The sequence below is a fragment of the Salibacterium aidingense DSM 18341 genome (genome assembly GCF_000429685.1).
GTDB lineage: Bacteria > Bacillota > Bacilli > Bacillales > Marinococcaceae > Salibacterium > Salibacterium aidingense.
This window is the reverse complement of the sequence record NZ_AUCI01000002.1, coordinates 173,015-286,890: the sequence shown is the minus strand read 5'-3', so window position 1 is coordinate 286,890 and position 113,876 is coordinate 173,015. Positions and strand designations below refer to the sequence as shown.

The window sequence follows — 113,876 nt, the reverse complement described above, 5'->3', positions numbered from 1 at the left end:
TACATCTATGGAGTTATTGGAACAATGCTTTATCAGGATATTGCGCCTGATTACTTTGGAAGTCTGGGGGACGCTCTTCTAACTTTATTTCAAGTTGTAACTCTGGAATCCTGGGCCAGTAATGTCATGCGGCCTGTGATGGAACTCTCGCCTTCCGCCTGGATTTATTTTGTCAGTTTTGTCCTTGTCGGAACGTTTGTCATATTTAACCTTTTTATTGGTGTTATTGTGAATAATGTAGAAAAAGCAGAGGACACGGGAGAAAAGGAACATCCCACCGAGGTCAAAGACCAGCAGTTTTACGAATTACAGAATGAAGTCCGCGAGCTCAAACAGCTGTTGTTGGAAGAAAAACAACGTAGGGCGGAATAAGAAAGATGGAACGTTGGAGAATCCTTGGACCAAGCCATCAAGAGATAAAAAATTCCGAACGATTCGCGAGAGAATCGTTCGGAATTTTGCTTTCACAGGGCATAAGGGCAACATCTCCTCCAACTCCCTTTGGTCGTTGTGTCTTCTTTGCCCGGGCCCGGTTTGAAAAAGGAGGATCGGCTAAGGGCGGCACATCCTGGCGGGCGCCGATCTGACCCGCCTCCTGCGGGGTCTCGACACATGTGCTGTTCCCACTGGCACTTCGCTTGTTCCACCTACGAAATATTCGGGTGTCCCAGTTCCTTTCCTTTTTATTGAAGAACTTCTTTTGTACTGAAAAACTCTTCGTATAAGCCGCGTATCGCTTTATCAACATCGGCATCGTGTATGCCGAAAGAAAGCGAAACTTCCGAGGAGCCCTGATTAATCATTTCAATATTGACGTCCTGCTCTGAAATCGCTTTGGTTGCTCTTGCCGCGATTCCAACGGTTTCATGCATTCCTTCTCCAACCAGCATAATCATAGCAAAATCTTTTTCAATGTAAGCATCATCCGCCCCGAGCTCATGAAGAATCCGGTGGATGATTCTATCTTCCTTTTCGGGAGTGAGCTGGTCATTCTCCAAAATGACAGATGTATCATCAATTCCGGATGGGATGTGTTCATAGGAAACACCTTCATCTTCGATAATTTGTAAAAGCCTGCGGCCGAAACCAACTTCCCGGTTCATTAAATACTTACGAACATAAATCGTACTGAAGCCTTTATCAGCAGCAATTCCAATGACCGGATTCATTGCATATTCACGTTCATTTATAATCATGGTTCCACTTGCGGAAGGATTGTTTGTGTTTTTTACACACACAGGTATATTACTTTTGAATGCAGGGATGAGCGCTTCATCGTGAAAGACACCGAAACCTGCATAAGAAAGTTCCCGCATTTCTCGAAACGTCATTCGTTTAATGGAGCAGGGACTATCCACGACTGTTGGATTGGCGGCAAAAACCGAGTCCACGTCCGTAAAGTTTTCATAAAGTTCCGCCTGTACCCCGGCCGCTACAATCGACCCGGTGATGTCGGAGCCCCCGCGTGGAAACGTCACCAGACGGCCCTCTTTTGAAAATCCAAAGAACCCGGGGATAATCAGGATGCCATCCCTTTCTCTTAATGTGTATAAATGCTCATAGGCTTCATCGAGTATCTGAGCATTTCCCGGGGTATCACTGACCAGCAGGCCGGCTTCCTGGGGATGAATATAATCAGCGATAAATCCTATACTCTGCAGATACCGGGCGATAATTTTAGCATTATTATCTTCCCCGCTTGCTTTGATTTGATCCATAAACCTTCCACTATTGGAGGTATCGTAGGCCAGACGGCTTCTTAAATCATCTACAATGGTTTTCACAATATCCTCACTGAGCCCAAGTCCGTCTGCAATACTGCGGTAGCGGGCCACTACTTTTTGAAGCGTATCTTCCGCACTTCCATTTTCTAAAAATGTTTCGCCAAGTTCTATTAACAGATCGGTGACTTTCGTATCCTCGTCATTCCTTTTTCCCGGAGCAGAAACGACTACAAACTTCCTCTCCTGGTCAGCAGTAATGATGTCGGATACTTTTTTAATCTGTTCCGCACTTGCCAGTGAACTGCCTCCAAATTTAGCTACTTTCATCTCTCTCATTACAACTCCTATAGCGTATTTATTGTTTACTCTCTCGCCATTTCACAAATATTAGCTTATCATACGACCCGGAAGCGAACAAAGCTGTTTTTTCATTATCACACCCATTGCCTGTGTATATAAACGGCTCAGGCTTTCTTATGCGCCATACACTCCTTATCCAGCGATCATTCTTATACGTTCTATGTAATTAAGACTTCCACATTTCATCGCTCCATTTGCTTTTCATCACTCCTGCAAGTTTCAGCAGAGCGGCGTTCATCGTTACATCCTCCTCTATTAAGCTTGCTGAAGTACAGGTGGATTCTGGTTCATAATCCAGCTCTTTAGCTTCTCCATAATCCGATTCCTGTAAATAATTACTTAATTGAGCTTCATTAAAACAAGGCGGCGAGGCATAGATCTGATTAGTATGGTCTACAATGACTCTTACGTCCGGAGGAGCGCTCAGCTGTACCGGGATAAAAAAACCTGAAATAACTGCCGTCAAAAATAGAACCATTCCTGTCACCAATATTTTCTTCATCCTTGTCACTCCGTTCCATCCACCCAGCTGATACTGCCGCGTCTGCTGCGCGTTTTCGCAACTGGTATTTCCTCAGCATACCCAAGATAGATCACTCCTGCTATCATTTCTTCTTCCCCGGCGCCGATAATATCCTTTACCTTCCTGTCTTGCACGAGTTGGCCGGTTGACCATTTCGTCCCTATGCCTTCTGCCCAGGCAGCAAGCATAAAATTCTGAATCGCACAGCAGGTGGCCGCATAATCTTCTTTTTCACGAACAGGGTCCACACTGTATCGGTGAGTCGTAACCACGACTACCCAGGGAAGGTTATTAATATACGTATAGGCAGCTTCTCCTGCGTTACGGGTATGTTCTGAATTTCTGTCAAAAAAACCTTCCCATTTTAATTCTTTTTTTCGCTGCGCCAGTTTTTCTTTTGCTTTTCCCTGCAGGACGTAGAAGTGCCAGGGTTCCGTCATTTTATGATTTGGTGCATGAACAGCGCAATTCAAAGCTCTTTTAATGACAGCTGGAGAAACGTCCTTCTTTTTAAACTTATAAATGGTCCGTCTTTCGATTAATCCTTTGGTTATATCCATTTCTTTCATCCTCTCCGTACCCAGTTTCCCTTTTATTATAACCTTTTTTAGGTTTGTTCTCCCAGCCATATCTATTTATCCATCCTCCCTTCTGCAGTTCGTAAGAATTCCACCTTCCAATGTTAGTTTTTCTATTTTGAAATGTTAGTTTTTCTAACATTAATGATTTATTTTTCATTTTAATGTGATATATTTGTACATAAGAAACGCTAGTATGGAAAAAGGAGCGCATGTTTTATGTCCTCTTATAAAGATAAAAAAGTTATTACGATAGGTGTAATAAGCGAATTAACCGGATTGTCCGAACGAAAAATCCGCTATTATGAAGAGAGAAAACTTATATTTCCCGAACGTACCAAAGGGGGAACTCGCAAATACTCCTTTGATGACGTGGAACGTTTGATTGATATTGCCGATAAAATGGAAGATGGAATGCAGACATTTGACATCAGACGGATGGAACAGAAAAAACTTCCAAAAAAAGAACTGCGGGAACGTATGCTTCGCGGACAGCTTAACGCTGCCTTTAACATGAGGAAATAAATTTTTCCATGATTATACAAAGAAAACGCTTACATTTAACTTGACATATACCCCGTCTCCCTCTACTATTAAATTGGGTTGAAAAGTTAAGTACGATTCCGCATCAAGTTCGGGCCGCTTTCTTTTACCAAATTTTATTTAAAAAGAAAGTAAGTGATAATGTTGTTACAAACATTAAAAAACAGTCAGATCACCGACCATGAGATAAGTCAATTGATGATTTCACAAGAAAAAGTAGCTCATGTTCAGTCCAACCACCCTCTTGATCATGCTCTGCTGGTCCTGATAAAATCCGGCTATACAGCTATCCCGGTACTGGACAGAGAGTATAAGGTACAGGGACAGGTTGGAAAAGCACAAATCCTGGACTCCATACTGGGGATGGAACGAATTGAAATGGACCGCCTTCATGATTATTCCGTTTCCGATGTTATGACCTCCAAAGTCCCACGAATGAAACAGGATGAGACTTTTGGTAAAGCGCTGATGCTCTCCATTAACCATCCTTTTGTATGTATAGAAGACGATGAAAATGCGTTTATGGGTATCATGACCCGCCGCTCCATTCTTGCTTTAATACATCGGCATTTAGAAAAACTTTAAATACGCTGGAGAAAGATGGCCCAACGGAAATAGAAAAAAGAAAACGATGCAGCCGCTGCTGCATCCGATAACGTACTGGAACCATTTATCAGTGCAAAAAGAGGCCGAGACAAGATAAAAACCTCCCGAACGGTTTATAGATCCTTCGGGAGGTTTTGTATATCCCTATTTATCGCTGGGTCAAACATACTCTGCTTTCCGAGGATACGGCTCGAATAAAAGAGGAACGGCTATAAAAAGAGGAAGTTCTGCTAATACCGCGCACGTTTTGGGCACGACGCAGAAGTCCCCACCTCCTGAGGAAGTCGTCCTGACGGGCATCGTGACGAACTGATTTTTTCGTTTTCCCATTCCATTTTTCTTTTGTCCCAAGCTCTTTTTTCATTTTTAGTTCTCCAATAAAAAGAACTTAACCCGGGTGGTTCCGGGTTAAGTTCTTTTTTGCTTTCCAAGTTTCTATGGCATAGCTGGGCCCTGCCGGCAGATTTTCTCCGATCCGGTGCGAATAGCAGCGGCCCAGAAGCTCAAGAACAGCCGCAGCTTCCCCCGGCACCGCAGCCGCCGCCGGTTCCGCAAGACCCTGAACCGGCATTTTCAAAATAAGGGTTATTTCCAGGCAGCTTGATAGTCGGGGACACAATCCCTGCGACTTCTCCGCAAACTTCATTAAGCAGTTCCTCAAGCGCTCTCTCCGCTCTCCTGAAATCAGCCACAGAGTCATGCATATCCATTTCCCTTTTTACCGATCTGACCTCTTTAGAAATGGTTTTATAATCAGGGTGATATTTGCCGAAACGCTGTACTTCTTCATATTTATCTTTTGCTTCCGCAAATTCAGTGATCAGCCGCTGCGCTTCGTTGTCGTTTTCCATGCGGTCCCTGGCGTTGAGGTACTCTATAAAAACGTCGGACTGAAGAATAATTTGTCCAAGTTGGGAAGACTCTTCAAGTAGATCCACAGGCGTTGAAATAACTGCAGACATAGGAACACCTCCGTTCCATTATTGTAACATGCTGCAGCCCTGCAATTGAAGAACTGTTTTAAGAGGAAGGAACTTCCACTTCAAAAGTAACAGCATCTTTTTTTGTATTTCCATCATAGGAAACCGGCTGCACCTTAATAGTATGCTTTCCTGCCGGTAAATTTTTCATCACAAATGCCGCCTGTCCCATGTGAGCAGCAGTTTCTCCATTCATTTTTACCAGTAAATACCCATGTCCTTCTTTCTCCTTTTTTGATAAGGAAAATTCAGGTACGATGCATTCCACAAATAAATCTTGATTTTTTATTTTATACTGGAGAGTCCAATCCTCCATTTTTTGTTTAGTTTCACTCTGCACCGGTATTGTTTTAACATGAAGGCTTTCGTTCTCTTCCACCGCTTCGCCTGTCTGCTGAAAAAATAACACGACAACCATTAAGATGCTGCACGTACAGATCCATAATTTATGCAATTCAAAAACCTCCCTTTGCTATGGTAGTATGCAGCAAAGAAAGGTTTTTAAACGAAATTATTTAGTTGTAAATAACTGCATTACCATGGAGAGGAACTGAGCGTTTTTCTGCCATTTTTCCAAACGCTGGGGAAAAGTCTGGCCATGATATTCCCGTGAAGCTTCAATAAACTGCGGCAGCAGCTCTGGATGTTTATTCAGCTTCCTGTACCAACTGGGGTGAAAACGTATAAATGTTCGATATTCCGGCTTCGATTGAATAAATGTATAACATTCCGGGTGCACCTTACCCCTCCTTCTTAAAATCCACGGAAGGAAAATGGATCATGAGGAGGTCTGGGCGGAGCGGAAGGCTTTTGAAAGTGCTGCAGAACCTGCTGCACATTCCCCATCATTCCGCTGAATTGCGATATTTGCTTCTGTAAGTCTTCAATGTTTATTTGCCCCAGTGTTTTTATGATTGTCGACAGGGAATCTGTGTTATCATTCTTTACAATGTCCTTTTTATCCTCGTCAGAAATGCGGTAAGAAGCCCATTGTTCGTGATCTTCCCCCAGCACGACCCAATCCTGATAAAGCTGGTTCCAGGTTTGTTTTCCCTCTCGTACTTCTTTAATAAGCTCAGGATGTTTATAAAGGAATTCCCTGAACTCATAAATAGAAGCTGGAATGGAATCGTTCATTCTTCAAACACCTCCTGCATTCCTGTATTTGTTTTCATTCTACGCAGCAGCCTTTGAGTCGTTCGCCTATTTTTTCGGTTTCTTTTCGCTCCCGGCTGCGGTAAAATAAACGTTGTCTGAATAATTTCCGAAGTAGAAGGGTTGCTTTAGCAGATGTCCTATTCCAAACAAGAGCTTCAAACTAAATTTACTGCATTTATTGAAGAAGCTTCCGAAGAAGAACTAGAAGTTTTGTCTCACATGATAAACGGATGGCAGGGAAAAAGAAACAACCAATACCACTCGTTTATCGGCAGCTTCCTTCAGACCCGGAGACGCTGGCGGGAAGACAATGTATACGAGGTTGTTATTCCTGTCCATCCCGGTTTAGAAAACCCGCTTCAAATGGTTCATGGTGGAATAACAGCCACGCTCCTGGATACCTCGATGGGAGGAGCAGCCAATGAAATGGTCCCTGAAGGATGTATTTCGGTGACGATGGAAATGAAAATTAATTATGTAAAACCCGGGAAAGGATCGTTTTTAAGGGCTGAAGTAAAAATGGTCTCTAAAGGAAACAGCACGATAGTTATGGAAGGCCGAGTGTATGATGATCAGTCTGAGCTTATCGCTTATGGATCCGGTACTTTCTTTATCATATCCAGGTCTAATTAAAAGACCCGGCGATCGGCCGGGTCCGCTGCGGGCTTCTCCTTTTCTAGTGATGTACTTCCGGCCGCTCCGAAATTTCATTCAAGGCAAAAGAAGCCTGGGAATCTGTTCCTTCATCAACTGCTAAGTCCTTTAATGCGACAATGCCGGCAAGCTGTTGGTTTTCTACAATAGGCAGACGCCGAATCTGCTTCTCGGCCATCATTCGCGCCGCTTCCTGTACATCCATGTCTGGTTCGGCCGTTATAATATTGGAACTCATCACATCGGACACGTTGGCGGATTCCGTTTTTCCTTCTGCAAGGCAGCGAACGACAATATCCCGGTCTGTAATCATCCCCATTAAATTACGATCCTGAGTAACAGGGATAGATCCAATATGGTATTCTTTCATTTTTTTCGCAGCTTCCAGTACCGTGTCCTCTGGTCTGCATGTTTCTACATCACTCGTCATTACTTCTTGAATGTTTTTCATTCTATACCCTCCTTATCGTTTATCACTCTTTACTATGTACTATACTTCCCTTCCTTATTCCTATTCCTTCTATAATAGCGTTGCATCTTCTAATTTTTCGTATTATGATTAAACTAGTTGATATAGATGCAGAAAGCAGGAGGTTCAATATGAAAATCGAAGATTATGACTTTCACGGAAAAGAATTTAATTTTGGACGTTTAACAAGAATTATGGAAAATAACGGATTCATCCATGAAGGACAGTGGGATTATGAAAGAGTAACATTCGATTATAAGCTGCTTGATCAATCCGATGATGCCACCTACTTTTTACGTGTTCAGGCTGTCGCCGTGCAGGGAGAAATTCCAAAAGAGGACGCGGAGGTCCGTCTCCTCACCCCATTTTTCGGGCGTCACTATTACCCGCACGGTGTAGAATATGATGAAGATTTTCCTGATAAAATCATCAATAAATGTAAACAGAAAATCGAGAACGTTTATAACGAGTTGGTGGAAGCAGAACAGGCGTGATCTGCTTATACATAAACCGGAGGAATAAAAATTCTCCGGTTTTTTTAGGAATACTGTTTTATAAAATGAAATACGGACAGCGTCATTTCCACCCCCGGGATGAGACTGGCCCTGCACCTGCCGCAGCGTCTCAGGAGTCTGCGCTGCAGGCCCGAACCAGTTCGTGGTCCGTAGTTCGGGAAACAAGAGTTTACGGAGGCTTGACACCGAAAAAGGCTTTTTTCTGTTCAATCTACAGCTGCCATATTATAATAGGAATCGTAACATTTCGTTTGAAACAGGGGAACTTGTCGAAAGGAGCATGACTGTGCCGTCGATTTTCAACAAAAAAATAATGCTTCGAATCGCAACGATTTTACTGCTCTTAACAGGAGCCTATTTTATTCTGCCCGTATCCGGACCCATTATTCTTGCCTTGTTAACGGCATTGTTTTTATCTCCAGCGGTCCGATTTTTACATGACAAAATAAATATAACCCGCAGTATCTCAGTCATGATTGTCTTTGTCTTTTTCTTGTTCATTCTTACGCTTTGCGGATACTTTATTATCACCCAGGTGGTTTCGCAGGCCGTATATTTCGTTGATAATCTTCCAAAGTACGTCAATGATTTGAATCAGGCCCTTTTAAGCCTGCAGTCAAGAATTGAAACGGCCTACCAGGACATGAATCTGCCTCCGGAAGCAATTGAACAGATTAATGCTCAAATTATCAGCGGTCTCGAAAGTTCGAGAGAGACCTTGCTGTCCTATGTTGATAAAATTCCCGGGATGCTCGCATCTATTCCCGGATTTATCGTATCTCTGCTCGTCTATTTAATCGCGCTGTTTTTATTTCTTATGGACCTGCCGCGGTTAAAAAGAAAAATGTACTCGTTTATGACAGAGGATTCGGCTGAGAAATTCAAATTTATGACCTCGCGGCTCTCCTATGTCATTCTTGGTTTTTTCAAGGCTCAATTTCTAGTCAGTATTATAATTTTTATTGTCACCTTGATCAGTTTATATATATTTACACCCGACGTGGCACTGTTAATGTCAATCATTATCTGGCTGATTGATTTTATACCTATTATTGGTTCGATTGCAGTCCTGGCCCCATGGTCTCTTTATCATTTTATCGCGGGAGATCTGCTTCTTGGTACCCAGCTTCTCGTTCTCGCGATTGTATTATTAGTCATACGCCGTACCGTAGAACCTAAAGTTATGGGAAGCCATATCGGCCTCTCTGCTCTTGCAACATTAATTTCACTGTATATAGGACTCTCCCTTTTAGGGGTGATTGGTTTCATTGTTGGCCCCCTCAGTGTGATCGCCTTTACGTCTGCCAGAGAAGCCGGCATTATTAAACTGAACTTCAAAATTTAAATAAGAAGGGGACTTTAATAACGCCTCTGCTGCAGACGGGACGCTCTTTCGCGGCCAGCGCCAGTTTTCAGGCAATTTTTCAAACACCGACTCTAATCTTCTAAAAAAGCAGGGACAGCCTTTTTGTGGGCCGCCCCTGCTTTGCTTATGCGATTCACAATGCGCAAAAACGGTTAATAATACGGGGAAATCATCAGGTAAACTATGACGCCTGTAATGCTGACATACAGCCATAACGGCATAGTCAGGCGCGCAATTTTCCGGTGTTTGGCCACTTGAAATTTTATCCCTCGTAAAAATGTAATCACAGCTAAAGGGACGATAACCGCAGCCAGGATAATATGGGAAACGAGTATAAAGTAATACACGCCGGCTATCCATCCACTTCCCCCATAGGCAGTTGACTCTGCAAGATAATGGTAGATTAAATAGGTAATCAAAAACAGGGAAGTACTGGTGAAAGCAGCATAAATAAAACGACGGTGCATCTTTATATTTTTTCGAAGAATGAAAAACAATGCGCTCACTAAAAACACCGTAGTAAAACTGTTAAATATCGCATTCAGCATGGGCAGAATCGTAAGATCAAATCCAACTTCTCCGTTGTACCCATCTATAAAAAATAAAACCGTAATAAGCCCGTTGATGATAACGGTTAAAATAACAGCAATCCATGCATGACTCCTGCTCCTGCCCTGATTTTCCGGAGATGAGGTATCATCTGCTGCCACAGCTGTTCCCTCCTTTTACTTCGATCTGCTTCTATTATACATGAAAGAATAAGGTTTCACTCCCCTGATCTATAACGATCAAGTGAACGTAAAACTGCTCCTTCCGCCAGCGAAAGGAGCAGTCCTCATCATTTAATACTTCGTCACGCCAAGCAATAGAACGAGCGCAATAACAGCCGGTGTTGCAACAACAATTCCTGTCATCATAAAAGCATTCGGCCACTGATGATCTTTGTCTTTCAGATGCATGAAGTAGAACAACTGCAGGACAAACTGGACAACGGCAAGCAGCAGAATAAACGGGATCGTGAACCCTGGTTCTACCATTTCCATTCCAACGGCAAGAAAGGCAAGCAAAGTCAAGAAGATCATGAACGCAAAGGCTGTAATCTGAATTCGTCTTTCCCGGTTTATTTTTAAGATTTCTTCATGGGAAAGAGCACTTTGAGAAAACGGTTTGGAAAGATCATCCGACATTTTTTACGCACCTCCTATCGACATTAAATATACAACAGTAAAGATAAATACCCAGACGACGTCAATGAAGTGCCAGTACAGGCTCGCTACATAAAACTTGGGGGCATTGGTCAGTGTGATTCCGGTGCGGCTGTACCGTATCATGAGCGTGATAAACCAGAAAAGACCAAATGTAACGTGGGCTCCATGCAGTCCTACCAGAGAGTAAAACGATGAGCCAAAGGCACTTGTAGTGAAACCAAGTCCGCCGTGATGAACGTATTCATAAAACTCATAGATTTCACATGCGAGAAAGCCAAAACCAAGAAGTACGGTAATGACAGTCAAAATGATCATATTTCTAAAGTTGTTTTTCTTCATGGAGAACATTGCTAATACACTGGTCAAGGAACTTGTCAACAGGAGCATGGTCATGAGAAAGACCAAGGGCAGGGAGAATAATTCCTCCGCAGACGGCCCCCCTGCCGTGCCTTCCCGCAGTCCCAGAAACGTCCCAAAAAACGTAGCAAACATAATTGTCTCGCCGCCGAGAAACACCCAAAATCCCAGGAATTTATTTTTCCCTTCCAATGTTGCCTTCTCGGGATTTGGCGGCAGTCCTTTACTTACATCAACAGAATCAGACATGTTAGCCTACCTCCTTTTCGATCTTTTTAATCTTATCAAGAGGTATGTGATAGCCATGATCTTCATGGATAGAATGAAGCAGCATCGATCCAAAGGTAATAATAACTCCGGTGCCTATCACAATCCATGGTGTGATAATCGGGTTAGCCATTTCCAGCATAATCATGCCGAATCCCCACACAAACAGGCCAAGCCCAATCGTAAGCGGCAGAATAGACCCATTAGGCATATGAATGTCATCCATAGGTTCGGCCGGTTTCATTAACCCTTCTCCATGCACTTTTTCGTAAAACCATGGATCAAGCGAACGAACCTGCGGAGTCTGGGCGAAATTATATTCCGGTACAGGAGTGGTGGTCGACCATTCCAGCGTACGGGCGTCCCATGGGTCTCTGACAGTAATTCGTTCAGAGGTGAATGCCGAGTAGACAATGTTGATAAGGAGAACCACCACGCCTGCTCCCATCATAAATGCCCCGATGCTCGAAACCAAATTCATTGTTTCCATGCCCTGGCCTTCAAGATAGGTAAATACCCGTCTCGGCATACCGATCAAGCCTAATATATGCTGAATAAAGAATGTCAGATGAAAACCAATATAAAACAGCCAAAACATTAATTGTCCCAGTTTTTCATTTAATTTGTGACCGAACATTTTCGGATACCAGTAATAGGTTCCTGCCAGCAGTCCCAGTGCAATACCTCCGACCACAATATAGTGGAAGTGGGCAACCACGAAGTAGGTATCGTGATATAAGTAGTCGACCGGAACCATCGCAAGCATGACACCGGTTACTCCGCCCAGGACAAATGTCGGAACGAAGGAAGACGCACACAGCATGGCTGTATTAAATGTAATTTTACCGCCCCACATCGTAAACAGCCAGTTAAATATTTTAATACCTGTAGGCACTCCGATGGCCATCGTTGCAATCGCAAATACGGAGTTTGTGATTGGACCGATGCCAACAGTAAACATGTGGTGCACCCATACCATAAAGGAAAGAAATGCAATGATAAGGGTGGCAAATACCATGGCGGTGTAGCCGAATAAACGCTTTCTGGAGAATGCGGGTACTACTTCCGAAATAATACCAAACGCAGGGAGAACCAGAATATATACTTCCGGGTGACCAAAAATCCAGAAAATGTGCTGCCAAAGCACAGGATTTCCTCCTGCATCCGGCATAAAGAACTGGCCGCCAAAAATCCGGTCCAGCATAAGCAGCGCCAGCCCTGCTGCAAGCGGAGTGAAGGCAAATACAATAAGTATGGAAGTAACAAGACCGGTCCAGCAGAATAAAGGCATTCTCATCATGGTCATCCCTGGTGCCCTCATATTAATAATGGTGACGATAAAGTTAATCGCAGAGATAAGTGTCCCCAAACCACTGATCTGCAGCCCCAGTACATAAAAATCCAATCCGAGATCTGCATATTCTCCGCTGGATAATGGGACATAAGCCGTCCAGCCCGCATCTGGAGCTCCTCCAAAAAACCAGCTTAAACTTACAAGCAGTCCACCAAAAAAGAAAATCCAAAAACCAAGCGCGTTTACAAACGGAAACGCAACATCTCTGGCCCCGATCTGTAACGGGACCGCAAAGTTCATAAATGCAAATATCAACGGGGTAACCGCTAAGAAGAGCATAATGGTCCCGTGCATGGTTATAAATTCGTTAAATGTCTGTCCGCTCAAAAAGGTATTCTCCGCAGACATCAACTGAATCCGCATAAAAATTGCCATTGCGCCGGCTTTTATAAAAAACAGGGCGCCGGCTATTAAATACAAAACGGCCAGCTTTTTATGGTCGACTGTCGTTAACCAGTCCCACAATACGCTTTTATTATTGTTAGCAGCAGTTTCTGTTGCCACGTCATTGACCTCCTTTTATTATTGATTCATATCCTCTTCTGCACTTAAGGAGTTGAGAAATTCAATAATTGCATCCATATCTTCGTCGCTCATATCGGGAGACGCCGGCATGTTATTTCCCTGTTTAAAGTCATCAGGGTTTCGAATCCAGCCCTCCAGGTTTTCATTATTTACATCAAGCACATTAGCTATTTTCTCGCGATCCGCGAAGTTCGATAATGTGGGGCCCTGTCCGGTTCCCTGTCCTTCGACGGCGTGACAGCCAATACAGCCCTGGTCTTCAAATACCTGACGGCCTTCTGAGGCAGCGGTATCCCCTTCTTCAGAGCCTTCATTCCCGGAAGACTGCTCTTCTTCCGCAGCTTCTTCTTCCGAGGATTCCCCTTCGCCTGAAGCTTCTTGCCCTGTCATCGATTCTTCCCAGGCTTCATATTCTTCTGGCTCCATGGCAATGACTTTAAAATCCATCAATGCATGGGAGGGTCCGCATAATTCCGCGCACTTCCCTTTATAAACTCCAGGTTCATTCGCTTCCAGCCACATGCTGTTATCCACCCCTGGAATGGTATCGATTTTTCCACCGAGGGCCGGAACCCAGAAGGAGTGGATTACATCACTGGCTGATAAATCAAACCATACTTTTTGATTGGTTGGGATATATACTTCATTCCCTGCAGAAAAGCCGTCCGGATAATCAAACTGCCACCAAAACTGGTGACCGGTTACATCGATAACCAGAGCTCCTTCTTCTTCGGCTTCTTCGGCATTCTCCGGTTCTTCTCCGCTGTCTTCCCCTTCTTCTCCTTCAGCATTTTCCTGTTCACCGCCGCTTGAACCGGCAGCTTCAGGTGCTTCTTCCGCCATATAATATGTACCCCAGATTGTTGGCACAGCGAGAATTGCAAGCAGAATGACAGGGATCACGGTCCAGGTTATTTCCAGAACCTTGCTGCCTTCCACCTGTTTTGGTATTTCATCATCTCCGGGTCTTCTTCTAAACTTGACGACAGCAATAAAGAATAGGGTAAAAACAACAATGATAACTAACGCCATGACATACAAGCTCAGAATCATGTTGTCCAGTATCCATTGCGCCTGAGGGCCGTATGGATCCAAAGCTGTTAAACGATCCTCCCCACATCCTGCAAGCAAAAAGAACAGGGCAGTCAGAGGAAGAAAACGCCATAATCCTATGCGTCCTTTCATAGAATCATCAAACCTCTCTTTCCAAATGAAGTAAATTATTTTATTTAGTAATCTACAGTTATTGTTCATCTTCTGCTGTTTTCCCCACTATGTTACATCTTATTGGAAAAAAACAGCGGGAAAGGCCGCTCGGCTGTCTTAAACAACCGGGGCTTTTGGAGGCCTTTCTCCCGCTCTTTATCAAATATGAACAACAACCATGACTATAAACAATATTGTCATGTAATTGAGAGAATAAACAAACATGAAACGGGCCCACTTCACGTCATCTTTCATCTTAAATCCAGCTGCTCCCAGGATGAGCCAGCCGGCTCCCAATACGGTGGCAGCCACCGTGTAAACGACACCGAATTCGTATAAAAACAGTGAAATAGGAAGCAGAGTGGCTACATATAATACTATCTGTCTTTTTGTCATAGCAAAGCCGGCCACGACGGGAAGCATGGGAACCCCCGCTGCTCTGTATTCTTCACATCGTTTCATTGCCAGCGCAAGAAAATGAGGGGGCTGCCAGATAAACATAATGGAAAACAACAGCCACGCGTAAATGTGAAGTCCGGGATCTACTGCCGCCCACCCTATTAAAGGAGGAACAGCTCCGGCAATGCTTCCAGCTACCGTATTTAATGTAGAGACCCGTTTAAGCCACATCGTATATATTAAAACGTAGGTGATAAGCCCCGCTATGGAAATAACTGCCGCTGCCGGTTCTACAGCTCCTAATATCATAATGCCCAAAGCAGCTTCGAATAATCCAGCACTTAAAACATTGGACGGCTTTAATTTTCCAGTGACTGTCGGTCTGTCTTTTGTTCTTTCCATCACCGGGTCGATATCCCTGTCTATATAATTGTTAAGAGTACAGCCTCCCGCCATCACCAGCCCGGCACCTATAAGAGTTAAGAACAATATATGCAGATTATGGATCAGTGGGAAATCTGTATAGAAAGAGGCCAGAAATACGCCAGCAAACACTGTTATTAGATTGGAATTTACAATACCCATTTTAGCCAGGATGACGTAATCTTTCCATGATTTCCCCTTTGTTTCCATTTCTTCTTCCATCCGGCTCCCTGCCATTTCAGCAGAATGAACGACTGTATAAGATTTATCCAAACCATTCACCCCCTTTAACACTGGCGGTTTGGAATAGCAGCTGCGTCGATAAAGCATCCGCTTTTTCGACAAATAGTATGTCCAATCATCACTAATAATCAGATTGTACCATATAACCGCTTCACGAGAGAATCAGTAGTTCTGCTTTTTTCTCCCAAATATTATACCACAGCTATTATAGCTTAAAGTGCCTCATGTTTCATTAGTTTCACAAGTTTCACAGTATCTTCACATTTTACTCAAATATGAAAATGTTCATTTTTTATAAATTGACTTTTTTCCTCTCGTTTCATTACGATGAAAGTGTTGCCATATTGGATGAAATTCCAGCCGTCCAGCGACGGGAGGTGAAAGGATTTGAATAAAGGTTTAAAAATATTTGGCATTATTACTTCGTTAGGGATGCTGATTGTATTACTGCAGGGAGCCCTGGTAACAAAAACCGGGTCTGCCGAAGGCTGCGGGGCGACCTGGCCGCTTTGTTTTGGTGAATTTTTTCCCCGGTCCCCCGCTGTAGAAACCCTCATTGAATATACCCACCGCGCCTGGTCCGGACTGATGGGGCTGTTTGTTATTATACTAGCGGTGTGGTCATGGAACACACTGTCCCATCTTCGCGAAACAAAATTTATGGCTCTAATGGCCGTATTATTTATTATCTTCCAAGGATTAATGGGGGCTGGCGCTGTTATTTGGGGGAACTCGGATCTGGTTCTTGCCCTTCACTTTGGAATCTCGACCATATCTTTTGCCTCTGTAGCCCTGTTGACGGTGCTTTCCTTTGAACAAAACGCATCATCGGTGCCCGCGGTTCAAGTTTCAAAGCCTTACAGAAACTATCTTTTTTTTGTTCTGGTATATTGTTACATCGTCATTTATACAGGGGCCTATGTCAAACACAGTGAAGCTACGTATGTGTGCGGTGGCTTTCCGCTTTGTAACGGCCGCCTTATACCTGATTTGAGCGGGGGGCTTGGGTATCAGCTTAGTATCCACATGATTCACCGTTTTGCAGCGGTGGCTCTGGCAGTACTTCTCCTTGTCTTGCTGCTGTGGACGATTCGTGATTTCCGCAGCCACAAAAGTCTGCTTTGGGGAAGCATGGCTGTATTTATTTTAGTACTGATTCAGGCCACTGCCGGCGTATCCATTTTATATGCGGATACCTATCTTCCTCCAGCCCTGTTTCATTCATTAACCATCACCATATTATTTACAATACTCGGGTACATGGGAATGGTGATCACCCGTAAAAATTCCCTTTAAAAAGTGGAGCGGGTCCGCTCCACTTTTCTATTAGAAAAAGTCGTATATAAATGGACTTTCTGCCGCTAGAGCATCAGCCAACTTTTGTTTTGTGTTTTCAGATGCCAGCATTTTTCCTGTACCTGCAGCGGCATTCACCGGTAAGTAACCCAGGAATACAGCCGCCGCGGTGTTGATATCCATCGTTATTTTATCTCCTGAGCCTTCCTTCCAATGTTCCACTTCGTTGAACGATTCCTCCCTGCGAATCGTGAATACACCGTTATTCCACGGAGCTCCTTTATCATTTATTTCAAGGACAAGTTCCTCTGCCTTATCCAGTTCGAACGGGTATAGCTCTAAAAAACGTTTCATGTCTACAATTCTGGCCATAAAATAGCTCTCCCGCTTTTCTTCTATGGTGGGATCATCCATCATATAACGACTTGGGTCATTGGCTGCAGGCTTCACTTCAGCTTTTTCGATCATAGAATCATGATTTGCAATAAAGCTCCACATTCCGGCTCTGGCAGACTCGTCCAATGCTACGAATTCATGTACTTTCATCAGTTGATCCTTTACCTGATAAATCAAATAGCCTGTATCTTCACCATTTTCATTTGAATATACTGCTATTTGTCCTTTTTTCTTTTTTAATACAGTATAGCGCCACCATGATTCATCCCGGTTAACCATTCCACTGTAGGAATAAGCAAACGGTTGATATATTTCCTGCAGCGTTGGCCATTCTGCAGGCGGGATACGCCGGATCGAACCGTTTTTTATTTCCCCTGTTCTTGGGAGTTGTTCTTTCTTTATCCGCCAGGTGATTGCATCTGAAAACAGCTCCCATCCAAATTTGCGATAAAAACCTACAGAAAAGGGATAGAGAAAGGATAAAACATACCCTCTCTGTTTCATATCGTTTAGTGCGGCATTTAATAATTTACGCACTAATCCGCCCCGCCGGGACTCGGGCCAGGTTGCAACTCCTGAAATTCCGCCCATCGGCATGCTTATCCCTCCGACAAAGACTTCCATCGGTAAAATCGTCACTTTTGATAACATTTGTCCGGCTTCATCAGCAATCCACGTGTTTTCCGGTTTCATTATGCGTTCGTGATTCTTCTTTTCTTCCTTGGAAAACTCGAATTGAAAAGCAAACTGATCCAATTCAAGGCTCTGCCGCATCTGGGAAGGATTCATTTTTCTAATTTCCATCAACACTTCGTCTCCTTTAAACATTTCAAACTTTCGAGGATGTTCATATAAAGCGGGGCTCATAGTGGACAATCTTCAGGAGATACCATCATTTGAATCACCATGACATATTTCGATACTTTTTTTGAATTTCCTTCTTAGAAATGTATTTTCCTTGTACCCGGAAGAATGCTTTTTTATTCCATCGGCCGGGGCACCTGTTTAAATACTGCTCTGTCCTCAGAGAAAAAGAGGGGCTTGGACAAACCATTAAAAGATTAAAAATTCCCGAACGGTTTATATAAATCGTTCGGGAATTTTTGTGTATTCCTGTTTCTGCGTCCACCTACTCCACTTCCACCCTCAGGGCACAAGGGCGGCCTCTCCTCCAACTTCCTGTGGTCGTTGTCCCAGTGTCTTCTTTACCGGAGAACGTCCCGCATGGCGGTCGCTGACCTGACCCGACTCCCGCGGGCCCTCAGCAGAAAACCGCTGCCTGCCGTCTCAAAACACATGCTGTTCTGAGCTGGAGTCTGCGTATTTTGACTTCGCTGAAGTCTATAACAGGAATCACGACACGCTGTCTTTCCCAATACTTTTTGCTTTTTTTCCTCCTATAACCACAATAAATTTACTTCTCAAGTTCGATTAATAAGTCTCCGGATTCAATGGTGTCGCCGTCGGTCACATGTACGTTTTTCACTTCTGCATCAAAAGGAGCCTGTACCGTTGTTTCCATTTTCATGGCTTCTGTAATCATAAGATGATCGCCTTTTTTCACTTTTTCTCCCTTTTGGACAAGTTTTTTCACGACGGTGCCAGGCATGGAAGCTCCGATTTGGTTTGGATCCATTTTATCAACTTTCGGACGTTCGGTTCCTGTTGTTTTAGCGTTCTGGTCTTTAATAATGACCTCGCGGGGCTGGCCGTTCAGTTCGAAATAAACAATACGGTTGCCGTCATCATGCGGTTTCGAAATAGAAATGAGCTTTACAATCAGTGTTTTTCCCTGCTCAATTTCGACCTCTATTTCTTCACCAAGACGAAGTCCGTAGAAAAATGTAGGAGTATCTAGTACGGATACATCCCCGAACTGCTGACGGAACTTCTCAAAATCCATGAATACTTTTGGATATAAGGCATAAGAAATCATGTCATGACTCGTAATCTGGCGGTCCAGTTTATGATACAAATCTTCCTTGATTTCCTGGAAGTTGATCGGTTCCAGATTTTCCCCGGGCCGGTTTGTGATCGGCTCTCGACCTTTCAAGATGATACGCTGAAGTTCCTTTGGAAAACCTTGATACGGCTGACCAAGGTGGCCCTGAAACAATTCCACCACCGAATCCGGAAAATCAAGGTTTTCTCCTTTCTCATAAATATCATCTTCGGTCAGGTCATTCTGAACCATATAAAGGGCCATATCCCCAACCACTTTAGAAGAAGGGGTTACTTTCACAATATCACCGAACATATCGTTGACACGCCGGTACATTTTCTTCACTTCATTCCAGCGGCCTTTTAATCCTACCGCTTTTGCCTGCTGCTGCAGGTTACTGTATTGTCCGCCCGGCATTTCGTGTTCATACACTTCTGTATGCGGAGCATTCATTCCGCTTTCAAAGCCTTGATAGTATTTTCTTGTGTAATCCCAGTACTGGCTAAGTTCTTCCAGTGCTTTAATATCAATGTTCGGCTGTCTGGAGCTCCCTTTGAGTGCGTAATACAGACTGTTGGCACTAGGCTGGGAGGTCAGTCCGGCCATTGAACTTACCGCAACATCAACGATATCTACACCCGCTTCAATAGCACGCGCATAAGAAAAAACTCCGTTTCCGCTCGTATCATGAGTGTGCAGATGCACCGGAATATCGATGGTTTCTTTCAGTTCAGAAATCAACTGATAGGCTGCTTCCGGCTTCAACAGGCCGGCCATATCCTTAATCCCCAGAATGTGAGCCCCTGCCTGTTCGAGTTCTTTCGCCAGACCTTTATAATACTTCAAATCATACTTGTCCCGTTTTGGATCAAGAATGTCTCCTGTGTAGCACATGGCTGCTTCCGCGATTTTGTTCTGTTCCCTTACTTCATTAATAGTAAGGCGCATGCCTTCCACCCAGTTCAGGGAATCAAAAATTCGGAAGACATCAATTCCGGCATCCGCTGATTTTTCCACAAATTCCTTGATCACATTGTCCGGATAGTTTTTATAGCCGACAGCATTTGAAGAACGCAGCAGCATCTGCATTAATACATTCGGCATTCTTTCACGCAGGAGCAGAAGCCTTTCCCAGGGATCTTCGTGCAAAAATCTCATCGCTACATCGAAGGTCGCCCCGCCCCACATTTCTTCGGAAAATAGGTTCGGAAGCAGCCGTGCTGTAGGTTCTGCCGCTTTCTTTAAATCATGGGTACGGAAACGAGTAGCAAGCAGCGACTGGTGGGCATCCCGGAATGTTGTATCTGTTAACAGGACTTCCTTTTTACTTTTCACCCACTCTGCCAGGCCTTCCGGACCTTTTTTGTCCAGAATCTGTTTAGCACCCTCCGGGACCGGTTCACTCTTCTTAATGGCCGGCAGTTCGGGCTGCTCAAATACCGGTTTTTTCTCATGTTCCAGGCCGGGATACCCATTTACAATGGTTTCACCGATAAAGGTGAGCATCTTTGTCCCGCGGTCTTTCCGTTTTGGAAAAACAAACAATTCCGGCGTGGAATCAATAAAGGAAGTATCATACTTTCCAGAAAGAAAATCGTCATGCTGTACGACATTCTCCAGAAAAGCAATATTGGTTTTGATACCCCGTATCCGGAACTCTCTCAGGTTTCGGAGCATCTTCGCTGCCGCTCCCTCAAAGTTCAGAGACCAGGTAGATACTTTTACGAGCAGCGAGTCATAATGCGGGGTGATAACAGCTCCCTGAAAACCGTTTCCAGCATCAAGCCGCACGCCAAAGCCGCCGCTTGAACGATATGCGTTAATCCTTCCCGTATCCGGGAGAAAATTATTAGCTGGATCTTCCGTGGTAACACGGGACTGGATCGCATAACCGATCGTTCTAATATCCTTCTGCTGCGGGATGTTCAATTCTTCTCCATGTAAAGACTTGCCGGCAGCAATGTATAACTGGGACTGTACAATATCAACGCCGGTAATCATTTCGGTAATCGTATGTTCCACCTGAACCCGAGGATTTACCTCGATGAAGAAAAACTCTTCTTTAGCGTTAACAAGAAATTCAACCGTCCCTGCGTTGAAGTAGTTAATATTTTTGGCCAGATTTACAGCTGCTTCACAGATGTTTTCACGCAGCTCTTCACTGAGTGATACACTGGGTGCTACTTCAACGACTTTTTGATGACGGCGCTGCACCGAGCAGTCCCTTTCATAAAGATGGACAACGTTTCCATCATGATCCCCGAGTATCTGCACTTCGATATGCTTTGGATTTTCAATAAACTTCTCTACATAGACAATGTCACTTCCAAAGGCAGATTTTGCTTCGGATTTTGCACGGTCATACGCTTCCTCCAGCGCCTCCGCACTACGGACAATTCTCATACCTCGTCCGCCGCCGCCAAGCGAAGCTTTGATGATAAACGGATATCCATGTTTGTCCGCAAACTGTTTAATTTCGTCCAGTCCGGAAACCGGCCCGTCGCTTCCAGGTATAACAGGAATTCCGGCGTTAATCGCTGTTTCCCTTGCTCTCACCTTATCTCCAAACATATGAAGGTGTTCCGTGCCGGGGCCAATAAAAATGATCCCTTCCTGCTCACACCGTTCAGCGAATTCAAGATTTTCAGATAAAAATCCGTAACCCGGATGAATCGCGTCTACATCATTGGCTTTTGCTGTTTCAATAATGCTTTCAATATCCAAATACGCATCAATCGGTTTTCTGCCTTCTCCAACCAAATAAGCTTCATCTGCTTTATAGCGGTGAAAAGCGCCCGTGTCCTCTTTCGAATATATGGCCACCGTACGGATATGTAGTTCGGTGCACGCGCGGAAAATCCGTATCGCGATCTCCCCACGGTTAGCTACCATAACCTTTCTGATGTTCCCTAAGCCATTCATCAAATTCCTCCTTGGTATAGTTACTCTCCACTCAGTAAGTTGCAAAAAGATACTGCTTTTTTTATTTTTTTACTGACAATTCTAAATATAATTTATCATAACACTTCTAGAAAATCTGTCAAAAAATTTTGTTTTTCCCTATATAGATTCATAGAAGAAAACCCATGGTATAAAGCCATATAAAACAGTTTGAAAAACTTTCGGTTTTCAGTAGTGGTAAAAAAGAACCAAGCTACTCCATGGAATAGCCTGGTTCTTTTTATTTACTGCCAACCGTTGCTTCATGAAACGCAGCCAGTTTCCTCTCTAATTCTGATAAAATCTGTTTGCCTGTATCTTCATCGATTAAATTCAGGCGTATCGCAAAGTCGATTTCGCGGGAAAGCCCGAACATCTGCGTATCCAGAACCTCTTCGTAAAGAGGGCATTGGGGCAGTGTGAGATTGTCCATCTGCACTTCGATTAATTTCCGGATCCGTTCTGCGTCAGCTTTAAGCAGGGCGTATGCTTTCTCTTTATGTTCCGTTTGCGCCTCAACGCTCAAGATGATCCCTCCTGTTAATTAGCTCCTGCTTACTATCATATCGGCTATATTATAAAAATGCAACAGAACGCGCGAAAGAACCTCCTAAAAATTTTTTGAAAAATAATGGCTGTTACAAAATAAACTAGACTCGGTTTTGGGATGAAAATATACTTAAATCATATTTTTCAGAAAGTGTCTCCAGCAGCCGGACCCCTGCTGCGCTATTTCCTTTTTCATCCAGCGGAGGGCTGTAAACGCCTATTCCTGTGCCATCCGGCAGACATCCAAGCAGGGCCCCGGAGACCCCGCTTTTTGCCGGAATACCCGCTTTAATAGCAAACGATCCGGAAGCATTGTACATTCCGCAGGTAACCATAAACGTCGTAATTATTTTAGCAATACGCGGCGGAAGGATGCCCCTGCCGGTTTCAGGATCCCGTCCTTCATTACCTATAATGCTTCCAATCCGGGCCAAATCCCTGCAGGTCATCAGCACAGAACACTGATTGATATAGATGTCAAGTGTGCCTTCCACATCGCCTTTCAACACTCCATGACTTTTTAAAAAGTAACAGAGAGAGCGATTTAAATCCGCGTGTTTTCGTTCAGAGGCCGCTGTCTTTTCACAAATATGAATGGACGGATTTCCAGTTAATTCATGGAGAAAGGCTAGAAATCGCCCGATCGTTTCCTCCCCGCTGTTACCTTCCAGCAGACTCGTAACTACCAGAGCCCCTGCATTAATCATAGGATTTAGAGGCTTGGAGGGTTTTTCTTTTTCCAGGGCCTGTATGGTGTGAAAAGGATTACCTGTTGGTTCCATTCCAACTCTGGAGAACACCTGCTCTTCCCCCTGGTCCATTAAAGCAAGAGCCAGACTCACGATTTTTGAGACACTCTGCAGCGTAAACCTGTCTTTCGTTCTGCCCGCTTCAATGAAAGATTCTCCTTTATAAATGACACAGCCAAATGCCTCTGGATCCGCATCCAGCAATGCCGGAATATAGGAAGCCAGTGTGCCTGATTTGGAAGCAGGCTGAATAGCATTCATCAGCGAACATAGATCCTTTTCCGATATAAACAATTCCACGATCTGATCTCCCCTTCATTTTCCAGGATGCCTTTTTAATACGTTCCTCCCCACGTTCGTTTTCTAAAAATTAGTTTGAACGAAGGGGTTCGTTCTCATACAGGGCAGAAAATATGTTAGGATAGAAAAGATACGTCAAGAAGGAGGAAACTCAGTTGGATTTCATCGTGTTTATTCATGGAAACGTCAACTATCCAATTACGATTGATCCTACGGTTTGGATTTTTGATGAACGGAAAATTGATTTAAGAACATGGACCGGAGAGGCGGACCGAAAGAAAGAAGAGGAAGAAGCATACAAAAGATCTGTTTCCCGGCAATGGGACAAAGAGCTGACCAAAGGAGTGGAAGCACCTAAACGGCCCGAAACCAATGAAGTCCGTTCAAAAAAAGAACAGCTTATCCATGGGACGTTTGCCATTCCTTTTCAATCTTTTCTAAGCAATAGTGAGCCTGAACCAGCGGCATCTGAGGTCATCGTTGAAACAGCGGATGGCGGCGAATTTCCTGTTTCTCTGCAAGAGGCTTATGCCTTTGTGGCTGGATTTTCCGATAATGGAGAACCATTAAAAGAAACCGGTCCTATTCATATTTATTACGGGGACGGCAGCAATAAAGAAAACCCCATCACACACGTGACAGGGTTTCGTGTAAACTAATCAAATCGGGGAGAACTCTGGTTTCCCTTTCTAAGCAGTTCCAAAGCTTAGCTTAAATGACGGTTATAGTATATCGGCTGCTAATTGGGCTAACCCCGATCGTTCTCCTTTTTCAAGCTTTACATGACCGCTTATCTGCTTATCCTTAAATTTTTCAACAATATAGGCCAAGCCATTGTTTAATTCATCAAGGTAGGGATGGTCAATTTGAGCAGGATCTCCCATAAACACAATTTTGCTTCGTTCTCCCACCCGGGTTAAAATCGTTTTTACTTCATGTTTTGTTAAATTCTGTGCTTCATCAATAATGATAAATTGATCGGGAATACTCCGTCCGCGGATATATGTTAACGCTTCGACCTGAATGGACCCCATCCCTGCAAGGATCTGATCCAATTCACCTGGTTTTTTGGTGTTAAATAGATATTCCAAATTATCAAAAACAGGCTGCATCCATGGACGCAGCTTCTCTTCTTTTTCCCCCGGCAAAAATCCAATATCTTTTCCCATAGGCACTACAGGCCGTGCCACCAGCAGCTTGTTGTATTTTCCTAAATCTTCTGTCTGCAGTAAACCTGCCGCTAACGACAGCAGCGTTTTCCCAGTGCCGGCTTTTCCGGTTAACGTTACCAGCGGTATATCGTTGTGCAGCAGCAATTCCAGAGCCATTTTCTGTTCCACATTGCGGGGTTTAATCCCCCATATGTGCTCTGAATCGCTTATGAACGGCCTGATCCACTGTCCTGTTTCATCTACTTTTCCGACCGCTGAGGCCGACGTGCCAAGGGCATCTTTTAAAATAATGAATTGATGAGGGTACACTTTGTCCTTTTCTATAACAGAGACAGGAAGACTATGGTTTTCAAAAAACATATTCAACGTTTCCAGAGGGACATCTTTGTACAGTTTTCCTTTAAAGATGTGATCAAAATCGGTAACCCGGTCATTCAGGAAGTTTTCGGCTTTTATCGCAAGAGCATCGGCCTTCACTCGTACAAGCGCATCTTTACTTACAATGATAACTTTTTTTGGACTGCTGGCTTTCTCCTGTTCCGCCTGCAGATTCATCGCTACTGCCAGTATTCTGTTATCATTGGTGACTTCCGTAAACGTCTCTTTCAAATGCTGCATAGAACGATGATTTAACTCCACCCGAACGGTTCCACCTTCCTCAAGCGGAACTCCTTCATGAAGTTTCCCTTTATCCCGGAGACTGTCCAAAATTCTCGATACTTCCCTTGCATTTCGTCCAAGTTCATCCATATACCTTTTTTTCGCATCTATTTCCTCTAAAACAACTGCGGGGATGACCACCTCGTTATCTTCAAATTGAAATAGGGCACGGGGCTCTTGCAGTAAAACGTTTGTATCTATAACATATATTTTTTTCAAAATAGTTCCTCCCCATTCAATGATGAAACTTGTTTCCGTCGTTCAAAAGGATGAAAAAACGCGGACGGAGGATTAATATAGTACTTCCCATTTAAAATAGTTCTTGTTCTTTCATATGCTTCAACTTGGACAATATTGACGTAAAAAATACACAATTATAAATTAATTTTGTATCAAAAAAAGAGCTGACCAGGTTCTAGCCGGAAGAAGCCCTTTTCATCGCATCCATCACTTGACTGTCTAGTTTAGATGCTGCTTCTGCATCATACGTTTTTTCAAATTCCGGTTCATGAATCATTTTCGCTCCATAAAACATGATGTCTTTTACTTCTTCTACGCTGCATTCTATCAAGGCGAGTTTTATCGGCATATTCTCGATTTCTTCGGCTAAAATTTTTCCTTTTCCTGAAATAGCATAAGTGGAACCATTTCCAATAAACGTGATGACCATCTGGTTATTTTTTTTCAAGTTATCTAAAATAATAGAACGGCTCTCCACACAAAAACGGAGTGTTTTCTGATCCAGTGCATACAGCCAGGAAATGGCGCTCACACTCGGGCTGTTGGTTTCATGATCCACAGTCGATAAGGTAACATACCTTTCCTGCCTTAAAAGTGTTAATAGTTCACTGCTTAACGATGATTCGACTTTATTCGGCATGACACTGCCCCCTTTACATCTTGATGTATATCTTGTGAATCAGCGGAAAAATTCCGCTTACTAGTAGTATTAGACAAAACATCATGAAAATCCTTTCCGTCTTTCATGATTTGCCTGGAATTTTGCAAAGCAATATGTACTGCCCTCCTGCCATGTTATAATGTACTTGCCTCTTTTTTAAAGCGCGGAGCGACAATTACAGGAGTGAAGATATATGAAAGTAAAATGTGTCATTTGTGATACCGTGCATGATTTGAATGATAATGACCCGCTTGCCAAAAAATTACGGAACCGGCCTATTCACACGTATATGTGTGATGATTGTTATGAACGGATTGAAAAGCGGACCCACGAACGGTGGGCCACCGGTCATTTCCGTCCCTATCGTTCTCCTAAATCAGATGAGGAATGGTAATGAATCCGGGGAGTCCGGCCGGGCACTCCCCGGCTTTTTAGTTATTGGCTGACTGCTGTTCTGATAGAATCGATCTCCATGTTTCCGGGAGCGGGGCGCTTTTCTGTGCCTCAAAATCAAAATGAACCACCACAGACCTTCCGCGGGCGATCACTCCCCGTTCACAGGTGATCTCGTGATGCAGGGTAAAGCTTGATCGTCCAATGTGCTGTACTGTCGTCGATATCTGAAGCACCTCATCGAAATAGGCCTGCTGGACATAATCACACGAAGCAGACGCCAAAATAAACGGCCAATTTTCCAAATCCATGGAGCCATTCAGTTCACGGAATAATTCAATCCGTGCTTCTTCCAGATAAATAAAATAACTAATGTTACTTACATGTCCCAATCCATCCGTCTCACTTGCTCTTACTTTTATCTCCCATTTGTATGCCATATGTATTTCCTCCCTTTTCTTCTGTTCTACTACACATGAAACCATAAAGCAACTGCGTGTGTAATCACGAAAAGCACCCATCCAGTTGAATGAGTGTCTTTCTTTTATGATGTCATATGCTCTTCGTTCTGTTTCTCTTTTTTGTGCTGCCGCAGCCTGATTTTATATATTCCCAGTACAACGGCTGCTGCCATCAATGATTCCACAACAACCATGCCGATGGCAAAAATAGTAAGCGGGATCGCGCCAATCAGCATGACTGTATAAACAATAACATTTTTGAGTAATGGCAGTTTCCGGGCGAATCCCAGATTATAGACAATGATACACATAACGACAACCACTGCATATAAAAGCCAGAAACCAGTAATTGGATTCTCGTGAACATGCAAAACCCCGGCCATCCAGCTCAACTGATCTTTTGTCACATCGACATCATTTATAGATGCGGCGATTGGGTACATTTCCTTTCACCTCTTGCATGCGTTCCTTTATTTCCATACGTATCAGTTGTTTTTATTCGCCAGTTTTTTTCGTTTTTCTTCCCGTTCCCGGGCACTCTTATCCAGTATCTTTTTACGGAGGCGGATTGAATCAGGCGTTACTTCACAGTATTCGTCATCATTAAGAAACTCGAGGGCTTCTTCCAGTGTCAAAATACGCGGGCGTTTCATCGTTACCGTTGTGTCTTTTGTAGCGGAACGAACATTGGTTAATTGTTTTTCCTTTGTAATATTCACGGTTAGATCATTTTCCCGGGTGTGCTCTCCAACGATCATTCCGGAATAAATCTCGGTACCGGGCTCGACGAACAGCGTTCCCCGATCTTCTACCTGCATCATACCGTACGGGGTGACTTTTCCATCTTCCATGGACACAAGTACCCCTTGATGACGGCCGCCGACCTGGCCGGTGTGGAGAGGCTGATATCCGTCGAATGTATGGTTTAAAATACCGTAGCCTTTGGTTTGTGCCATAAATTCAGTGGTATATCCAATCAAGCCCCTGGATGGCACCATGAAGTCCATACGGACCTGTCCATCTCCTTTGTTCACCATATCCAGCATTTCACCTTTACGCTCCCCGAGCGTTTCCATAACGTTACCGGTATACTCCTCCGGTACATCAATCTGCGCTCGTTCCACCGGTTCACATAAGACGCCATCTACTTCTTTTACAATAACGGCCGGTTTCGAAACCTGCAGTTCATAGCCTTCCCTGCGCATATTTTCAATCAAAATAGACAGGTGCAGTTCCCCCCGGCCGGAAACCGTCCAGACATCCGGGGAGTCCGTATGCTCGACCTTCAGGCTCACATCTGTTTCCAGCTGTGTTAAGAGCCGTTCTTCTAATTTTCGACTGGTTATATATTTGCCCTCTCTACCGGCAAAAGGACTGTTATTGACTAAAAAGGTCATCTGCAATGTCGGCTCATCAATGCGGAGACGAGGCAGGGGATCCTGATACTCCACAGGACAGATCGTTTCGCCGACGTTTATATCTTCCACCCCTGCAATGGCAATAAGGTCACCTGCCTGCCCTTTATCGATTTCGACCCTTTTCAGCCCCATAAAACCAAACAGTTTAGACACGCGGAAGTTTTTAAGCGTACCATCCCGCTTGATTAAGGTCGCTTGATCTCCAGTCTGGATGGTTCCCCGAAAGACGCGTCCAACCCCAATTCTGCCAAGATATTCATTATAATCCAGCATGGTCACCTGAAACTGGAACGGGTCTTCCCTGTTATCAACCGGCGCCGGAACATTGTTGACAATCATATCAAACAAGATGTCCATTTTGCCATCTTGAACAAATGGCTCTTTACTCGCCGTTCCATTAATAGCGGAAGTATACGCCACCGGGAAATCAAGCTGGTCTTCATCCGCCCCAAGTTCAATAAATAAATCAAGAACCTCATCCACTACTTCGTCCGGACGTGCCATGTCCCGATCTATCTTGTTCAACACAACAAGAGGTGTCAGTTTTTGTTCCAATGCTTTCTTTAACACAAAACGGGTCTGCGGCATACAGCCCTCATAAGCGTCAACCACCAGCAGAACACCATCTACCATTTTTAAAATCCGTTCCACTTCTCCGCCGAAATCTGCGTGGCCGGGAGTGTCCATAATATTAATTCTTGTGTCGCCGTAACGAATAGCTGTATTTTTAGCCAAAATGGTAATACCACGTTCTTTTTCTATATCATTGGTATCCATGGCTCGTTCATCTACATGTTCGTGTTCATGAAAGGTACCGGACTGTTTTAAAAACTCATCCACCAGTGTTGTTTTCCCATGGTCCACATGGGCAATAATTGCTATATTCCGTAAATCGTTCCGTAATTCCATTGCTTATTCACCGCTCCTATTCTAAACGTTCCTGCTTCAACCTTTCTATTGTATCACAAGTAATCGCGGTATACACAATTATCATGGGTTTTCATTTTAACAATTTCCTTGTACACTAGCACATATATCGTTAGAAATTGAGGGTGACACAATGAATCAAATAAAATGGCTCTACTTCCTTCTAGCTGTAATCGCCGCTTTATCCATTGCTTCTTTCGGAATCGCTGTAGCAGAACGCTCTATATTGATAGCAATCGGCTGTTTTCTTGGACTGGCTGGTTCTTTCACGGCAGCAAAAGTGCTTCGCTCCAAGCTTCATTAGGAGAGAAAACGCTCTAAAACCTGCAGAACAGCAGGAGGAAATAGTACCGGTAGTATAAAAAATTTGATGTCTCCTGTCATAATAGAGTAATGGGGAAAGCCTGAACACTTCGTATTGGAGGTTAAACAGTATTTACGAAGCGCACTCCTATCTTCCCATACTCATTTTTATCTTACCTTGGTATTGTCCCAGCCCCGTTTCATTAATAAGTAAAGCCTTTATGGTTATAGAGATAGGATGTTAGTTCTTCATGGAGGGTGGGGCGGGCTGCAAGGATCGTGTTTTGCTGCAGCATAGAAGGAGAATCGCCCTGAAACGTAGTAACCGTTATTCCTGTTTCCTTCAATAAAACTAGACCAGCTGCGTAGTCCCATGGGGATAAGCGAAAACTAATATAACCATCAAGCCTCCCGCAAGCTACAAAAGCGAGTTCTATCGCAGCGGTGCCATAAGAACGGACACTTCTTGATCTTCGAACCATATGGTGAAGAGATGCCTCATCTGAACGTGTTTCACGGGCAAGCCAGCGTCCGTTTAAACCGATGACGGCTTCCGGCAGGCTGACGGGGCCGCAGGTTTCCGGAAGTTTTTTATCATTTAAATAAGCACCGCGGCCGTCAACCGCAGTAAACCATTCATCCTGCATCACATTATAGACGATTCCGACTTTTCCATGTCCGTTTTCCACCACCGCAACGGATATCGCAAAATTATATTTTTGGTGGACAAAATTTGTCGTCCCATCAATAGGATCAATGATCCAAAGGACCCCCTCCGTGGAGGCGATATTTCTGCCTGCTTCTTCTTCCCCTATTGTTTTATGTCCGGGAAAGTTTTGTTCGATTCGTTCCGTTAAATATCTTTCCACCTTATAATCCATTTCTGTTACAAGATCATTTGGATTTGATTTCGTCTGTATGTCCAGGGAATCATGCAGAGAGTCTTTTAACATTCTCCCCGCTTCCTCCACCCATTTCACAGCCGTATTTTTTACATTTTCCCAATATTCACTCATGTAAGCCCTCCTGAGTCGGTCTATTCCCCATTATGGCATATATTATGTAAAAAAAACACATCACCGGCATTCTCCCATGACAAACTCCACAAGGAAAAGAGAAGCTGAGACAAAATCTTATAAGTCAGATAAAAATCCGAACGATTATCTACATTTTCCATTAGAATTTGGCATCGTTCGGATTTTTTCATGCGGCATTTGTCCTCTTAAAACACCCAATGGGAACGGAGGATACCGCTGTACGATCGGCGTGGCCGGCCTCCGCTATGAGAAGGAACTGCAGCGTTCAGGAGACATAGCCGTTTGCATGTCCTACGTTACTATCAATAATTCGTCTTTCGGGAGAAGTCATTTCGTTTTGTCCCAGACTCCACCTCTCTTTTTTCATGCTCTGGGATTTGAACTTCACCCGTTATGATCTTATAAAAAAGGCTGGACCAGGAATTACTCCCGTCCAGCCTTTTGATATTTGATCCCTATTTATTTATTAAGCTTCCAAACGAATGAGTTCTTGTCTTAACTGCTGTAAACGTACTTTACATTGGTTTATTTTTTCCAGGCTTTCTTCCGCCATTGCATCATGCAGACTGACAAGTTCATAGTCGATCTCCATACGAAGAACAGGTATTCTCTCCTCTGCATCTTTTCTCTTGAATGTCTGAATCACTTGTTCCATGGCCACCCACACCCCTTTATTTATTTCGATGTTCCCCGGGCCTTCTGACAATTGATGAATAGCTTAACAAAATATTCTGAGTATTATGTTTCTGATATTATACCATATGTATATCATTTTTCAAACGATACTTTCTTCGAAAAAATGTACGATGATTACATTTGATTTTCGTTGGGTAGAAAGGATAGTATAGAACATGAATGCAAGAGCAGCTGTCAACAGAAAGGAGAATTCGATAATGCCTTTTCAAGGGTTTCGGCCGTCGGATTTCGAAACATTCTATATCGATGAGCTGGATGAACGTATGGAAGCTATCCGAAATCGCATCCAGCCAAAATTCACCTCTATCGGCGAGTATTTAACGGATGAATTATCCGTGATGCTTGGAAAAGAAATGTACCTTCATATTGCCAGGCATGCCCGACGGACCAAAAATCCGCCAACGGATACATGGCTTGGAATCGCAGACAACAAGCGCGGCTATAAAAAACATCCGCATTTTCAGGTAGGGCTTTTTGATGACCACGTTTTTTTATGGCTGGCCTATATCTATGAAATGCCGGAAAAAGCGGAAGTCGCAGATATCTTTCTGGATAACCAGGAACAAATTGAAAAGCTTCCAAACCATTACGTCCTGTCCTTGGACCACACGAAAAAAGAAGCGTTTTCCATAAAAAAGAGTGACAAAGATGATATTACTCAGGCTCTCAAACGTTTCCGCGATGTGAAAAAAGGGGAATTTTTAGTGGGCAGACACATCGATAAAAACGATCCTGTTTTAGAGGATGGAGATGCCTTTTTACAGGAGGCAAAACAAACGTTTGAAACGCTGCTCCCTCTGTACCAGCTTTCTGTTAAACAAACTTCGTCTTAAACAAGCAGCAGGCTGCTGAAGCTGAAGTTTCGCCACATCGGGAAACAAAAAAGCCTGGGACAAAAACCATCCCAAGATAAAATTCCGAACGATACGGGACCCAAAAGTTAGTTTTTTACTCTATCTTTTGGAGTGCCCCGCCTACATGGAAGAGTCGTTCGGAATTTTTTCATTCGGCAAGCTGCGCTTCGTGAAAATACTCCGGCTTTACTGCGGAGTATCGATACACGGACCGCAGGGTGTCTGAGTATTTTAACTACGCCGGGCGGCTGCCTCTTTAACATCAAACAAGAAATAACATTTATCTTTTGGCCGGGCTTCCATGCTATTCCATTACATTTTTATTTTTTCTCCAGGCTGTGCGTTTTTTGCTTTTTGTACTGTTTTCCAGCAGGATACCTCTGCTTTTTCATCAAATTGACGGAAATATTGCTTTTCTTCTTTTTTGGAAGGAACAATTTCCTTAAAACGTCCATACCAGGATAAGATGTCCTCCCGGATCACTGCTTTTTCATATGTAGTTTCTATAACTTGAAAAAATTGCATGACATCAATGATTTCTTCTTTCGTCCAATCCATCGACATCGGCATTGGGAATTCTTCTTCCATTGATAATCCTCCTACTTGGTCCAACGTTCTCTTACCATCATAGCTTCCTCCTGCATCCGAGCAAACAGCTCTTCCACCTCAGGAATGTCATTTATCCTTCCAATCACTTGTCCTGCCCATCCAAACCCTTCGTCCTCCCGTCCTTCGTAGATATATGCTTTGTTTGCTCCGCCGCTGATATAATCTTTCAATTGTTCATAGGCAGGCCTCTTCTGTTCAATATCCAGTATCCTATCCGTCCAGTGATTTGACAATACCCGGCCCGGTGTTCCTATAGACTGTTTTATCAATACAGTATCGCTTTCTGTTCCTTCTAATAATGCCTGTTTATATCGTTCATGGGCGTGTACGCATTCTTTGACAGCAATAAACCGGGTCCCCATTTCCACTGCTTCTGCTCCAAGAGCCATTGCCGCCATCATGGAACGCCCGTCGCCAATGCCGCCTGAAGCAATGACCGGTATCGACACACTATCCACTACCTGGGGAAGAAGCACCATCGTTCCTGTGTCATTCCGTCCGACATGACCGCCTCCTTCCCGGCCGACAACCATGACCGCGTCAGCTCCCAGTTCTTCCGCTTTCTGCGCCTGCCTTCTTGATGCTGTCAAAACCAGCTTTTTTATTTTTGTCCCTTTCAGTAAATCAAAGAGGGGAGCAGGATTTCCGCCTGTTACAGAAATCACTTCCACTCCTTCTTCCACAGCCGTTTCCACCATGTGCTGGTAAGGCCGTCCGTGTTTACCAATAGCAAAGTTTACACCAAATGGATTGTTGGTTTTTTCACGGACTGCCTGAATCTCATATTGTAAAGAAGCTTTATCTGGTAATGACATAGCAGTAATTTGGCCTAAGCCTCCGGCATGTGAAACAGCAGCAGCAAGATCAGAATAAGCAAGATAAGCCAGGCCGCCTTGAATAATTGGGAGTCGTATGTTCAATAATTCCGTTACTCTCGTCGTCCATTCCATTTTTTTCCCCTGCCTTATTATATGGTTTTCCCTGATAAGCCTAAGCCTTCCTCTGGTTTTCTTTTAACAGTATAACAAAAAAATATCCCCTTACTGAAACAGCAGGAGATGATGGGAACTTTTTTTATTTTTTCACTTTCTTTTTTTTGCCGCAGTGTTTACATGTGGAGGCATACAAAGTAGTCACTTTTTCACCGTCAAAATGATCAATCTCACGATTACAGCTTTGACAAATAATAATTCCTACCATTTCCATCCCCACCTCTTTGAAAGCGTTTTATATCTTATAATTTAATATTAATATGACATAATTAAAAAGTCAACCTTAAATAGTATAACACATTTATTTTTTTATTATCATAATATGCAGCCGGGCTACGCTGTCACCCCAGTTTCCTTCGAAAAATAACAAGCTTGATGGCAAAAAAGGGCGCTGGGACAAAAATCATCAAGAGACAAAAGAATTCCGAACGATTCTTTCGCGAATCGTTCGGAATTCTTTTGTCTACGTTTTCTTTTTTAATGATTATTCTGTACGATATGATCCGGATCGATAAATCCATACCCTTTTTCCTTAAAACCGTCAACAATATCAGGAAGAGCCTCTTTCGTCCATTCCCGATCATGCATCAGAAGGTTTGCTCCGCTTCTCAACAATTCTGTATGAACCATAATATCGGCAAGATCTTCTGCATTCTGGTATTCCGCTTCCCAGTCATATCCATACGTCCAGTTCATCCACGTCATTTCTTCCTCTTCCAGAAATGCTTTAGAAGCGTCTGAGTTTATTCCAAAGGGGGCGCGGAAAAACGAAGGGGGCTCCCCCGTTATTTTTTCAATCATATCGTTCAGTTCTCCAATTTCTTCCTCCAGTTCCTGGCGGGAGAGCTCGGAAACATCCACATGATTCATCGTATGATTCCCAATCTCAAACCCCATATCTGCTATCTTTTTTAAATCTTTTCTTCCTTCTTCGCTCTGCAGAAAATGGCCATTCACAAAAAATATAGCAGGAATGCTCTGTTTGGAAAGAAATTCAGCCATTTCCACGCTGTGGGCATCCGGAGCATCATCAATCGTTATTAAGACTTTTTGTTCGTCCATTCCTTCTTTCAACGCGTCAAGAGAAGAATCATTTTTATTTACTTCATATAATTTATCTTCTGTTTCTACTTCTTTTTTGTTTGATGTTTCTTCTTGCTCGTCCCCGGGCTCCTCCTCATTTTCCTGCGGTGTGTCCGATTCTTCCGGTGCTTCTGTTTTTTCTGCCGATTCTGTGTCCACTGCTTCTTCTGCCTTTGATGCTGTTTCCTCTGCATTGAGGCCGCAGGCGCTTAAAAGCAGAGACATGCCGATAGCTGCTATGATTCTTCTCACTCTCTAAGTCCCCCAACTATGATTTTCTTTCATTTTAGCAAAAACGAAAGGAAAAAGGGAAATTCTGAAATAAATTTATTCCATTTTCCATTGTTCGACATTCTTTTTCCTTCTGTGACTTTTTTCCGATTTTTGATTATTATCAAGACGGGATGGGTATATAAACTTGTGAACCTACGTGGTTGCTTCTTATTCATATCATGTTTATAATGTCCTTTGTGGTTTTTTTGGGTATTAGACGATATACTTTTTCGAATAATAAAGGGAAACTACCTTCATTGGAGGCTTTTATCCCTCCCAAACATTAAGTCCGCAACTCCTTGCTGAACGCCTTTATAACGTACATGTGCAGGTCTGAACCAATCGCGGTACCCGCTCCGGGGGTCTTACGGACGTCTGCACCGGGATAAAGTATATCAGTCGAAAAAAGGCGTCGTATGTCTGGCAGATAAAAAAACGTTAAAACCCGTCTGAGGTCCTTCTATCATGGACGACAACGTGTGCTTTTATTTTTATGATGCCAAAAAAGCATAATAAAATGGAACAGAAATGGCTGTACTTACTAACACTGGAAAGGTGGTTTTGCCGGAGATGAGAAAGCTGACACCTGTTTTTTACATCTCGTTTTTTATTGCGTTTCTATTCATCCTCTGGGGGGCTGCTGCTCCTGAACACGTAAATGAAACACTTGGCACTATTCAAAGTTTTATTTCTGAACAATTTGGATGGTTTTATCTATTATCTGCTACTGGATTTGTTATCTTTGCTATATACTTAATATTCAGCCCCTATGGCAGAATCAGACTGGGTAAATCGGATGAGAAGCCGGAATACAATTATTTTACGTGGTTTGCGTTTCTTTTTACGGCCGGTATGGGGATCGGTCTTGTTTTCTGGGGAGTGGCTGAACCGCTGTATCATTACTACGGACCGCCTTCCTCAGAGCCTGAGTCCAGTGCTGCCGCTGCTGCGGCTCTGCAGTATTCCTTTTTCCACTGGGGTATTCATCCATGGGCGATTTACGCGATTGTTGCATTGTCCCTGGCTTATTTTAAATTTCGGCATGATGCACCGGGGGTTGTCAGTGCCTCCCTCCGCCCCATTTTCGGGAGCAGAGTGGACGGGCCTCTGGGCACCATAGTAAACGTCATTGTCGTCTTTGCCACTATATTTGGCGTGGCTACTTCCTTAGGTTTCGGAGCGGCTCAGGTGACCGGCGGTTTAAGTTATACTTTTGATTTCATGACCAATAATATTGGCACTCAACTTATAGTTATTGCTTTTATTACTGTATTATACCTCCTTTCAGCCGGAACAGGACTGAATAGGGGCATTCGAATTTTAAGTATGACGAACATCGTACTGGCTGTTGGCTTAATGCTCTTCCTGCTGGCTGTCGGCCCTACGGTTTACATTTTTGATGTGTTCACCACCACATTGGGAAGCTATATTCAAAACTTTCCAAGCATGAGTTTTAACACCGCAGCTTTTTCTGGAGACAGAGCATGGCTGGAAAGCTGGACAATCTTTTACTGGGCATGGTGGATTGCCTGGTCGCCATTTGTCGGCACGTTCATCGCTCGTGTCTCCCGCGGACGAACGATACGTGAATTTATGCTCGGTGTCATAGCCGTACCTACCTTATTTGGCGCTTTCTGGTTTTCGGTATTTGGCGGGACAGGCATTTCAGCTGACGGATTAATGAACGGTGTTCTTTATGAAATTATGTCAAACCAAGGCGATGAGTTCGCACTGTTCTCGCTCCTTGATGAGTTTCCTTTAGCTGCTTTTATGATTACCATCGCTATTCTGCTGATTATATCGTTCTTTGTTACTTCTGCCGATTCTGCTACATTCGTGCTTGGGATGCAGACAACCAATGGAAGCCTTAACCCTCCCGTTTCTGTAAAAATGGTGTGGGGTGCTATTCAATCTTCCGCCGCTGCTGTGCTGCTCTATTTTGGAGGCCTGGGCGGGCTGGAAACAGCAATGATTATTGCTGCCCTGCCGTTCACCTTCATTATGCTTCTTATGGTGGTTTCGATATTGAAATCCCTTAAGAGTGAACGACACGTTATTCAATCGGACAAAGCCGTCATTCAAGCAGAACGTAATAAACTGCGTGAAGAAAAAGAACGATTGCAAAAAGAAAAAGAAGATTTAAAGAAACAAGTAAATAAATAGCGGAAGCAGGTCCCGGCAGAATGCAGCGCCCGGGATCTTCTTTTGTCTTTCTCCCAACCTGAAGGACATTGCCGAGGGGATTTTTTTAAATAGACGCATTAGTCATGATTCTTCTAATATCACTTAAAAGCATTTGGAGAACCCTCCTTCCCCCTCTTCTTCCTGCTAATGGATTCCATGTCTCTTGGGAAAGGAAGAGCTTGGCCTGTTTATTAGCAGTCTCCACGGACTTTTCGGTCCGGTCTGACGAACAAGGCACGTTATAGTAATCTTTTCCACATCGGTCTCCCTCCCAGCGTCTGAGCGGTGAAGCTGGATTTTGACACCCAAATTTGTACTTCCCTATATACCAAAAAAAGCAATGGAGCAGATGCTCCATTGCTTTTTGCCTATTTATTTTGTTACATGTACCGGAAGACCTAGTGCGACTTCGGCCGTTTCCATCGTAATCTCTCCAAGAGTAGGATGGGCATGGATCGTCATGGCGAGGTCTTCTGCTGTCATGCCGCCTTCAATAGCCAAACCGGCTTCTGCAATCATATCAGAAGCGTTAGGCCCGGCAATTTGAGCTCCAATAACCAAGCCGTCTTCTTTTCGGGTAACCAGTTTCATGAAGCCTTCTGAGTCATTAAGCGACAGCGCTCTTCCATTAGCCTGAAATGGGAACTTTGCCGCTGTTACCTCATAGCCTGCATCCTTTGCCTCCTGCTCCGTATAGCCGACACTTGCAAGCTCAGGATCGGAAAAGACCACCATTGGCATTGCAAGGTAATCCACCGCGGCAGCTTCACCGGAAATAGCTTCGGCCGCGACTTTCCCTTCATACGATGCTTTGTGGGCCAATTGGGCGCCTGGAACGATATCACCAATTGCATATATTTGTTCATTACTGGTTCGGCACTGTTCGTCCACGTCAATTAATCCCTTATCATTGATATTGACGCCAATCTGTTCCAAACCTAATTCGTCTGTGTTTGGCTTACGTCCAACAGAGACAAGGACATAATCTGCTTCGTAATTCTTTTCTTCTCCATTTACTTCAGCGGTTATTTTAACTCCGTCTTCTGATTCTTCTACAGACTGGGCAAACGCTTTGGTTTCAATGGTAACATTATTATTCTTTAAGCGCTTATTTACCAGTTGGGCCATCTGCTTTTCAAAACCGGTGAGAATTCTTTCTTCTCCTTCCAGAACTGTTACTTCTGTTCCAAGATTAGCATAAGCCCCGGCAAGTTCAATTCCAATATATCCTCCCCCGATAACGATCAGCTTTTGGGGAATTTCCTCGAGGGCAAGGGCGCCTGTTGAATTAATGATGCGGTCGCTGTACTTAAAATTAGGCAGTTCAATAGGACGGGAGCCGGTTGCTACGATGCAGTTCTTAAACTTGTACGTCTGTGAATTATATTCATCCGTGGAAACTTTTACAGAATCACGATCTGAAAAATACGCTTCTCCCCGCACGATATTGACCTTATTGCTTTTTAACAGACCGTCTACCCCGCCTGTCAGCTTTTGCACGACGCTCGATTTCCATTCCTGTACCTTTGAAAAATCGACACTTACATTCTCTGCAGTGATCCCCATATCGTCTCCGGATTGTGCTTCATGAAAACGGTGACCAGCCTGAATTAACGCTTTAGACGGCACACATCCCACATTTAAACAAACACCGCCCAAGTCTCCTTTTTCAACGATTGTGACAGACTGTCCAAGCTGTGCAGCCCGGATGGCAGCGACGTATCCCCCTGGGCCGGATCCTATAATCAGCGTATCTACTTCTTCAGCAAAATCTCCTACTACCATTTGTTTACCCCTCCATTACTAATAATTCTGGATCATTTAACAAACGTTTGATGTGATTGAGGGCATTTTGTGCTGTAACGCCATCAATAAGACGGTGGTCATAACTTAAGGATAAAGCAAGCATTGGGCGGATGACAACTTCTCCGTCCCGAACTACTGCTTTTTCTTCTATACGGCCGATTCCAAGAATCGCCACTTCTGGATGGTTGATAACTGGTGTAAACCATTGTCCCTGCGCCGAGCCCACATTAGAGATTGTGGCAGAGCCGCCTTTCATTTCTTCCGAAGACAGCTTCCCGTCGCGGGCCTTGCCGGCTAATTCGTTGATTTCATCTGCAAGCATGAAGATCGATTTTCGGTCTGCCTCTTTCACCACAGGAACGACAAGGCCTTGTTCCGTGTCAGCAGCAATACCAATATTAAAGTATTTCTTATAAACAATTTCTTCATTCTCATCATCAATAGAGGCATTCAGCACAGGGTATTCCCGGATGGCTGACGTTAACGCTTTGACGACGTAAGGAAGATAAGTCAGTTTAATATCCTTTTCTGCGGCTACTGGTTTGAATTTTTTGCGGTTAGCCACCAGATTTTCTACATCTACTTCATCAAGATGGGTGACGTGCGGCGCTGTCTGCTTGGAATTTACCATCGCTTTGGCAATGGCCTTCCGGATGCCTTTCATTGGAACACGTTCTTCCTGAGCTGCAGTATCTTGTACAGGAGCTCCGCCGGCCGGTGCTGCTTCTTTATCTTCCCCGGTTTCAGCTGCAGGCTGGCCGCCTTCCAGATAAGAATGAACATCTTCTTTTAAAATGCGTCCGTTTTTACCGGATCCTTGAACATTCTGGATGTCCACCCCTTTTTCACGGGCAAACTTTCGCACAGAAGGCATCGCGATAACACGTTTTCCATCGTCTTTTTGATCAGAAGCCTTTTCGGTTTGAGAAGCTTTCTCTGTTTCAGCAGAGCTTTCTTTTTGAGTGTTTTCTTCTGTTTTCTCTTCTGCCTGTTCTTCTGCTTGTTCTTCTGTCTGTTCTTCTGTACGGCTCCCGCCGCCGCTGTCGTCGGAAGGGGAATCCTCACTGCCGTCATCAATAATAAGAATGACATCCCCAACATTTGTCGTTGCTCCTTCTTCCGCTTTCACTTCTTTAACCGTTCCTTCTACTGGAGAAGGAATTTCAACAACGGCTTTATCGTTTTGAACTTCGCACAACACATCGTCTTCCTGGACCGTGTCGCCCGCTTTCACAAACCATTTTACAATTTCACCTTCGTGAATACCTTCACCAATATCTGGTAATTGAAATTCGAAAGCCACTATGGTTGCCTCCTTTTGATGTCTATTACTTTAAAACAGAAGAAACTGAAAAAGAAACACTTTGTTCCTTCTTCAGTCTGCTTGAATAGCGTGGACCCCGTTTTAGAAATGGACGACCTCTTTTGCCTTTTCCGTTACATTGGTATGATCCGGGAGCCAGATATCTTCGGCCGCTGCAAACGGGAAGACCGTATCCGGAGCAGTAACCCGCAGCACAGGTGCTTCCAGATGAAGAATCGCGTGCTCGTTAATTTCAGCAACAACATTACTTGCGATACCCGCCTGCTTCTGTGCTTCCTGTACCACAATGGCCCGGTTTGTCTTTTTCACGGATTCAAGGACGGTTTCCATATCAAGAGGGCTGATGGTCCGAAGATCAACGACCTCTGCTTCAATTCCATCTTCAGCCAATTCTTCGGCTGCTTTCAGCGATGTATGGACCATCGCTCCATACGTTATAATAGAAACATCTTTTCCTTCACGTTTCACTTCTGCTTTATCAAGATCTACGGTGTATTCTTCTTCCGGCACCTCTTCACGGAAGGAGCGGTAAAGCTTCATATGCTCAAGGAAGATGACTGGATCGTTATTACGGATGGAGGAAATTAATAACCCTTTGGCGTCGTAAGGGGAAGATGGAATCACGACTCTTAATCCGGGGGATTGAGCCATCAAACCCTCCAGACTGTCCGCATGCAGTTCCGGGGTTTTCACCCCTCCTCCAAAAGGAGAACGAACCGTGATGGGAGCATTATAATGACCCCCGGAGCGATAACGGAGTCTTGACATCTGACCACTAATGCCATCCATTGTTTCAAATACGAAGCCAAAAAACTGAATTTCCATGACAGGGCGGAAACCGGTAAGACTGAGACCGATCGAAAGTCCGCTGATGCCGGATTCCGCCAGGGGCGTATCAAACACACGGTCTTCCCCGAATTCTTTCTGCAGCCCTTCTGTTGCCCGGAATACTCCTCCGTACTGTCCTACGTCTTCCCCGAAAACAAGCACGTTTTCGTCGTTTTTCAGCTCCGTACGCATTGCATCTGTTATTGCTTGAATCATCGTCATTTGCGCCATAGCTTACTTCGACTCCTTCTCTCTATATTCTTCGAGCTGATCCTTTAGATGAGGAGGCAGCACTTCATGCATATTTTCAATTAAGTCTGAGACTTTTTGTTTCGGTGTGTCATCTGCTTCCTTGATGGCCGCTTTAATTTCTTCCTTCGCCGTATCGACAACTTCATTTTCCTGTTCCTCAGACCATAGGTCTTTGCTTTCTAAGTACTTGCGCAGACGAACAAGCGGGTCCCGCTTTTCCCATTCGTCATCAAGATCAGACGTACGGTAGCGGGTAGGGTCATCCCCGGCCATCGTGTGCGGTCCGTAACGATAACAAAGCGTTTCCAGAAGGGTTGGACCGCCGCCATCCAAGGCACGCTCTCTTGCTTCTTTCGTAGCAGCATACACCGCCAGAACATCCATTCCATCTACCTGTACTCCCGGTATTCCCGCAGCAACGCCTTTTTGAGCAATTGTTTTCGCTGATGTCTGCGCATCTGCAGGTACGGAGATGGCAAACTGATTATTCTGGACAACGAAAATAGCCGGAGCTTTAAAGGAACCAGCAAAGTTCATTCCTTCATAAAAGTCACCCTGTGACGCGCCTCCATCGCCAGTATACGTGATTGCCACACTATTCTTCTCTTTTTTCTTCAAACCAAGGGCAACACCGGCGGTTTGAACGATTTGAGCTCCAATAATAATCTGTGGAGATAACACATTCAGCTCTTCCGGAATCTGCCCTCCGTGAAAATGGCCGCGTGAAAATAAAAATGCCTGATACAGCGGAAGTCCATGCCATACAATCTGGGGAACGTCACGATACCCGGGAACAATCCAGTCTTCCTGCTCCAATGCATACTGCGAACCAAGCATCGAAGCTTCTTGTCCAGCCACCGGAGCGTAAAATCCAAGTCTCCCCTGCCGGTTTAAGGATACGGCGCGCTGATCCCAGATTCTTGTGTACACCATCCGCTTCATTAATTCCTGTAAATCCTCATCTGTTAAATCCGGAAGGGCGTCCTTGTTTACAATTTCGCCTTCTTCGTTCATGACCTGAAACATTTCGAAGTGACCTTCCGCTTGTTCTAATGTATTGCTAGCCACAAATGCTCACCTCTTCCTTTCTTTCCATGGGTAGAAATAAGATACCTCCGCACCATTTCAACCTACAATTAGGGTAACCACATCCGATGAAAACATCAGCTTGGATGTTTATCATTTCCACTAGAACTAATGTACCCTGCAGTCCTTTTGTATAATCATCAGGAGCCATCTCTTTTACATGATACAACTGTTCCAGTAAAAGTTCAAAAAAAATGAAACAACCCTGCTCTTTGATAAGAATATACTAATTGAAAAAGATTCGTCAATCCTTTTTGTTCAAACGTTTTTATGAGTTTTCCGCCTTCTGGAGGAATTGTTAAAAAACCTTACTGTTATATATCATTTCGCACTTGCTACAAACAGCATTCCCTGTTGGAAGCGAATTCAATTTCTTTTTTTTATATGACAGACTGCCGCTGTGGGATGCCGGCAGAATAACTATTTACTACAACATGAAGGCGCCTCGTGTATATCAAGGTGCAGATGGACAAAAAAGCCGGAACGATTCTTTTCTGAATCGTTCCGGCTTTTTGTGGGCAGATGCTGGTGTCCTAATTTCCACACCTGCGAACAGAATCTTGCGGACATTTATTCCGTTAAATCGTAAAAAAGACTGGGCTGGAAAAATCAACGAAATAAAGGAATGAATGTCCGTCCGCCGTGCGTTTGAAACAAGACGGCGAGACTCAGAAAGATTCCCGGGTAGTTTTTCCCTCTAGAAAACGCTGTTCCCTGCTTATGCAGACCCTTCTCGGACTTCTGCGCCCACGCCGAGGTTTCTCCTTAGTTTGATTCTTCCACCTCTTCTGTTTCTCCAGTGTCAATCTCAAGTTCTGACGCTTCATAAAAGTTTTCTTTTGCTTTGTTATATTCATCGGTATACTCGTTAAACGTATCCCTGTTTTCGATAACCTTGCTGTATTGTTCATTAACTTGATCAATTTGGTTCTGCAGTTCTTCGATGGTGAGATCTTCATTCGTAAAGGCTTCATATAAAGATATATCCTGTGTAATAGCTTCCTGGTAACTTTCATATAAACTTTGATAAGCGTTATATCGGTTGTTCATGGCTTCCTGAAGAGATTCTGCCTCACTTTCTGCTCCCTCTACTCTGCTCATTTCTTCTTCCGCTGTTTTATATTCTTCGTAGGCTGCTTCAATACTTTCTTTTTCTTTTTCCAATTTCCCTTTACGCTCTTCCGCCAGATCTTTTGCTTTTTCTGCCAGCTTTTCAATTTCATCCATTTCTTCCGTACCAAGAGAGAGCATGTCCTCATACAACTGCTGTTCCTGTTCTTCAAGGTTCATAATGGGTTCCTGCTGCGCTTCAAACCCTTCTTCCAGTTCTACGGCCTTTTCGAGATGAGTATATGCTTTATCGGATGCACTTTCACCACATGCCGTCAAGGAGAGCAGACATATAACCGCTGCTCCTAAAAATAGTTTTTTGCTATGTAAAAACACTGCTTTCTCCTCCCTGCTTCTTCCCTGCTTCCAAACATTTATTTACATTCCTATCCTAGTTTTCTTACGTTATTTACCCTCACAATCATAAAACAACACATACTCTAAAATCAACAAACATCATTGTTTTTTAGGTTACTGCCCACTCATTTTTATTACTATGACATAGGGTATTAGGGAAATAACCCATAATCAGTATTCGTCTTGAAGGAGGGAAATCTAATGTGGGGAAATCAAATGTATAACCCTTATAACTATGGCCAGGGCCAGGTCGGCGGCTACAGTACTGGAGGGTACGGCGGCGGAAAAGCATTTGCGTTGATCGTCGTGTTATTTATATTGCTCGTAATCGTTGGAGCTTCAAGAGTGGAACACAAAGAGTAAACGCTTTTGCCTAAAAATTTACTTTCGAAAAAAAGGGGGAGAGTCCCTCTTTTTTTCTTTTTCCTTTCTTATTTTCTTATTAAATTGCTTCTGGTTTTTCCATTCCCTTATTTCTGATATACTGAAATAATATCCTGTACTCTGTAATACATAATAAAAAGCAAGCGCTGGAGGGATAAATACATGCTGACGATGAATGATATTGTAAGGGAAGGCCACCCCGCTTTACGCATGGTTGCAGAAGAGGTCCCCATGCCTCCTTCCGAAGAAGATAAAGAGACACTAAAACAGATGCTGGAGTTTCTAAAAAACAGTCAGGATCCCGAAATGGCAGAAAAATATCAGCTGCGTTCGGGGGTTGGCCTTGCTGCGCCGCAGCTGGGAATCAACAAACGAATGTTTGCCGTCCATGTAACGGATGACAAAGAAAATCTGTACAGCTATGGATTGTTTAATCCAAAGATCACCCGACATTCTGTAGAAATGACGCACCTCGAAGGAGGGGAGGGTTGTCTTTCTGTAGACCGGGAAATTCCGGGCAATGTCCCGCGTTATAAAAGGATTACTCTTGAAGGAATATCCCTGGAGAATGAAAAAGTGCGGCTCCGGCTGCGTGATCTTCCTTCCATTGTTTTTCAGCACGAACTGGATCATCTTAATGGCATTATGTTTTATGACCGGATCGAAGAAGAAATACCGGAAACAGGAAAGAAGGACGATGGGGCTTTATAAGCCTTCGTCCTTCTTTTTAGATTTTGGATGTTTTCGAGATCCAGCGCCAGCACCCGTCAGACCCACATAAGGGTCTGCAGGACGAAGAACCGTACGAGGCTGCTATGGGACATTACCCCTGTTCAGGGCCCCCACGCTTTTCTCAAATATTATAACAGTCCTATTCGTTCCAGCCCCTGTTTTACCCCATCTTCATACACAGGGGAAGTCACGATGTCCGCTGCCTGTTTTACTTCTTCGAGGGCATTTCCCATCGCAATACCTACCCCCGCTTCTTTCAGCATTTCCATATCATTCAAGGCATCTCCAAACGCAGCTGTGTCTTCCATAGAATACCCTAAATGATTGGCCGCCGCCTGCAGGCCTTCAGCTTTTGACCCTCCCGAAGGAACGACATCCACCGCCAGTTGATGCCAGCGAACAAAACGAAACGTATCATAATTATTTCTATATTCCTGTTCTGCCTCCGGTCCGCAGAAAAGAAGGGCCTGGAAAATTTCTTTTTCTTTATAATAATCTTTTTTTGTTGGGGGATACGGCATTTTTAAGTCGCCAAGTCCTTTTGCAATTGCCTGGTTTTCTTCCGAATCTGCTGCCGCCTGTTCATGATCCAGAAAGACCATGGGATGTTGCAGCTGTCCGGCTGTTTTATGTAATTGAGCTACTTTTGCAGTTTCCAGAGGTTTTTTATCAATCACTTCCCCCTCTGCCACCACGTAGGAACCATTAAAGCTTACAAATGTTTCGATCCCCAATTCCTGCCGCAGCGGTTCAAACATGAACGGGGCCCGGCCCGTGGCGATCGCGACATATACTCCCTTTCTCTGAAGCTCTTCCACAGCTTTTTTTGCAGACAAAGGTAATGTCATTTCTTCTGTATAAAGCGTCCCATCAATGTCAAAAAATACGATAGAAGGTTTTTTCATAACTCCATCACCTTACAGCTTTCTTTTATATATTCCGCGTTCTGAAAATACAAGTAATATCGTAACATAAACCGCTCGACTCATCATATTTTCGAACATAATATTTATACAGCGTAACATTCTATTGAAAAATGTTCAGATATCGATTACAATTTGTTAATTGGATACTTGTCGGGCGTATGAAAATAAAAACTTCCTCGTGGTTACTTTTATTCATTTGATTTATAATATATGGTAGAAGTAATACAATGATCGTTTATATAGATATGCTGCAATTGACGGAAACCGGAGGCCGTTGGACAGCATGTCTTGAGGTATATAGAAAAAGGAGAGATCAAACATGATATTCAAAGTGTATTATCAAAAAGATTTTAATCAAATCCCTGTGCGGGAAAATACGGATTCCCTGTTTATTGAAGCGGAAACAGAACGGGAAGTACGGCAGAAGTTGGCGGATAAAAATTATAATATTGAGTTCATTCAACCGGTTTCCGAGGACCAACTGAAGCATGAACAGAAAAAAGAAGATTTTAAAGTGGAGAACCTGTAAAGCATGAAACAAATGAAAAAAAATCAAGTTGCTATTTTCGCCCTCGGAGGTCTTGGCGAAATCGGCAAAAATACGTACGCCATACAATACCAGGATGAGATTGTGCTCATCGATGCCGGAATCATGTTTCCAGAAGACGAACTGCTTGGTATAGACTATGTTATTCCTGATTATACGTATCTGGCCCGCAACAAAGATAAAATTAAGGGCCTTTTTGTAACGCATGGACACGAAGACCATATTGGCGGCATTCCTTATTTACTCCGGGAAGTGAATGTCCCCATTTATGGCGGTAAACTTGCGATCGGCCTTTTAAAGGGAAAGCTTGAAGAACATGGTTTGCTGCGCCGCGCTAAGTTGAATGTGGTAAACGAAGATCAGGTCATCAAATTCAAGAAAACAAAAGTGTCTTTTTTCCGGACAACCCATAGTATTCCGGATTCATTTGGGATTGTTGTTCATACTCCCGAAGGAAATATTGTTCAGACAGGAGATTTTAAATTTGATTTTACCCCTGTCGGTGAACCGGCCAACCTGTCCAAAATGGCCCGCATCGGGGAAGAGGGCGTCCTTTGTCTGTTGTCTGACAGTACAAATAGTGAAGTGCCCGGTTTTACCATGTCTGAAAGAAAAGTTGGAAAAAGCATTGATAATATTTTCCGGCAGGCCGACGGACGCTTAATATTTGCTACGTTCGCCTCTAATATTTACCGGCTTCAGCAGGCCGTGGAAGCTGCTGTCCGTCATGGACGCAAAATCGCCGTATTCGGCAGAAGTATGGAATCTTCCATCACAATCGGGCAGGAACTTGGTTATATCAAAGCGCCGAAAGGAACTTTCGTAGATGCTGCCCAATTAAACCGTATCCCGGATAATCAGGCTGCTATTTTATGTACAGGCAGCCAGGGAGAACCGATGGCGGCTCTATCCCGGGTTGCTCACGGGACCCACCGGCAGATTCAGATTATACCCGGGGATACCGTTGTGTTTTCGAGTTCTCCTATTCCCGGCAATACACTTTCTGTGAATAAAATTATTAACCAGTTATCGCGCGCCGGTGCCAAGGTCATACACGGTTCTTTAAATAATATTCATACGTCCGGCCACGGCGGCCAGGAGGAACAGAAATTAATGCTCCGCCTTTTAAAGCCGCAGTATTTTATGCCTATTCACGGTGAATACCGCATGCTGAAAATGCATACCCGGCTCGCGCGGGACTGCGGTGTTCCGGAAGAAAACTCCTTTATCATGGAGAATGGGGAAGTTCTGGGCTTAACAAGAAAAAGTGCGGCGCCGCTTGGCAAAGTACCATCCGGATCTGTGTATGTAGATGGAAACGGTATCGGTGATATCGGCAATATTGTGCTGCGCGACCGCCGTATTCTCTCCGAAGAGGGGCTGGTGGTTGTAGTAGTCAGCATTGATATGAAAAACTTCAAAGTTTCTGCCGGACCGGACATTATTTCCCGCGGATTTGTTTACATGCGGGAGTCAAGTGATTTAATCAATGATGCCCAGGCCAGATTAACCAAACACCTTGATGAAGTAATGAAACGTAAAACGACGCAGTGGGCAGAGATCAAAAATGAAGTAATTGATCAGCTGTCTCCCTATTTGTATGAAAAGACTAAACGAAAACCAATGATTTTACCGATTATTATGGAAGTATAATTTAAAGGGGCTGTATCAATAGGTACAGCCCCTTTCCTGTGATAAAGAAAATATAACCGAGGCAGATGCGGAAGGCGGCGACTCCGGGCCAACAGGATGTTGGTCATGCAGGCGCTGCCCACGGCAAGCGTCCGCCTGCAGCGGATGCCTCAGCATGTAACGCACTTTTGATACAGCTCCTTTATTATGTTTCATCAATCCAGTGGTTTTCCAGACGGTTGATATCATCGTCGGCTCCGATCACAATTAGAATATCTCCCTCTTTTATGATGGCCTCAGGTCTTGGAGAAACATTAATGTCTTCTTCTCGTTTGACGGCTAAAATATTGCAGCCGTATTTAGAGCGAAGGTCCAGGTCCACAATCGTCTCCCCATCTATCGTTGGGCCGGCGGCCAGCTCCACGATACTGTATTCATCCGATAACTCCAGATAATCAAGCACGTTCTTCGAAACCACATTATGAGCAATTCTTACCCCTATATCCCGCTCCGGGTGAATAATTTCATCTGCACCAATCCGGCTTAACACTTTTTCATGATAATCATTCTGTGCCTTTACCGTGACATGTTTTACTTCCATCTCTACCAAAATCAGCGTGGTTAAAATACTGGACTGAATATCATCCCCAATTGCGACAATAACATGATCAAAATTTCGTATGCCCAGGCCGCGTAACGCTTTTTCATCTGTGGTATCCGCAATCACAGCCTGGGTAACAAGAGAAGCAAATTCATTGACTTTCTCTTCATCCTGATCAATGGCGAGCACTTCTATCCCTTCGTCTACCAGGGATTTACAAATGCTTCCGCCAAAACGACCCAAACCGATAACGGCAAATTGTTTTTTCATAACCTTTCCTCCGCAGCTCTCTTTCAGATTAACAAGACTTCTTATATTTTAAACGATGAAAGAGCGCAGCGCAAAACAGGACAGCCGCTTTTAAGAAAGATAGGGTCAACTTCTGTTTAGAATACGTTCTATCTTTTTTCTCAACAGTCTAATCCCATCATCTCCTGTTTGAACATGATACAGCCTCCCGTCTTTATCGAAAAGATAATACGCAGGAACGTATTCGTTTTGAAAGGCATTCGTTAAAAGATGGTCATTATCCACAAATACAGCTTGTGTAATGCCGTTTCTCTCGGCTCCTTTTGTGATTTTATCTATGTCGCGGTCCCGTTTGGAACGCGGCATGTGCACGGACACAAAATGGACAGCGTTTTGATAAGAATCCCGCAGTTTATTAAGTTTTGGCATTGCCTCTTCACAAAGGCCGCAGCTAACCGACCAAAAATGAATAAGAGTTGGTTTACTTCCTATTAATTCTTCTTTTTTCCACTCTTTATTTAACCACAGCGTTTCTCCAGCCAATTCCGGCATGTCAGATTTTTGTTTCAGCGGCATTGTGATCCCTCTCCTTTTTTCCTGCTTCCTCACAGGGAAGGTTGGCCGGGCTTCCAGTTGGCCGGGCAGGGTCTGCCTGTCTGCAAGGCCTGCAGTACCCGCAGTGTTTCATCTGTATCTCTGCCGACATTGTGATGATGGACGACAGAATACATCACTTCTCCCTCTGGATTAATAATGAAAAGCCCTCGGTGCGCTGTTCCTTTCTCTTCTTCCAATACTCCATAATCTCTTGACATTTTATGGTTGGTATCTGCACCCAGAGGGTATAAAATTTTTCCAAGTCCATTCCTCTCCCTTTCAAGTTGACACCAGGCTCGATGGGTATAAACGGTGTCGGTGGACACCCCGATAACTTCTGCGTCTAAGTCTTCAAATTCTTCGTATTGATCGCTTAATGATGTAATTTCCGTGGGACACACGGTGGTGAAGTCCATTGGGTAAAAAAACAGTACCGTCCATTTCCCTTTTTGCATGATCCCGGACAAACTGACTTCCCCGAATGTTTGATCAGGATAAACGACCGATACAGTAAATGGAGGGGCCGGGGAACCTGGTATTGCTTGATGTCTCATGGACAAACTCCTTCCTTTCTGGAATAAAGATATATCTATTTGTTATCTTATACATTGGAAGCAATTATGTTATAATATCTTGCGTTGTCGAAGAAACTCGTATTTTGTTCATTGCACGGAGGGGTAATGAAAAAGGAACTTTTAATGACAAGGAGTGGAAACAAGTGGAAGAGATGTTAGGAATGACTTTGGGAAGTGCCTTATTAGCCGCCATTGTAAAAGGGCTTCTAAAAATATTACTTCTCATTATCGGATTTTTTATTGTAAGAACGATCGGAAAAAATGTAATAATCCGTACATTCTCCCGGATGCAGGAGCAGAAGAACATGCACCCTGGCAGAGTTCAGACGCTGATGAAGCTTAGTATTAACGTTTTTTCCTATGTGCTTCTTTTTATCTTTATTACGATACTTATTGGAATATTCGGCCTCGAGATCGCTCCGATTATTGCCGGAGCAGGTATTGTCGGACTTGCGGTAGGTTTTGGGGCGCAGGGACTGGTCAGTGACATTGTAACCGGCTTCTTTATCTTATTGGAAAAACAGGTGGATGTGGAAGACTACGTTAGTGCTGCGGGGATTGACGGCGTGGTTGAAGAAGTTGGATTAAGAACCACTCAGATAAGGGGGTTTGACGGAACGCTTCATTTTATACCCAACCGGGAAATCAGTACGGTGAATAATCATTCGCGCGGTAATATGCGTGCGATGGTGGATATAAGTATTTCTTATGATGATAACATTGACGAAGCGGTTCAGGTACTGCAGAATGTCTGTGATCAACTGGCTTCTGAAGAGCCGGCCATCAAAGAAGGACCAGATGTTCTTGGAGTGCAGGGATTTGGTGATTCGGATGTCGTTATTCGGATCCTCGGAAAAACAGAAAACATGGAACAATGGGGGATCGAACGAAAACTCCGGAAGGCCTGCAAAGAAGCGCTCGACAAAAACGGTATCAAAATTCCATATCCCCATCAAGTGTACGTGGATAAAAGACAAGAAGCGTAAAACAAACAGCAGGCAGCGGCGGTCCTTTATGTTTCAGCCGCTGCCTGCCTTTCTCTTTGCCATTCTTCCTCTATCATCGTCTTATTAAGATGTACGGCTGCTTCATAGCCTTCTCCGGCTGCACAAACAAGGCCGGTAAACGAGTGGCTGGCATCTCCAATAGCATAGAGACCGTTGATATTTGTGCGGCCATGGGCATCTGTCTCATATTCGTTCCGTTCATTCATGGAGGCTCCAAGTCGGGGAGGGAGTTCAAAGGATTGTTCCGTTCCCGTCCCCATAATAAAACCGCCTGTTCGTCTGATAGGACCCTTATTCTCCACCTGTACAGACTGTAACCGTCCATGGACCGAATAACAGGCAGCAATAGCGTCCTCCACCACCTTTATATGACGACGCTCCAGTTCCCGCCGGGCTTCCCCCGGTAAATGCTCTCCGTTTGTAAAAACCACGAGATCGCTGCTCCAGTTTCTGACAAGAGAAGCATACGCCACGACCTTTTCCCCGCTTCCAAAAACAGCAAGCGGTTCTCCCCTTCTCTCCCATCCGTCACAATAAGGGCAGACAAATACACTTTTTCCGAACACGTCACGGAAACCTTGTATCGACGGTAATCGTTCTTTTTTCCCGGTAGCAAGAATTACTTTTTTGCTGAAAATCTGTTCTCCACTTTCCACGTCTATCGTAAAGCCGTCCGGCGTTTTTTCAATATCCCGTACCGTATTTTTCCATATCTCAACCGTTTCATACGCTGTTAATTCTTCGTTCGCCATACGGCGGAACGCAAAGGGACTGATCCCGTCTCTGGTAAGAAAACCATGAGAGGACGCCGTTACCATATTCCGCGGAGCCTGTGCGTCGATAAGTATCGTATCGCGAAGCGACCGCCCTAAAACCAATGCTGCACTTAACCCCGCCGGCCCTCCTCCTATAACAGCCACGTCTCTCCTCTTCATTCTAGAACCTCCTCGTATATTATACTTCTTAGAAGAGCTTATATTTCGTTTTTTTCCGCGGTTTTCTTGTTGACATATCGCCCGCAGGTCTTTTTAGTTTTTAGTGTTAAACGTAGAAGACACCTCTATCCTGCCTATTATTGTTAAATCTTCTCACGGTCATAAAGCACAAGAGAAGAGTAGATAATTTAGTCACTCTTCCTATAGCAGAAAGCTATATATCCTATTACGCTTATACTAAATTCCACTTTACAGGAGGCTCCAAAAATGGCTGATATGTCGCTTCACCATGTTGAAAAAATATTTGATTCCAATGTACATGCTGTATCTGATTTTAACCTTGCCATTAAAAGCAAAGAATTTATTGTATTTGTCGGTCCCTCCGGCTGCGGTAAATCCACCACACTGAGGATGATTGCCGGTTTGGAAAAAATAAGTGCCGGAGAGTTACATATTAATGGAAAAAGAATGAACGATATTCCACCAAAAGACAGGGATATTACCATGGTATTTCAAAATTATGCCCTTTATCCCCATATGAATGTTTATCAAAACATGGCATTTTCTTTAAGACTGCGCAAATTCGATAAACAGGAGATAGACCGCCGCGTAAAACACGCTGCCGGCATTCTTGGACTGGAAGATTATTTAACAAGAAAGCCCAAAGCTCTATCCGGCGGCCAGCGTCAGAGAGTAGCACTGGGGCGGGCGATCGTCCGGGACCCTAAAGTTTTTCTAATGGATGAACCGCTTTCTAATCTTGATGCCAAGCTGCGGGTGCAAATGCGGGCGGAAATTATAAAGCTGCACAAAAAACTTCAGACGACGACCATATACGTCACTCACGATCAAACCGAAGCCATGACAATGGCCACCCGCATTGTAGTCATGAAAGACGGCGTGATCCAGCAGATCGGCACCCCGAAAGAAGTGTACAACACCCCTTCCAACACGTTTGTAGCAGGCTTTATAGGGTCTCCTTCCATGAATATTTTATCCGCTTTTTTTGATGGGCAGGAGCTTATTATCGGGGACAAGTCTCTGCCTCTCCCTGCCAATATCAAGGAAGCATTAAAAGAACAAGGTTTCACCGGCAGTGAGATTCTATTCGGCATCCGTCCGGAAGATATCTGGAAAAAGGACAGAGAGCTGATGTCTGAAAATTACCCCTGCCTCTCTCTTCAGGTGGAGGTTGTTGAACTGCATGGAGCTGAATCGATTCTTTACCATACGCTTGGCAGTCAAAAACTTATCGCCCGGTTTCCTGCCCTCAACACGATTCAAATGGGAGACACGATGGAAGTGGTGTTAAACATGGACAATGCCCACTTCTTTCATGTGGACTCGGAGGAAAAAATTCAATTGAATATGGAAGGGCCTCCGAGAGGAAATAAACATCCGATCTCCGCTGGCATAAAATAAAACATCAGCAGGCCGTTCCCTCCCAAGATCAGGGGAATAGGGTTAAAAAAAACGGTCCGACTTCTATCGGACCGTTTTTTAAATGAAAACTATGGGATCTGCGGCAGGGTTCTTGTCTCTTTTTTCATCTCTGCGTGGCATAAGGGGCAGCTGGGTGTTTCTTCGAATGTAAAGTTTTCCCTCATCCATCCTGCACAATTCTCACCTGTACAAGACCAGACAGGAGTTTCCACTTGTGGCGGGGGTTCTTTTTTTCCATTAAAATAAGCCATATACCCACCCCTTCCTTCATACTCCCTCTATTATACCACAACAGAGAAAATAAAGTTAAATCAGCCTCAGGCTTGAGATAGATAGGAAATCATAAGCGGCACTGCTGTGAATATAGCCTCTTCATCCGGTTCTAAACGCGAATCATGCAGACCATAGGAGGCATTTACCCCAAGCCAGAACATTACGCCCGGAATATTTTCTAGAAAATAGCCAAAATCCTCGCCGGTCATGGCTTCCCGGCATTCCACCACTTCTACGTGTTTCTGCTGGTTCGAAAATTCCATAAAACGCCGGGTTAACTGCTCGTTGTTTTTCACCTGGCAGTAGTTTGACCCCCAATCAATGGAAACTTCGCAGTCAAAACTTGTCTCAATGCCAGCGGCGATGGATGAAATTCTGTTCTTCACTTTATGCATACTTTCTATGGAAAGAGTACGCAGGGTGCCTTCCAGTCTGGCAGTTTCTGAAATGATATTCTGTTTGGTTCCGCCTGCGATGGTACCAATCGTAATCACCGCGGAATCAAGCGGATCTACATTTCGCGCTGCAATAGTCTGAAGCTGGGTGACGAGATGACTGGCTGCGACCACCATATCGTTAGCCATATGGGGCCTCGCGGCGTGCCCCCCCACCCCCTTTAGATCAATAAACAATTCAGACGTGTTTGCAAACAGCAGCCCCGGCCTAGTCGCAATGGTTCCCACTGGATATTCCGGAGCAATATGAAGTCCGTATATTTCTTCCGGCTTCCATTCTTGAAAGGGTTCAGATCGAAGCATAGGAAGAGCTCCCCCCGGACCTTCTTCCGCAGGCTGAAAAACAAAAAGCAGATTCTGCTTTGGCTGTTCCTCTGCAAAATGAGCGAGGATACCCAGAGCTATGGTCATATGAAGATCATGACCACAGGCATGCATGTAACCTTCATGCTTGGATGGAAAAGAATACGTCGTGTTTTCCTGAATGGGCAGCCCGTCCATGTCCGTACGGTAAGCGATCGTTTTTACCGGAGCATACCCATTTACATACACAAACAGCCCTGTCCGCCATGTTCTTACGGTTAGGTGACCCTGCGGCATCATCTTTATTTTTTCCAACAAAACGTTTTGAGTTTTATGTTCCTTAAAACCCAATTCTGGAATTTGATGGAGTTCCCTTCTCACAGTACGAAGCGCTTCAGCCTTCATACGGGCGCCCTCCTTCTCGTCTTGCGGATAATTCTTCTTCCATAGCCTGAACAAAGGAATCCGTTTCTTTAGGCTGAAGAGTGAGTGGAGGCAGAAGCCGGATGATCGTCCCTTGTGTAACATTCACCATAAATCCTCGGCGCAAAAGCTTCTGCTGAATGCTTTTTACTTCCTCTGCGGAAGCTTTCAGAACTAAGCCAAGCATCATGCCTTTGCCGCGGATTTCACGGAGCTTGCCGCCGCTTCTTACTTTTAAGTATTCCAGCTGTTCCCATAAATAATCCGCCTGTTCTCTTCCCTTCTCTAAACCGTTCTGCTCCAGAAGAACATCGAGAACAGCGTTTCCGAGGGCAGCACTCAACGGACTGGGACCAAATGTAGTGCCATGATCTCCCGGTTGGAAAAGGGTATCCAATCCTTTACGGGCAATCACCCCTCCCAGCGGAAGACCGCCTCCAATTCCTTTGGCAAACAGAATAAGATCAGGCGTCACTTGTGTATGTTGATAAGCAAACAGCCGCCCGGTTCTTCCCATTCCGGTTTGGATTTCATCCAAACAGAAAAGTACATCGTATCGGCGGCAAAGCTGCTCGGCCCCTTCCATAAATTTTCTTGATAAGGGCCTGATCCCTCCAGAGCCAAGTACCGGTTCCATGAAAAACGCGGCCGGATGGTTGGTTTGAAACACTTTTTCCAGTGCCTCCAAATCCTCGGGAGCCGTTTCATAAACCGGGTAATCAGCTGCCGGAAAATCCTGATATACGTTTTCCTGGCGTGTTAACCGGACCGTCCCAAGAGTACGCCCGTGAAAGCTGTTTTCCAGTACCACGATGCCATCCTTTTCCTGTGGATGCTTCTGCCTCCACTTATGAATCAGCTTTACTGCAGCTTCTCCCGCTTCCGCTCCTGAATTTGCAAAAAATACTTTTCCCTCTATTGTCTGTTCAATCAGCCGTCTGGCCAGTGTGATAGCCGGCGTATTTAAAAATACATTGGAAATGTGTAAAAACTGCCGGGCCTGTTCCTCCAGCTTCTCTAATATATAGGGGTGAGAATGTCCGAGGATATTTACGGCCAGGCCGGTAAACAAGTCAAGATAAGAAAAGCCTTCCTTATCTATTAAATAATTTCCCTCCCCTTTTTCTACCGCAATGGGGAGACGCTGATAGGCAGGCATAAGATATTCCTGGTCCATATTCATCCAGTTCAATGGTCTTCTTCCCTTTCTATAAACATGGAATAAATGGAAGACTGCCCGGCCGGGAACTTTTCCAGGCCGGGCAGTACAGGTCATTCCAGTATTTTAGTCTTCATTCAATCGACGAAGCTCCTGCTTCATTTCCGTCTTTCCTTTTGTTTGTTCATCAATTTCTTTTATAACACGGGCCGGTGTGCCGGCAACCACCGTATTTGGCGGAACATCCTCCGTTACAACAGCACCAGCTGCAACGACAGCACCCTCTCCGACAGTTACGCCTTCGAGAATAACACAATTGGCTCCTACTACCACTCCGTCTTCTACAACAACCGGCTTGGCCGAAGGCGGCTCGATAACGCCGGCAAGAATGGATCCGGCCCCTATGTGACAGTTACTGCCGACCGTAGCCCGTCCGCCAAGAGCCACGTTCATATCAATCATTGTATTTTCACCGACAACAGACCCTATGTTGATCGTTGCTCCCATCATAATAACAGCGTTCTTACCGATTTCTACCTGGTCTCTGATTACGGCTCCCGGCTCAATTCTTGCAGGAATATCTTTTAAATCCAGCAGAGGAATGGCGGAATTCCGGCGGTCATTTTCTACGACATAGTCCTCAATTTTATCCGGGTTTTCGTCGATTCCTTTCTTAATATCCTTCCATTCTCCGAAAAGGACACCAGTGCTGCCTGTAATAAAGCGTTTTGTTTCATTGCCGAAGCCTATTTTCTCGAGGCCTTCCCCGTTAATATGTACTTTCACCGGAGTTGTTTTTTCACTTTCCGAAATAAAAGAAATAATCTCATTTGCATCCATTTGCTTCATAACACGCGCCTCCTCATTCATTCTCTTTCATAGATTATCACACGAAAACGCGGAAAGAAACCATTCTGTCTTATTTCTAACAGGAAAAAGCCTGTTTTTGTCGAAATCCTTCCATGAAGTAACATTTAAACATAAGGAGGGGAAAACATGGGATTAACGGCAGACATATGCGATCAGCACCCGCACCATGTTGTACTGGCTGACTCGTTGTTCCAGCGGTTCGGGGCCAAGCTGTCTTTTTTTGGACCTGTGCAAACGGTGAAGGTATTTGAAGACAATGTTCTCGTTAAAGAGGCCCTTGAAACCGTACCGGCCGGAAGCGTTCTGGTCGTGGATGGAGGAGCATCCCGCCGGTACGCATTAATGGGAGATAACCTAGCAGCTATTGCAGAGAATAGAAATTTAGCCGGAGTCATTATAAATGGCTCTATTCGGGATGCCGGGGAAATCAACAGGATGGGAGCAGCTGTCTTTGCTCTTGGAACAACTCCTTTTCCATCTATTAAAAAGGGCGAAGGGGAGCACAATGTCTCCCTTCGGTTTGCAAATGCTATTTGGAAGCCGGGAGATTGGGTATATGCCGATGAAGACGGAATTCTTATTTCTGAACAGGAATTGATATAATTACTTTTCTCCAGGGCTGCGATAATATCATGGTAAGATAAAAATTTTCCGAATGATTTCTATAAATCGTTCGGAAAATTTTCGTCTGTACAACTTACCGCTCCCTCAACAGCTGGTCAACGCAGGAATCTCTGGCTTTTTATTTCATGAACATTTAAATAAACCACACCTCTGTTTTTTATACTTTTTCAGCCGCATCGTAAGCCCTTACATATAAATCCCCTGTTTACAAGGCTTTTTTAACAATATATACTAACTGTCATTGACTATTATTTACCTGGGTAAATAAAAGGAGCTTGAATATGCAAAAAAGTGATGTCCTGCACCTCTTAAACCAAAAAGTCAGGCTTTTTTCTAAAGAATTGAATGAATATGTTCAACAGCATGAATTATATGCTTCGCAATGGACAATTCTTTATGTGCTGACAAAAAGAGGGCCGATGACACAAACGGAGATATGGAAATACCTGCAGGTTGAGGCTCCGACAGTCACCCGTACGCTTACAAGAATGGAAAAGAAGGGCTGGGTGAAACGTATCTCCGGTCAGGACAAACGAGAACGTATTATCGTATTAACAGAAACGGCAGAAACGATGCTCCCTGAGATTCAGGACAGTGTAAAAGCATTCGAGGAACGGTTCGCTGGTTCTTTAACCGAGAAGGAACAGATAGAGTTGTACCGGCTGCTTGAAAAATTGGGCACCGATAGATAGGAAGTGATTGGAAGATGAAAGAAAAAAAACAGCCGATATGGACAAAAGATTTTCTAAGTATCTCGATTGTCCATTTTATTGTATTTGTCATTTTTTACACGCTGCTGACCACGCTGCCACTGTATGTTATTTACGATATGGGAGGGACCGAAGCACAGGGAGGTTTCGCCGTCACAGCGATGTTTATCACAGCCATCCTTATCCGGCCGTTTTCCGGAAATTTGATGGAGAGGGCCGGAAAGAAAAAGATAATGTTGCTTTGCGTTATTGTATTTACCGTGTCCACGTTTGGTTATATTTGGGCAGCCGGCTTTACCACATTGATGGTACTGAGACTTCTGCACGGCATTTCATTTGGGATCCTGACTACTGCTACGTCAGCTATCGCGGCGGATGTGGTCCCCGAGGAACGAAGAGGAGAAGGGCTTGGCTACTTTACCATGTCTATGAATCTTGCCGTTGTCGTTGGACCGTTTCTTGGCCTGACCCTCATTCAGTTTGTGTCTTACCAGTATTTATTCATCATATTAAGTATAGTAATGACGGCCGGTGTGGGATGCGCCTTGGCAGTAAAGACGAGAGAGCCATCTGCTTCCGCTCCCTTACAGAAGAAAAAATTATCCCTGCATGATTTAATTGAAATAAACGCCCTGCCGATCGCTGCCATGAGCAGTCTTGTTGCATTTGCCTATTCCGGTGTGATTTCATTTATTTCTGTGTATGCCGCTGAACTGGGGCTCGAAAAGGTCTCGAGTTATTTCTTCCTTGTTTTCGCGGTTACTATGCTGGTGACCAGGCCGTATCTCGGACGCCTTTTTGATGAGCGCGGGCCTAAAATTGTTATTATGCCGTGCCTTTTTGTATTTGCCGCAGGGCTCTTGTTATTAAGCGCTGCTCAAACGACTTTATTGTTTTTAACAGCGGCCGGTCTGATTGGCGCAGGGTATGGAACACTTCTTCCCTGCCTGTTATCCCTTGCTGTGCAATCAACAGCTGGACATCGTAACAGTTACGCGACCGCTACCTTTTTTATGATGTTTGATTCCGGGATTGCGCTTGGATCTTTTCTCCTGGGAGTCATCGTCTCCTACACTGGGTTTTCTCTGCTGTTTTTATACAGTGCCGGATTCGTGGTTCTGCTTGGGGCTGGTTTCTATATCCTATTCCAGCGTCATTCTGCTACGCCGCCGGAATGGGAGAAGGAAGCCGGGGCATCAGGCAGATAAAAGGAAACTTGTACAGCGGAAATCGGGATGGCCGCCGTCCGTTATCAAGGCCGGGACAAAAGAATGTATGAATCGAAAAAACCGAATGTTTCGTGCAGGGATTGTCTGCTGAGGAAGATCGAGCCGTTCCCCGGCAAAGAAGACACTGCGACAACGACCAAAGGAAGTTGGAGCAGATGCCGCCCTTGTTCCCTGCGGGTGAAAGCGAAGTATTTGGACGCAGCGATAAACAGTGATGCACAAACATTCCCGAACGATTGATAAAAACCGTTCGGGAATGTATTACTTTTTATGGTTTTGTCCCAGCCTGATTTTTCTCGGATGCCTGGAACCAAGGTCCTACCTTCTTTCAGGCTGTGCCTCCCTTTTAGAATTGGGCCGTTTCTGTTGATCCTTTCATAGCAGTCGTGGAGGAAGTCCCCCCTGCTATTACCTGAGAGACTTCATCAAAGTAGCCGGTGCCTACTTCACGCTGATGGCGGGTGGCTGTATAGCCATCTGCTTCTCTTGCAAATTCCGCCTGCTGCATTTCGGAATAAGCCCCCATTCCCCGCTTCTTATAGCCAAGGGCAAGATCAAACATACTGTGATTTAACGCATGAAATCCTGCCAGTGTTACAAACTGGAATTTATATCCTAATTTCCCAAGCTCCTTCTGAAAATTTTCAATTGTTTCATTGTCTAAATTACCCTGCCAGTTAAAAGAAGGAGAACAGTTATAAGCAAGCAGTTTATTTGGAAACTTCTCATGAATCGCCTCTGCAAAACGCTTGGCTTCTTCAAGGTCTGGTTTTGAGGTTTCGCACCAGATTAAATCGGCATAAGGAGCATAGGCTAATCCTCTTGCAATCGCCTGGTCCATGCCTGCATGCGTTCTGTAAAATCCTTCATCGGTTCGTTCACCGGTAAGAAAAGGCTGATCATACGGATCAATGTCACTTGTGACCATATCTGCTGCATCAGCATCCGTTCTTGCCAAAATCAAGGTATTTGTCCCGCTCACATCCGCCGCCAGTCGTGCGGATATCAGATTCCGGACCGCCGTTTGCGTCGGAACCAGCACTTTTCCGCCAAGATGACCACATTTTTTCTCAGAAGCGAGCTGATCTTCAAAATGAACACCTGCAGCACCTGCTTCAATCATGCTTTTCATTAATTCAAAAACATTCAGCTGACCGCCAAAACCTGCTTCCGCATCCGCTACAATTGGTGCGAAATAATCTACATTTCCGGTCTCCTCCATATGTTGAATTTGGTCCGCACGCTGCAGTGCCTGATTTATCCGTTTTACCACATGCGGTACGCTGTTGGAAGGATATAAACTTTGATCAGGATACATCTGGCCAGCCAAATTTGCATCAGCAGCTACCTGCCAGCCGCTTAAATAAACCGCTTTCAATCCAGCTTTCACCTGTTGAACCGCCTGATTTCCCGTTAACGCTCCTAAAGAGGGCACAAACGGTTCAGTCTGCAGTAGATGCCATAATTTTTCTGCTCCTTCTTCTGCCAAAGTATGACTCACCGGCATGGACCCCTGCAATTTCACAACATCCTCGGCGGAATATGGACGTTCAATTCCAGCCCATCTCTCATTGTTTTCCCATTCCTCCTGCAGCAGGGCGGCCTTTTCCCGATTTTCCATTGAACACCTCTCCTTTAAGTTCTGTAATAATACAGTTTTTATTTACAGTTATTATAGTATAACAGAAAGTTCTGTTATGCAACATGTTTTACAAAATTAATATATTTATTTTTTGTTATATAACAATGAGCCATTTACTTCTTTATCAACACACTGGTATTTCTGCCCGTAAATGCTTCATTACTGAAATCACAGACAATATTTCTATTAAAAAAACCCCTGACAAGGCGTCAGAGGGTGAACTTATGAAGGCGGAAAGGCTGCCTGGTTTTCTCTTTCATTTGATTGATACCAGATACACATAATAGCCGATGCGTCTTCGTTGGTCTTTTCCACTACAATGCTCCCATCTTTATAAACGTATTGCTGGGTCCACAATCCTTCCATGGCATTTTCAAATGTTTCATCCGGCGGACCTAACCATTTTTTGATATCAGCCTGTTCCAAGCCCGGGTTCTGAACGGCTACCGCTGTTGCTTTATTCGTATCGGGGTTGATAAAATACGTCCCATGACGAAACTGGATAAATTCAGCTCCTTCATACCAGCCGCTTTCTTCCGGGCTGCCAAGTTTATTTATTATATCTGATTTGTATTCTCTCACGTAAGAGAGCTGGTGCTGCTCTATATCTGTCTCTTTAAACAGGTCGTAGAACGTTTTCTCCCCCTGCTGCGGCGTATCTGTTACACTTTTCACTTTTGAGGGAGGCTGTTTTTCAAAGACAGCTGTTTCCTCTTTACTGGGGGCATGGTTAGCATGCCTATTCTCATCATCCTCTTCCCCGCACGCCGCCAGCAGACTGAAAATGATAATTACTAGTCCTGCTATTCTCACAAGCCTTCCCTCCTTCCTTTATAAACTATTTATTCCCTTTCTTTTCCTCTCTTTACACCTCCAATTTCAGAATTCCCAAAATTAGGTCTTTTCTCTTGCATCCAACCCTGGACAGGATTAGAAAAAGGGCTGAAGCAAACCCAAGTATAAGACAAAAAAACGTCTGAACGAATGCTTCAAAGAATCGTTCAGACATGTATTTGCGTCTTTCTATCGCTTCGTCAAAATACGTTGCGTTCCTTGGGTACAGTTACGAACAATAATTTTGATCTGCTTTTAGTCCAGCGAGTTTTCTATAAATAAAGTAGTGTGTTGCGCCAGATCAAGATCTGTGATTTCAAAATCGTCGGCCTGACCGGCAAATGTTTTGAAGGTCCGCACAATCGGCCGCTGCGGAAGACCTCTATGCTGCTGCACAACTACACCCCCTTCGCCGGAGGTGAGCTTCACTTGACTGCCTGTGGGATAAAAAGCGATAGTCCGCATGAATTTCCATACGACATGATGAGAAAAACAATGATTAGTCAGGCCAAGCAGTTTTTCACATGCTTCAAAGGGCTGCAGCGGTCTGTTATTATATGTACCGTTCACTAAATTATCATAATAATCCGCTACAGCTGTTATCCTCGCCAACAGATGAATATCCTCTTCTTCCAATCCCCTCGGCTCACCGGAACCATCTGCATTTTCATGGTGGGCCAGGGCAATATGGGAGGATAACGTACTGATTTCTTTATTTCTGCGGAGAAAGTTAAAACCCCGCCAGGCATGGTGGTCCTCTTCTTCACCCGGACGGCCCGGCAGTATTTTCCCGATATCATGCAGTAACGCTCCAACCGCCAGCTCTTCCAGTTTGACCCGTTCCAGATTCATTTTTGTTCCCGTTAAAACAGCCATCACACATACATTTAAAGAATGAGAATACAATGCGTTGTCTTCGGTTCGAATATCAGTCAAATTCAATAATATATCCTTATTGGCCATTATCTCCTCGAGCAGAGAGGAGACCGTTCTTTTTATTTTTTTAACATCAAGGTCCCCGCCATTTTGAATAAACTGAAAAGACTCACTAAGTGCAGCTGTAGCAGCTCGTCTCGTTTTTTCTGTGACCACTTCCTCCACCGTCACATCACTCAGTTGTTCGTCTTCAAGGTAAACAGCCTGTACCCCCATATAGTGCAGTCTCGATATAAGGCCCACGGTCAATGGGATACCTGCATTTAATAACACCCGCCCGTCCGCCGCATAAATATGCTTGGCTAGTTTATCCCCCTGCTCCACATTTTCGGTTAATGTATACCGCATGTAAGATCACCTTCAGTTTTCCGCTTAAGTGTTTCTTCTATTATATCGGAGGGCAGACAAGGATGTAACCATTTGCCAGAGATTTTTCCTATTCCTTATCATTCTTATGAAAAGATTCCATCAAAAAGCTGTTTCATTTACCACAGGGGAAAGAAACAGCTAAGTCATTATTGTCTTGTTGTTTTGAGATACGATTTTGCTACATGCCGGACATCAGGTGTCCAACTGTTTAACGATGCTGTCATTGCCTGTTCTACCGTCTCGGCTCCTTCTTCTTCCCAATATCCAAGCTGCTCTTCTTCCCTTTCCACATCGTCCAGAAAGGTACGAACAGCCGAACGCAACGAAGAGGCATCTTCTCCTTTCACACGCATATGAACTTTATCTCCTATCCGTATCGTCGTAAAGACCGACATCATGCCAAGTGTACTTTTTCCGTTAGCAGCAGCATGTTTCTTTTCAAAAAACACATCACTGTCATAGTGTTCAAGCAGATGCACGAATTCAATAATTTTCTGCACAGACAATCCTTTTCCTAATGATAGTGTTTCAAGCTGTTCCAATGTGAGATCTTCCCCTTTACCGCACAATTTCTTACATCATTATAAAACGTTCTCCCTGTAAATTCCACAGTTTTGAAAGAAGATGTCACAAAACGTTCGCAGTCCCTCTATTCTTTTTCTTTACGGTCAAGGGCTTGTAAAAAATCCTCTGGGTATTTTTCAAAATATAGCGACCGGGATGGAAAAGCTACATTCACCCCTTCTTCCTCCAAAATTCGAATGACGCTTAAATTAATCTGCTGCTTAATCTCATACCATTCGACCCATGCGATTGTTTTTGTGAAAAAATATACGAAAATGTCATAGGAGGAGTCTCCCATTTCACTGAATTTGACTAAAATTAATTCCTTATCCACCTCGTCATGTTCGTGCAGCATCGTTTCCATACGTTCCACTACCTTCTCGATTTTTTCGGGAGAGGTAGCATATTCTACACCGACCGTAAACATAATTCGGCGGACACTCATTTCCGACCAGTTCGTAATAGCTTCATTCGCCAGTGTTTTATTAGGAACAGTCACAAGGGAATCTGCAAATGTTCTCACTTCTGTACTGCGAAAGGTGATATCTTCCACCAGGCCCTCTACGGTTGGTGTTTCAATCCAGTCTCCTTTTTTAAAGGGACGTTCTGTAACAATAATCACCCCGCCTAAAAAGTTACTCAGCGTTTCCTGTGCAGCCAGTGCAACAGCCAGTCCCCCGAGTCCCAGGCCGGCAACCAGGCCGTTAATGTTATAACCCCACTCATAGGCCACGACTGTAATAGTCAACAATACGATAATAAAACGGGAGAGTTTTGACATAAACGGAATGATCATACTGTCTGCCCCGTCTTCCATTTTATGAGCTATCCGGTGAAACAGACTCGATGTCATCGAAGAAAAATTAAATAATCCCCAGCCAATGACAACAATAACAATCGAACGGTAAATCATATTAATGTCACTCATATGCTCATGGGGAACAGGTAAATAAAGTACAGCCAAATAGACGCCAAGAACCCCGATAAAAAAACGAACCGGCGTTTCAAAGGCGACCAGTATATTTGTAAAAATAGAAGTAGGTGATTTTTTCGCAAACTTCATGATCATTTTAAAAATATATCGGGTGAAGATTTTCCGGAATAAATAAATGACCAAAAATATAACGAAAGCAATACCGATTTTTATCCACGGTAAACTCATAAAGGCGTCCCGCCATGTGTATAGTAGATCCATGCCTTTCCCTCCATATCCATATACCGTTTATATCTTAACATGCAAGGGGAAGAAATCTCTAATAGGAAAATAAAGAGGAGTCCCTGCAGCGCCATGCCGGTAAGTTGCATTTATTGATTTTATCCCCCCTATTTTGGCATGCTATAATCATTAAAATGAAAGGAGGCAGGTATGATATGAAAAAGGTATGGCACCTCTATATTGAATCATCCTTGATTTTAAAAATAACGATTGCCCTGGTGCTGGGCGTGCTCACCGGACTCATTTTCGGAGATAATGCAGCCGTGGTTGAACCCTTTGGAGATCTGCTGATCCGGCTGCTTACTTTTTTAATTATCCCGTTGATTTTATTCACATTAATCGTAGGCATAAACCAGACCAGCTTAACCAACATGAGCCGTATGGGAGGAAAAGTATTTCTATATTATATTGTAACCTCGGCTCTGGCCTTAACCATTGCTTTGACTATCGCAAGTGTGATTAATCCGGGAGAAGGGGTTACTCTGGAAACGGAAGAAGAAGTGAATGTACCAGAAAACCCTGGATTTATAAGCGTTTTATTGAATATCGTGCCTGAAAACATTGTGAATGCGTTCAGCGAGATGAATCTGCTTGGAATTATTTTTACTGCGATCGTTTTCGGCATTGCCATTGCCTCTCTCCGCTCTTCCGATGCAACGAAAGATATGGGAGATCGTGTACTGCAGGTGGCAGAAGGGTTAAACGAAGCTACGTTCAAAGTAATGGGCTGGATTCTTCAGTATGTTCCCGTTGGTATTTTCGCGATTATGGCAAAAACGACAGGCGAACAAGGAATGGAGACGTTAACCTCTTTAGGAGCAATGGTAGGGGTGTTCTACGGATCTATTCTCGTTCAACTCCTCTTATATGCCTTTATCCTTACATTATTCCACGTTAACGTAAAAGAATTTTTTGCCCAGGCCCGTACCCCTATGCTGACAGCGTTTGTGACGCAAAGCAGTTCCGGTACACTTCCGCTGACATTAAATGCTGCCAAAAATCTAAAGCTCTCCCGCAGTCTGTATGGGTTCAGTCTGCCGCTTGGAGCCACGATTAATATGGATGGTGCCGCCATCCGCATCGGAGTCTCAGCCGTGTTTGCAGCAAATGTCGTGGGCGAATCCTTCGCTCTTGGCAATCTTATCGAAATTGTGATTGTCGGCACGCTGGCCACAGTCGGCACCGCGGGCGTACCCGGCGCAGGTCTGGTTATGATTGCCACCGTGTTCTCGATGGCCGGCCTTCCGATTGAAACCGTTGTTCTTTTAAGTTCCATTGACGCGTTGGTCGGTATGGGAGCAACTATGACAAATATCACCGGCGACCTGACGGGGACCGCCGTCATTAACGCTGCCGAAGACAGGAAACCAAAAGAGGCCGGTATACAGGCAGAGTAAAAACCAGAGCATTCCCGCAAGTACGGGGGTGCCCTGGTGCTTTTATTATTGCCGGGGCGCCCACAGCATGATGCTGACCCCGATTAAACAAACGGCTGCACCAAGCCAGTCATACAGATCTGGTGTCTTCCGGTCCACCAGCCATCCCCACAGTACAGACATTATGATAAAGACCCCGCCGTAAGCAGCATATACCCTTCCAAAAGAAGGGAACACCTGAAAGGCAGCAATGACACCATACAGTATAAGCAGAATGCCGCCTGACAGCCCGAATAAAAAAGGCCGGCTCTCCCGCAGCCAGATCCATATCAAGTACCCGCCGCCTATTTCACAAAGGCCGGCGAGAACAAATAATAAAACGGCATACAACATAATTTTCCTCTTTTCTGATTTTTCCATTAAGGTTTTCTTTATTTTACCGGCAGATCGTGACAGGATGCAATGCATATTGCCATTTCTCCTTATGCATACTAAGAAGAACCGAAAGGAGCTGAGAGGAATGTCTTCCAAGAATAGAAAGGGACCGAAGCAACAAAGCAAACCGGATCTCCCCCAGCCTCCGAAACAGCCGTACGGAGAACCGATGGATGGATCCCATAAGGTCAAAAACCAAAATCACACCCGCCAGAAAAAGGGTGCTTCGCACGATATGTAGTTTCCTCTCATAAAAAATGACGCCGGGCCGAGGAAGTCCCTCAAACCGGCGTCATTGGCATCATATGTATGGTGAGCCGTACTGGATTCGAACCAGTGACCTCTTGCCTGTCAAGCAAGCGTTCTCCCACTGAACTAACGGCTCGTACCACTTCTCACTGAAATCAGCGACAATGTTTATTCTACGATTTTTATTTCATTTTTGCAATATATTTATTTTATTTTTTTACTCTCTCCTTCTTTATCGTGGTTTATATTTTCTCTTTTTTATCCTTTTCTGTTTCCGTATCCCCCTCGCCTTCGTTCCCTGAATTCCGCCTGCTTTTCCTCCATCTAAACAAGGATTTCCAGATACGTTTACACCATGCCGCCACTTTATTTCTCTCCTTTTTCTAATTGATGGTAACGATGAAGAACCGTCGCCAGTTGTTCGCGGGTAATATATTCTTTAGGATATTTTCCGTTCATCAAGTTTTTTTCTGCTGCCCATTTCCAGGTTTTTTCGTGAAAAGGGGTTGGCTGGTGGTCCTCTAAGAATCCCGTCCCGATCGATAAAATGTCCTCCAGCTTTGCCATTGTCTCGCTATCAGCAATTCCGTCGATACATAATCCATGTTTTCTTTGAAACGATAATACAGCGCTTTTCGTTTCTTCTCCGAATGCTCCATCGGCTCCATAAATAGATAAATTTTCTCCAGCCTGGATTAAATCCTTTTGAAGCTGTTCTACTTCAGGTCCGCCGTCGCCGAACTGCAGCAGGGAAAGATCACTTCCAGATAACGGCCGATCCGCCATTAACGCCGAACGAACCTCATTCATTTCAATGCCGGGGCACACTGTGTCCATACCGGGAAGCTCCCGGTGCCCCAATACATCCGCAGCAGACAAATGAAACTGTGCCATCGCCCTTGTTACTCTATAATGCCAGGTTTTTTCCTGTTCGTCCGTAAACGAACCATTTCCAACGAGACAAATATGATAGGTGTATGAGTTATGACCTGCCGTTCCATTTGTCACCATAGTAGGACGGTAACAGACCTGGACTGTGCCGTCGCGGAGAATAATCTCATGGTACCCGCCGGTCTGCCACTTTGGGCTGAAACGGCTCCAGGTGTGATCCCAAAAAGACCAAAAATCCCCCGTCTTCGTGGCAGAGTGATGACGAATAATCTTAGTCACAGTACTCATGGAACGTGTTTCCGAACGTTTTGGAGTTTCATGACGAATATCTTTGACTTTTGGCATAAAGACGGCCTCCTTTTTCAGACACCCTACACTTTAAAAATATGCGGAAGCGTCAAAAAAGGATAGGTGGACAACAGAAAAAAATAATGGAATTTCATTCAAAAGTATATTTGATTATGTTAAACTAATATTCAAATATTCATTTGACTATCCAGGAAATAAAGGAGGCCCCAGCCATGACTGCAGAAAATTTCAAGCATGTCTACCGTGTTCAGGGATTCACCTGAGCAGGCTGTGCAGCCACGTTTGAGAAAAACGTGCGGCACCTGGAAGGTGTCACGGAGGCGGAAGTAAATTTCGGGGCTTCGAAATTAACCGTATATGGAGAAACCTCAAGGAAGGAGCTTGAGAAAGCAGGAGCATTCGAAAACTTATCCGTCATACCCGAAAATGAGAGCTCGTCGTTTTCTACGCCGTCATTCCAAAAAAGATATTTATCTCTAATTCTTTCTCTTAGTCTGCTTATTATTGGAATTGTTTTTGATTTTGTATACGGCGGAAATGCGACCTATACTATTGCTGCTTACGCTTCATCCATTCTTATTGGCGGCTGGGCCCTTTTTAGGACTGGTATAACCAACCTTGTCCATCTGGTCTTCGATATGAAAACGCTAATGAGCGTGGCTGTCATCGGAGCAGCTATAATTGGAGAATGGAGAGAAGGAGCTGTCGTTGTTCTCCTCTTTGCCATTAGTGAAAAACTGGAGACATTTTCGCTGGAAAAAGCCCGGCGGTCCATTCGTTCCCTGATGGAAATTGCGCCGGACAATGTAACCATCCGCAGAGGGGGAACAGAGTTATCTCTCGCCGTAGAAGAAGCTGTGATCGGAGATATTCAATTGGTCAAACCGGGTGAAAAAATAGCGTTAGACGGGCGGGTTCTCTCCGGAGCTTCTACGGTTAACCAGGCGCCGATAACAGGAGAATCTATCCCTGCTGAAAAGCAGACCGGAGATGAGGTTTTTGCCGGGACGCTGAACGAAGAAGGCTATCTGGAAGTCGAGATAACAAAGCATGCGAAAGACACGACGCTGGCAAAAATCATTCATCTCGTCGAGGAAGCACAGGGACAAAGAGCTCCATCCCAGGCTTTCATTGATCGATTTGCGGCTTATTATACTCCGTGTATCATTGCCCTCGCAGCCATCGTTGCCGCCCTTCCACCCCTTTTATTCGGGGGAATGTGGAGCACCTGGATCTATCAGGGCCTGGCAGTCTTAGTCGTAGGGTGTCCATGTGCCCTTGTCATTTCCACGCCTGTTGCTGTTGTAACAGCCATCGGAAATGCAGCTCGGCAGGGCGTATTAATCAAAGGCGGCATATATCTTGAAGAAATGGGCAGAATCGAAGCGATGGCTTTTGATAAAACCGGAACGTTAACGATGGGGGCCCCTGTTATTACAGACATGTTCTTTTATTCAGAAAAGGATAAAACGATGCGGAATCTGGCTGCCCTTGAATATCATTCCCAGCATCCCCTTGCTTCCGCCGTCATAACAAAAGCCCGGGAAGCCGGGGTGGTTTTTGAAAACGTGCAGATAACAAATTTCCAATCGGTTACCGGGAAGGGAATACAAGGGGTGATTCATGGAGAAACCATATATGCCGGTAAACCCTCTTTTTTTTCCAGAGAATTGTTATCTCCTGTTCAGGAAAAAATAACGTCTCTTCAGGAAGAAGGAAAAACTGTTATCATCACAGGAACAACTGCGAAAATTACGGCAGTGGCTGCCGCCGCAGATTCGTGGAGACCGGAGAGCAAAAACGTCCTTTCCCGTTTGAAGACAACCGGCATCGACGAACTAATTATGCTCACCGGGGATCATAGACGCACGGCGGAAGCCATCGGTAAGGAAGTAGGGATTCGTAATGTTCAGGCTGAATTACTGCCGGAAGAGAAGCTTTCCTATATTCAGAAACTGACAAAGAATAATAAAAAAGCGGCGATGGTCGGAGATGGCGTAAATGATGCCCCTGCTCTGGCCAACGCGGCAGTCGGCATAGCCATGGGCGGAGCGGGGACGGATACAGCCCTTGAAACGGCGGATATCACCCTCATGGCCGATGACCTGGAAAAACTTCCCTATACCGTAAACCTCAGCCGGAAAACACTGAATATTATTAAACAGAATATCGTATTCGCCCTCGGGGTTAAAGCAGCCGCCCTTCTGCTCGTCATCCCCGGTTGGCTCACCCTCTGGATTGCTATTTTTGCGGACATGGGCGCCACCCTGCTCGTGACGTTAAACGCGCTCCGACTTTTAAAAACAAAGACGGAGTAAGTCATACAAAAACCAAAACTTCAATCCCCCTTGCATAAAAAAGAGGTACTTTCTTTTACCCTAGAGAAAGTACCTCTTTTTACGATCAATATAAAGTTTTTGTTGCTTCCCTGCTGTAAGGCTGTAGTTCCTCCGCTCTGCCATCCCGGATTTTGGCAGCCCAGGCCGGATCCATTAACAGGGAACGCCCGACCGCAACTAGATCAAATTCATTATTTTCCAGTCTTTCGATTAATCCATCCAGATTGGTCGTCTCTGCCCCGGTTCCGCTTGTAAATTCTCCATCCAGCCCTACAGAACCAACCGAAATCACCGGTTTGCCTGATAATTTTTTTGTCCATCCGGCCAGATTCAAAGGCGAACCTTCAAACTCTGATTCCCAAAAGCGGCGGGTGGAACAATGAAAAATATCTACACCGGCTTCCACGAGCGGTTCCAGAAAGGTCTGCAACTCTTCCGGGGTCTCTGCAATTTTTGCCTGATAGTCGGACATCTTCCATTGAGAAAAGCGGAAAATGATAGGAAAGTCCGGTCCGACCTTCTTCCGGCATGCTTCGACGATCTCCACAGCAAAACGGGTCCGGGCTTTCATATTTCCCCCGTATTCATCGATCCGCCGGTTGGTTTGTGCCCAGAAAAATTGATCAATCAAATACCCATGAGCCCCATGAATCTCAATCGCGTCAAAGCCCAGCCTGCGGGCCTCTGCCGCTCCCTCTGCATAGGCCTGTACTAATTCTGTTATTTCCTTCCGCGTCAATGGTTCGGTTATCTTTTCACCGGATAAATTCAGGCCCGACGGTCCAACCGGAAGTGCTTCTTTATTTGGCAGATCTCCCGGCTGCCGGGTCATTCCAACATGCCACAACTGCGGCGCGATTTTCCCGCCGGCTTGATGGACTTCTTTTACTACCTGGTCCCATCCCTGTAATGATGCTTCTCCATGAAACCGGGGAATAGAAGAACCTGAGACCGCTGCGGGGTGGTTAATACCGGTTCCTTCAGTTATAATCAGGCCCACGTCATTCTCCGCGCGGCGCCGATAATAAGCGGCAACGTCCAGTCCCGGCACTCCTCCCGGAGAAAAACCGCGTGTCATCGGTGCCATAACAATCCGGTTGGATAGGGACAGTTTATCCGTATGCCACGATTCAAACAAAGGTTGGATGGATGTATTTTTCGTCATATTACGCATGATTTGCTCTCCTTTTCCATACAATGTCTGAAATGTATTATCGCAAACTTGGCTAACGAAAGGAAAATAATCTGCTTTCCCTTTACTTCATGTTTTTCCGCTGATGCCGATGCTCCTTTCTGGCAGGAGCCGTATCGTATAAACGATGTTCTTCTTCTGTCGCAGGAATAACTCCCGGGACTTCTATTGGATTCCCCGCGCTGTCCACGGCAACCATGGTCAGAAAAGACTCGGTCGTAAGCCTTTTACTGCCGGTTAATAAATTATGAGAGTGAACGCGGACAAATACTTCCATGGACGTTCGCCCGGTTGAGGTGACAAAGGCTTCCAGTTCCAGAGCTTCGCCCGCTTTGGAAGCAGACAAAAAGTCTACCGAATCCATGGAAGCAGAGACTACGACACTGTTACAATGCTTCATTGCAGCCAGAGCTCCGATTTCATCGATATACGCCAGTACTTTTCCCCCAAAGATTGTTTGAAGATGATTGGTATCCGGAGGCAGCACCAGGCGGGTCTGTACGGTTCTCGAATGAGCCATGGGCTGGGCTTGTTTCATACTAATCTGCCCTCCTCTAAAAGATCCACACGAAAAGAGCACCCATTATTTGGATGCCCTTTTTTGCTGCACACGGCTTAATTGTGATTCAGTTTTTGCATAGATGTTTCCTGCTTCTTCTTCGGATATGTTAAATTTTTCACTGGCCTTCTTTTCCACAAACGTATCATTTGCTGCTACATCGTGTTTTTCTCCAGCTTCTTCGAGTTCATCATATTGTTCCTGCATGAACAGATAAACCTCCCTGTCCAAATCCGGCAGGTTTTCCATCACTTGTTCTGCACCCTTATCCATATATGTACCTCCTTTATCTTTATCATAATATATTTTATCGACAATACAAGCTATTTTCGATAATTGTAATATTACCTTTCACAATAATTTCTTTCTATTTTATTATAACATGGTGAACGTCCGGCTTTTTTAGAGATCTATTCTTTCGTTTGTCTGAAACAATGTCCCCCATCCCTGCTGAGGGGTAAATCGTTCAGCAAGCCACAAAGCTTCCCAGAAACTAACCTGATTAGCAGTTAAAACCGGTTTCTTTAAGGTTTCTTCGAGCACCTTCAGATACCCGGCTGTATGTAGAGCAGTATCTGGTATTAATAAAGCCTCTGCTTCAGCTGCGTCGCTATTTTCAGCAAAGTCAAGCACTTCCCTCTTTTTTAGTGTACCCACCTCTGCTGCCGTTATGATACCTTTGCTTTCATACTGAATAACTTCCATCTCGTAGGTTTGTAAAAATTGTTTGAAGATCAGAGCCACGTCTCTTGGATAAGTTGCCGCTACCGCTATTTTTTTCAAATTCAATGTTCTGGCTGCCTTAACAAAGGCAAGGGCTGTTGTAGAGGCCGGGACATCAAGGATATTTTTCAACTCCTTCACCTGCCGTTGGATTCCCGCTGCTCCTAATACAAAGCTGGCACTCGTGGAACTCCATAAAACGGAGGCAGCGCCGCTGCCCTTGAGCCTTTCTGCACCTTCCTGCAGCCTCTTTATACTGCCCATTTCCGTCAATGCTTCCACCGTATGGGCATCTTCCAGAAAGCTGGTGTGGATCACTTCAATATCAACAGCTGGTCTCATTTCCGAAGCCATCGTATAAAAATCGTTTTCGGCTGCCTGTCCTGGATATAGAAAAGCCATTTTACGGTTTTTATGTACAGGCACACTGAATCACCTCGCTTTTCTTCTATTAAAACAGATTGACATTTAACTGAAAACATGTAAGCGTATAATAAATAAGAAAAAAGAAAGAGTGTTGATCATTGCAGTACGTTACAACCGATGTTCTTATTATAGGATCGGGAGCAGCAGGCTTGTCGGCTGCTGTTTACGCAGCGGAATCCGGAGCTGAGGTAATCGTCGTGGATAAAGGAGCCTCAGCTAAAAGCGGATCTACCGTTGGAGCAGTTCAAATAGCAGGACTCGGTCCCTGGTCCATGCCGGAAGACAGTACTGCTGCCTATAGTCGGGATATCTTAGAAAGCGGCCGTGGATTAAGTGATCCCAGCCTAACCGAAGTACTTGCCCGCGATATTGAAGAACGCTTAGCGGATTTACAAAAATGGGGGCTGAAACTCGATGAAAATGAGCATCAGAGGGTGGAAGTAACTAAAACTTCGGGTCATAACATTTCCCGTTCTATCAGTGCCAGAAAAGGAAAATCAGGGCTGGGAATTCTGCAGACATTATTCAAACAGGCTAAAACCTATCATAACCTTTCGTACTGGAGTGATTTGATTACCCTGGAGATAGCGGTGAATAATGGAAAAGCAGCAGGGGCCTGCGTATATAATTTAAAGGAAAACGAACTTTATTGGATCGGAAGTAACGCGGTCATATTAGCAGCCGGCGGTATCGGACAGCTTTTTTCTATTACTAGTAATCCTGTGCAGGCTACAGGAGACGGCTTTGCCCTGGGACTGGAAGCAGGAGTGTCCCTGCTTGATCTGGAACAAATTCAATTTTATCCAGTCAGCCTTTTAACTCCCCCATCTCTCGCAGGGTTATGTATGAGTTTTTACCACCTTGGAAAATTGTTCAATACCCGGGGAGAACGTTTTATGAAGCATTATGAACCTCAAACAATGGAAGATACAACAAGAGATAAGCTTGCGATTGCCATTGCTCGTGAAATCACTGCCGGACGCGGCACACCAAATGGAGGCGTCTGGCTTGATGCGACAGGAGTGATCGATGACATTAAAACGTATTTTCCGCATGAGTACAATATCTGCACGGAACGAGGCGTAAACCTGGAAAAAGAATGGGTGGAGATCGGCCCCGCCGCCCACTTTATTATGGGAGGGATCGCTGTCAACGCAAACGGCGAAACCTCCCTGGCCGGTCTGTACGCTGCAGGGGAAACAGCCGGTGGACTGCATGGCGGGAACAGGCTTGGAAACAATGCCTTATCTGAATGCATTGTGTTCGGAAAACGTGCAGGAGAACATGCCGCTGCTAAAAAATATAAGGCCAGACCGTCTCCTCTGCCTTCTGATATACCGGCAAAAAGTAAATGGATTGTTGATGTTATTCGAGCTGCGCCAAAAGGAGAATTTCGACCTGTTATACTGAAGGACAAAATCCGGCGTGTATTGGACACATCCCTTGGCGTCACAAGGTCTAACGAAAATTTGACAAACGGCTGGGATACACTGGCTTCCATTCAGAAACAGATGGAAAATGTTCACCTTACCGTGCCGGCAGCAGGGTATTCCAGAGAAGTGCTGGAGTTCATCGAAGTCCAGCATATGATTGAGACAGCGAAAGCGTTTCTTTCAGCCGCAAAAACGAGAACCGAATCCCGCGGTGCTCATTTTACCATCGATTACCCTGACACTTCAGACGAGATCAGGCATACTACGACATTTATCATGGACGGCCGTATTACTTCCAGGTATGAACCAAAGGAGTATCAATCATGAGAAAGCTGGATGTCGCAATCTATCGTTCCGAAGGCCGCATGGATTACTATCAGGCACCGTACTACCCGGGAATGACCGTTTTAAACGTCGTAGAAAGTATCTACACCTATCAGGACCCCACGCTTGCCTATCGGTATTCCTGCCGTACCGGTCTTTGCGGCACCTGTAGTATGATGATTAACGGCCGGCCCGGACTGAGCTGCATGAAGCCAGCAGAGACAGGAGAAGACGGCTGCCTCACCTTAGCCCCCCTCCCCCGCGGGGAAACATTAAAAGATCTGATGAAACAAATAAAATAGAACGATATATCCTAAAAAAACAGGACCGCTTTTGGCAGCGGCCCTGTTTTACACCTGGGACAAGGACAGAGGAACGATTCTGCTTTCCTGATCCAGTTCGGCAGAGGTCCCGGTGTTTTTAAATCGTCCATTCATCGTGTATAACCCCGGTCACATACCACCCGCCATCTTCTTTCTTCATTGCTAGGCGGAGGGAAGACCAATCCATGCCGGCATATTCCTCTTGTTCTCCTTCAAAATGATACTCAACGATTTCTGCCTCCGGGTAAATGTCTTCTGTATTATCCACCGTATTCCCCGGGCCGATCCTCTTGTTGACAGACGTTTGAGCGGCATTTAAATAATCACGATCATAAATGAATTCATCATAGTAATCGCTGAACGTGGTGTTTATAGGATTTCCCCGGCCATCATAATAACCCCATTCATAGGACGTATTATCGTCCCAGAGCTCTTCTGCTTCTGATTGTGTAAAATGCTGATCCTCATCTGGATCTACATGGGCATACGGGGTAAAACGAACCCCTTCCTCCGGATGTACATGAGAGGCGAAAGCACTCATGTCCTCATTTTTTAAGTCTTCCAGAGCTTTATCGGCTGCAGCATGGGCTTCTACCGCTGACGCGTCGCTCGTATCAAGACTGTAAATCGTATCACGTAAATGGTCCCCGTTCTCTGAATAAAAAGCTTCTGTCACTTCTCCATTTACATGATATTCCATTTCATCGGTTATGCGTACAAGATCAAACTCTATCATACCCTCGGACCGCGTTGTTTTATAATAAGCGGGATTTCCATTATATAACGCAACCTCTTCATAGTCGTACAAATCCGGAGCCTGGCTCTCCATATAATGGGTACCGTAAGCCCGGATGGTCGATTGGCCGGTCTCATATAATATTTTTCCATCTCCGTTTGCTGCTTCCTCTCCCTCCGGCCAAGCTTCCGGATATGTTACTTCAAATCCAAACCGCGCATTGGAATAAGTAGTTCGATCCGGGTTTACAAATTGGCCCGAATCCATCGCTCTGGCAAGAAAAACAGCAAATTGCGCCCGTGTCACCTCATCGTTTGGTCCAAAAGTTCTGTCCTCATAACCATTTGCAATCCCAGCCTGAGCGACAGCCTGAATATCGTCATAAAACGCATCGGCTTCGTTTACGTCCCGGAAATAATCGGTATCTTTCTCTTGTGTCAAAAGGAAAGAGCGATTTATTACCGCTGCCATCTGTCCTCTTGTCAGCGATTCATTTGGCATAAATGCCCCATCCTTACCGGACATAATTCCTTCCTCTTTCACGGCTGCCGCTGCCCTGTAAGCGTGGAAATCTTCTCCGACATCCGTAAACCGCGGATCAGGTCTATCATCCACCTGCAGTTCCAAGGCTTCGACAATCATAGCAGCAGCCTGACTTCGTTTTACTGTGTTATTCGGATGGAAGTTTCCATTGCTGTATCCGGAAATAACCTCCTGTTGAGCCAAATATTCAATTTCAGCCTCAGCCCAAAAATCATCTGTTACATCTTTAAAGTCAGGAGAGTCAGCCAAAGCCTGGCATGGGAGAATAAATGATAACAATAAAACCGCCGTCATCCCTCTTTTTTTCACAAAAACTCCTCCCCAATCTATGTTTTTTCCACTGTAACACGACTTTCAAAATACAAACACCCCAGGAATTTGGAAAACCTCTGAGAAGATGTATACATAGACTATAGGCAAAGCATACTATTAGAAAACCCGGAGGCCGTCTAAAATCCGAACATGTATGTTAAAAATTATCTCAGGAGGTGACCCCCATGAATCTTTGGAACATGTGGACAGATTGGAGAGAGTCTGCAAAACAGAAAAGAATTGATGCCATGGAAAAAGAAGGGAAATGCCCCGACTGCCGGGGACGCGGCATCCAATTAATTCCCAATGAGTATTACTATACGGATCCCCTTTACTGCCCGGGATGTGAAGGAAGTGGTTTGTTTTCTGACTGGCAGAACAGATATTACTGAAAACTTCCTTTCATTACAAGACGGCCGTCCTGGTTCATTCCAGCCATCCTTCCTGCAGGAGCAGGTGGAAAATAAAGGGTATCTCCCGCAAATAAGGGAGACAAAAACCCGCATCTATATTTTTTTATATAACAGCCGAGATCCAAAACAGGATGAAGACATCGTGCCGCTGCCCCCATGATTAACATACCTTGAACAACTTGTCGTGGAAATCCTGCTTTTCGGGCAGCCTGCTCGTTAAGATGTATAGCCTGATTATCCCCCGAGCAATAAGCATACTGCCTCACCCATTCAAGTGGAAAGGATAAAGATCCAGCTTCAGATTTCCTTTTTATTGGAGAAGCTTTCTGTTGTTTCCCCCTCTCTCCAGCGCAGCGAATAGGCGTCAAGGTAGTAGTGAGAAGTTCCATTAAGAGTAACTGGTGTGATACTATCTTCATTGTTTCTATAACACGTTGAAACGTACCGGTGGAAAGGCGGGTTTCTTCGATGTTCTCCAGTTTTATCCACCCTTTTAATGGCTGATCTGCTGTAATCGGAGCATAATAGTGAAATTCCTGTTTTTCATGAAGAAGAGTTTTCTGAGAAGAGAGCCGCCATGGGATATCGATCGTATTCCAAAATACCATAGGATATGTAGGAGGCATTAACACATCAGCAAAACCTTTATTTACTGCAAAAGCAGGATCCAGGTAAAGTGGGTGACAATCATGTAGACATACAGCCCAGTTTCTTATATTCTCTCTTGTCATAGAAAATAGGTGAACCTCGGTCGACATCCCTTCCCAGGATAAATCGATCATTCGCTCCTCCCCTTCCATCTGTTCCTGTCAGCGGTTTTTACATAACATGGCGATTCCCATTCCACCGCCAATTCCCATCGCTGCTATTCCAGTCTCCGTTTGCTGAATTTTCATTTCAGCACATAATCTTGTCGTTATCACCGCTCCCGAAGCTCCGTACGGGTGACCAAGAGCAATAGCTCCGCCTCCGGAATTTACGTTTTCTCTTGGAATTTGTAAAGCATGTAGACAGGCAATCGTTTGAGAAGCAAATGCTTCATTAAATTCCATTTGATCGATATCGTTTATCTCAAGGTTATTCCTTTTCAGACACTGCTGAACAGCCGATATAGGCCCAATACCGAGATAGTTGGGATCCACTCCAGTGGTTACAATGTCCTGTACTTCGACCAGCGGGGAGAGTCCCCATGCTTTCGCTTTTTCTTCACTCATCACCAGTACCACAGACGCACCGTCGTTAACAGGACAGGAATTACCCGAAGTAACGGTGCCATGTTCCACGAAAACCGGTGGCAGCCGGCGGAGCAGTTTTCGGTTCGTCTTTTCACGGGGGCATTCATCCATTTCCGCCACTCCTGAAAGCGGCACTATTTCCCCTTCATACCGGCCTTCTTTTTGAGCTCGAACAGCTTTTTGATGACTTTCTACTGCATACACATCCTGCTCCTCCCTGGTAACCCCATATTTCTGAGCGACATTTTCAGCTGCCACCCCCATATCGGGATCCCCTATCTTCTCCGGAGAAAACGCCGCCCGTTCGTAAAAGCGGGGCAGCTGCTGCCACACATTTTTCGGCTTTTCCATTTTCCAGGGAGCAAGGCTGACACTTTCCACTCCTCCAGCGAGATAAACCCCTCCGGCCCCGGCTTGAATAAGACGTACTGCCTGGCCAACAGCTTCCATCCCTGAACCGCACTGCCTGTCTACAGTAACTCCCGGTACACTTACCGGAAAATCTGCCTGCAGGGCGGAAAGCCGGGCCAGATTCCCACCGGGACCCACCACATTCCCTAAAATCACGTCCTCTATTACTTCTGCCGGAACTCCTGTTTCTTCTAATATACTTCGAAAAACGACGCCGGCCAGATCCTCCGGGGGGACATTCCGAAGGATACCGCCTGCTCTTCCAATAGGAGTCCGCTTTGCGCATACGATGACAGCTTTATGATTCATAGCCTTCCTGCCTTTCCCGGGGTAACATATTGGTGAGTTTCTGCCGTGAAGGTTTTCCGCTTGTTGTCAAGGGGAGGTCGTTCACCTGTTTCCAGATTTTCGGGCATTTATAGGCGGACAGATACGTTTTGCAGTAATTTTTCAGCTCCTTCACCAGCCCGTTCTGCTCTGCTGCTGGAACAATAAATGCCGATGTTATTTCCCCCCAGTAGTGGTCTTTGACACCAATAACTGCCGCATCCTTAATACGGGGATGGGATTTAAGCAGCTGTTCCACTTCTTCCGGGAAGACATTTAATCCGCCAGTCACGATTTGATTCTTTTTACGCCCTGCCAAATTTAAAAATCCATCCGCTTCCTCCCAGACGATATCACCCGAAGGTATCCACTGCTCCGGAAGGACAGCTTCTCCTCCTGCGTATCCTGAGAAGGTCATCGGACTCCGGACAAATAATTCTCCCTTTTCTCCCGGGGTAACCTCTTTTCCACGCGAATCCCGTATGGAAGTTTCCACAGTGGAAAAAGGATAGCCTAGCCCATAAGGCCGATTCCCCGGATGGCGGTCCGAAAATACTGAAACAAAACTAAGCTCTGAAGAACCATAAAACGAAATCCATTCCGTTTCCGGCAGGACCGTTTTGAGAAAATCTTTTCTGTTCTGAGACCATTTATCCCCGGAAATGATGCATTTTCGCATGACAGCTTGCTGCCAGTCGGTATGCTCTGCTGTATTTATGACAGCTTCATACATGGAGGGAACGCCGTACATAACAGTAATTCTATCCTTTTTCCAGCGGGAAAGAAGAGACCGGACAAAAAATTTCTCTTCAAGAAAACAAACCGCTCCCAAATGCAGAGCGTGTAAGGCTGCAAATAAAAAGAGGGAATGAACAAGCGGGCCCGGGACGGAAATATTGTCTTCTGGATGAAGCCCCAGCTCTTTATCCCCTTCCGCAAAACTTATCATCCATGATTGCTGCGTTCGGATAAAGCCTTTCGGCAATCCCGTTGTCCCGGACGTAAACCCCATGTAAAAGGGGCATTCTTTAACATCCATCGCAACGGGGAAAGTATTCTCCCTGGAGGAAAGCCACTGCTCATATGCTTCAAAACCGGTAGCCTTTCCCCCGATGACGATAATTTTCACCATGCCCCTCCATTCATGGAAACAAGAAATATAACTCTCATCCGTGAAAAGGAGCGCAGGCTTAATGTTTTGTATCACTGTCGTTATTTCCTTCCTGCTCCATTTCGGATCCAATGTAGCTGCTATCCAGCCTGCCTTCGCCGCACCAAGGACAATTTCCAGAAAAGCTGTGCCATTTGGGAGAAGGATCGCCGCAATAGGCGGAGGCGTCTCCTTTAAAAACACGGCGGTTTCGTGAAACATCTCAGCTGCCCTGTTGGTTTTTATCTCCAGTTCTTTATAAGTCAGTCCCTGCTCAGAGGTCACAAGGGCTGTTTTATCTGGTTGGGTTTCTGCGTGTTTCCGTACAGCATCTGCTATCGACATGTAAATCTCCTACCCTGCAGCTTTTTCTCTTTCAGATGGTTTCCCCTTAAACAAAAAAGGGTGATAATGAGCTATTTTCACTACGGTATATGAAGCAGCGGCTGCTTTTGCGGTATCACCCGGAAGAAACCCAAGCGTTTGAATAACAGCCGCTTCAAGCGGGAGCTCCGCAATTAAGGAGTGATAGATCGTTCCACAACTATGTATTACAAGAAGGCCGCCGGCCACATTTGCTGCAAATGCTCGTGAAAGGGAGAGTTTCTGTGATACCTTTTCCATGATCCAGCCTGTAATAAAGGCAGCAATCGGCCAGGATAAAATATAACCTCCGCTTGGTCCCAATAATACTCCAATACCGCCGCGGCCTCCTGATAACAGCGGCATCCCTGCACTAATTAAAAAAACGACAATCAGCATACTCCCACCACCGAGCCTCGCTCCCAGCAAAGAGCCTGCCAGCATCACTCCAAGGGTCTGCGCCGTTATTGGAACCGGTGTCAGCGGGATTGGAATAGGAGGCAGAAGCCCCAGCACTCCGACTACTGCAGCAAACATGGCCATGTACATCACATTCCTCGTTTTCAATTGCAGTCCTCCCTATGTTCTTTACCCAAAATGTAAACGAGAAATAAATAATTGTCAACTTAAAAAATATTAAGTTGACAATTATACTCTCCTTAACGATTCAGCTTGCTTTTACTGGTTTCACTCTGTCTTGCAAACCCCTGCTGGCGGAACTGCTTCCGCTTCTTCTTGGACCACGTATTATAATCTTTCAGGAAGGTTTCATATTCCTCTGCGACCTCATCCAACGCGCCGGAAACTTTCACCTCGCCAAATTCAAGCCAAATTGCTTTATTACAAAACTCTTTAATCTGCCCGAGAGAGTGACTGACGAAAAACATGGTCTTTCCCCGTTCTTTGAACTCCTGCATCTTTTCAAGGCTTTTCTTGGCAAACGCTTTATCCCCCACAGATAAAGCCTCATCCACGATTAAGATATCAGGATCAATACTTACATTGATGGAAAAGCCCAGCCGGGATTTCATTCCCTTTGAATAAGACTTCACCGGCTGGTCGATAAATTTATCCATTTCTGCAAACTCGATAATCTCCGGTTCGATTTGTTTAATTTCTTTCTGTGTAAAACCGAGCATCAGGCATTTCATTTCAATATTTTCTCTGCCGGTTAATTTGTTATTCAGTCCTGAAGAGATATCAATAATGGCCGGTTCTCCCTGTAAAATCAGTTCTCCGCTCGTTTCCGGCACGACACCGGCAATAATATTGGAGAGCGTGGATTTCCCCGAGCCATTTACCCCAAGCAGCCCGATAATATCCCCTTGTTCTGCTTCAAAGGAGACATTGCGCAGCGCATAAAATTCCTCTCCAAAGTCTCTCGGCAGTACTAGATCCTTTAATCGTTCCGACTGGCTGTCATACAACTTGAATGTCTTCGTAATATTCCGGGCTGATACAGCTATGGCCACGTTGGTCCCCCCTACAGAAAATCAATAAAATGTCTTCTAAACCGTAAATGCAAAAATGCCCCGATCATAAACAGAAACAGCACCAGCGCCCAGAAATATAACGTGTACTGCCAGTGTTCCACCATGTACCAGGAGTTTCCGAAAATAGCAGCACGATACCCTTCTGCCAAATAATATAATGGGTTCAAGCGCATGAGCGATTGAACAAAAGCAGGCAGACTTTCGGAAACCCACAGGAAAGGGCTTAAATAAAGAAACACCCGGATGGTGGACTGAATAAACATCTGCACATCGCGAATGACGGTGGTCAGGGTTGACGTAATCAATACAACAGCTATCGTCATGATTAACATACTGACAATAAAATACGGTAACTGAATATAATACAAACTTATTTGATAAGAGGTAAACTGCATGTAAATGATTACAATCCCTAAAATCAAAAGATGCGGATACAGTTTTGATACGATGACGTAGGCTGGAATGACACTTGTAGGAAAATTCATTTTTGACACAAGCCGGATCTTCGAATAAATGGCTTTGGATCCCTGAGTAATGGCTGGATGAATAAAAAACCAGATCGTGATGCCTGCTGTCATCCAGTTTAAATACGGGATGCCGGCAACATCATCATTTCCCCGGATACCGTAGCCAAACACAAACCAATAAATAGCCATAAAAAAGAGGGGGGTGATAAGTTCCCATGCCGCCCCCAGGTAGTTATTATTATTTTTAATTTTAATTTCATAAAGAGCCAGCCGGTTGATTAAATAAATGTTATCCCACAACTCATTGGCAATTTTCAAGAGTGCTTTCATGTCCATTCCCTCTTTTTATGTGTTTACTGTTCAGGAAAGACGGCCTCTGTAACTCTTTGGGAGGCGTACCCGTCCTCCAGAGAATGAAACGAATCTTCGAACCACTCTACATGTGATGCGTAGCGCTCTCTGATTGTATCAGCCGACTTGATTTCCTCGAGTAGTGAATTGGTTGTTGTCACGAGCGGTCCAGGTGCTTCGTTTTCGAAATCAAAATAAAATCCGCGCAGCATATCACGGTAACTTTCGATATCATAGACATAAAAAATCATGGGACGCTTCAGTACGCCATAATCAAACATGACAGAAGAATAATCGGTAATTAACATATCACTTGCTATATATAAATCACGGATATCTTCATAGCGGGAAGCATCTACGGCAAAATCTTCATAACCATTGAGGTCCAGATGATCAGAGACCAAGTAATGAAGCCGGAAAATCATAAAATAATCCCCGCCCAGCTGTTCTTTCATCGCTTCCATATCCATCTGCACCGTAAATTTGTATTTGCCGATGAAGTGATATTCATTATCGCGCCATGTCGGAGCATATAAGATTACTTTTTTTCCTTCCGGTATATTGAGCCGCTGCTTTATGTCATTGACGTCCTCCCGGGTATAGTGAAACAAATAGTCATTTCTCGGATAGCCGGTTTTCAGCATTGTCTGCTCAAAATCGAAAGCTTTTTGAAAAATCTCAGCTGAATATTCGTTTGGCGCTACTAAAAAACTCCATCTTTTTGCTTCCGTTATAAAATTTTTTTTATACATCTCCGTTGTGGTGCCGGGCATATACACCTCATCCATGTCCAGCGCCAGTTTTTTCAGAGGTGTCCCATGCCAGGTTTGGAGATAGACTGTTTCTGCCGGCTTTGGGATCCATTTTGGAAGCCGGCTGTTAAACACCCAGTATTTGGCCCTCATCATAACAATGAACCATTTAAAGGTAAAACGATGAATAGTCCGGACCCCATGCTCTTCAAAATGCTTTTTGAAGCGGTGGTCGATACTCCAGTAATACGTGAAATTCCGATCCTGCTTTTTTAATTCTTCATAGATTGCCCTGGGGTTGCAGCTGTACTGTTTCCCCAGAAAGCTTTCAAATACGATGATATTTTCTTTCTTCGGGAGCTTTCCCACCAGCCCAAATATTTTACGGTACATCTTTCTGATCGTTTTCGACTTCATGAAATGCTTCCATTTTTTTTTAATATGCTTTTTCCGTCTGCCTAACGGTTTTTTTAAAGGTTTTTGCATATGACTCATAACCCTTCTCTGCTCCACCAGTATAATTCATACATTTTGCTCGGTCTATTATATACTTTATGAGGGGTAAAAAACAAAAAAAGAGAGAAAAAAATCCCTCTTTTTTAATAAGCATTTGCAAGAAGCAGTTCGTTTTTAATCTTTGTGGTGGAAATATTCGCTGTTCTTGGTAAATACGTCACTTCACAATAGGGAGCGAGATGATCAAACTTCCCTTTCCAGTCATCTCCCATCACAAGCAAGTCCACATCATGATGGATAATATCGCCTGCTTTCTGGTTCCAGTTATTCTCCGGAATGACTTCATCCACGTATCTCACAGCTTCCAAAATCAATTTCCGCTGTTCGTAGGGATAATACGCTTTTTTATTTTTTATTTCATTAAATTCATCCGTTGAAATAGCGACGATTAAATAATCTCCTAATTCTTTTGCACGTTTTAATAAATTTATATGACCCCAATGCAGTAAATCAAAGGTGCCATAGGTAATAACTTTTTTCATTTGTAATCCTCCTAGCTTCTCTCTAACATGGATGGTGGATTTATCACTTTTACTGTTTACTGTTACTTTACAATTTTAATGAAAAATGAAGGAAATATTCATTGACTTTCAGAATTATATCACACCATCCAAGGATTCACTATAAACAAATAATCAAATATCGGCGGAATAATATAAAAAAATATGTGAAAATCTCTTGTGAGGACTTTTACAGGTAAGGCGGCAATTCCGTCGGAGTCTTGCCGCCTATGTCTGAAATAAAATCGATTCTTTTACTTTTTTGTGAAGAGCTGGCCTTTATACCCGTCTTCCGTTTTTCCTTCCGCCCGGGCAATTCTTCCTTCTTCTGCAAGTTGTTCACAGGCCGCCAGTATGTCCTCCAGCGCTTTCTGCCCATCAAATAACTCTTCATTAATTTCTGCCGGAGTAAACACTCTATCCGCATTTTCTTCTACTTTAATATTATTAATGAAATTTTCAATTTCCTGCTGCATCGTTATCCTTTCCTTTCTTCAAAATAAGTTTACACTCTTTACAATCTTAAATCTAGTCTTCTCTTTTCCATGTGCAGTTCTGTTTTAAACCTCATTTATTAACATACGGGTCGAACCCGAAATAAAAGTTGGGCTAAACCATCCCAAAACAAAAAATTCCCGAACGGAATTCATGGAAGAATCCGGTCGGAAATTTTTTGCTTCTTTCTATCGTTTCGTCAAAATACTTCGCCTTCCCGCGCTGGGCACTAGGACAATACTTATTCCAACTCCCTTGGGCCGCTGCCGCAATAGCTGCTTAACTTCTTTCATCCAAGCTGCGAAATATTCTTTTTTCAATACTTCTTTCTTTGGTCTCTGACTCATTTTCGAGGGAGCTCGTTTTGATTCGGAAGTTCTCTTTTTATTTTTTCTTTTTGTTGGAATGCGGATGTTTGGGAATAAATTCATTATCTTCGAGCTGCGCATATCCTTTATCTAAATGTTTTTTTATTGTTTCCCGCTTCTCTTTTGATATCACACCAAACTCGACGTACTTGTCAATTAATGTCTTTTTTTGCTCCAAAATACTGGAATGAATCTCCGCCAATTCTTTTTTCTGCGGTTCCGTTAATTCTACCTGTTTCCAGTCTTCATGAAATTCACCGGCGGACATCTGCTGAGGACCAACTGTGAAAAACAATGCAGCTGCGAGCAGTATTAGGAATCCTTTCTTTTTCATTCCATATTGCCTCCTTCCTTTTCATTTATTTTGTGAAAGGACAGGAATTTCATTCATTTTTTTCTTGTTTAATTCCAACTTTTTTCGCAAATCGTAACGATAGTCCTGCTTTTATGGAAAGGGGGTGAAGGAATGGCTCAGGACGTACTTTGTGAAGTGAACAACTGTCATTATTGGGCGGATGGGAATAAATGCACGGCCGACCGTATTTATGTGGTCAGTCATAAAGGCGAACAGGCTAAAAACGAACATGAAACGGACTGCAAAACATTTGAAAAAGCTGAATAAAGAAAAACGAAGCCCTGGAAGAACCGTCCGGGCTTCGTTTTTGTCTTTGAATAACTGCGGCCGGCCTGCGCTGCAGGCACGTTCTATCTTTTTAAAAAGCCAGGTTTAATATGGCACTTATAACAACCACTAAGCCAATAACCATTAGAATGGTACGAATCATGATAACAACATCCTCTCTGTCTGCGATTTGTTTGTAGCTTTCCCGGTCTGCAGCCATTGCAAACTCCAACCTTTTATATATATGGTTAAAGGGGTATCGTAAAGGGAAAGGGAAAGAAAAAGATGAGAGGGGGAGAGGGATGGGACTCAAAGCAGCTTACCGTTTTTTAAAAACACTTGGCAGAGAAATGGGAGAAGACAGGGCGGCAGGACTTGCTGCGGAGCAGGCCTTTTATTACATGCTGTCGCTTTTTCCTTTGATGATTTTGTTTTTATCGATACTGCCCTATTTCTCTATTGAAGCAGGACGTGTGATGATGTTCATTGAAACGGCTCTACCTTCCCAAACTGCCGCGATGATGGAAGAAAATGTTATGGCTGTAATTCATAACGAAAATTCGGGTCTTCTTACCTTTGGGATTATTGGAACGATATGGTCTGCTTCTACGGGAATGAATGCCTTTATAAAGGCCATGAATCAGGCATTTAATGTAAAAACACCGCGTGCCGCGTGGCAGGCCAGGCTTTTATCCGTGCTGCTTACATTTGGTTTGATGGTTGTTCTCATTATTATTTTTATTTTATCCATCTTTGGAGAACTTCTTCTTCAGGCTGTCACCACTTATATTCCCATGCCAGAAGAAACAGAAGGAATGCTTCAAGTATTCCGCTGGATATTAACAGTGACGGTAATGATATCTCTGCTCTGCAGCCTGTATTATTTCGCCCCGCATGTCCGGTTGACCCTTCGGCATATTCTGCCCGGTGCGATTACAGCTACGATTCTCTGGCAGGTCATTTCAGCCGGGTTTTCGTTTTACGTGAATAATTTTGGAAATTACTCTGCCACTTATGGGAGCCTGGGCGGTGTGATTGTACTAATGCTGTGGCTGTTTTTAACAGGACTCACCCTTGTCATCGGGGGAGAAATAAACGCCATTCTTCACCAGAAGAAAAATATCAGCTGAGCTTTTGCAGTCTTTTCTCCAACTTGGAGCGCCAATGATCCGCCAATGGGCGGACCTGCAGAATATGCTCCAGCGCCGCGCGATTGGCGGGGTCATGAAAATAAGTATAGTTCGCGTACAGTACACTGATCTGGACAGGTTCGCGTTCGAGCAGTTTCATCCCATCTTCCGCCCGTACGTTTCCCTCTTCTAAAACTCTGCATAAAAAACCGGTATAGCCTGTCTCAACCAGTCGTGTCATCAAGCCGGGAATCCCGGTGCGTTTATTAATCGTATCACACGGGATTCTGCCCTGTGTCACCTGAATGACCGCCCTGCCAAGCTGATATACATCCCCAAGGCACACCCGCTCTTCCGTTAAGTGCTTCACTGTTATATTTTCACCAAATGCAGAGCGATCCAAATGAGTATGAAATTCCCTTTCCCATGTTGAATAGTGGGCAGACGGATATATACACACCGCCCTATCCAGTCCTCCGTGGTTTTTCTTATCGGCAGCATCGTCAGAAACAAAACCATCCCTATGCAGATAGGCCTCATCCACCTGCCTTTTCTGTATTCCCGTTAGAACTTCCCCGCCTGTTCCCACCTTCATCTGTTTTGGCATTCCCACGGCTAAATATTTAATTTCCCCGGTTTGTTCCAATTGGATCACCCTTTTTCTCTGTTTTTATCATTATCTTATCACCTCCATGATTAAAAACAAAAAAATCGGGTATGAGAAACAGTAAATCTCAAATGCGAGGAGGCATCTTCCATGAGTGAACCAGTCGCTCTTACAAAAATAACAATTGAGCAGGATAAGCCGCCGCACCGTTTGGCTTATATTAATGGATTCGAAAAACCTTTTCATTACGGGGTACACGGAGGAGTCAAAGAATTTTACGGGGTGGAACCAGAGGTGGAATACCCCTCTACACTGGATCACATTATCGCCTCCGCCGGCGGTTGACTAACCGGCACTTTGTCCGGCGCGCTGGATGCGCGTCAAATTCCCCCTTATCCAGATAAAATAAAGACAACGGTTCAGGGTACGATTGAGGCGAAAGACGGGGTCATGCGTATAACAAACATTGACTGCCATTATAACTTGAAAATCCCAAAAGGAAAAAGAGAGGCGGCGGAACGGGTGTTGAATGTTTTTGAGAAAAAGTGCCCGGTCGCCCAGACATTAAAAGGCAATGTTTCCTTCCATCACTCCTGGACCATAGAAGAATATAAATAATTTTCTTTCTGGAGGTTGGGGACAAAAATATGAAATGAATGAAAATTCCGAACGATTCAAAAGTTAATCGTTCGGAATTTTTGTTTTTCACCCTGCACCGCTTCGTCAAAACACTTCGCTTTCCGTGGACACGGCTCGAATAAAGGTTGCTTTTGCGAACGCATACGCTGCAGGCGGGCCGCTTAGTAACGGAACAAAAAAGGTTTTACTTTAAAACTTTTAATAGATTGCCGAAATTAGTAGCGTTTGTCGAATCCATTTCCGTCAATTCCTCGCTTATCCGCAGAAAGATTAAAAACAAAGACGTTTATTTTGAAACGATGTATATTGGAAAAAATACACAAACGGAAGTTCAACTTGTTATGTAAAACAGACTGTAGATTAGAATGTTCTGGAAGAACTCACCCACCGCCTGCAAAAAATAAAAACCAGAAAGATATTCGACAGCGGAATGCTTGAAGAACTATTGGAAGACTATGCCCAAAAACACAAATGGTACAGTCCTTTTCCTATCAGTCAGTCCACGGAGCCTATCCTGTATTTGGTTTTCCGTTTATTGAAATGCTCGTATTTACAGCCTTTCTTCCATTTGTTGCAGATAAAACATGGCTGAAAACGTATTATCTTTCCGCGTTAACCATCGCTGGACTGCTATTGTCTGCGGCGATTCTCGTCACGATTGGCGTAGAAGGGGAAAGTATTGCCAAAAGGGAAGTCTATTCCGCTTATTCGATGGAGAAGTATTGAACTGGGTACCCTGTTTCAGCGGGTAGAAGCTTTTATCGACATTGTCTGGATGGTGGCGCTGTTTGTAAAAATAACTGTCTGTTTTCTTTCTGCCCAAGTTTGTCTATCCCATCTCAGCCGCAGCGGCGACTACTATTCTTTTTTATTTCCAACCGGCCTGCTTGTATGGACAATGAGCTGCCATCTCGCACCATGACGTCATCGATTTCACTGAGTTTGTTGCCAAAAACTGGACGCTTTACTGGCTGAGTCTCTATGTTATTATTATCATCCTTTTATTTATTGGTCTTGTGTTTAGAAAACATAAACACCTTCCTAAGCCGAAGAAATCAGCATAATTCTACCTTTAAATGAGAGAAAAAAAGGCCCCTGAAACGATGTTCAAGGGTCCTTTTATGCACAATCCTCATTAATATCCTTTTCTGCGGAAAAGCATACGTTTTCCACGTTTCAGTAAATAACCAAGCACAAGGGATTTTATCAGCTTTTTTATCATAAAACAGCCTCCTTCCCTGTGTTTTTATTCCTTCCCTGCTTTTATTTCAAACATCAGGAGGCTGCCCGTTTGGACAGCCCCCTTCTCTACTTTTTATAACGGCGTATGACTTTCTGTGTTTCATTCATATCTTTTATAAGCCGGTAAGGCTTACTAATGATGCGAATTGGCAATGAAAAGAAAAAATGGCTTAAATCTTCCCTGTATTCTTTGGTTATCCTGGAAGGTTTTGTGGCAATCCGTTTATAAATTTCGCCGTAAAATTCGTTCATAATGTCTACATCAATTTCAATCGCGCGGCTGCATTCCCGGCAGGTGATATTTGATATTTCGTCGTTAATGTATTGAATGACGTGAGGCACTTCTTCTTTGCATTGAATACAATAAAGATCCGCTTCCATTTCATGTGTTTTCAACCGAATCACCTCTTTCTCATGCATCAGAAGCCCCGCCACCCGAATGGAGCTGCTTTTTACTGCTCCTGAAGCTTACGGAGTCTCCAGATGGTGGATTCTTGTGTCTGTTCAATATCATTATACGTTAATATTTCCCCTTTCTGCACATCCTTAAGGACTTTTACATTCGCGTCCACCAGTCCGATAGGAAACGCATTCGTTTGATCTGCTTCCGTGCTGTTCATCAACGTGCCGTAGACACTGTAACCACCAATCCCATCCAAAAATTCTCCAGCCTTCAAATCTTTTTTCGCTGTGGCAATCGTTTCTCCCTGTCTGCCGTGGTGCGGAGCAATGGTAGCTTCATGATCAAAATAAGCACGGGCTATCGTTAACGGCGTTTCAAGACTGGTTAAGTGATAAGGCCGATATAAAGTGTAATGAGGTCCTGTCCCAAGTTTAACATATTGGAGTTCTTCATGAACTTCTTCATTGTGGGAAGTAATCACAGCAAAGACACCTGGAGCTACGCCCTGCACATATTCCACAATTTCTGTGGAACCCAGTTCCCCGCCATTTTCTTTTAACTGAAAGATATCTGCAAGTTCATTAACTGTCGCTTTAAACCCATGCATACCTGTCTTGTCCGGAGCAAAACCAGTAGCATTAGCTACCGCATTCATTTCTACCATCGTTTTTGTACCATCCTGGAAAGACGCCAGCATTTTAGGGCTGGCACCTTTTTCATGCGCCTCCTGTTCCGCGGTGGAAGGGTTGGCTTCCACGTTCAATGGATTATTTTTTCCTTTTCCAAGAGCAATGACTTCAAAACCAAGCGCGTCGGCGAAATCATACAATTCCATGACCGCCCCTGGTTCATCTCCTGCCGATCCTGTATAAACTACTCCGGCACTGTCCGCCAGCTTTTTAAGAATCGGGCCGACTGTCACATCTGCTTCTACATTGAGCATCACGATATGCTTTTGATGCAGTATCGCTTCCCAGGCGATGGAAGCTCCAACATTTGGTATTCCGGTTGCATCCACTACAACATCTACAGAAGGAAGGCCGGCCACTCGTTTTGCATCAGGGAAGGCGGTAACTTTTCCCAAATCGATGGCCTGCTCGGCAGCTTTTTCGTTTTCGGCCTGAATGATATTTTCTTCGGAAATGCCGGCATTTTTATAGGCATTTACCACGTTTTCAATAGCAATATCTGCGGTGGCGACCACCTTCATTCCTTTCATGCCTTCGATCTGGGAAATCATGCCGCGTCCCATCTGCCCTGCTCCAATTAACCCTACTTTAATAAACTTTCCTTCATCCTGCAGCTGTTGAAGTTTTCTGTTCATTCCAAGCATAGCTGGTCCCTCCTCTAGTTGGTTTTACGAAACTGTAGAATCGAATTTGTCGTAATATCCTTATTGATACCGCTTTCTAAACAAATGGTACCGGGCATGTCGGATTCGTTTTCCCCATTAAACTGAAGTGTTGCATGCCCTAGATCATTCATTGTTTCGTTGACTTTCCTGCCGACAAAAAGAATCTTGTAGGCCGTTCCGTCAATGACAAATTCATCTCCTGCTTCAATATTGTCTGAAATTTTTTTTCCATTGTGGACGACAGCAATTTCCTTCAGGTCCGCCGTCGCTGTTTCATTAAACAAAATAAGAATGTCGTCTTCCAGCATTAATTCAACTTCTGGACCGATCGTGGTTACATCTGCTTGAAAATATGCTGCCATTTCTACTCAGCCTCCATATGATGATTTAATCCTCCACCAGTTCTTGAGCCGTACGGTCGTCAATGACGAGAACATTGAGATAACCGCCCTTTAATGCGGCTTCGATACTTTCCAGTTTATATAAACTTTCCACAATTCCTATGACTTTTGGAATCTTCTTTAAATCGGGCAGATCTAAACCTATGACTCTGTGATTTAAGGGATGATCTACTTCTTCGCCTACAGCATCAAAAAATTTTGAGCTGATATCTCCCACAACTCCTGCTTTTCTTAAGGAATGGAGATCTTCTGTCTGGAGGTAGCCGATTTCTTCCATGGTTGAATTCTTAAATGGGTCCCCCATTCCAACGACCGCAACATCTACCTCTTTTCCCTGCTCCAGCACATAAGCTACATCCTTGGAGTGAATGAGCCGGTCTTTTAAATCTTCGGATTCTACAATCGCCGGTGCATACAAATAGGAGCATGTTGCGTTCATTTTTTGTGCCAGATTAAATGCTAATGAATTGGAATGAATATTGACATGAGAGCGTCCCATGCCGCCGACAAGCGGAACAATGTGAACGTTATCCCTGCGTTCATAAGGATATTCCTCTATCAAAGCTGCGAGGGTGGTTCCCCACGATAATCCCAAGTTTTTATTTTCATTTAACTGCCTGGACAAATAAGAGGCCCCGACTTTACCTAGAAACCTTTTTGTCATCTCCGGTGTAAATCCACTCGTGGATAACACAATTGCTTCATCGAGACCAAATTGTTTTTCTAATTTTTGTTCAAGGTCTACGGTATGGGCATTTTCATCTTTAATATATACTTCTACGATCCCATCTTCTTTTGCTTTGTGAAGCAATTTTGAAATGACCGGCCGGGATACGTTCATTTTTTTTGCAATTTGAGCCTGAGTCCAACCATCGAAATAATATAAATTCGCTACTTTGACAATTTGGCGGCGTTCTTCCCAACTGAGCATAGCAATCCCCTTTGCTGACAATATTTACGATTTTCATTATACCATTCCCTGTAAGAACTGGAAATTCAGTGATGAATCCCCTTTCCAAGCCAGGCATTCGCAGCTTCATAGAGATTTTCCAATAAAGTCGGATGAGGATGTACCATAGAGGCCAGTTCTTCGACTGTACCTTCCAAATGCATGTAAGCGGCAGGTTCTCCGATCATTTCCGTAACATGAGGGCCAACCATTACTACACCCAGTATTTCACCATGCTTCTGCTCTGCTATGATTTTAGTAAATCCTTCCGATTCTCCCATGGCCATCGCTTTGCCGCTGCCCTGAAAAGGAATGGTTTCCGTTTTATAATGACAGCCGGAAGCCTCCGCCTGTTTCTCTGTCATGCCGACAGCAGCAATTTCGGGAAACGTATAGATACACCGGGGAATGAGCGCTGTGTGCATCGAAGGTTTCAGGCCGCAGATATGTTCGACAGCGGTCACTCCTTCTGCACTTGCAGCATGAGCCAGTTTCCAGCCGCCGCTTGCAAGATCACCAATTGTATAAATCCCGGGGACGTTTGTTTCCATGTTTTCATTGACCCGAACAAATCCATTGTCATACTGCACCGACGTTTGCGCGAGAGCAGAGGTGTTTGGCTTCCGGCCAGCTGTAACGAGCACCTCATCGGCTGCTATTTCAAGCTTTGTTCCTCCCCTGTCGGTGTATGCCGCTGTAACCAAACCGTTTTCAGCGGATTGAATTTCTTCCAGTGCTGCTTTTGTTTCAATAGTCACCCCCAGTTTTTCCAGTGAGCGGCGCAGAACTGCTGCGGCATCAGCATCTTCTTCCACGAGGATCTCATCTTTCATTTCAATGATGGTTACATCCACATGCAGGCTTGCAAACAGGCAGGCATATTCCACCCCTACAATGCCTCCGCCTACAATTAACAGAGAAGCCGGAAGCTCTTTTTTTTCAAATATACTGTCACTGGTAAAGTGAGCTGTTTCCTTCAGTCCTTTTACGGGCGGGACGAGCGGAGTGGTTCCTGTTGCCGCAATGACACTGGCAGCCTGCAATTGCTGTGCTCCGTTCTCCGTTTCTATCATCACTTCTTTTTTATCGTTCACCCGGCCCCGGCCCTGAATGACATCAATGTTTCCATTTTTCATTAAGCCTTTAATCCCGCTTTCCAGCTGGGTAACTACTTTTTCTTTTCGCCGGAGCATCTGCGGATAGGAAAAGGAGATGTCTCCGGTTTGTACTCCCCATTCGGCAGCCGTTTCAACCTGCTGCAGAATTTCAGCGTGCTGCAGCATCGTTTTTGATGGAATACAGCCGCGGTGCAGGCAGGTCCCCCCTAGCTGTCGGTCTTCTACTACGGCTGTGCGTTTGCCTTCTTTACTGGCCCTCAGGGCAGCAGCATAGCCTCCTGGACCGCTGCCAATAATGATAATGTCGTATGTTTTCATGCTGCCTCCTCCTTACATCAACAATTCATAGGGAGCTTCAATTAATTGTTTTACATCACTTAAAAATGCGGCTGCCGGAGCTCCATCCACAATTCGGTGATCGAAAGATAAACTGAATGTCGTCTTTGGACGAAATACGACATTCCCGTTTTCTTCTGCCGGCGTTTCTTTCATCTGCCCCACGCCGAGAATGGCCGCTTCCGGCTGATTGATAATCGGTGTGAATCCATCAACCGCATACATCCCGAGATTGCTGATCGTAAACGTACCGCCTTGCATCTGTTCCGGCTGCAAACGCTGATTTCTTGCATTTTCAGCAAGCTGCTTGCTTGCCTGCACGAGGGCTGTCAAGCCTTTCTCTCCGGCCCGGGGAACCACCGGCACGACAAGTCCTTGTTCCGTAGCCACGGCCAGCCCCACGTTAATTTCTTTGTGCAGAAGAATTTCCTGCTGATCGGCAGACAATGATGCATTTAAATAAGGATGACGCTTTAATGCCTCCGCCACTGCTTTCATCATAATTTCAGTGTAGGACAGTTTATAGCCGGTTTCCTCCACTATCTTATCCTGGAGCTGACTTCGCAGCCGGATCGCTTCCGTCATGTCAACTTCAGAATACAACGTAACATGCGGAACCGTCGATGCACTCTCTGCCATGCGGTCCGCAACAATTTTTCGTATTCCCTTCACTGGAATCCGACCGGGTTCAGCTCCCGTGGTTTTTTGTCCGGATCCGGTCAGATCTTTTGCATAAATTTTGCTGCCGGGGCCGCTGCCTTCTACGGTATTTAGATCCAGGTTCTGTTCTTCCGCCCGCTTTCGGGCAAGCGGTGTCGCCTTTGGCTTTTCTCCTGCGGCCTGCACGTAATCATACACATCCTGCTGATGGATACGCTGTTTCGGACCGCTGCCTTCCATATCAGAAAGAAGTACTCCATTCTCTTTTGCAACACGCCGAGCTGCGGGGGTCGCCCGAATCTGTCCGTTCGCATCTGCCGTAGCGGGGACCGTATCAGCATATTCCTTCGGCTCTTCTTCCTGGGAGGTCTCTTCCGGGGCTGGTTCTTCTGGCGCCGTCTCTGGTACTTCTTCCTCCTCTTCCCCAATATAGCCTACAATGGTATTTACCGGGACCACATCATCCACGTCATAATATTTTTTCAGCAGTACACCTTCTTCATAAGCTTCTACCTCAATATTGATTTTGTCGCTCATCACCTCAAATACCGGCTCGCCCATTTCCACCGGATCGCCTTCTTTTTTCATCCATTGCAGGATGGTGCCGGTTTCCATCGTACTGCTTAATTTAGGCATAAATATTTCTTTCGCCACAGGCTCACCTCCTTACGCTCGCTGCAGCGATTCTCTGCACGCCTGAACCAAATCTTCTGTCTGCGGTGTCATCGCTTTTTCCAGCTCCGGGTTATATGGCACCGGTACCGGGGAAGCCCCTAACCGCTTCACAGGCGCATCAAGAAAATCGAACGCTTCGCTTTCCGTAATCATGCTTGCAATTTCCCCGCCGTATCCTCCCCGCTTCACGGCTTCGTGGGCTATGATTACACGGTTTGTTTTGATCACAGATTGTACAATCGTCTCTTCATCCAGCGGTACAATCGAACGCGGGTCAATCACTTCGACACTGATTCCCTCTTCAGCTAGCACCTCTGCCGCCTCCAGAGCTCTGTGCACCATCACCGATGTCGCTACAATAGTGACCTCCGTTCCTTCTCGTTTAATATCAGCCTGACCAAGCGGCAGACTGTACATTTTTTCCGGTACATCCTCACTGCTTGTCTTATAAAGAAGCTTATGTTCATAAAAAATCACCGGATTCGGATCATCGATTGCTGCTTTCAATAATCCTTTCGCATCATAGGCAGTGGAAGGCTGGACAACTTTTAGCCCTGGTATATGAGCGACCCAGGCTTCGAGGCTCTGTGAATGCTGGGCAGCTGCTCCAGTTCCCGATCCTGCCGGGGTCCGCAGTACCATTGGCACATTGCCTTTTCCACCGTACATGTAACGAAGTTTAGCCGCCTGGTTTGCCAACTGGTCCATCGCAATGGTGATAAAATCTGAAAACTGCAGTTCTACAATCGGCTGCATTCCGGTTAAAGCAGAACCGATAGCAGAACCTGTGATACCGGCTTCCGAAATAGGGGTGTTGCGGACACGCTCCGGCCCGAATTCTTCAATCATTCCACGGGTTACACCAAATGCGCCTCCGTATACTCCGATATCCTCCCCTAAGATAAACACGTTTTCATTTTCTCTCATTTCCTGGGACATACATTCCCGCAAAGCTTCGACATAAGTTAATTCCCGCATTGGATTCCCCTCCTTATCAGCCGCATCAGGCGTATACATCTTCCAATAACGTATCAAGACCGGGCTCCGGACTTTTTTCTGCATAGGTCACGGCATCTTCTACATCCTGTTTGGCTTCTTTTCGCAGTTTTTCTGCTTCTTCTTCTGTCAAAAGTCCTTCCTGTATTAATAAATCCCGGTACCGCTTAATACCGTCCTTTTCTTTCCAAAACTGTTCTTCTTCCCGTGTGCGGTATTTTCTAGCGTCAGATTTTGAGTGACCTTTCCAGCGGTAAGTCTTGGCTTCAATTAAAACCGGGCCTTTGCCTTCCCTGGCATGTTCTACCGCTTTATGGGTTTCATTCATCACTTCAATGAGATTATTTCCATCGACGATTACACCAGGAATTCCGTAGGAAGAGGCCCGTTCGGCAATGTCTTCAATATTGACCATTTCCTTTACCGAACCGGACATTCCATACTGGTTATTTTCACAAATGAACACGACCGGCAGATCCCAGATGGAAGCTAAATTGAGAGACTCATGGAAACTTCCTTCATTCGCAGCCCCGTCTCCAAAGTAACTGAGGATGACATCGTCTTTATTTTTCATTTTTGCCGTCAGAGCTGCTCCGGCAGCCAGCGGAATCCCCCCACCGACAATACCATTGGCTCCAAGATTTCCTTTTTCGACATCAGCAATATGCATGGAGCCGCCTTTGCCTTTGCAATAACCGGTGGAACGGCCGAATAATTCTGCCATCATCCGGTTGATGTCAGCTCCTTTGGCAATACAATGACCATGGCCGCGGTGGGTGCTCGTTATCTTATCGTCTTCCTGTATTACTGCGCATGGTCCCGTCGCGGTCGGCTCCTGTCCGACACATAAATGGGTGGTGCCATGAATCATCCCTTTAGCAAAGAATTCATCCACTTTTTCATCAAAATAACGGATCGTCCACATTTCCTTTAACAGTCCAATCAAATCATCCTTTGATTTCTCTGGAAGCAGTTCGACTGATGTAAGCATTCTGCACCTCCATTACAATTGTTCTTTTTTATAACTTTTGTAATTATATTAATAATTTAAACGATTGATGTCAATCGTTTATTATTTTTGTTCTTATTTGTGACATATGTAATATTAAAAACAAAAAAAGGAAGAGAGAGGGCTGCCCTAACAGAGCGGCACCTTCTCTTTTACCCTTTCTCGTCTTGCTGGAGCACCCTCGTTTAATATAGTCCAAAACTGGCAAAATAGGCGATAACGACGGCAGCCGGACCAGTGATTAAACGGGAAAAAAGAACAGCCGGTATACCAACCTCGACAGTTTCCGGTTCGGCTTCACCCAGGGTAAGGCCAACCGGTATAAAGTCCATGCCAACCTGCGGATTAATCGCAAACAAAGCTGGTAGCGCCATTTGTGGAGGGATATTTCCATTACCGATCTCCACTCCGATTAGCACCCCGACAACCTGGGCAATTACAGCCCCGGGAGCAAGAATTGGAGAAATAAGTGGTATCGCGCCTAAGAGGGATAAAATCAACATACCGACCAAGGTGCCCGCGAGTGGTGAAACATAATTTGCGATCAAATCTCCAATTCCCGTATAATTTATAATTCCAATCAGCATACTGACAAATGCCATAAACGGGAGGATATTTTTAATGACAGTATCAATGGTTTCCCGTCCGGACTGGAAAAAGATGCTGACAACATTACCAATTTTGTTTCCTAGCGTATCAATAAACTTTCCTATTTTACTTTTTTCTCCATTGCCATACCCCTGTTCTGCCACCTGTTCCTTTGCTGCTTCTTTTGTTACTTTCTCTGTATCCTGATGGGCGGATTCTTTACCTTCTATCTCCTCATTTGCTTCCTGCACACTTTCTTCCACCGATTCGCCCTCTGTATCCTCAATATTTTCCGTGCCAACCCCTGATACAAAGTTTGTTTCTTTAATAAATTTCATTAACGGACCGGACGGCGAGTTGCTGAACACATTCACGGTTAACACACCCATCCGCGGGTATACGCCGCTTCTGGCTGTACCGCCGCAGTTAATTACAGCGCAGACCATTTCTTCTTTTTCAACAGATTGTTCAAATCCATCCACTGCCACTGCGCCAGTCCGATCAGCAATTTCCCGGGCTACTGGATGAATACCTCCGCCCGTCACAGATACGACGTATTTCTTTTCCTCGTCAGGCTGAATAACTAACGGTCCCCCCCAGCCTGAAGAACCTTTGTGTACTTTTACTGCTTTATATTCACTCATTTGTTTAACCTCCTCGTCCTGATCCTGTTCATCCTTAAGAACTCGATTCAGCGGCTTCTATTTTACGTTTATTATTTCTGATCATGTAATTCGTCATTAGTTCCGTTATTACGCCCCGGAGAAGCATGACAGCTATACCTACAAGCAAGAACCTCATCGCAAGCGGGCCCTGAGAGAGTCCTAGATCAGATATTCCCGCGGCCACGCCTGTATATACGAACAATTCGGCAGCATTTGCATGAGGAAATAAACCTGTAATCGGGTGTACAAACGAAACAGCTGAATCGTAGAAAGCCGGCTTCTGCCGCTCCGGTAAAAACCGGCCGAATGTATAACACATTGGATTTGTTAAAAAGAAGACAGCCATGAATGGAAAAACGGTATAACGCAGCACAAAATATTTCGTACACTTTTGTGCAAATTTATTCACCCGTTCTTCTCCGATAAACTTAATCAACGCATTTACTGCTGTAATTAATACAATTAATAAAGGAATAATGTCGGTTACAAGGCCGGTAAATGTTTCCCCGCCTGCTTCAAACATACCGATGAAGCCTTCCGCTAATATAATTAAGAAATCCATGCTTCATTCCCCTCTCTTTTTTTATTCATTTCCCTTTCGATCATACTGATGGCATTTGTCAATGCATTGGTTTCTTTCACAGTCAACTTGTCCACTGATTTACTTTCCTCGAGGGTTAATCCAGTCAGCTGTTTCACATCCCTGAAGCGGGCGAAAACGGTTAATCCTTTCATTACTTTTGCTTCTGTAATCTCTCTGTCTTCATTACAAACCACCAGCATAACCGCACCATTTCCAAATTTTTTCTTAGAATAACCTGTTCCGAGATAACCTGCCTGTTTCCTGCTGAGCTCTTTTATTTTTGCATGGTAATGCTTTACCTGCAGATGCGTCAGCACAAACTGCAGCCCCCAAATGGCAGCAAATAAAATAAAAAACGTTCCCCACATAATTCCTCCTCCTTTTTACAATTGTATAATATCAAAACTTTTGTAAAGTATAATAAAACGCTTACATTAGTTTGTCAACCATTTTTAGAAAACTATAAAAATTACTCCTTTTCTTCGTCGTAATATTCGATTAATGCCTGTGCCATTTGATCGTCTGTGACAAGAACTTGTATACATCCTCCGGTCAACGCGGCATGGAGACTTTCCACTTTTTCCACCCCATCCGTAATGGCAATCACTTCGGGAATATTGTCCAAGTCCTCCAGAGTTAATGCGATTGTTCGTTTGTTTAACGGATGAGAAATGTCTTCCCCTTGAGCATTATAAAATTGGGAATTAATGTCTCCTGCCGCATCAGCTTTTTTCAAGGAATGGATATCTTCCTTTGCAAAGTATCCCATTTCCGCCATGGTAGACTGCGAAGAAGGAATACCCACCCCTACCACAGCTATATCCACCTCTCTGCCTTCTTCTATTACTTCAGCAATGTCTTTGGAATTCATCAATCGTTGTTTTAAATCATCCGTTTCCACCATTGCTGGCGCATGCAGGTAGGAAGATGTTGTATTTAGCTTTTGGGCAAGATGAAATGTTAAATGGTTGGAGTGAAGATGTACATAATTGCTTCCCATCCCGCCGATCATTGGAACCAGATGAACATTCTCCTGATTTTGGGAAGGAAATTCATCAATAAAAGAATACATAGACTTGCCCCAGGAGATCCCCATTTTAGTTATATGATCCAGCTTTTTCGCCACATAGGAAGCGGCTGCCTGGCCGATGCGCCGTTTAATGAGTTCGGCCCCGTGGTTAGCGGAAGCTACCACTACTGCATCTTTTAATCCATATTTTTTTTCTATTTTATTTTCAAGCTCCACCGTATGCAGCGTTTCGTCATTGATATAGATTTCTACGATGCCTGCTTCCTTTGCCTGATGCAGCATTTTCGAAATAATCGGCCGGGACAGCCCTACTTTTTTGGATATTTCACTCTGTGTCCAGCTCTCTAAGTAATATAATTTTGCTATTTTCACCATCTGACGTCGATCTTTCCAATCCACCGATAACCCCTCCAATTAACAATTGTTAATCATTTGATCATTTATATCATAGCAGGTAGATGCATTTTATTGAAACCACTTTCATTTTCAATTTTTAATACGTCTTTTACGAATCAAAATGAAAGCCCTTTATTGACGATTTAAGTATTCTGCGCTATGCTGATAATAATTAATTTACAAATGATTATATATAGAACTTTTGTAAAAGGAGTGGAGAGCATGAGTGAAACTTTTTCTACCCTCCACCGATCCGGACTCCACCAAAAGCTAGAGCATACTCCTTTTGACCTGCTTGTCATTGGCGGGGGGATCACTGGAAGCGGCATTGCCCTTGATGCTGCAACACGGGGTATGAAGACAGCACTGATAGAGCGGAAAGATTTTGCTTCCGGTACCAGCAGCCGTTCAGGAAAATTAATTCACGGGGGACTCAAATACCTTAAAAATTTTGAGTTTTCCATCGTAAGGGAAGTAGGAAGAGAACGAGATATTGTCTTCCATAACGCCAGGCATCTCGTTTATCCGATACACATGATGTTTCCCCTGATCAAAGGAGAGGCATTTAATCCATTTACATTAAAAATAGGTTTAAGTGTATACGATAGACTTGCTGGTGTAAAAAAAGAAGAACGGCATCAGCTATATTCCAAACAGGCAACGCTGGAAAAAGAACCGTTAATGAACAACACCACGATAAACGGCAGCGGGGAATATGTAGAATACCGTACGGACGACAGCCGTTTGACAATGGAAACAGCTAAAACGGCTTCGGAAAAGGGAGCAGTCCTTCTTAACTATGCAGAAATGACAGAATTTTCAATGGATGAAAAAGAGCGAATTACAGGGGTCACAGTAAAGGACCGCTTAACAGGGGAAGTATCTTCGATTCAAGCAGATCATGTAGTGAACGCAGGCGGTCCATGGGTGGACGAAATACGAAAAAAAGATCGTCCTATCTCAGGAAAGCATATGGTTCACGCCAAAGGTATTCATCTGGTATTTCCTTATAAAGCGGTTCCTGTTCACTCCTCCATTTATTTCCAACATAAAGGACGGATGATCGCTGTTATTCCAAGAGGAGATACCACCTATGTGGGCTCTACAGAATCGATCTACCACGAAGATATGGACGATATTCATGTCTATCAATCTGAATGCGATTACTTAATTGGATGCCTGCATGATATGTTCCCCTCCCTCTCTCTCAGCAGGGAAGACATCATCTCAAGCTGGGCCGGAGTACGTCCGTTAATCGGACATGATGACAGCGAACCTTCGGAATTATCACGTCATGATGAAATATTTGAATCGGAGGCCGGGCTTATTACCATCGCCGGGGGGAAACTGACCGGCTACCGCAAAATGGCGGAAAGAGTACTCGGTTATATAGCAGAAAAGAGAGCATTAAAATTATCCGCGTCCCAAACAGCACAAACCCCCTTAACCGGCGGACATTTTTCCTCGGAAGAAGAAATGTACACGTATGTGGAGCAGCTGCATAAAAATTATGATGGACTGCGTTTGTCCCGGGAGGAACTGGAAGAATTTCTGTTTCGTTATGGCTCTCATACCGAAACCCTGCTGCAGCAGATAGCAGCGTTAAAAGAGTCGTACTCTGATTTGGAAATTCGGAATACAGCGGGGGAAGCAGTATACACTGTATTGCATGAAATGACTGCCACTCTGGAAGACTTTTATGACCGCCGCACGAGCTATTTACTATTTCAGCCGGCCAAAGTCAAACGTACACTTGATGCTGTCAGTACTCACATGGGGGAAGTTCTGAACTGGGATTCGAACCGACTCAATAATGAAAGAAAAAGGATCCACTATCTTTTACAAAAAACGGTGACCTTTTTACAGCAATAAAACTTTTTCAAGAAAGGAGAGACTATCTTATGTACGCGGTGGCCTTGACAGACAAAGAAACACTAGAGTACAGGGAAATGGAGGTGCCCTCCGTAAAGCAGGATGAAATAATGCTGAAAGTGTATGCCATTGGTATTTGTGGTTCAGATCTGCGCATCTACAAATACGGAGACCCAAGAGTTGCCTTTCCTCGAGTGATTGGTCACGAAATAGCCGGGGAAATTATCGAAACCGGCCGTTCTGTTTCCCGCTTTCAGGCAGGAGACCGGGTCACTCTTGGGGCCCACCTTCCATGCGGGAACTGTGTGTACTGTCAAAAAAACATGGGCCATCACTGTGTTAAAGGACACTCCATCGGCTATCAGACAGATGGAGGATTTGCCGAATTTGTCGTGCTTCCCAGTGATTTTGTAAACCATGGTTCTATCCAGAAAATCGCCGATACAACCTCCTACGAGCAGGCCTGTTTGTCAGAACCTTTTTCCTGCGTATTAAGCGGTTTGAGAGAGATGCAGCCCAAAGCCGGAGATACTGTAGTGGTCTACGGAGCCGGAGCTATCGGCTGTATGTATATTGCCGCCTTAAGACGGATGGGGGCCCATAAAATTATAGCCGTGCAGCGTTCCGCTGCGAGACGCCGGAAAGCGGAGGAAATTGGTGCTGACCTCGTTATTAATCCGGAGAGCACAGATGCCGCTGCCCGTATTAAAGAAGAAACCGACAATCTTGGCGCTGACGCAGCTATCATTACAGCCCCTTCTGCGTATGTTCAGAATGAAGCATTGGATGTTGTAAAAAAAACCGGGACTCTTCTGCTTTTTGCGGGCATCAAAGGAGAAAAAGAGATGGTGTTTGATACAAATAAAATTATATACAAACAGTTAAAAGTAATAGGAACCCATGGGGCTCCTCGTGATCTTCATGTCGAAGCTGTCCACTGGATTGACCAGAAGCTCATTAACTTTGATTTTTTTGTAACGCATACCTTTCCATTATACGAAACCGATATTGCTTTCCGTACCGCCGGCAATAAAGAAGGACTGAAATGCATCGTCCAGCCTCAGCAGTCATAACAGCATCTCTTACAGCTAAGAAAACGGGCTCAGACCCCGTTCTCAATAAAAAAATCCGGTTTATCACAAAGTAGTGACAAACCGGGTTTTTACGTTAATCTGGAACTCCCAATGCGATTTTCGCGTAACGGGACATTTTGTCTTTACTCCACGGCGGATCCCATACGATATTGACATCAATATCATGAAGCTCGCCAAAGTCCTGTAGTTCACTCAGTGCCGATTTAATGTCGCTTACAATTGTTTCAGCAAGCGGACAACCCATCGCGGTTAAGGTCATCGTAATTTTCGCGTCTTTGTTATCATCGACATCCACTCCATAAACTAAGCCGAGATTCACGATGTCTATCCCAAGTTCCGGGTCCGTTACATTTTCAAGCTCTGCCATTACCCTCTCTTCGAGTTCCGTCATTTCCTCTGACATCCCATCACCTCCTTTTATCACTTATCCCTACTGTAACAAACATTCTTCTTTTTCAAAATTAATTTGTCTTCGTTGGTTGAACCCCTATCCGAATACCCTGTCCTTATAGTATACTAACTAATGCTGTATGACATGCATTTCACTTGCTTTCAGGAGGTCATGCATATAGAATCCTGTATGTTAGAAGGTTCATAGAAAAAGCAATGGAGGTACTATTTTAATGATGTGGCCAGCTCTCCTGCTTGGAATCGTTTGTCTTTCCATCCTTATTTTCTCTTATCAGCGCTGGATGCCGGTTTTCGGTGTAAAATGCGCTCCGCTTCCGGAAAAACCTGTCCCGGAAGGGACGGTTATTCTAGATATTCGTGATTATCAGGAAGCGGATCGATTTCCAGTGAAAGAAGCTTATACTCTCCCCTACCCCTATTTAAAACGGCATCTTCAGACCATCGATGCGGACCGTGTTTTTGTCGTTGCCCCGGATAAGGTCTCCAGAAACTTGAGCATCCGTCTTTTACAGAAACATGGCCGCACCGTGACAGGATTTGCTGTGGTTACCGGAAAGAATACAAATGCAGCCCCCATCAATGTTGATTGCAGTTAAATATAACCATGCGCTTCACCTAAGAAAAGCGGAAGGTAAGCGTATGGTTCTAAAATTTTTCAAATAACTTATCTTTAAGAAGAACGGAGTCTGGGAAAGCCTGCCCAGACTCCGTTCGTTTTGAGTTTTTCCTAAACTAAACCGCCTAACACGATGAACAGAGGATAAAAATTTGCGTCACTTTCTATACAAAAATCGGCATGAATTTGAAAATTTCTATTCTACTTTTCGCGCTTCCTTCGTATATATTGTATAGTACGCCGGCACAGCGGTGATTTTTTATAGAAAACGGAGGGCCAGCATGAATATCCTCACGGAACGCTATTCGATTCATCTGAAAGATCACACGGTCATTGAACCTTTCAGTCAACGGATAAAGGTCTATGCCCTGCCGCCCGTTACGGAGATGGAGGAGTTTCTTTTTTCATTAAAAAAACTTGCTTCTGATCAGCTTTGTGATAAACTGATTTTCTACGTGAAAGCGGAAGACAGACATCGTTTCACAAAGCAGCCATACGTTTGGGAAGGAAAGATTAAAGGGTTTTTTCAAGGGAAAGACGCCGATATTTATGCTTGGTTTCTTCAACCGGATAGATACCGGGATGTAGATGTTAAAAAAGAACAGAAAGTCTTGAAAGATGTATTAACGATACCAGAAAAAGCAGGCAGATCAAATCTGCCCGCTTTCTATTCTATGCGGCACCCTGCAGAAGCAGATGCGGAAGAGATGGCGCAATTGTATCGATCTGTATTCAAAACCTACCCCACTCCTATGCATGATCCGTCCTTTATTCGTGATGTGATGAAAGAACAGGTTTTCTTTACCGTAGTGGAATACCAAGGTTCTATCGTCAGCGCTTGTTCTTCCGATGTACTGGTTCCCTTTCAATGCGCGGAGATGAGCGATTGCGCCACCCACCCCTCCCACCGCAACCAGGGGCTTTTGAGCTATCAATTTTCCTACCTTATTCAACTGATGCAGCAGAAAGGCTTGTGGACGTTGTTTTCCTACTCCCGCTCGCTTTCTTTAGGGATGAACTTGGTCAACGTTTACCACGGTTTTCGATACGGGGGGAAAATGATCCGTAACAGTAATATTTCCGGGCAGCTGGAGTCCATGAATGTCTGGTATAAACAACTTCGTTTATCCTGACTATACCCATTGAAATTTCTGGCCCCAGCTTTCGCGGGCAAGACGTTCGATTTCTTCCACTTTTTCATCTTCTACCGCAAACGCGTCCCCCTGCTCGTATGGATTATAATGAAAAGCATACAACCTCGATACAAATTCATGAAAAGGAAGGGACGATTCCCCTTCTTTTTCGCCATGTCCTCGCACGCTGGGTTCAATTCCCTGGCCCCAGTTTTGGGAACTATCGTTATTCGGATTATAAAAATATACCCGGTACGTATCGTCTGGATCATAGGCAATCCGCTGTATGGTTATGGCATGAAACCCTAGAAAATTTCCATACACGGTCGTCACGCAAATTCCTACCGGATTAGGGTAAATCAACTCGTGTCCTTCGTTATACTCTCGATGATGAGTCGCGTAAAACAGGCGGACGAACCCTCTATAATCGACTACATTCTGGGTGTTATGCTGAAAAACTTTGCTGAATCCTTTCGCAATCCAATCCCCGTAAAAGGCCGGATTCACCCATTTATGCGGATCATCCCCCCGGAATTGAACCCTGCGCACCATGTCTGCGTAAATTCTGTCCAGATGGGGAACCAATACCAGCGATACGGGGTCTAATTCCTTATGGAGTTCCGGTGCCAGACCCCCCGGCAGATTTTCGGAATGGATTGGTGCTCCTTCGAATGTCATATCTATATCGCCATCCCGTGCAGCTCTTGGAATCAGCTCAAGCAGATACCCTGGATCATGGATCGCCCATAAACTGAGGGCCCGGGCACTTTGACAGGTAGGATTCAGTCCCTGACCGATCCCAAGCGGCTGCCCCAGCACACTGATCACGCCGGCTGTCAGTACGTCATTAGCGGTCAGCCCTTCCTGCTCACTGCTTGTAGCTTCCATTAATGTTTTCCGCACATCCTGCTTGATATCCAGTTCTATTAAGCGCCGCAGTCCCGGCAGCACCGGCGGCTGGGATAACACACCACGTTCCAGCATACGGGCAAGGCCGTACAGGGACTGTCTCGTCGGAAGGTGGATAGCCACCTTTATCAATTCCTGCACGGTTTCGAAATGCTCTTCCAGGTTGGAATATCCTTTATTGCTTAATCCAAGCGCTTTCTGCAATGTTTTTATCTCGCCGTTTCGGTTTAAAAAACGAACGAGGGCCACGTGATACGGAGATACCAGTCCCGTCTCCCGCATGGATTCTCCAAATGCAGCAGCCTCTTCGCTCCTTTCATTTTTGTCCAGATCCTGAAGCTGTTTCCGGTACCCGCTGACATGGTCATGTTCTTTCGACCGGGCTGTGACCGTCGAAATGGCTTGGTGGAACCGTTCAATTTCCTGCCTGTCTTTTTCCTCTACATCTTCATGCAGCAGCTGTTCCGCTTTACGGATCATCAGGCGGATCCGTTCCGTCATAATGGGCCGCTGGACCATCAATCGTTTAATTTCATCAATTAAGGTACTTGAAATGGACTGCAGCGACAATTCGTCCACCATCAAGGAAAACAGCCGCTGCGCCCGCTCTGTTTCTTTTCCCTGCTGCTGTTGTTCCGCTTCCTCTCCACTTTCTTCCGGAAAAATAAAATCAAGATTATTTGCCATTACTTCATTTAGATACTTTTTGGCGTCCCGGGCACTTACTTCCGGATGGGTGTGTTTTTCTTTTGCCAGGGCGATCATCCGCAGCTCACTTAACAAGGCCACAATCGACTCCAGACCATCGACCCGGAGCGATCCATTCACGAGAGCCGGCTGCAGTTTAGAAGGATCCTCCCACGGCCCTCCTTCAAACACCCCTGCTTCATGAAATTGAGGAGCATAGTCATATAATTTTTGGATGCCTTCCCTTGATTCTGCCAGTTTTTTAGCGACCTGAAAAAAGTGATTCTGATACATGTCTTTGGCATAAGGTGCAGCCTGATTCAAGGTTTCAAACGCTTCCTGAAGCGTAGCGTCTTCTCCGCCGGTATTCATTTGAACCGCCATATTTATCACCTTCCCTTTTCGTTATTACATATAAAAATCATAATCGGCATAGTCCCGGAGCGGCTGTTTTACATGATCGTGATGATCATGGTGAAAAAACACAACGCCATGCGGGTTTCCAAACCCTTCCGTCTCAGGCACTTTACGCTGGACCGGTGTGAACATCGTATGCCGTTCAAAACCTGGGTGCTCTTCCAATTCCTGAGGAATATTGAGCTTTTCAATATTTTCGACCCTTGGATAAACCATCAAACTGCCGGCATGCCCTCTGGCTTTTTTCTCCTTAGGGAAAAAGTCTTTCAGTTCTTCTTCTGTGGTGTTGGGATCCGAACATAAAATATGGGCCTGAAACGGATTAAACTGATACGTTTTTTTAATTAAATCAAAGATATTCCCGCCTGGTATACGTGCCGCCACCTCAATAAAACTAATTTTGCCTTCTTCGTCGATAAAAAATTCTGGATGAATAAGACCGTATTGAATATCAAACGCGTTAATCAGTCTCTGCACCGCTCCTCTTATTTTTTTGCGCTGCTTTTCTATTTCCGGCGAGGGGGGCGCCATCATGGAATATCCAAAGACTATATATTCCGTAATATTAAGAAACTGTATTTTTCCATTGTGAATAAATACTTCACAGGAGACTTCCACTCCGTCTAAATGGCTTTCCAACAGCCCTGGAAAGGCATTATCTTCTAATTGATTGATATCCATCTCCGATCGAATAACACGATGCCCTGCATCTCCTGCCTTATCAAAGGCTTTGAAATGTATAGGCTCCAGTTCCTCTTCGCCTTCTCTGAGCATGGCGTCATTCACACGCCGGAAAAACTGCCTGACATTCTCTTTATTTTCCGCCTCTTCAAATACACCGACTTTCAAGCCTCCCATCAGCGCCCGTCGTTTCATTTTTCCTTTATGGCGGAAAAGCAGAGAATGGCGGAAAATTTTTGGATCATCCTGAAGTTTCGCATTAATCCCTGCCGCCCATTCCACCGTATCTTCGAATAATGGGATCGCCAATCCGACATTCTCTTCCTTCAGTATCTGATAGAGCCCTTCACACTGATCACAAACGTCTTCCATCGAATAATTTTCTTTATAATGATCAAAATCCCACGCTATAAAAGGAAGGTCATATTTGTCCGCATACTCCTGAAAATGAGGCGGACCTACAATAACAAATGGGCGCTGGAGCTGATCCATGGCTTCTATCGATGGCAGGCTCCATCCGATCAAAGCTGTTTTGTAATCGATGTCCTGCTTTGTGTTTGTCATACTTTCGCATCCCCTTCTTTGTCTCTTTTAGCTGTTTGCATAATGCTATTTTTACCTGGAACGCAAAAGATTATGACTTGTTTCTTCAGAAAACTTTCTGCTGCATAAAAAAGCCCGGGCTGTCCGCCCAGCCCGGGTTCTGCCTGTTCTTACTATTGTTTGTAACCATTTAATGTGCTTGTTCCTGTTACTGTCACTACATTTTCTGCTGCAGCCGGATCCAGTCCTTCCACAGCTACCATACCATCCATTGTTCCAGCTTCGGTTTCAAAAATGAGATGTTCTTTGCGGCTGTCTCTCAACGCTTCCATGAAAAAGCGCTGATTTTCAACACCGTATAGAACAGCTTCCCAATCTTCGGGATCATCATTTTTCACGGTGAGTTCTCCTGTATCAAATGTAATTCTTTCATCTTTTCCTAAAAATACCTTATCAATTTTCATCATGAGCCTCCTTTGTGTTATACCGTACGTTTTTGTTCGTTTCCCTGCTGATGTCATTTTAAACATAAAATTTACAAAAGGCTCTGGTATCAAGGAGCGGGGAAAACACTAGGAGCAGGTCAAACTTCTTCTCTTTTGTTTTTTATTACTGGAAAACATCTCCGCTTGATAAAAGAACTCCTGTTCCCATATACTAAATCTATACCTTTTATCATGGAGCGATATCCCATGGAACGTACCGTGTTTTTAATCGATATGCAGTCTTTTTACGCCAGTTTTGAAAAAGTATACCAAATGGAGCTGGAAGATAAACCGGTCGTCGTGGCAGGGGATCCAAAGATCCGCAGCGGAGTGATTCTGGCAGCCTGCCCGGTCGCCAAAAAATGGGGCGTAAAGACAGCGGAAGCTTTATGGGAAGCCGAAAACAAATGTCCGCATCTCACCGTCATTAAACCCCGGATGCAGGCCTATTTGGACGCTTCTGTCGAAATTGCCTCCGTGATGGAAACGTTCAGTGATCAGGTGGAACCTTACAGTGTGGATGAAATTTTTGTAGAAATGACCCATGTGCTTGAAAACTATGACAGTGCCTATACAGCCGCCTATTTGATGAAACGCCGGATTAAACGAATGCTCGGTGTCAACGCCCGGGTCGGAATTGGCCCGACCAAGGTGCTGGCTAAAATGGCATGTGATCATTTTGCTAAAAAAACACCGGAAGAGATTTTCACCCTCTCTTTTTCCAATCTGAAAAAACAGTTATGGCCCCGCCCCATCGGTGATTTATTCGGAGTAGGAAGCCGGATGGAACACCATTTACGCAGTATAGGAATCCGTACTATCGGCCAGCTTGCAGAGTTTCCTCTGGAACAGATGAAAAAACGCTGGGGCCTCAACGGGGAACTACTGTGGCATACGGCTTATGGCCGGGATTCCTCTCCCGTCACGGTGGATACCCACATTCACCGCAAAGGGATCGGCCACCATATGACCCTCCCGCGTGATTATTACAGCTGGAACGACATCAAAATTGTTCTGCTCGAACTGAGCGAAGAAGTGGCCCGCCGGGCGCGGGCCAACGGCTATATGGGAAGCACGGTGACGATCGGGGCAGGCGGACATGACTTTGATCTCCCCGCCGGCTTTCACCGTCAGCACAAGCTGATGGACTATACAAACGACGGAACCGTAATTTACCAGACAGTATGCCGCTTATTTAACAGGCACTGGGACGGTTTTCCCCTCCGCAGTATCGGAATCACTCTGGATCAGCTTATCCCCGATGCTTTCCGCCAGCTTTCTCTCTTTCACCCCGTTCAGGACAGAGAAAGACTAAATCACACCGTCGATCATTTAAAAAACCGCTTCGGCAGTGATGCCGTCCTGCGGGCCTCTTCTCTTACCAGTGCCGGTCAGGCCTCATTACGGGCACGGAAAATCGGCGGCCATTATAAATAACGAGAATTTTATTACACAATCCCTGACTTTCTTCGAAAGAGACAAGTTTTATAGGCATAGGCTAATCTGAAAAAACCTTGGAGGTGTAACCATGTTTTACCATGTAAAAGACTTACAGTATAATGCCAAACCTGTTTCTCCAGATCCAGTCTATGCGAAAAAGCTGCAGGAAGTATTAGGAGGTCAGTACGGGGAAATTACCGTCATGATGCAGTATCTGTTTCAGGGCTTCAACTGCCGGGCCGATCCAAAATACCGGGATCTGCTGTTTGATATTGGAACAGAAGAAATAGCACACGTGGAAATGCTTGCTACGTTAATAGCCAGACTGCTGGACAATGCCCCTGCCAAAGATCAGGAACAGGTAGTGAAAAGTGATCCGGCAATAGAGGCAGTCATGGGCGGCATGAACCCCCAGCACGCTATTGTTTCCGGTCTGGGGGCACTGCCTGCTGACAGCGTCGGCTATCCCTGGAACGCAAAATATACCATCGCAAGCGGGAATTTATTGGCAGACTTCCGGGCCAACTTGAATGCGGAATCCCAGGGCAGGCTGCAGGTCTCCCGATTATATGAACTCTCGGATGACCCTGGAGTACGCGATACATTATCTTTTTTAATCGCCCGGGATTGCGCTCACCAAAATCAATGGATTGCTGCCATCCGAGAACTAGAAGAAGCGGAAGGGGATATTGTCGTCCCAACGACCTTTCCGAGAAATCTTCAAAAGGAAGAAGTGGCGTATGACTTTTACAACACTTCCCAGGGAAACGAAAGCAGTCAGGGGCCGTGGGCACAGGGGCTCGCTCCAGATCACAGATATTACTTCCGCTATGTAGAGCACCCCATGCCGTACGGGCCGCGTCCCTATTTAATTCCAGCTCCTTATTATCTGCATAACACCCCACCCATGCTCCGTGCCTAAACATTACCTATAAAAAACATGGTTTCGCCGCCGGCTGAAACCATGTTTTTTATTTTTATACATGGTATAACCCGCCGGCGGTTGACAAAACCTATCCTTGAAGAAAGGAGGAAAGAACAATGAATCACCTTATTGCATTAGGAATTAAAGCCGGGCTTACCTTTGTTGTACTGCTTATTATATTGTCCCTGGCCGGAGGATATCCGTTTTGGAACATGGTGGGACTAACGTTGATAGTAACAGGAGCTGCTTATGTCATCGGGGATTTATTAATATTAAAAGCGACAAATAATACCGTTTCCACCTTAGCTGACATCGGATTATGCACATTGGTTATTTGGCTCGTCGGTCCGTTTATTTTGAATGAGTCCGTGCCCTTTTTTTTAGCACTGCTGTCCGGAATCATCATCGGAGCAGGAGAATGGTTTTTTCATAAATATGTCGTTAATTCCGTTATTTCCAAAAATCCAAAAGTATATTCCTAAAGGGGGGAGTTATCATTTTTCACCATAAAAAAGAGCTTCAATATCATGCAAAACCCGATAAACCAGACCCCGTATACGCAAAAAAGCTGCAGGAGGTGCTGGGAGGACAATTCGGAGAAATAACCGTAGCCATGCAGTACCTTTTCCAGGGCTGGAACTGCCGGGGGAATGAAAAA

The 113,876-nt window shown here is 44.6% G+C and carries 126 protein-coding genes and 1 tRNA gene (2 of these 127 running past the window's edge); 42 read left to right on the top strand and 85 right to left on the bottom strand.

Translation table 11 applies throughout. The features are described 5' to 3' along the window. Positions 1-372, top strand: the 3' end of a protein-coding gene (locus G475_RS0103705; protein ID WP_026700117.1) for an ion transporter. The gene continues 456 nt to the left of window position 1, outside the view; the window shows 372 of its 828 coding nt (coding positions 457-828); its start codon lies beyond the left edge, outside the window; its stop codon occupies positions 370-372. A 311-nt stretch (positions 373-683) separates the two neighbouring features. Here G475_RS0103705 and G475_RS0103695 read toward each other — a convergent pair whose 3' ends face one another. The 3 genes from G475_RS0103695 to G475_RS0103685 all read right to left on the bottom strand — a co-directional run bounded on the left by G475_RS0103695 (position 684) and on the right by G475_RS0103685 (position 3,167). Beyond that, entirely contained in the window at positions 684-2,051 is a 1,368-nt protein-coding gene (locus tag G475_RS0103695) for an aspartate kinase (protein WP_026700116.1), read from the bottom strand. Positions 2,052-2,250: 199 nt separating this feature from the next. Beyond that, the gene (locus G475_RS0103690; protein WP_026700115.1) at positions 2,251-2,586 is read right to left on the bottom strand and encodes a hypothetical protein; all 336 of its coding nucleotides are present in this window, start codon (positions 2,584-2,586) and stop codon (positions 2,251-2,253) included. A 5-nt stretch (positions 2,587-2,591) separates the two neighbouring features. Continuing rightward, complete coding sequence (locus tag G475_RS0103685) at positions 2,592-3,167, bottom strand: nitroreductase family protein (protein ID WP_169728507.1); 576 nt, start codon at positions 3,165-3,167, stop codon at positions 2,592-2,594. 237 nt (positions 3,168-3,404) lie between these two features. Between G475_RS0103685 and G475_RS0103680 the strand changes: the two genes are divergently transcribed. Then, positions 3,405-3,710: a MerR family transcriptional regulator gene (locus G475_RS0103680; RefSeq protein WP_026700113.1), complete on the top strand. Its 306-nt coding sequence runs from the start codon at positions 3,405-3,407 to the stop codon at positions 3,708-3,710. 159 nt (positions 3,711-3,869) lie between these two features. Beyond that, entirely contained in the window at positions 3,870-4,313 is a 444-nt protein-coding gene (cbpB, locus tag G475_RS0103675; RefSeq protein ID WP_035710075.1) for a cyclic-di-AMP-binding protein CbpB, read from the top strand. A gap of 169 nt (positions 4,314-4,482) precedes the next feature. Here the strand turns inward: cbpB and G475_RS0103665 are convergent, their stop codons facing one another. The 5 genes from G475_RS0103665 to G475_RS0103645 form a co-directional block, all read right to left on the bottom strand. Then, positions 4,483-4,698, bottom strand: a complete 216-nt coding sequence (locus tag G475_RS0103665; RefSeq protein ID WP_026700111.1) for a hypothetical protein — start codon at positions 4,696-4,698, stop codon at positions 4,483-4,485. Between the two features lie 139 nt (positions 4,699-4,837). Continuing rightward, a complete protein-coding gene (locus G475_RS0103660) occupies positions 4,838-5,296 on the bottom strand; it encodes a YlbF family regulator (protein ID WP_026700110.1) in 459 nt (152 codons plus the stop codon). Positions 5,297-5,354: 58 nt separating this feature from the next. Next, positions 5,355-5,768: a hypothetical protein gene (locus tag G475_RS0103655; protein WP_026700109.1), complete on the bottom strand. Its 414-nt coding sequence runs from the start codon at positions 5,766-5,768 to the stop codon at positions 5,355-5,357. A 57-nt stretch (positions 5,769-5,825) separates the two neighbouring features. Beyond that, positions 5,826-6,053, bottom strand: a complete 228-nt coding sequence (locus G475_RS24180) for a YlbE-like family protein (RefSeq protein WP_035710070.1) — start codon at positions 6,051-6,053, stop codon at positions 5,826-5,828. A 14-nt stretch (positions 6,054-6,067) separates the two neighbouring features. Continuing rightward, a complete protein-coding gene (locus tag G475_RS0103645; RefSeq protein WP_026700108.1) occupies positions 6,068-6,451 on the bottom strand; it encodes a YlbD family protein in 384 nt (127 codons plus the stop codon). Between the two features lie 153 nt (positions 6,452-6,604). Here G475_RS0103645 and G475_RS0103640 point away from each other — a divergent pair, with 153 nt between their 5' ends. Next, the gene (locus tag G475_RS0103640; protein WP_026700107.1) at positions 6,605-7,105 is read left to right on the top strand and encodes a PaaI family thioesterase; all 501 of its coding nucleotides are present in this window, start codon (positions 6,605-6,607) and stop codon (positions 7,103-7,105) included. A gap of 43 nt (positions 7,106-7,148) precedes the next feature. On the opposite strand, the gene G475_RS0103635 is transcribed toward G475_RS0103640, so the two are convergent. Then, the gene (locus G475_RS0103635) at positions 7,149-7,577 is read right to left on the bottom strand and encodes a CBS domain-containing protein (protein WP_026700106.1); all 429 of its coding nucleotides are present in this window, start codon (positions 7,575-7,577) and stop codon (positions 7,149-7,151) included. A gap of 149 nt (positions 7,578-7,726) precedes the next feature. Between G475_RS0103635 and G475_RS0103630 the strand changes: the two genes are divergently transcribed. Further along, positions 7,727-8,089 carry a YugN family protein gene (locus G475_RS0103630; protein WP_026700105.1) on the top strand — a complete coding sequence of 121 codons (363 nt, stop codon included), beginning with the start codon at positions 7,727-7,729 and terminating at the stop codon, positions 8,087-8,089. Positions 8,090-8,396: 307 nt separating this feature from the next. Beyond that, positions 8,397-9,455 (top strand): sporulation integral membrane protein YtvI, encoded by a 1,059-nt coding sequence (gene ytvI / locus G475_RS0103620; protein WP_026700103.1) that lies wholly within the window; start codon positions 8,397-8,399, stop codon positions 9,453-9,455. A 173-nt stretch (positions 9,456-9,628) separates the two neighbouring features. Here the strand turns inward: ytvI and G475_RS0103615 are convergent, their stop codons facing one another. The 6 genes from G475_RS0103615 to cyoE all read right to left on the bottom strand — a co-directional run bounded on the left by G475_RS0103615 (position 9,629) and on the right by cyoE (position 15,452). After that, on the bottom strand, positions 9,629-10,186 hold the full coding sequence (locus tag G475_RS0103615; protein ID WP_026700102.1) for a DUF420 domain-containing protein: 558 nt from the start codon (positions 10,184-10,186) through the stop codon (positions 9,629-9,631). 132 nt (positions 10,187-10,318) lie between these two features. Beyond that, positions 10,319-10,663, bottom strand: coding sequence for a cytochrome C oxidase subunit IV family protein (locus G475_RS0103610; protein ID WP_026700101.1), 345 nt, complete (start codon positions 10,661-10,663; stop codon positions 10,319-10,321). 3 nt (positions 10,664-10,666) lie between these two features. Continuing rightward, on the bottom strand, positions 10,667-11,290 hold the full coding sequence (locus tag G475_RS0103605) for a cytochrome (ubi)quinol oxidase subunit III (RefSeq protein WP_026700100.1): 624 nt from the start codon (positions 11,288-11,290) through the stop codon (positions 10,667-10,669). A gap of 1 nt (position 11,291) precedes the next feature. Beyond that, positions 11,292-13,166, bottom strand: a complete 1,875-nt coding sequence (ctaD, locus tag G475_RS0103600) for a cytochrome c oxidase subunit I (RefSeq protein WP_026700099.1) — start codon at positions 13,164-13,166, stop codon at positions 11,292-11,294. An 18-nt stretch (positions 13,167-13,184) separates the two neighbouring features. Then, positions 13,185-14,372, bottom strand: a complete 1,188-nt coding sequence (coxB, locus tag G475_RS0103595) for a cytochrome c oxidase subunit II (protein WP_026700098.1) — start codon at positions 14,370-14,372, stop codon at positions 13,185-13,187. Positions 14,373-14,552: 180 nt separating this feature from the next. Further along, positions 14,553-15,452, bottom strand: coding sequence for a heme o synthase (cyoE, locus tag G475_RS0103590; RefSeq protein WP_084413980.1), 900 nt, complete (start codon positions 15,450-15,452; stop codon positions 14,553-14,555). Between the two features lie 393 nt (positions 15,453-15,845). On the opposite strand from cyoE, the gene G475_RS0103585 reads away from it, so the two are divergent. Continuing rightward, the gene (locus tag G475_RS0103585) at positions 15,846-16,754 is read left to right on the top strand and encodes a COX15/CtaA family protein (RefSeq protein ID WP_026700096.1); all 909 of its coding nucleotides are present in this window, start codon (positions 15,846-15,848) and stop codon (positions 16,752-16,754) included. A 30-nt stretch (positions 16,755-16,784) separates the two neighbouring features. Here the strand turns inward: G475_RS0103585 and G475_RS24175 are convergent, their stop codons facing one another. From G475_RS24175 to glsA, 4 genes are all read right to left on the bottom strand, one after another. Further along, positions 16,785-17,954, bottom strand: a complete 1,170-nt coding sequence (locus G475_RS24175; protein WP_169728506.1) for a GNAT family N-acetyltransferase — start codon at positions 17,952-17,954, stop codon at positions 16,785-16,787. Between the two features lie 610 nt (positions 17,955-18,564). Further along, positions 18,565-22,014 carry a pyruvate carboxylase gene (gene pyc / locus G475_RS0103570; RefSeq protein ID WP_026700094.1) on the bottom strand — a complete coding sequence of 1,150 codons (3,450 nt, stop codon included), beginning with the start codon at positions 22,012-22,014 and terminating at the stop codon, positions 18,565-18,567. 259 nt (positions 22,015-22,273) lie between these two features. Next, positions 22,274-22,558: a YlaN family protein gene (locus tag G475_RS0103565; protein WP_026700093.1), complete on the bottom strand. Its 285-nt coding sequence runs from the start codon at positions 22,556-22,558 to the stop codon at positions 22,274-22,276. A gap of 124 nt (positions 22,559-22,682) precedes the next feature. After that, a complete protein-coding gene (glsA, locus tag G475_RS0103560) occupies positions 22,683-23,591 on the bottom strand; it encodes a glutaminase A (protein WP_051302154.1) in 909 nt (302 codons plus the stop codon). Between the two features lie 194 nt (positions 23,592-23,785). Here glsA and G475_RS0103555 point away from each other — a divergent pair, with 194 nt between their 5' ends. Continuing rightward, entirely contained in the window at positions 23,786-24,289 is a 504-nt protein-coding gene (locus G475_RS0103555; RefSeq protein ID WP_026700091.1) for a hypothetical protein, read from the top strand. A gap of 63 nt (positions 24,290-24,352) precedes the next feature. Here G475_RS0103555 and G475_RS0103550 read toward each other — a convergent pair whose 3' ends face one another. Both G475_RS0103550 and G475_RS0103545 read right to left on the bottom strand, forming a co-directional pair. Beyond that, the gene (locus G475_RS0103550; protein ID WP_026700090.1) at positions 24,353-25,681 is read right to left on the bottom strand and encodes a PhoH family protein; all 1,329 of its coding nucleotides are present in this window, start codon (positions 25,679-25,681) and stop codon (positions 24,353-24,355) included. A 196-nt stretch (positions 25,682-25,877) separates the two neighbouring features. After that, positions 25,878-26,342, bottom strand: coding sequence for a pyridoxamine 5'-phosphate oxidase family protein (locus G475_RS0103545; RefSeq protein WP_026700089.1), 465 nt, complete (start codon positions 26,340-26,342; stop codon positions 25,878-25,880). A 214-nt stretch (positions 26,343-26,556) separates the two neighbouring features. Between G475_RS0103545 and G475_RS0103540 the strand changes: the two genes are divergently transcribed. After that, positions 26,557-26,757 carry a YlaI family protein gene (locus tag G475_RS0103540; protein ID WP_026700088.1) on the top strand — a complete coding sequence of 67 codons (201 nt, stop codon included), beginning with the start codon at positions 26,557-26,559 and terminating at the stop codon, positions 26,755-26,757. 37 nt (positions 26,758-26,794) lie between these two features. On the opposite strand, the gene G475_RS0103535 is transcribed toward G475_RS0103540, so the two are convergent. The 3 genes from G475_RS0103535 to typA all read right to left on the bottom strand — a co-directional run bounded on the left by G475_RS0103535 (position 26,795) and on the right by typA (position 29,544). Beyond that, on the bottom strand, positions 26,795-27,196 hold the full coding sequence (locus tag G475_RS0103535; protein ID WP_026700087.1) for an acyl-CoA thioesterase: 402 nt from the start codon (positions 27,194-27,196) through the stop codon (positions 26,795-26,797). Positions 27,197-27,300: 104 nt separating this feature from the next. Further along, entirely contained in the window at positions 27,301-27,660 is a 360-nt protein-coding gene (locus G475_RS0103530) for a YlaH-like family protein (RefSeq protein WP_035710065.1), read from the bottom strand. A 42-nt stretch (positions 27,661-27,702) separates the two neighbouring features. Further along, positions 27,703-29,544 (bottom strand): translational GTPase TypA, encoded by a 1,842-nt coding sequence (gene typA / locus G475_RS0103525; protein ID WP_026700085.1) that lies wholly within the window; start codon positions 29,542-29,544, stop codon positions 27,703-27,705. A gap of 151 nt (positions 29,545-29,695) precedes the next feature. Here typA and G475_RS27075 point away from each other — a divergent pair, with 151 nt between their 5' ends. After that, positions 29,696-29,866: a DUF5325 family protein gene (locus G475_RS27075; protein WP_156911615.1), complete on the top strand. Its 171-nt coding sequence runs from the start codon at positions 29,696-29,698 to the stop codon at positions 29,864-29,866. 202 nt (positions 29,867-30,068) lie between these two features. Here the strand turns inward: G475_RS27075 and G475_RS0103515 are convergent, their stop codons facing one another. Continuing rightward, on the bottom strand, positions 30,069-30,881 hold the full coding sequence (locus G475_RS0103515) for an inositol monophosphatase family protein (RefSeq protein WP_026700084.1): 813 nt from the start codon (positions 30,879-30,881) through the stop codon (positions 30,069-30,071). A gap of 487 nt (positions 30,882-31,368) precedes the next feature. Further along, positions 31,369-31,557 (bottom strand): hypothetical protein, encoded by a 189-nt coding sequence (locus G475_RS0103505; RefSeq protein ID WP_026700083.1) that lies wholly within the window; start codon positions 31,555-31,557, stop codon positions 31,369-31,371. A gap of 238 nt (positions 31,558-31,795) precedes the next feature. On the opposite strand from G475_RS0103505, the gene G475_RS0103500 reads away from it, so the two are divergent. Next, positions 31,796-32,431, top strand: coding sequence for a YktB family protein (locus G475_RS0103500; RefSeq protein WP_026700082.1), 636 nt, complete (start codon positions 31,796-31,798; stop codon positions 32,429-32,431). Between the two features lie 333 nt (positions 32,432-32,764). On the opposite strand, the gene G475_RS0103495 is transcribed toward G475_RS0103500, so the two are convergent. From G475_RS0103495 to G475_RS0103480, 4 genes are all read right to left on the bottom strand, one after another. Further along, on the bottom strand, positions 32,765-33,040 hold the full coding sequence (locus G475_RS0103495) for a UPF0223 family protein (RefSeq protein ID WP_026700081.1): 276 nt from the start codon (positions 33,038-33,040) through the stop codon (positions 32,765-32,767). An 11-nt stretch (positions 33,041-33,051) separates the two neighbouring features. Continuing rightward, entirely contained in the window at positions 33,052-34,011 is a 960-nt protein-coding gene (locus G475_RS0103490; RefSeq protein WP_026700080.1) for an NAD(P)H-dependent flavin oxidoreductase, read from the bottom strand. Between the two features lie 124 nt (positions 34,012-34,135). Next, complete coding sequence (locus tag G475_RS26645) at positions 34,136-34,261, bottom strand: GapA-binding peptide SR1P (RefSeq protein ID WP_084413979.1); 126 nt, start codon at positions 34,259-34,261, stop codon at positions 34,136-34,138. A gap of 269 nt (positions 34,262-34,530) precedes the next feature. After that, entirely contained in the window at positions 34,531-35,388 is an 858-nt protein-coding gene (locus G475_RS0103480) for a polysaccharide deacetylase family protein (protein WP_026700079.1), read from the bottom strand. Positions 35,389-35,979: 591 nt separating this feature from the next. Between G475_RS0103480 and G475_RS24170 the strand changes: the two genes are divergently transcribed. Beyond that, a complete protein-coding gene (locus G475_RS24170) occupies positions 35,980-37,572 on the top strand; it encodes a glycine betaine uptake BCCT transporter (protein ID WP_035710061.1) in 1,593 nt (530 codons plus the stop codon). Between the two features lie 393 nt (positions 37,573-37,965). Here G475_RS24170 and lpdA (G475_RS0103470) read toward each other — a convergent pair whose 3' ends face one another. The 5 genes from lpdA (G475_RS0103470) to G475_RS0103445 form a co-directional block, all read right to left on the bottom strand. Next, positions 37,966-39,378, bottom strand: a complete 1,413-nt coding sequence (gene lpdA / locus G475_RS0103470) for a dihydrolipoyl dehydrogenase (protein WP_026700078.1) — start codon at positions 39,376-39,378, stop codon at positions 37,966-37,968. 4 nt (positions 39,379-39,382) lie between these two features. Next, on the bottom strand, positions 39,383-40,702 hold the full coding sequence (locus G475_RS0103465) for a dihydrolipoamide acetyltransferase family protein (protein ID WP_026700077.1): 1,320 nt from the start codon (positions 40,700-40,702) through the stop codon (positions 39,383-39,385). Between the two features lie 102 nt (positions 40,703-40,804). Continuing rightward, the gene (locus G475_RS0103460) at positions 40,805-41,782 is read right to left on the bottom strand and encodes an alpha-ketoacid dehydrogenase subunit beta (protein ID WP_026700076.1); all 978 of its coding nucleotides are present in this window, start codon (positions 41,780-41,782) and stop codon (positions 40,805-40,807) included. A 3-nt stretch (positions 41,783-41,785) separates the two neighbouring features. Beyond that, positions 41,786-42,829, bottom strand: a complete 1,044-nt coding sequence (gene pdhA / locus G475_RS0103455) for a pyruvate dehydrogenase (acetyl-transferring) E1 component subunit alpha (protein ID WP_084413978.1) — start codon at positions 42,827-42,829, stop codon at positions 41,786-41,788. An 825-nt stretch (positions 42,830-43,654) separates the two neighbouring features. After that, positions 43,655-44,335: a YkyA family protein gene (locus tag G475_RS0103445; RefSeq protein ID WP_026700073.1), complete on the bottom strand. Its 681-nt coding sequence runs from the start codon at positions 44,333-44,335 to the stop codon at positions 43,655-43,657. Between the two features lie 237 nt (positions 44,336-44,572). Here G475_RS0103445 and G475_RS26640 point away from each other — a divergent pair, with 237 nt between their 5' ends. Together G475_RS26640 and def are read left to right on the top strand one after the other, a co-directional pair. Further along, positions 44,573-44,719, top strand: a complete 147-nt coding sequence (locus G475_RS26640; protein ID WP_026700072.1) for a YjcZ family sporulation protein — start codon at positions 44,573-44,575, stop codon at positions 44,717-44,719. A 183-nt stretch (positions 44,720-44,902) separates the two neighbouring features. Further along, positions 44,903-45,451 carry a peptide deformylase gene (def, locus tag G475_RS0103435; protein WP_026700071.1) on the top strand — a complete coding sequence of 183 codons (549 nt, stop codon included), beginning with the start codon at positions 44,903-44,905 and terminating at the stop codon, positions 45,449-45,451. 149 nt (positions 45,452-45,600) lie between these two features. Here the strand turns inward: def and G475_RS0103430 are convergent, their stop codons facing one another. After that, a complete protein-coding gene (locus G475_RS0103430; protein WP_026700070.1) occupies positions 45,601-46,377 on the bottom strand; it encodes a Cof-type HAD-IIB family hydrolase in 777 nt (258 codons plus the stop codon). A gap of 340 nt (positions 46,378-46,717) precedes the next feature. Here G475_RS0103430 and G475_RS0103425 point away from each other — a divergent pair, with 340 nt between their 5' ends. Next, positions 46,718-46,927, top strand: a complete 210-nt coding sequence (locus tag G475_RS0103425; protein WP_026700069.1) for a DNA-dependent RNA polymerase subunit epsilon — start codon at positions 46,718-46,720, stop codon at positions 46,925-46,927. A 3-nt stretch (positions 46,928-46,930) separates the two neighbouring features. Further along, positions 46,931-48,598: a ribonuclease J1 gene (gene rnjA / locus G475_RS0103420; RefSeq protein WP_026700068.1), complete on the top strand. Its 1,668-nt coding sequence runs from the start codon at positions 46,931-46,933 to the stop codon at positions 48,596-48,598. A 184-nt stretch (positions 48,599-48,782) separates the two neighbouring features. Here rnjA and G475_RS0103415 read toward each other — a convergent pair whose 3' ends face one another. The 3 genes from G475_RS0103415 to G475_RS0103405 form a co-directional block, all read right to left on the bottom strand. Next, a complete protein-coding gene (locus G475_RS0103415; protein WP_026700067.1) occupies positions 48,783-49,448 on the bottom strand; it encodes a potassium channel family protein in 666 nt (221 codons plus the stop codon). Positions 49,449-49,553: 105 nt separating this feature from the next. Continuing rightward, the gene (locus tag G475_RS0103410) at positions 49,554-50,003 is read right to left on the bottom strand and encodes a TlpA family protein disulfide reductase (RefSeq protein ID WP_324603201.1); all 450 of its coding nucleotides are present in this window, start codon (positions 50,001-50,003) and stop codon (positions 49,554-49,556) included. Positions 50,004-50,032: 29 nt separating this feature from the next. Next, positions 50,033-50,578 carry a peroxiredoxin gene (locus G475_RS0103405; protein ID WP_026700065.1) on the bottom strand — a complete coding sequence of 182 codons (546 nt, stop codon included), beginning with the start codon at positions 50,576-50,578 and terminating at the stop codon, positions 50,033-50,035. 173 nt (positions 50,579-50,751) lie between these two features. On the opposite strand from G475_RS0103405, the gene G475_RS0103400 reads away from it, so the two are divergent. Next, positions 50,752-51,585: a mechanosensitive ion channel family protein gene (locus tag G475_RS0103400; RefSeq protein WP_026700064.1), complete on the top strand. Its 834-nt coding sequence runs from the start codon at positions 50,752-50,754 to the stop codon at positions 51,583-51,585. A gap of 26 nt (positions 51,586-51,611) precedes the next feature. On the opposite strand, the gene G475_RS0103395 is transcribed toward G475_RS0103400, so the two are convergent. Next, positions 51,612-52,541, bottom strand: a complete 930-nt coding sequence (locus G475_RS0103395) for an NAD(P)/FAD-dependent oxidoreductase (RefSeq protein WP_026700063.1) — start codon at positions 52,539-52,541, stop codon at positions 51,612-51,614. 267 nt (positions 52,542-52,808) lie between these two features. Here G475_RS0103395 and G475_RS24165 point away from each other — a divergent pair, with 267 nt between their 5' ends. After that, positions 52,809-53,963, top strand: coding sequence for an ABC transporter ATP-binding protein (locus G475_RS24165; protein ID WP_051302129.1), 1,155 nt, complete (start codon positions 52,809-52,811; stop codon positions 53,961-53,963). 89 nt (positions 53,964-54,052) lie between these two features. Here the strand turns inward: G475_RS24165 and G475_RS0103385 are convergent, their stop codons facing one another. From G475_RS0103385 to dapD, 4 genes are all read right to left on the bottom strand, one after another. Continuing rightward, a complete protein-coding gene (locus tag G475_RS0103385; protein WP_026700062.1) occupies positions 54,053-54,235 on the bottom strand; it encodes a cold-shock protein in 183 nt (60 codons plus the stop codon). Between the two features lie 66 nt (positions 54,236-54,301). Then, entirely contained in the window at positions 54,302-55,420 is a 1,119-nt protein-coding gene (locus G475_RS0103380; protein WP_026700061.1) for an N-acetyldiaminopimelate deacetylase, read from the bottom strand. Continuing rightward, positions 55,410-56,630: an aspartate aminotransferase family protein gene (locus G475_RS0103375; protein WP_026700060.1), complete on the bottom strand. Its 1,221-nt coding sequence runs from the start codon at positions 56,628-56,630 to the stop codon at positions 55,410-55,412. The genes G475_RS0103380 and G475_RS0103375 overlap by 11 nt, the downstream gene beginning before the upstream one ends. Positions 56,631-56,723: 93 nt before the next feature. Beyond that, on the bottom strand, positions 56,724-57,446 hold the full coding sequence (gene dapD / locus G475_RS0103370; protein WP_026700059.1) for a 2,3,4,5-tetrahydropyridine-2,6-dicarboxylate N-acetyltransferase: 723 nt from the start codon (positions 57,444-57,446) through the stop codon (positions 56,724-56,726). Positions 57,447-57,593: 147 nt separating this feature from the next. On the opposite strand from dapD, the gene rraA reads away from it, so the two are divergent. From rraA to G475_RS0103355, 3 genes are all read left to right on the top strand, one after another. Beyond that, positions 57,594-58,070: a ribonuclease E activity regulator RraA gene (rraA, locus tag G475_RS0103365; protein WP_026700058.1), complete on the top strand. Its 477-nt coding sequence runs from the start codon at positions 57,594-57,596 to the stop codon at positions 58,068-58,070. Between the two features lie 302 nt (positions 58,071-58,372). Next, on the top strand, positions 58,373-58,783 hold the full coding sequence (locus tag G475_RS0103360) for a MarR family winged helix-turn-helix transcriptional regulator (protein ID WP_026700057.1): 411 nt from the start codon (positions 58,373-58,375) through the stop codon (positions 58,781-58,783). 14 nt (positions 58,784-58,797) lie between these two features. After that, positions 58,798-60,009: an MFS transporter gene (locus G475_RS0103355; RefSeq protein WP_026700056.1), complete on the top strand. Its 1,212-nt coding sequence runs from the start codon at positions 58,798-58,800 to the stop codon at positions 60,007-60,009. A 367-nt stretch (positions 60,010-60,376) separates the two neighbouring features. Here the strand turns inward: G475_RS0103355 and aceA are convergent, their stop codons facing one another. The 5 genes from aceA to G475_RS0103325 all read right to left on the bottom strand — a co-directional run bounded on the left by aceA (position 60,377) and on the right by G475_RS0103325 (position 65,570). Further along, on the bottom strand, positions 60,377-61,651 hold the full coding sequence (gene aceA, locus G475_RS0103345) for an isocitrate lyase (protein WP_026700054.1): 1,275 nt from the start codon (positions 61,649-61,651) through the stop codon (positions 60,377-60,379). Between the two features lie 243 nt (positions 61,652-61,894). Further along, complete coding sequence (locus G475_RS0103340; RefSeq protein WP_026700053.1) at positions 61,895-62,485, bottom strand: hypothetical protein; 591 nt, start codon at positions 62,483-62,485, stop codon at positions 61,895-61,897. 276 nt (positions 62,486-62,761) lie between these two features. Beyond that, positions 62,762-63,790 carry an HD-GYP domain-containing protein gene (locus G475_RS0103335; RefSeq protein ID WP_026700052.1) on the bottom strand — a complete coding sequence of 343 codons (1,029 nt, stop codon included), beginning with the start codon at positions 63,788-63,790 and terminating at the stop codon, positions 62,762-62,764. A 167-nt stretch (positions 63,791-63,957) separates the two neighbouring features. Next, entirely contained in the window at positions 63,958-64,353 is a 396-nt protein-coding gene (locus G475_RS0103330; RefSeq protein ID WP_026700051.1) for an HPr family phosphocarrier protein, read from the bottom strand. Between the two features lie 107 nt (positions 64,354-64,460). Then, positions 64,461-65,570 carry a mechanosensitive ion channel family protein gene (locus G475_RS0103325; protein WP_026700050.1) on the bottom strand — a complete coding sequence of 370 codons (1,110 nt, stop codon included), beginning with the start codon at positions 65,568-65,570 and terminating at the stop codon, positions 64,461-64,463. A gap of 176 nt (positions 65,571-65,746) precedes the next feature. Between G475_RS0103325 and G475_RS0103320 the strand changes: the two genes are divergently transcribed. After that, complete coding sequence (locus G475_RS0103320) at positions 65,747-66,988, top strand: dicarboxylate/amino acid:cation symporter (protein ID WP_026700049.1); 1,242 nt, start codon at positions 65,747-65,749, stop codon at positions 66,986-66,988. Positions 66,989-67,033: 45 nt separating this feature from the next. On the opposite strand, the gene G475_RS0103315 is transcribed toward G475_RS0103320, so the two are convergent. Beyond that, entirely contained in the window at positions 67,034-67,360 is a 327-nt protein-coding gene (locus G475_RS0103315) for a YnfA family protein (RefSeq protein ID WP_026700048.1), read from the bottom strand. A 127-nt stretch (positions 67,361-67,487) separates the two neighbouring features. Between G475_RS0103315 and G475_RS0103310 the strand changes: the two genes are divergently transcribed. After that, positions 67,488-67,643, top strand: a complete 156-nt coding sequence (locus G475_RS0103310; protein WP_026700047.1) for a small acid-soluble spore protein P — start codon at positions 67,488-67,490, stop codon at positions 67,641-67,643. A gap of 69 nt (positions 67,644-67,712) precedes the next feature. On the opposite strand, the gene G475_RS0103305 is transcribed toward G475_RS0103310, so the two are convergent. Next, positions 67,713-67,787, bottom strand: a tRNA-Val gene (locus G475_RS0103305). Positions 67,788-68,017: 230 nt separating this feature from the next. Next, a complete protein-coding gene (locus tag G475_RS26255; protein ID WP_051302126.1) occupies positions 68,018-68,887 on the bottom strand; it encodes a peptidoglycan recognition protein family protein in 870 nt (289 codons plus the stop codon). 176 nt (positions 68,888-69,063) lie between these two features. Here G475_RS26255 and G475_RS0103290 point away from each other — a divergent pair, with 176 nt between their 5' ends. Then, complete coding sequence (locus G475_RS0103290; RefSeq protein ID WP_084413968.1) at positions 69,064-71,169, top strand: heavy metal translocating P-type ATPase; 2,106 nt, start codon at positions 69,064-69,066, stop codon at positions 71,167-71,169. Between the two features lie 85 nt (positions 71,170-71,254). Here G475_RS0103290 and G475_RS0103285 read toward each other — a convergent pair whose 3' ends face one another. The 4 genes from G475_RS0103285 to G475_RS0103270 all read right to left on the bottom strand — a co-directional run bounded on the left by G475_RS0103285 (position 71,255) and on the right by G475_RS0103270 (position 74,090). After that, positions 71,255-72,355, bottom strand: a complete 1,101-nt coding sequence (locus tag G475_RS0103285) for an NADH:flavin oxidoreductase (protein ID WP_026700045.1) — start codon at positions 72,353-72,355, stop codon at positions 71,255-71,257. Between the two features lie 91 nt (positions 72,356-72,446). Next, complete coding sequence (locus tag G475_RS0103280; RefSeq protein WP_026700044.1) at positions 72,447-72,920, bottom strand: acyl-CoA thioesterase; 474 nt, start codon at positions 72,918-72,920, stop codon at positions 72,447-72,449. Between the two features lie 45 nt (positions 72,921-72,965). Next, positions 72,966-73,214 (bottom strand): hypothetical protein, encoded by a 249-nt coding sequence (locus G475_RS0103275; protein WP_026700043.1) that lies wholly within the window; start codon positions 73,212-73,214, stop codon positions 72,966-72,968. Positions 73,215-73,343: 129 nt separating this feature from the next. After that, positions 73,344-74,090, bottom strand: coding sequence for a maleate cis-trans isomerase family protein (locus tag G475_RS0103270; RefSeq protein ID WP_026700042.1), 747 nt, complete (start codon positions 74,088-74,090; stop codon positions 73,344-73,346). Between the two features lie 98 nt (positions 74,091-74,188). Here G475_RS0103270 and G475_RS0103265 point away from each other — a divergent pair, with 98 nt between their 5' ends. Together G475_RS0103265 and G475_RS0103260 are read left to right on the top strand one after the other, a co-directional pair. After that, complete coding sequence (locus G475_RS0103265; RefSeq protein WP_026700041.1) at positions 74,189-75,850, top strand: L-aspartate oxidase; 1,662 nt, start codon at positions 74,189-74,191, stop codon at positions 75,848-75,850. After that, positions 75,847-76,149 carry a 2Fe-2S iron-sulfur cluster-binding protein gene (locus tag G475_RS0103260; protein WP_026700040.1) on the top strand — a complete coding sequence of 101 codons (303 nt, stop codon included), beginning with the start codon at positions 75,847-75,849 and terminating at the stop codon, positions 76,147-76,149. Before G475_RS0103265 ends, G475_RS0103260 begins: the two co-directional genes overlap by 4 nt. A 118-nt stretch (positions 76,150-76,267) precedes the next feature. Here the strand turns inward: G475_RS0103260 and G475_RS26250 are convergent, their stop codons facing one another. After that, positions 76,268-77,758 carry an S-layer homology domain-containing protein gene (locus tag G475_RS26250; RefSeq protein ID WP_051302124.1) on the bottom strand — a complete coding sequence of 497 codons (1,491 nt, stop codon included), beginning with the start codon at positions 77,756-77,758 and terminating at the stop codon, positions 76,268-76,270. Between the two features lie 188 nt (positions 77,759-77,946). Here G475_RS26250 and G475_RS0103250 point away from each other — a divergent pair, with 188 nt between their 5' ends. Beyond that, on the top strand, positions 77,947-78,153 hold the full coding sequence (locus G475_RS0103250; protein WP_026700039.1) for a hypothetical protein: 207 nt from the start codon (positions 77,947-77,949) through the stop codon (positions 78,151-78,153). On the opposite strand, the gene G475_RS26245 is transcribed toward G475_RS0103250, so the two are convergent. The 10 genes from G475_RS26245 to G475_RS0103200 form a co-directional block, all read right to left on the bottom strand. Continuing rightward, complete coding sequence (locus G475_RS26245; RefSeq protein WP_051302122.1) at positions 78,147-78,956, bottom strand: MaoC family dehydratase; 810 nt, start codon at positions 78,954-78,956, stop codon at positions 78,147-78,149. The genes G475_RS0103250 and G475_RS26245 overlap by 7 nt on opposite strands. A 27-nt stretch (positions 78,957-78,983) precedes the next feature. Then, positions 78,984-80,129: a thiolase family protein gene (locus G475_RS0103240; RefSeq protein WP_026700038.1), complete on the bottom strand. Its 1,146-nt coding sequence runs from the start codon at positions 80,127-80,129 to the stop codon at positions 78,984-78,986. Further along, the gene (locus tag G475_RS0103235; protein WP_026700037.1) at positions 80,119-81,642 is read right to left on the bottom strand and encodes an AMP-binding protein; all 1,524 of its coding nucleotides are present in this window, start codon (positions 81,640-81,642) and stop codon (positions 80,119-80,121) included. The genes G475_RS0103240 and G475_RS0103235 overlap by 11 nt, the downstream gene beginning before the upstream one ends. A gap of 9 nt (positions 81,643-81,651) precedes the next feature. Then, positions 81,652-82,227, bottom strand: coding sequence for a biotin transporter BioY (locus tag G475_RS0103230; RefSeq protein ID WP_026700036.1), 576 nt, complete (start codon positions 82,225-82,227; stop codon positions 81,652-81,654). 92 nt (positions 82,228-82,319) lie between these two features. Further along, positions 82,320-83,132, bottom strand: coding sequence for a teichoic acids export ABC transporter ATP-binding subunit TagH (gene tagH / locus G475_RS0103225; RefSeq protein ID WP_026700035.1), 813 nt, complete (start codon positions 83,130-83,132; stop codon positions 82,320-82,322). A gap of 11 nt (positions 83,133-83,143) precedes the next feature. After that, positions 83,144-83,950 carry an ABC transporter permease gene (locus G475_RS0103220; RefSeq protein WP_026700034.1) on the bottom strand — a complete coding sequence of 269 codons (807 nt, stop codon included), beginning with the start codon at positions 83,948-83,950 and terminating at the stop codon, positions 83,144-83,146. Positions 83,951-83,973: 23 nt separating this feature from the next. Beyond that, positions 83,974-85,140 carry a CDP-glycerol--glycerophosphate glycerophosphotransferase gene (locus tag G475_RS0103215; protein ID WP_035710154.1) on the bottom strand — a complete coding sequence of 389 codons (1,167 nt, stop codon included), beginning with the start codon at positions 85,138-85,140 and terminating at the stop codon, positions 83,974-83,976. Positions 85,141-85,322: 182 nt separating this feature from the next. Continuing rightward, positions 85,323-85,721 (bottom strand): glycerol-3-phosphate cytidylyltransferase, encoded by a 399-nt coding sequence (gene tagD, locus G475_RS0103210; protein ID WP_026700032.1) that lies wholly within the window; start codon positions 85,719-85,721, stop codon positions 85,323-85,325. A gap of 272 nt (positions 85,722-85,993) precedes the next feature. Then, complete coding sequence (locus tag G475_RS0103205; RefSeq protein WP_026700031.1) at positions 85,994-86,215, bottom strand: hypothetical protein; 222 nt, start codon at positions 86,213-86,215, stop codon at positions 85,994-85,996. Positions 86,216-86,618: 403 nt separating this feature from the next. Further along, a complete protein-coding gene (locus G475_RS0103200) occupies positions 86,619-86,936 on the bottom strand; it encodes a DUF2680 domain-containing protein (RefSeq protein ID WP_026700030.1) in 318 nt (105 codons plus the stop codon). A gap of 132 nt (positions 86,937-87,068) precedes the next feature. Between G475_RS0103200 and G475_RS26635 the strand changes: the two genes are divergently transcribed. Further along, a complete protein-coding gene (locus tag G475_RS26635) occupies positions 87,069-87,224 on the top strand; it encodes a DUF1540 domain-containing protein (protein WP_084413965.1) in 156 nt (51 codons plus the stop codon). Positions 87,225-87,315: 91 nt separating this feature from the next. Here the strand turns inward: G475_RS26635 and G475_RS27875 are convergent, their stop codons facing one another. Continuing rightward, the gene (locus G475_RS27875; RefSeq protein ID WP_267880096.1) at positions 87,316-87,444 is read right to left on the bottom strand and encodes a hypothetical protein; all 129 of its coding nucleotides are present in this window, start codon (positions 87,442-87,444) and stop codon (positions 87,316-87,318) included. A gap of 82 nt (positions 87,445-87,526) precedes the next feature. Here G475_RS27875 and G475_RS0103185 point away from each other — a divergent pair, with 82 nt between their 5' ends. Further along, positions 87,527-88,354: a YihY/virulence factor BrkB family protein gene (locus G475_RS0103185; RefSeq protein ID WP_026700029.1), complete on the top strand. Its 828-nt coding sequence runs from the start codon at positions 87,527-87,529 to the stop codon at positions 88,352-88,354. On the opposite strand, the gene G475_RS0103180 is transcribed toward G475_RS0103185, so the two are convergent. Then, on the bottom strand, positions 88,347-88,961 hold the full coding sequence (locus tag G475_RS0103180) for an MOSC domain-containing protein (RefSeq protein ID WP_035710151.1): 615 nt from the start codon (positions 88,959-88,961) through the stop codon (positions 88,347-88,349). The genes G475_RS0103185 and G475_RS0103180 overlap by 8 nt on opposite strands. Before the next feature lie 150 nt (positions 88,962-89,111). On the opposite strand from G475_RS0103180, the gene G475_RS0103175 reads away from it, so the two are divergent. The 5 genes from G475_RS0103175 to G475_RS27065 all read left to right on the top strand — a co-directional run bounded on the left by G475_RS0103175 (position 89,112) and on the right by G475_RS27065 (position 90,522). After that, positions 89,112-89,306 carry a hypothetical protein gene (locus G475_RS0103175; RefSeq protein ID WP_026700027.1) on the top strand — a complete coding sequence of 65 codons (195 nt, stop codon included), beginning with the start codon at positions 89,112-89,114 and terminating at the stop codon, positions 89,304-89,306. A gap of 12 nt (positions 89,307-89,318) precedes the next feature. Then, positions 89,319-89,579 carry an OsmC family protein gene (locus tag G475_RS0103170; protein WP_026700026.1) on the top strand — a complete coding sequence of 87 codons (261 nt, stop codon included), beginning with the start codon at positions 89,319-89,321 and terminating at the stop codon, positions 89,577-89,579. Positions 89,580-89,725: 146 nt separating this feature from the next. Further along, complete coding sequence (locus G475_RS27990) at positions 89,726-89,947, top strand: spore germination protein (protein ID WP_156911614.1); 222 nt, start codon at positions 89,726-89,728, stop codon at positions 89,945-89,947. 193 nt (positions 89,948-90,140) lie between these two features. After that, complete coding sequence (locus G475_RS0103160) at positions 90,141-90,326, top strand: hypothetical protein (protein WP_169728505.1); 186 nt, start codon at positions 90,141-90,143, stop codon at positions 90,324-90,326. After that, entirely contained in the window at positions 90,280-90,522 is a 243-nt protein-coding gene (locus G475_RS27065; RefSeq protein WP_156911613.1) for a hypothetical protein, read from the top strand. Before G475_RS0103160 ends, G475_RS27065 begins: the two co-directional genes overlap by 47 nt. 386 nt (positions 90,523-90,908) lie before the next feature. Here G475_RS27065 and G475_RS0103150 read toward each other — a convergent pair whose 3' ends face one another. The 12 genes from G475_RS0103150 to G475_RS0103095 form a co-directional block, all read right to left on the bottom strand. Then, on the bottom strand, positions 90,909-91,262 hold the full coding sequence (locus G475_RS0103150; RefSeq protein WP_233275723.1) for a bh protein: 354 nt from the start codon (positions 91,260-91,262) through the stop codon (positions 90,909-90,911). 32 nt (positions 91,263-91,294) lie between these two features. After that, positions 91,295-92,578: an NAD(P)H-dependent oxidoreductase gene (locus G475_RS0103145; RefSeq protein ID WP_026700022.1), complete on the bottom strand. Its 1,284-nt coding sequence runs from the start codon at positions 92,576-92,578 to the stop codon at positions 91,295-91,297. Between the two features lie 14 nt (positions 92,579-92,592). Beyond that, complete coding sequence (locus G475_RS0103140; protein ID WP_026700021.1) at positions 92,593-92,961, bottom strand: PTS glucitol/sorbitol transporter subunit IIA; 369 nt, start codon at positions 92,959-92,961, stop codon at positions 92,593-92,595. Positions 92,962-92,986: 25 nt separating this feature from the next. Beyond that, positions 92,987-93,931: a sugar-binding transcriptional regulator gene (locus G475_RS0103135; RefSeq protein WP_026700020.1), complete on the bottom strand. Its 945-nt coding sequence runs from the start codon at positions 93,929-93,931 to the stop codon at positions 92,987-92,989. A 65-nt stretch (positions 93,932-93,996) separates the two neighbouring features. Further along, entirely contained in the window at positions 93,997-95,385 is a 1,389-nt protein-coding gene (gene lpdA, locus G475_RS0103130; protein ID WP_026700019.1) for a dihydrolipoyl dehydrogenase, read from the bottom strand. 12 nt (positions 95,386-95,397) lie between these two features. Continuing rightward, entirely contained in the window at positions 95,398-96,717 is a 1,320-nt protein-coding gene (locus G475_RS0103125) for a dihydrolipoamide acetyltransferase family protein (protein ID WP_026700018.1), read from the bottom strand. A gap of 12 nt (positions 96,718-96,729) precedes the next feature. Next, positions 96,730-97,716 carry an alpha-ketoacid dehydrogenase subunit beta gene (locus G475_RS0103120; protein WP_026700017.1) on the bottom strand — a complete coding sequence of 329 codons (987 nt, stop codon included), beginning with the start codon at positions 97,714-97,716 and terminating at the stop codon, positions 96,730-96,732. A gap of 25 nt (positions 97,717-97,741) precedes the next feature. Then, positions 97,742-98,725 (bottom strand): thiamine pyrophosphate-dependent dehydrogenase E1 component subunit alpha, encoded by a 984-nt coding sequence (locus G475_RS0103115; RefSeq protein WP_026700016.1) that lies wholly within the window; start codon positions 98,723-98,725, stop codon positions 97,742-97,744. A 203-nt stretch (positions 98,726-98,928) separates the two neighbouring features. Further along, a complete protein-coding gene (srlE, locus tag G475_RS0103110) occupies positions 98,929-99,975 on the bottom strand; it encodes a PTS glucitol/sorbitol transporter subunit IIB (protein WP_026700015.1) in 1,047 nt (348 codons plus the stop codon). A gap of 34 nt (positions 99,976-100,009) precedes the next feature. Further along, a complete protein-coding gene (srlA, locus tag G475_RS0103105) occupies positions 100,010-100,558 on the bottom strand; it encodes a PTS glucitol/sorbitol transporter subunit IIC (RefSeq protein WP_026700014.1) in 549 nt (182 codons plus the stop codon). Then, the gene (locus G475_RS0103100; RefSeq protein WP_026700013.1) at positions 100,546-100,947 is read right to left on the bottom strand and encodes a transcriptional regulator GutM; all 402 of its coding nucleotides are present in this window, start codon (positions 100,945-100,947) and stop codon (positions 100,546-100,548) included. The genes srlA and G475_RS0103100 overlap by 13 nt, the downstream gene beginning before the upstream one ends. A 101-nt stretch (positions 100,948-101,048) precedes the next feature. Further along, positions 101,049-102,008, bottom strand: coding sequence for a sugar-binding transcriptional regulator (locus G475_RS0103095; RefSeq protein WP_026700012.1), 960 nt, complete (start codon positions 102,006-102,008; stop codon positions 101,049-101,051). Positions 102,009-102,227: 219 nt separating this feature from the next. On the opposite strand from G475_RS0103095, the gene G475_RS0103090 reads away from it, so the two are divergent. Beyond that, entirely contained in the window at positions 102,228-103,877 is a 1,650-nt protein-coding gene (locus G475_RS0103090; protein WP_026700011.1) for a glycerol-3-phosphate dehydrogenase/oxidase, read from the top strand. A 29-nt stretch (positions 103,878-103,906) separates the two neighbouring features. Beyond that, positions 103,907-104,950: a zinc-dependent alcohol dehydrogenase gene (locus G475_RS0103085; RefSeq protein WP_026700010.1), complete on the top strand. Its 1,044-nt coding sequence runs from the start codon at positions 103,907-103,909 to the stop codon at positions 104,948-104,950. A gap of 94 nt (positions 104,951-105,044) precedes the next feature. Here G475_RS0103085 and G475_RS0103080 read toward each other — a convergent pair whose 3' ends face one another. Continuing rightward, positions 105,045-105,374 carry a metal-sulfur cluster assembly factor gene (locus tag G475_RS0103080; protein ID WP_233275722.1) on the bottom strand — a complete coding sequence of 110 codons (330 nt, stop codon included), beginning with the start codon at positions 105,372-105,374 and terminating at the stop codon, positions 105,045-105,047. 220 nt (positions 105,375-105,594) lie between these two features. Between G475_RS0103080 and G475_RS0103075 the strand changes: the two genes are divergently transcribed. Both G475_RS0103075 and ablB read left to right on the top strand, forming a co-directional pair. Continuing rightward, positions 105,595-105,978: a hypothetical protein gene (locus G475_RS0103075; RefSeq protein ID WP_026700008.1), complete on the top strand. Its 384-nt coding sequence runs from the start codon at positions 105,595-105,597 to the stop codon at positions 105,976-105,978. A gap of 301 nt (positions 105,979-106,279) precedes the next feature. Then, on the top strand, positions 106,280-107,131 hold the full coding sequence (gene ablB, locus G475_RS0103070) for a putative beta-lysine N-acetyltransferase (protein ID WP_026700007.1): 852 nt from the start codon (positions 106,280-106,282) through the stop codon (positions 107,129-107,131). Here ablB and G475_RS0103065 read toward each other — a convergent pair whose 3' ends face one another. The 3 genes from G475_RS0103065 to G475_RS0103055 form a co-directional block, all read right to left on the bottom strand. Then, on the bottom strand, positions 107,132-109,111 hold the full coding sequence (locus tag G475_RS0103065; protein WP_026700006.1) for a DUF4670 domain-containing protein: 1,980 nt from the start codon (positions 109,109-109,111) through the stop codon (positions 107,132-107,134). Between the two features lie 24 nt (positions 109,112-109,135). Next, the gene (locus G475_RS0103060) at positions 109,136-110,389 is read right to left on the bottom strand and encodes an ATP-grasp domain-containing protein (RefSeq protein ID WP_051302118.1); all 1,254 of its coding nucleotides are present in this window, start codon (positions 110,387-110,389) and stop codon (positions 109,136-109,138) included. Between the two features lie 152 nt (positions 110,390-110,541). Then, positions 110,542-110,832 carry a hypothetical protein gene (locus tag G475_RS0103055; RefSeq protein ID WP_026700004.1) on the bottom strand — a complete coding sequence of 97 codons (291 nt, stop codon included), beginning with the start codon at positions 110,830-110,832 and terminating at the stop codon, positions 110,542-110,544. 228 nt (positions 110,833-111,060) lie between these two features. On the opposite strand from G475_RS0103055, the gene G475_RS0103050 reads away from it, so the two are divergent. From G475_RS0103050 to G475_RS24145, 4 genes are all read left to right on the top strand, one after another. Continuing rightward, on the top strand, positions 111,061-112,290 hold the full coding sequence (locus G475_RS0103050) for a DNA polymerase IV (RefSeq protein WP_035710047.1): 1,230 nt from the start codon (positions 111,061-111,063) through the stop codon (positions 112,288-112,290). Between the two features lie 91 nt (positions 112,291-112,381). Then, positions 112,382-113,215: a manganese catalase family protein gene (locus G475_RS0103045; RefSeq protein ID WP_026700002.1), complete on the top strand. Its 834-nt coding sequence runs from the start codon at positions 112,382-112,384 to the stop codon at positions 113,213-113,215. Between the two features lie 119 nt (positions 113,216-113,334). Further along, positions 113,335-113,700 carry a DUF2512 family protein gene (locus G475_RS0103040; RefSeq protein ID WP_026700001.1) on the top strand — a complete coding sequence of 122 codons (366 nt, stop codon included), beginning with the start codon at positions 113,335-113,337 and terminating at the stop codon, positions 113,698-113,700. Positions 113,701-113,714: 14 nt separating this feature from the next. After that, on the top strand, positions 113,715-113,876 hold the 5' end (the start) of the coding sequence (locus G475_RS24145) for a manganese catalase family protein (RefSeq protein WP_035710044.1). It continues 684 nt past the right edge of the window; only the first 162 of its 846 coding nucleotides appear in the window; the start codon lies at positions 113,715-113,717; its stop codon lies beyond the right edge, outside the window.

What these genes read in the sequence shown, in the direction of transcription:
- G475_RS0103235 (WP_026700037.1), bottom strand. Translation starts at nt 81,642, where the DNA reads ATGTCGATAGCAGATGCTGTACGGAAACACGCAGAAACCCAACCAGAT.
- tagD (WP_026700032.1), bottom strand. Translation starts at nt 85,721, where the DNA reads ATGAAAAAAGTTATTACCTATGGCACCTTTGATTTACTGCATTGGGGT.
- G475_RS0103645 (WP_026700108.1), bottom strand. Translation starts at nt 6,451, where the DNA reads ATGAACGATTCCATTCCAGCTTCTATTTATGAGTTCAGGGAATTCCTT.
- def (WP_026700071.1), top strand. Translation starts at nt 44,903, where the DNA reads ATGCTGACGATGAATGATATTGTAAGGGAAGGCCACCCCGCTTTACGC.
- G475_RS0103430 (WP_026700070.1), bottom strand. Translation starts at nt 46,377, where the DNA reads ATGAAAAAACCTTCTATCGTATTTTTTGACATTGATGGGACGCTTTAT.
- G475_RS0103630 (WP_026700105.1), top strand. Translation starts at nt 7,727, where the DNA reads ATGAAAATCGAAGATTATGACTTTCACGGAAAAGAATTTAATTTTGGA.
- G475_RS26245 (WP_051302122.1), bottom strand. Translation starts at nt 78,956, where the DNA reads ATGATCGATTTATCCTGGGAAGGGATGTCGACCGAGGTTCACCTATTT.
- G475_RS0103495 (WP_026700081.1), bottom strand. Translation starts at nt 33,040, where the DNA reads ATGGAAGAAGAATTCCCAATGCCGATGTCGATGGATTGGACGAAAGAA.
- G475_RS0103085 (WP_026700010.1), top strand. Translation starts at nt 103,907, where the DNA reads ATGTACGCGGTGGCCTTGACAGACAAAGAAACACTAGAGTACAGGGAA.
- G475_RS0103100 (WP_026700013.1), bottom strand. Translation starts at nt 100,947, where the DNA reads ATGTGGGGAACGTTTTTTATTTTATTTGCTGCCATTTGGGGGCTGCAG.
- G475_RS0103055 (WP_026700004.1), bottom strand. Translation starts at nt 110,832, where the DNA reads ATGAAAATTGATAAGGTATTTTTAGGAAAAGATGAAAGAATTACATTT.
- G475_RS26635 (WP_084413965.1), top strand. Translation starts at nt 87,069, where the DNA reads ATGGCTCAGGACGTACTTTGTGAAGTGAACAACTGTCATTATTGGGCG.
- G475_RS0103185 (WP_026700029.1), top strand. Translation starts at nt 87,527, where the DNA reads ATGGGACTCAAAGCAGCTTACCGTTTTTTAAAAACACTTGGCAGAGAA.
- pdhA (WP_084413978.1), bottom strand. Translation starts at nt 42,829, where the DNA reads ATGTTTCAGGTCATGAACGAAGAAGGCGAAATTGTAAACAAGGACGCC.
- G475_RS26645 (WP_084413979.1), bottom strand. Translation starts at nt 34,261, where the DNA reads ATGGTAGGAATTATTATTTGTCAAAGCTGTAATCGTGAGATTGATCAT.
- G475_RS0103050 (WP_035710047.1), top strand. Translation starts at nt 111,061, where the DNA reads ATGGAACGTACCGTGTTTTTAATCGATATGCAGTCTTTTTACGCCAGT.
- lpdA (WP_026700019.1), bottom strand. Translation starts at nt 95,385, where the DNA reads ATGAAAACATACGACATTATCATTATTGGCAGCGGTCCAGGAGGCTAT.
- G475_RS0103090 (WP_026700011.1), top strand. Translation starts at nt 102,228, where the DNA reads ATGAGTGAAACTTTTTCTACCCTCCACCGATCCGGACTCCACCAAAAG.
- G475_RS0103500 (WP_026700082.1), top strand. Translation starts at nt 31,796, where the DNA reads ATGCCTTTTCAAGGGTTTCGGCCGTCGGATTTCGAAACATTCTATATC.
- G475_RS0103410 (WP_324603201.1), bottom strand. Translation starts at nt 50,003, where the DNA reads ATGCCGCTGAAACAAAAATCTGACATGCCGGAATTGGCTGGAGAAACG.
- G475_RS0103240 (WP_026700038.1), bottom strand. Translation starts at nt 80,129, where the DNA reads ATGAATCATAAAGCTGTCATCGTATGCGCAAAGCGGACTCCTATTGGA.
- ablB (WP_026700007.1), top strand. Translation starts at nt 106,280, where the DNA reads ATGAATATCCTCACGGAACGCTATTCGATTCATCTGAAAGATCACACG.
- G475_RS0103120 (WP_026700017.1), bottom strand. Translation starts at nt 97,716, where the DNA reads ATGCGGGAATTAACTTATGTCGAAGCTTTGCGGGAATGTATGTCCCAG.
- pyc (WP_026700094.1), bottom strand. Translation starts at nt 22,014, where the DNA reads ATGAATGGCTTAGGGAACATCAGAAAGGTTATGGTAGCTAACCGTGGG.
- G475_RS0103605 (WP_026700100.1), bottom strand. Translation starts at nt 11,290, where the DNA reads ATGTCTGATTCTGTTGATGTAAGTAAAGGACTGCCGCCAAATCCCGAG.
- G475_RS26640 (WP_026700072.1), top strand. Translation starts at nt 44,573, where the DNA reads ATGTATAACCCTTATAACTATGGCCAGGGCCAGGTCGGCGGCTACAGT.
- glsA (WP_051302154.1), bottom strand. Translation starts at nt 23,591, where the DNA reads ATGAATGCTATTCAGCCTGCTTCCAAATCAGGCACACTGGCTTCCTAT.
- G475_RS0103360 (WP_026700057.1), top strand. Translation starts at nt 58,373, where the DNA reads ATGCAAAAAAGTGATGTCCTGCACCTCTTAAACCAAAAAGTCAGGCTT.
- G475_RS0103150 (WP_233275723.1), bottom strand. Translation starts at nt 91,262, where the DNA reads ATGCATGAGAAAGAGGTGATTCGGTTGAAAACACATGAAATGGAAGCG.
- G475_RS0103275 (WP_026700043.1), bottom strand. Translation starts at nt 73,214, where the DNA reads ATGGATAAGGGTGCAGAACAAGTGATGGAAAACCTGCCGGATTTGGAC.
- G475_RS0103690 (WP_026700115.1), bottom strand. Translation starts at nt 2,586, where the DNA reads ATGAAGAAAATATTGGTGACAGGAATGGTTCTATTTTTGACGGCAGTT.
- G475_RS0103400 (WP_026700064.1), top strand. Translation starts at nt 50,752, where the DNA reads ATGTTAGGAATGACTTTGGGAAGTGCCTTATTAGCCGCCATTGTAAAA.
- G475_RS0103200 (WP_026700030.1), bottom strand. Translation starts at nt 86,936, where the DNA reads ATGAAAAAGAAAGGATTCCTAATACTGCTCGCAGCTGCATTGTTTTTC.
- cbpB (WP_035710075.1), top strand. Translation starts at nt 3,870, where the DNA reads ATGTTGTTACAAACATTAAAAAACAGTCAGATCACCGACCATGAGATA.
- G475_RS24175 (WP_169728506.1), bottom strand. Translation starts at nt 17,954, where the DNA reads ATGGAAATTAGAAAAATGAATCCTTCCCAGATGCGGCAGAGCCTTGAA.
- cyoE (WP_084413980.1), bottom strand. Translation starts at nt 15,452, where the DNA reads ATGGCAGGGAGCCGGATGGAAGAAGAAATGGAAACAAAGGGGAAATCA.
- lpdA (WP_026700078.1), bottom strand. Translation starts at nt 39,378, where the DNA reads ATGGTAGTAGGAGATTTTGCTGAAGAAGTAGATACGCTGATTATAGGA.
- G475_RS0103175 (WP_026700027.1), top strand. Translation starts at nt 89,112, where the DNA reads ATGAGTGAACCAGTCGCTCTTACAAAAATAACAATTGAGCAGGATAAG.
- G475_RS0103280 (WP_026700044.1), bottom strand. Translation starts at nt 72,920, where the DNA reads ATGAAACAAGCCCAGCCCATGGCTCATTCGAGAACCGTACAGACCCGC.
- G475_RS0103635 (WP_026700106.1), bottom strand. Translation starts at nt 7,577, where the DNA reads ATGAAAAACATTCAAGAAGTAATGACGAGTGATGTAGAAACATGCAGA.
- G475_RS0103260 (WP_026700040.1), top strand. Translation starts at nt 75,847, where the DNA reads ATGAGAAAGCTGGATGTCGCAATCTATCGTTCCGAAGGCCGCATGGAT.
- G475_RS0103220 (WP_026700034.1), bottom strand. Translation starts at nt 83,950, where the DNA reads ATGAAAGCACTCTTGAAAATTGCCAATGAGTTGTGGGATAACATTTAT.
- G475_RS0103180 (WP_035710151.1), bottom strand. Translation starts at nt 88,961, where the DNA reads ATGCCAAAACAGATGAAGGTGGGAACAGGCGGGGAAGTTCTAACGGGA.
- G475_RS0103310 (WP_026700047.1), top strand. Translation starts at nt 67,488, where the DNA reads ATGTCTTCCAAGAATAGAAAGGGACCGAAGCAACAAAGCAAACCGGAT.
- dapD (WP_026700059.1), bottom strand. Translation starts at nt 57,446, where the DNA reads ATGAAGCAAATGGATGCAAATGAGATTATTTCTTTTATTTCGGAAAGT.
- G475_RS0103425 (WP_026700069.1), top strand. Translation starts at nt 46,718, where the DNA reads ATGATATTCAAAGTGTATTATCAAAAAGATTTTAATCAAATCCCTGTG.
- G475_RS24165 (WP_051302129.1), top strand. Translation starts at nt 52,809, where the DNA reads ATGGCTGATATGTCGCTTCACCATGTTGAAAAAATATTTGATTCCAAT.
- G475_RS0103140 (WP_026700021.1), bottom strand. Translation starts at nt 92,961, where the DNA reads ATGGCAGCATATTTTCAAGCAGATGTAACCACGATCGGTCCAGAAGTT.
- G475_RS0103135 (WP_026700020.1), bottom strand. Translation starts at nt 93,931, where the DNA reads ATGCTCAGTTGGGAAGAACGCCGCCAAATTGTCAAAGTAGCGAATTTA.
- G475_RS24170 (WP_035710061.1), top strand. Translation starts at nt 35,980, where the DNA reads ATGAGAAAGCTGACACCTGTTTTTTACATCTCGTTTTTTATTGCGTTT.
- G475_RS0103680 (WP_026700113.1), top strand. Translation starts at nt 3,405, where the DNA reads ATGTCCTCTTATAAAGATAAAAAAGTTATTACGATAGGTGTAATAAGC.
- aceA (WP_026700054.1), bottom strand. Translation starts at nt 61,651, where the DNA reads ATGGAAAATCGGGAAAAGGCCGCCCTGCTGCAGGAGGAATGGGAAAAC.
- G475_RS26255 (WP_051302126.1), bottom strand. Translation starts at nt 68,887, where the DNA reads ATGCCAAAAGTCAAAGATATTCGTCATGAAACTCCAAAACGTTCGGAA.
- G475_RS0103355 (WP_026700056.1), top strand. Translation starts at nt 58,798, where the DNA reads ATGAAAGAAAAAAAACAGCCGATATGGACAAAAGATTTTCTAAGTATC.
- G475_RS0103285 (WP_026700045.1), bottom strand. Translation starts at nt 72,355, where the DNA reads ATGACGAAAAATACATCCATCCAACCTTTGTTTGAATCGTGGCATACG.
- rnjA (WP_026700068.1), top strand. Translation starts at nt 46,931, where the DNA reads ATGAAACAAATGAAAAAAAATCAAGTTGCTATTTTCGCCCTCGGAGGT.
- G475_RS0103040 (WP_026700001.1), top strand. Translation starts at nt 113,335, where the DNA reads ATGAATCACCTTATTGCATTAGGAATTAAAGCCGGGCTTACCTTTGTT.
- G475_RS0103535 (WP_026700087.1), bottom strand. Translation starts at nt 27,196, where the DNA reads ATGGCATACAAATGGGAGATAAAAGTAAGAGCAAGTGAGACGGATGGA.
- G475_RS0103060 (WP_051302118.1), bottom strand. Translation starts at nt 110,389, where the DNA reads ATGACAAACACAAAGCAGGACATCGATTACAAAACAGCTTTGATCGGA.
- G475_RS0103685 (WP_169728507.1), bottom strand. Translation starts at nt 3,167, where the DNA reads ATGGATATAACCAAAGGATTAATCGAAAGACGGACCATTTATAAGTTT.
- G475_RS0103080 (WP_233275722.1), bottom strand. Translation starts at nt 105,374, where the DNA reads ATGTCAGAGGAAATGACGGAACTCGAAGAGAGGGTAATGGCAGAGCTT.
- G475_RS0103315 (WP_026700048.1), bottom strand. Translation starts at nt 67,360, where the DNA reads ATGTTGTATGCCGTTTTATTATTTGTTCTCGCCGGCCTTTGTGAAATA.
- G475_RS0103250 (WP_026700039.1), top strand. Translation starts at nt 77,947, where the DNA reads ATGAATCTTTGGAACATGTGGACAGATTGGAGAGAGTCTGCAAAACAG.
- G475_RS0103545 (WP_026700089.1), bottom strand. Translation starts at nt 26,342, where the DNA reads ATGCCGAATAAAGTCGAATCATCGTTAAGCAGTGAACTATTAACACTT.
- G475_RS0103215 (WP_035710154.1), bottom strand. Translation starts at nt 85,140, where the DNA reads ATGAAGTCGAAAACGATCAGAAAGATGTACCGTAAAATATTTGGGCTG.
- G475_RS0103065 (WP_026700006.1), bottom strand. Translation starts at nt 109,111, where the DNA reads ATGGCGGTTCAAATGAATACCGGCGGAGAAGACGCTACGCTTCAGGAA.
- G475_RS0103385 (WP_026700062.1), bottom strand. Translation starts at nt 54,235, where the DNA reads ATGGCTTATTTTAATGGAAAAAAAGAACCCCCGCCACAAGTGGAAACT.
- srlA (WP_026700014.1), bottom strand. Translation starts at nt 100,558, where the DNA reads ATGGATTTCTTAATTATATTAGCGGAAGGCTTCATCGGTATGTTTGAA.
- G475_RS0103205 (WP_026700031.1), bottom strand. Translation starts at nt 86,215, where the DNA reads ATGCAGCAGGAAATTGAAAATTTCATTAATAATATTAAAGTAGAAGAA.
- G475_RS0103660 (WP_026700110.1), bottom strand. Translation starts at nt 5,296, where the DNA reads ATGTCTGCAGTTATTTCAACGCCTGTGGATCTACTTGAAGAGTCTTCC.
- G475_RS0103380 (WP_026700061.1), bottom strand. Translation starts at nt 55,420, where the DNA reads ATGAAGGCTGAAGCGCTTCGTACTGTGAGAAGGGAACTCCATCAAATT.
- G475_RS0103075 (WP_026700008.1), top strand. Translation starts at nt 105,595, where the DNA reads ATGATGTGGCCAGCTCTCCTGCTTGGAATCGTTTGTCTTTCCATCCTT.
- G475_RS0103640 (WP_026700107.1), top strand. Translation starts at nt 6,605, where the DNA reads ATGTCCTATTCCAAACAAGAGCTTCAAACTAAATTTACTGCATTTATT.
- coxB (WP_026700098.1), bottom strand. Translation starts at nt 14,372, where the DNA reads ATGAAAGGACGCATAGGATTATGGCGTTTTCTTCCTCTGACTGCCCTG.
- rraA (WP_026700058.1), top strand. Translation starts at nt 57,594, where the DNA reads ATGGGATTAACGGCAGACATATGCGATCAGCACCCGCACCATGTTGTA.
- G475_RS27075 (WP_156911615.1), top strand. Translation starts at nt 29,696, where the DNA reads ATGAATCAAATAAAATGGCTCTACTTCCTTCTAGCTGTAATCGCCGCT.
- srlE (WP_026700015.1), bottom strand. Translation starts at nt 99,975, where the DNA reads ATGAGTGAATATAAAGCAGTAAAAGTACACAAAGGTTCTTCAGGCTGG.
- G475_RS0103665 (WP_026700111.1), bottom strand. Translation starts at nt 4,698, where the DNA reads ATGAAAAAAGAGCTTGGGACAAAAGAAAAATGGAATGGGAAAACGAAA.
- G475_RS27875 (WP_267880096.1), bottom strand. Translation starts at nt 87,444, where the DNA reads ATGGCTGCAGACCGGGAAAGCTACAAACAAATCGCAGACAGAGAGGAT.
- G475_RS0103325 (WP_026700050.1), bottom strand. Translation starts at nt 65,570, where the DNA reads ATGGATCTACTATACACATGGCGGGACGCCTTTATGAGTTTACCGTGG.
- G475_RS0103460 (WP_026700076.1), bottom strand. Translation starts at nt 41,782, where the DNA reads ATGGCGCAAATGACGATGATTCAAGCAATAACAGATGCAATGCGTACG.
- G475_RS0103115 (WP_026700016.1), bottom strand. Translation starts at nt 98,725, where the DNA reads ATGCTTACATCAGTCGAACTGCTTCCAGAGAAATCAAAGGATGATTTG.
- G475_RS0103045 (WP_026700002.1), top strand. Translation starts at nt 112,382, where the DNA reads ATGTTTTACCATGTAAAAGACTTACAGTATAATGCCAAACCTGTTTCT.
- G475_RS0103415 (WP_026700067.1), bottom strand. Translation starts at nt 49,448, where the DNA reads ATGAAAAAACAATTTGCCGTTATCGGTTTGGGTCGTTTTGGCGGAAGC.
- G475_RS0103530 (WP_035710065.1), bottom strand. Translation starts at nt 27,660, where the DNA reads ATGTACCCAATCGCCGCATCTATAAATGATGTCGATGTGACAAAAGAT.
- G475_RS0103395 (WP_026700063.1), bottom strand. Translation starts at nt 52,541, where the DNA reads ATGAAGAGGAGAGACGTGGCTGTTATAGGAGGAGGGCCGGCGGGGTTA.
- typA (WP_026700085.1), bottom strand. Translation starts at nt 29,544, where the DNA reads ATGGAATTACGGAACGATTTACGGAATATAGCAATTATTGCCCATGTG.
- G475_RS0103160 (WP_169728505.1), top strand. Translation starts at nt 90,141, where the DNA reads ATGCTCGTATTTACAGCCTTTCTTCCATTTGTTGCAGATAAAACATGG.
- G475_RS0103320 (WP_026700049.1), top strand. Translation starts at nt 65,747, where the DNA reads ATGAAAAAGGTATGGCACCTCTATATTGAATCATCCTTGATTTTAAAA.
- G475_RS0103405 (WP_026700065.1), bottom strand. Translation starts at nt 50,578, where the DNA reads ATGAGACATCAAGCAATACCAGGTTCCCCGGCCCCTCCATTTACTGTA.
- G475_RS0103145 (WP_026700022.1), bottom strand. Translation starts at nt 92,578, where the DNA reads ATGCTTGGAATGAACAGAAAACTTCAACAGCTGCAGGATGAAGGAAAG.
- G475_RS0103610 (WP_026700101.1), bottom strand. Translation starts at nt 10,663, where the DNA reads ATGTCGGATGATCTTTCCAAACCGTTTTCTCAAAGTGCTCTTTCCCAT.
- G475_RS0103695 (WP_026700116.1), bottom strand. Translation starts at nt 2,051, where the DNA reads ATGAAAGTAGCTAAATTTGGAGGCAGTTCACTGGCAAGTGCGGAACAG.
- G475_RS0103490 (WP_026700080.1), bottom strand. Translation starts at nt 34,011, where the DNA reads ATGGAATGGACGACGAGAGTAACGGAATTATTGAACATACGACTCCCA.
- G475_RS0103505 (WP_026700083.1), bottom strand. Translation starts at nt 31,557, where the DNA reads ATGGAACAAGTGATTCAGACATTCAAGAGAAAAGATGCAGAGGAGAGA.
- G475_RS0103540 (WP_026700088.1), top strand. Translation starts at nt 26,557, where the DNA reads ATGAAAGTAAAATGTGTCATTTGTGATACCGTGCATGATTTGAATGAT.
- G475_RS0103335 (WP_026700052.1), bottom strand. Translation starts at nt 63,790, where the DNA reads ATGCGGTATACATTAACCGAAAATGTGGAGCAGGGGGATAAACTAGCC.
- G475_RS0103515 (WP_026700084.1), bottom strand. Translation starts at nt 30,881, where the DNA reads ATGAGTGAATATTGGGAAAATGTAAAAAATACGGCTGTGAAATGGGTG.